At 62.7% G+C, this 100,517-nt stretch carries 94 protein-coding genes and 2 tRNA genes; 60 read left to right on the forward strand and 36 right to left on the reverse strand.

Annotated elements, in window-relative coordinates; translation table 11 throughout:
- A partial coding sequence (locus ATN38_RS21260; RefSeq protein ID WP_256932059.1) for a carboxylesterase/lipase family protein occupies window positions 1–1,336 on the forward strand: 1,336 nt, incomplete at its 5' end.
- On the opposite strand, the gene ATN38_RS21265 is transcribed toward ATN38_RS21260, so the two are convergent.
- Together ATN38_RS21265 and ATN38_RS21270 are read right to left on the reverse strand one after the other, a co-directional pair.
- Window positions 1,329–2,555 carry an MFS transporter gene (locus ATN38_RS21265; RefSeq protein WP_050657073.1) on the reverse strand — a complete coding sequence of 409 codons (1,227 nt, stop codon included), beginning with the start codon at window positions 2,553–2,555 and terminating at the stop codon, window positions 1,329–1,331. The genes ATN38_RS21260 and ATN38_RS21265 overlap by 8 nt on opposite strands.
- Before the next feature lie 161 nt (window positions 2,556–2,716).
- Window positions 2,717–2,986 (reverse strand): GNAT family N-acetyltransferase, encoded by a 270-nt coding sequence (locus ATN38_RS21270; RefSeq protein WP_007726096.1) that lies wholly within the window; start codon window positions 2,984–2,986, stop codon window positions 2,717–2,719.
- Window positions 2,987–3,560: 574 nt separating this feature from the next.
- On the opposite strand from ATN38_RS21270, the gene ATN38_RS21275 reads away from it, so the two are divergent.
- Window positions 3,561–3,887, forward strand: coding sequence for a hypothetical protein (locus ATN38_RS21275; protein WP_003941297.1), 327 nt, complete (start codon window positions 3,561–3,563; stop codon window positions 3,885–3,887).
- Window positions 3,888–3,944: 57 nt separating this feature from the next.
- On the opposite strand, the gene ATN38_RS21280 is transcribed toward ATN38_RS21275, so the two are convergent.
- Together ATN38_RS21280 and ATN38_RS21285 are read right to left on the reverse strand one after the other, a co-directional pair.
- The gene (locus ATN38_RS21280) at window positions 3,945–4,568 is read right to left on the reverse strand and encodes a Type 1 glutamine amidotransferase-like domain-containing protein (RefSeq protein WP_058227699.1); all 624 of its coding nucleotides are present in this window, start codon (window positions 4,566–4,568) and stop codon (window positions 3,945–3,947) included.
- 34 nt (window positions 4,569–4,602) lie between these two features.
- A complete protein-coding gene (locus tag ATN38_RS21285) occupies window positions 4,603–5,421 on the reverse strand; it encodes a maleylpyruvate isomerase family mycothiol-dependent enzyme (RefSeq protein WP_218748596.1) in 819 nt (272 codons plus the stop codon).
- A gap of 191 nt (window positions 5,422–5,612) precedes the next feature.
- Here ATN38_RS21285 and ATN38_RS21290 point away from each other — a divergent pair, with 191 nt between their 5' ends.
- From ATN38_RS21290 to ATN38_RS21305, 4 genes are all read left to right on the forward strand, one after another.
- The gene (locus ATN38_RS21290) at window positions 5,613–7,151 is read left to right on the forward strand and encodes an AMP-binding protein (RefSeq protein WP_058227698.1); all 1,539 of its coding nucleotides are present in this window, start codon (window positions 5,613–5,615) and stop codon (window positions 7,149–7,151) included.
- Window positions 7,152–7,678: 527 nt separating this feature from the next.
- On the forward strand, window positions 7,679–8,788 hold the full coding sequence (locus ATN38_RS21295) for a Re/Si-specific NAD(P)(+) transhydrogenase subunit alpha (protein ID WP_003941381.1): 1,110 nt from the start codon (window positions 7,679–7,681) through the stop codon (window positions 8,786–8,788).
- Entirely contained in the window at window positions 8,788–9,111 is a 324-nt protein-coding gene (locus ATN38_RS21300; RefSeq protein ID WP_003941319.1) for an NAD(P) transhydrogenase subunit alpha, read from the forward strand. The genes ATN38_RS21295 and ATN38_RS21300 overlap by 1 nt, the downstream gene beginning before the upstream one ends.
- Entirely contained in the window at window positions 9,111–10,541 is a 1,431-nt protein-coding gene (locus ATN38_RS21305; RefSeq protein WP_003941368.1) for an NAD(P)(+) transhydrogenase (Re/Si-specific) subunit beta, read from the forward strand. The genes ATN38_RS21300 and ATN38_RS21305 overlap by 1 nt, the downstream gene beginning before the upstream one ends.
- 394 nt (window positions 10,542–10,935) lie before the next feature.
- On the opposite strand, the gene ATN38_RS21310 is transcribed toward ATN38_RS21305, so the two are convergent.
- From ATN38_RS21310 to pdhA, 5 genes are read right to left on the reverse strand one after another with little or no spacing between them, the layout of a single operon-like run.
- The gene (locus ATN38_RS21310) at window positions 10,936–11,589 is read right to left on the reverse strand and encodes a hypothetical protein (protein WP_007726101.1); all 654 of its coding nucleotides are present in this window, start codon (window positions 11,587–11,589) and stop codon (window positions 10,936–10,938) included.
- A gap of 29 nt (window positions 11,590–11,618) precedes the next feature.
- The gene (locus tag ATN38_RS21315; protein WP_064689480.1) at window positions 11,619–12,824 is read right to left on the reverse strand and encodes an MFS transporter; all 1,206 of its coding nucleotides are present in this window, start codon (window positions 12,822–12,824) and stop codon (window positions 11,619–11,621) included.
- A 10-nt stretch (window positions 12,825–12,834) separates the two neighbouring features.
- A complete protein-coding gene (locus ATN38_RS21320) occupies window positions 12,835–14,043 on the reverse strand; it encodes a dihydrolipoamide acetyltransferase family protein (RefSeq protein WP_218748598.1) in 1,209 nt (402 codons plus the stop codon).
- A complete protein-coding gene (locus tag ATN38_RS21325) occupies window positions 14,040–15,017 on the reverse strand; it encodes an alpha-ketoacid dehydrogenase subunit beta (protein WP_007726108.1) in 978 nt (325 codons plus the stop codon). Before ATN38_RS21325 ends, ATN38_RS21320 begins: the two co-directional genes overlap by 4 nt.
- The gene (pdhA, locus tag ATN38_RS21330) at window positions 15,014–16,102 is read right to left on the reverse strand and encodes a pyruvate dehydrogenase (acetyl-transferring) E1 component subunit alpha (protein WP_007726109.1); all 1,089 of its coding nucleotides are present in this window, start codon (window positions 16,100–16,102) and stop codon (window positions 15,014–15,016) included. The genes ATN38_RS21325 and pdhA overlap by 4 nt, the downstream gene beginning before the upstream one ends.
- Before the next feature lie 221 nt (window positions 16,103–16,323).
- Between pdhA and ATN38_RS21335 the strand changes: the two genes are divergently transcribed.
- A complete protein-coding gene (locus ATN38_RS21335) occupies window positions 16,324–17,352 on the forward strand; it encodes a phosphotransferase family protein (protein WP_039972642.1) in 1,029 nt (342 codons plus the stop codon).
- On the opposite strand, the gene ATN38_RS21340 is transcribed toward ATN38_RS21335, so the two are convergent.
- From ATN38_RS21340 to ATN38_RS21350, 3 genes are read right to left on the reverse strand one after another with little or no spacing between them, the layout of a single operon-like run.
- Window positions 17,349–17,798 carry a thioesterase family protein gene (locus ATN38_RS21340; RefSeq protein ID WP_007726113.1) on the reverse strand — a complete coding sequence of 150 codons (450 nt, stop codon included), beginning with the start codon at window positions 17,796–17,798 and terminating at the stop codon, window positions 17,349–17,351. The two genes, ATN38_RS21335 and ATN38_RS21340, sit on opposite strands and share 4 nt — an antisense overlap.
- Window positions 17,795–19,033, reverse strand: a complete 1,239-nt coding sequence (locus tag ATN38_RS21345) for a benzoate/H(+) symporter BenE family transporter (RefSeq protein WP_003941402.1) — start codon at window positions 19,031–19,033, stop codon at window positions 17,795–17,797. The genes ATN38_RS21340 and ATN38_RS21345 overlap by 4 nt, the downstream gene beginning before the upstream one ends.
- A gap of 36 nt (window positions 19,034–19,069) precedes the next feature.
- The gene (locus ATN38_RS21350; protein WP_003941284.1) at window positions 19,070–19,543 is read right to left on the reverse strand and encodes an Lrp/AsnC family transcriptional regulator; all 474 of its coding nucleotides are present in this window, start codon (window positions 19,541–19,543) and stop codon (window positions 19,070–19,072) included.
- Between the two features lie 102 nt (window positions 19,544–19,645).
- Between ATN38_RS21350 and ATN38_RS21355 the strand changes: the two genes are divergently transcribed.
- Both ATN38_RS21355 and ATN38_RS21360 read left to right on the forward strand, forming a co-directional pair.
- On the forward strand, window positions 19,646–20,269 hold the full coding sequence (locus ATN38_RS21355) for a LysE family translocator (protein WP_003941342.1): 624 nt from the start codon (window positions 19,646–19,648) through the stop codon (window positions 20,267–20,269).
- A 22-nt stretch (window positions 20,270–20,291) separates the two neighbouring features.
- On the forward strand, window positions 20,292–21,128 hold the full coding sequence (locus ATN38_RS21360) for a sulfurtransferase (protein ID WP_007726115.1): 837 nt from the start codon (window positions 20,292–20,294) through the stop codon (window positions 21,126–21,128).
- Between the two features lies 1 nt (window position 21,129).
- On the opposite strand, the gene ATN38_RS21365 is transcribed toward ATN38_RS21360, so the two are convergent.
- Complete coding sequence (locus tag ATN38_RS21365; protein ID WP_003941357.1) at window positions 21,130–21,591, reverse strand: DUF6328 family protein; 462 nt, start codon at window positions 21,589–21,591, stop codon at window positions 21,130–21,132.
- Window positions 21,592–21,604: 13 nt separating this feature from the next.
- A complete protein-coding gene (locus ATN38_RS21370; protein WP_007726117.1) occupies window positions 21,605–22,423 on the reverse strand; it encodes a shikimate 5-dehydrogenase in 819 nt (272 codons plus the stop codon).
- Window positions 22,424–22,550: 127 nt separating this feature from the next.
- Here ATN38_RS21370 and ATN38_RS21375 point away from each other — a divergent pair, with 127 nt between their 5' ends.
- Window positions 22,551–24,125: a molybdopterin-dependent oxidoreductase gene (locus tag ATN38_RS21375; protein WP_020908339.1), complete on the forward strand. Its 1,575-nt coding sequence runs from the start codon at window positions 22,551–22,553 to the stop codon at window positions 24,123–24,125.
- Here ATN38_RS21375 and ATN38_RS21380 read toward each other — a convergent pair.
- Window positions 24,112–24,747, reverse strand: coding sequence for a TetR/AcrR family transcriptional regulator C-terminal domain-containing protein (locus ATN38_RS21380; protein WP_218748602.1), 636 nt, complete (start codon window positions 24,745–24,747; stop codon window positions 24,112–24,114). The genes ATN38_RS21375 and ATN38_RS21380 overlap by 14 nt on opposite strands.
- A 158-nt stretch (window positions 24,748–24,905) precedes the next feature.
- Here ATN38_RS21380 and ATN38_RS21385 point away from each other — a divergent pair, with 158 nt between their 5' ends.
- A complete protein-coding gene (locus ATN38_RS21385; protein WP_007726122.1) occupies window positions 24,906–26,138 on the forward strand; it encodes an amidohydrolase family protein in 1,233 nt (410 codons plus the stop codon).
- A gap of 1 nt (window position 26,139) precedes the next feature.
- On the opposite strand, the gene ATN38_RS21390 is transcribed toward ATN38_RS21385, so the two are convergent.
- A complete protein-coding gene (locus ATN38_RS21390; protein WP_007726123.1) occupies window positions 26,140–26,841 on the reverse strand; it encodes an HNH endonuclease family protein in 702 nt (233 codons plus the stop codon).
- An 80-nt stretch (window positions 26,842–26,921) separates the two neighbouring features.
- On the reverse strand, window positions 26,922–27,842 hold the full coding sequence (locus tag ATN38_RS21395) for an NADP-dependent oxidoreductase (protein WP_054827462.1): 921 nt from the start codon (window positions 27,840–27,842) through the stop codon (window positions 26,922–26,924).
- 63 nt (window positions 27,843–27,905) lie between these two features.
- Here ATN38_RS21395 and ATN38_RS21400 point away from each other — a divergent pair, with 63 nt between their 5' ends.
- From ATN38_RS21400 to ATN38_RS21410, 3 genes are all read left to right on the forward strand, one after another.
- Complete coding sequence (locus tag ATN38_RS21400) at window positions 27,906–30,722, forward strand: DEAD/DEAH box helicase (RefSeq protein WP_218748603.1); 2,817 nt, start codon at window positions 27,906–27,908, stop codon at window positions 30,720–30,722.
- On the forward strand, window positions 30,719–31,492 hold the full coding sequence (locus ATN38_RS21405; protein WP_007726128.1) for an SWIM zinc finger family protein: 774 nt from the start codon (window positions 30,719–30,721) through the stop codon (window positions 31,490–31,492). The genes ATN38_RS21400 and ATN38_RS21405 overlap by 4 nt, the downstream gene beginning before the upstream one ends.
- A 149-nt stretch (window positions 31,493–31,641) precedes the next feature.
- Window positions 31,642–32,391 (forward strand): GntR family transcriptional regulator, encoded by a 750-nt coding sequence (locus ATN38_RS21410; RefSeq protein WP_007726130.1) that lies wholly within the window; start codon window positions 31,642–31,644, stop codon window positions 32,389–32,391.
- A gap of 54 nt (window positions 32,392–32,445) precedes the next feature.
- Here ATN38_RS21410 and ATN38_RS21415 read toward each other — a convergent pair whose 3' ends face one another.
- Together ATN38_RS21415 and ATN38_RS21420 are read right to left on the reverse strand one after the other, a co-directional pair.
- Window positions 32,446–32,904, reverse strand: a complete 459-nt coding sequence (locus ATN38_RS21415) for a glucose PTS transporter subunit IIA (RefSeq protein WP_218748605.1) — start codon at window positions 32,902–32,904, stop codon at window positions 32,446–32,448.
- Entirely contained in the window at window positions 32,901–33,131 is a 231-nt protein-coding gene (locus tag ATN38_RS21420; protein WP_003941324.1) for a glucose PTS transporter subunit EIIB, read from the reverse strand. Before ATN38_RS21420 ends, ATN38_RS21415 begins: the two co-directional genes overlap by 4 nt.
- A gap of 327 nt (window positions 33,132–33,458) precedes the next feature.
- On the opposite strand from ATN38_RS21420, the gene ATN38_RS21425 reads away from it, so the two are divergent.
- The 11 genes from ATN38_RS21425 (at window position 33,459) to ATN38_RS21475 (ending at window position 45,046) form a co-directional block, all read left to right on the forward strand.
- Window positions 33,459–34,802: a PTS transporter subunit EIIC gene (locus ATN38_RS21425; RefSeq protein ID WP_003941307.1), complete on the forward strand. Its 1,344-nt coding sequence runs from the start codon at window positions 33,459–33,461 to the stop codon at window positions 34,800–34,802.
- A 2-nt stretch (window positions 34,803–34,804) separates the two neighbouring features.
- Complete coding sequence (locus ATN38_RS21430; protein WP_003941322.1) at window positions 34,805–35,074, forward strand: HPr family phosphocarrier protein; 270 nt, start codon at window positions 34,805–34,807, stop codon at window positions 35,072–35,074.
- Complete coding sequence (ptsP, locus tag ATN38_RS21435; protein WP_083059485.1) at window positions 35,074–36,747, forward strand: phosphoenolpyruvate--protein phosphotransferase; 1,674 nt, start codon at window positions 35,074–35,076, stop codon at window positions 36,745–36,747. Before ATN38_RS21430 ends, ptsP begins: the two co-directional genes overlap by 1 nt.
- Window positions 36,744–37,985, forward strand: a complete 1,242-nt coding sequence (locus tag ATN38_RS21440) for an N-acetylglucosamine-6-phosphate deacetylase (RefSeq protein ID WP_218748607.1) — start codon at window positions 36,744–36,746, stop codon at window positions 37,983–37,985. Before ptsP ends, ATN38_RS21440 begins: the two co-directional genes overlap by 4 nt.
- Complete coding sequence (nagB, locus tag ATN38_RS21445; protein ID WP_021334281.1) at window positions 37,973–38,752, forward strand: glucosamine-6-phosphate deaminase; 780 nt, start codon at window positions 37,973–37,975, stop codon at window positions 38,750–38,752. Before ATN38_RS21440 ends, nagB begins: the two co-directional genes overlap by 13 nt.
- Before the next feature lies 1 nt (window position 38,753).
- A complete protein-coding gene (locus tag ATN38_RS21450; protein ID WP_218748609.1) occupies window positions 38,754–39,476 on the forward strand; it encodes a copper homeostasis protein CutC in 723 nt (240 codons plus the stop codon).
- A gap of 129 nt (window positions 39,477–39,605) precedes the next feature.
- A complete protein-coding gene (locus ATN38_RS21455; protein WP_003941275.1) occupies window positions 39,606–41,123 on the forward strand; it encodes a CoA-acylating methylmalonate-semialdehyde dehydrogenase in 1,518 nt (505 codons plus the stop codon).
- A gap of 14 nt (window positions 41,124–41,137) precedes the next feature.
- Window positions 41,138–42,298: an isobutyryl-CoA dehydrogenase gene (locus ATN38_RS21460; protein ID WP_064075262.1), complete on the forward strand. Its 1,161-nt coding sequence runs from the start codon at window positions 41,138–41,140 to the stop codon at window positions 42,296–42,298.
- Complete coding sequence (locus ATN38_RS21465; protein WP_054827466.1) at window positions 42,295–43,353, forward strand: enoyl-CoA hydratase/isomerase family protein; 1,059 nt, start codon at window positions 42,295–42,297, stop codon at window positions 43,351–43,353. Before ATN38_RS21460 ends, ATN38_RS21465 begins: the two co-directional genes overlap by 4 nt.
- Before the next feature lie 23 nt (window positions 43,354–43,376).
- Window positions 43,377–44,270: a 3-hydroxyisobutyrate dehydrogenase gene (gene mmsB, locus ATN38_RS21470; RefSeq protein ID WP_003941308.1), complete on the forward strand. Its 894-nt coding sequence runs from the start codon at window positions 43,377–43,379 to the stop codon at window positions 44,268–44,270.
- Window positions 44,270–45,046, forward strand: a complete 777-nt coding sequence (locus ATN38_RS21475; RefSeq protein ID WP_003941374.1) for an enoyl-CoA hydratase — start codon at window positions 44,270–44,272, stop codon at window positions 45,044–45,046. Before mmsB ends, ATN38_RS21475 begins: the two co-directional genes overlap by 1 nt.
- A 93-nt stretch (window positions 45,047–45,139) precedes the next feature.
- Here ATN38_RS21475 and ATN38_RS21480 read toward each other — a convergent pair whose 3' ends face one another.
- Window positions 45,140–45,673 (reverse strand): MarR family winged helix-turn-helix transcriptional regulator, encoded by a 534-nt coding sequence (locus ATN38_RS21480; protein ID WP_020970065.1) that lies wholly within the window; start codon window positions 45,671–45,673, stop codon window positions 45,140–45,142.
- Between the two features lie 85 nt (window positions 45,674–45,758).
- On the opposite strand from ATN38_RS21480, the gene mraY reads away from it, so the two are divergent.
- Entirely contained in the window at window positions 45,759–46,835 is a 1,077-nt protein-coding gene (gene mraY, locus ATN38_RS21485; RefSeq protein ID WP_003941316.1) for a phospho-N-acetylmuramoyl-pentapeptide-transferase, read from the forward strand.
- On the opposite strand, the gene ATN38_RS21490 is transcribed toward mraY, so the two are convergent.
- The gene (locus ATN38_RS21490; protein ID WP_100084653.1) at window positions 46,832–48,100 is read right to left on the reverse strand and encodes a multidrug effflux MFS transporter; all 1,269 of its coding nucleotides are present in this window, start codon (window positions 48,098–48,100) and stop codon (window positions 46,832–46,834) included. The genes mraY and ATN38_RS21490 overlap by 4 nt on opposite strands.
- Before the next feature lie 233 nt (window positions 48,101–48,333).
- Between ATN38_RS21490 and ATN38_RS21495 the strand changes: the two genes are divergently transcribed.
- Window positions 48,334–48,404: transfer RNA gene (locus tag ATN38_RS21495), tRNA-Cys, on the forward strand.
- Between the two features lie 159 nt (window positions 48,405–48,563).
- A complete protein-coding gene (gene dcm, locus ATN38_RS21500) occupies window positions 48,564–49,859 on the forward strand; it encodes a DNA (cytosine-5-)-methyltransferase (protein ID WP_218748611.1) in 1,296 nt (431 codons plus the stop codon).
- Window positions 49,860–49,941: 82 nt separating this feature from the next.
- Here dcm and ATN38_RS32925 read toward each other — a convergent pair whose 3' ends face one another.
- Together ATN38_RS32925 and ATN38_RS21505 are read right to left on the reverse strand one after the other, a co-directional pair.
- On the reverse strand, window positions 49,942–50,067 hold the full coding sequence (locus ATN38_RS32925) for a hypothetical protein (protein ID WP_255246884.1): 126 nt from the start codon (window positions 50,065–50,067) through the stop codon (window positions 49,942–49,944).
- A 394-nt stretch (window positions 50,068–50,461) separates the two neighbouring features.
- Entirely contained in the window at window positions 50,462–51,109 is a 648-nt protein-coding gene (locus ATN38_RS21505; RefSeq protein WP_042923173.1) for a TetR/AcrR family transcriptional regulator, read from the reverse strand.
- 97 nt (window positions 51,110–51,206) lie between these two features.
- On the opposite strand from ATN38_RS21505, the gene ATN38_RS21510 reads away from it, so the two are divergent.
- On the forward strand, window positions 51,207–52,997 hold the full coding sequence (locus ATN38_RS21510) for an amidohydrolase family protein (RefSeq protein ID WP_218748613.1): 1,791 nt from the start codon (window positions 51,207–51,209) through the stop codon (window positions 52,995–52,997).
- On the forward strand, window positions 52,994–53,839 hold the full coding sequence (locus tag ATN38_RS21515; protein WP_218748615.1) for an alpha/beta fold hydrolase: 846 nt from the start codon (window positions 52,994–52,996) through the stop codon (window positions 53,837–53,839). Before ATN38_RS21510 ends, ATN38_RS21515 begins: the two co-directional genes overlap by 4 nt.
- 73 nt (window positions 53,840–53,912) lie before the next feature.
- Here ATN38_RS21515 and ATN38_RS21520 read toward each other — a convergent pair whose 3' ends face one another.
- The 3 genes from ATN38_RS21520 to ATN38_RS21530 are packed head-to-tail and all read right to left on the reverse strand — an operon-like array spanning window position 53,913 to window position 57,011.
- Window positions 53,913–55,052, reverse strand: coding sequence for a sulfotransferase (locus ATN38_RS21520; protein WP_003941406.1), 1,140 nt, complete (start codon window positions 55,050–55,052; stop codon window positions 53,913–53,915).
- A 7-nt stretch (window positions 55,053–55,059) separates the two neighbouring features.
- Window positions 55,060–55,842 carry an SDR family oxidoreductase gene (locus tag ATN38_RS21525; protein ID WP_007726165.1) on the reverse strand — a complete coding sequence of 261 codons (783 nt, stop codon included), beginning with the start codon at window positions 55,840–55,842 and terminating at the stop codon, window positions 55,060–55,062.
- Between the two features lie 2 nt (window positions 55,843–55,844).
- The gene (locus ATN38_RS21530) at window positions 55,845–57,011 is read right to left on the reverse strand and encodes a hypothetical protein (protein ID WP_030537322.1); all 1,167 of its coding nucleotides are present in this window, start codon (window positions 57,009–57,011) and stop codon (window positions 55,845–55,847) included.
- A 116-nt stretch (window positions 57,012–57,127) separates the two neighbouring features.
- Here ATN38_RS21530 and ATN38_RS21535 point away from each other — a divergent pair, with 116 nt between their 5' ends.
- From ATN38_RS21535 to ATN38_RS21555, 5 genes are all read left to right on the forward strand, one after another.
- Window positions 57,128–58,063 carry a helix-turn-helix domain-containing protein gene (locus ATN38_RS21535; RefSeq protein ID WP_047270168.1) on the forward strand — a complete coding sequence of 312 codons (936 nt, stop codon included), beginning with the start codon at window positions 57,128–57,130 and terminating at the stop codon, window positions 58,061–58,063.
- A gap of 143 nt (window positions 58,064–58,206) precedes the next feature.
- Complete coding sequence (gene cysD / locus ATN38_RS21540; protein ID WP_003941285.1) at window positions 58,207–59,133, forward strand: sulfate adenylyltransferase subunit CysD; 927 nt, start codon at window positions 58,207–58,209, stop codon at window positions 59,131–59,133.
- The gene (gene cysC / locus ATN38_RS21545; protein WP_083059471.1) at window positions 59,133–60,977 is read left to right on the forward strand and encodes an adenylyl-sulfate kinase; all 1,845 of its coding nucleotides are present in this window, start codon (window positions 59,133–59,135) and stop codon (window positions 60,975–60,977) included. Before cysD ends, cysC begins: the two co-directional genes overlap by 1 nt.
- The gene (locus tag ATN38_RS21550; protein WP_003941396.1) at window positions 60,974–62,128 is read left to right on the forward strand and encodes a 3'(2'),5'-bisphosphate nucleotidase CysQ; all 1,155 of its coding nucleotides are present in this window, start codon (window positions 60,974–60,976) and stop codon (window positions 62,126–62,128) included. The genes cysC and ATN38_RS21550 overlap by 4 nt, the downstream gene beginning before the upstream one ends.
- Entirely contained in the window at window positions 62,125–62,496 is a 372-nt protein-coding gene (locus ATN38_RS21555; protein ID WP_218748617.1) for a limonene-1,2-epoxide hydrolase family protein, read from the forward strand. The genes ATN38_RS21550 and ATN38_RS21555 overlap by 4 nt, the downstream gene beginning before the upstream one ends.
- Before the next feature lie 9 nt (window positions 62,497–62,505).
- On the opposite strand, the gene ATN38_RS21560 is transcribed toward ATN38_RS21555, so the two are convergent.
- Both ATN38_RS21560 and ATN38_RS21565 read right to left on the reverse strand, forming a co-directional pair.
- A complete protein-coding gene (locus tag ATN38_RS21560) occupies window positions 62,506–63,657 on the reverse strand; it encodes a N(5)-(carboxyethyl)ornithine synthase (RefSeq protein WP_003941354.1) in 1,152 nt (383 codons plus the stop codon).
- A gap of 233 nt (window positions 63,658–63,890) precedes the next feature.
- Window positions 63,891–64,268 (reverse strand): MarR family winged helix-turn-helix transcriptional regulator, encoded by a 378-nt coding sequence (locus tag ATN38_RS21565; RefSeq protein WP_003941367.1) that lies wholly within the window; start codon window positions 64,266–64,268, stop codon window positions 63,891–63,893.
- Window positions 64,269–64,353: 85 nt separating this feature from the next.
- Here ATN38_RS21565 and ATN38_RS21570 point away from each other — a divergent pair, with 85 nt between their 5' ends.
- Entirely contained in the window at window positions 64,354–65,883 is a 1,530-nt protein-coding gene (locus ATN38_RS21570) for an MFS transporter (protein ID WP_165639707.1), read from the forward strand.
- A gap of 73 nt (window positions 65,884–65,956) precedes the next feature.
- Here the strand turns inward: ATN38_RS21570 and ATN38_RS21575 are convergent, their stop codons facing one another.
- The 4 genes from ATN38_RS21575 to ATN38_RS21590 all read right to left on the reverse strand — a co-directional run bounded on the left by ATN38_RS21575 (window position 65,957) and on the right by ATN38_RS21590 (window position 70,400).
- Entirely contained in the window at window positions 65,957–67,849 is a 1,893-nt protein-coding gene (locus ATN38_RS21575; protein ID WP_218748631.1) for an FAD-dependent monooxygenase, read from the reverse strand.
- Between the two features lie 2 nt (window positions 67,850–67,851).
- Window positions 67,852–69,180 (reverse strand): MFS transporter, encoded by a 1,329-nt coding sequence (locus ATN38_RS21580; protein ID WP_218748619.1) that lies wholly within the window; start codon window positions 69,178–69,180, stop codon window positions 67,852–67,854.
- 128 nt (window positions 69,181–69,308) lie between these two features.
- The gene (locus ATN38_RS21585) at window positions 69,309–70,235 is read right to left on the reverse strand and encodes a LysR substrate-binding domain-containing protein (RefSeq protein WP_042445544.1); all 927 of its coding nucleotides are present in this window, start codon (window positions 70,233–70,235) and stop codon (window positions 69,309–69,311) included.
- Window positions 70,236–70,324: 89 nt separating this feature from the next.
- Window positions 70,325–70,400, reverse strand: a tRNA-Arg gene (locus ATN38_RS21590).
- Between the two features lie 242 nt (window positions 70,401–70,642).
- Here ATN38_RS21590 and ATN38_RS21595 point away from each other — a divergent pair.
- Window positions 70,643–73,012 (forward strand): phosphoketolase, encoded by a 2,370-nt coding sequence (locus ATN38_RS21595; RefSeq protein ID WP_003941371.1) that lies wholly within the window; start codon window positions 70,643–70,645, stop codon window positions 73,010–73,012.
- Window positions 73,013–73,067: 55 nt separating this feature from the next.
- On the opposite strand, the gene ATN38_RS21600 is transcribed toward ATN38_RS21595, so the two are convergent.
- Both ATN38_RS21600 and ATN38_RS21605 read right to left on the reverse strand, forming a co-directional pair.
- Window positions 73,068–73,787 carry a DUF305 domain-containing protein gene (locus ATN38_RS21600; RefSeq protein ID WP_030537330.1) on the reverse strand — a complete coding sequence of 240 codons (720 nt, stop codon included), beginning with the start codon at window positions 73,785–73,787 and terminating at the stop codon, window positions 73,068–73,070.
- Window positions 73,780–74,607, reverse strand: coding sequence for a DUF3105 domain-containing protein (locus tag ATN38_RS21605; RefSeq protein WP_003941378.1), 828 nt, complete (start codon window positions 74,605–74,607; stop codon window positions 73,780–73,782). The genes ATN38_RS21600 and ATN38_RS21605 overlap by 8 nt, the downstream gene beginning before the upstream one ends.
- A 216-nt stretch (window positions 74,608–74,823) precedes the next feature.
- Here ATN38_RS21605 and argS point away from each other — a divergent pair, with 216 nt between their 5' ends.
- The 22 genes from argS (at window position 74,824) to ATN38_RS21715 (ending at window position 98,147) form a co-directional block, all read left to right on the forward strand.
- A complete protein-coding gene (argS, locus tag ATN38_RS21610) occupies window positions 74,824–76,476 on the forward strand; it encodes an arginine--tRNA ligase (RefSeq protein ID WP_003941360.1) in 1,653 nt (550 codons plus the stop codon).
- Entirely contained in the window at window positions 76,473–77,894 is a 1,422-nt protein-coding gene (lysA, locus tag ATN38_RS21615) for a diaminopimelate decarboxylase (protein ID WP_218748623.1), read from the forward strand. Before argS ends, lysA begins: the two co-directional genes overlap by 4 nt.
- A complete protein-coding gene (locus ATN38_RS21620; RefSeq protein ID WP_007726192.1) occupies window positions 77,891–79,204 on the forward strand; it encodes a homoserine dehydrogenase in 1,314 nt (437 codons plus the stop codon). The genes lysA and ATN38_RS21620 overlap by 4 nt, the downstream gene beginning before the upstream one ends.
- A complete protein-coding gene (gene thrC / locus ATN38_RS21625; RefSeq protein WP_003941280.1) occupies window positions 79,201–80,283 on the forward strand; it encodes a threonine synthase in 1,083 nt (360 codons plus the stop codon). Before ATN38_RS21620 ends, thrC begins: the two co-directional genes overlap by 4 nt.
- A gap of 44 nt (window positions 80,284–80,327) precedes the next feature.
- Window positions 80,328–81,272, forward strand: a complete 945-nt coding sequence (gene thrB / locus ATN38_RS21630; protein WP_007726194.1) for a homoserine kinase — start codon at window positions 80,328–80,330, stop codon at window positions 81,270–81,272.
- Between the two features lie 503 nt (window positions 81,273–81,775).
- A complete protein-coding gene (gene rho / locus ATN38_RS21635; protein ID WP_218748627.1) occupies window positions 81,776–83,905 on the forward strand; it encodes a transcription termination factor Rho in 2,130 nt (709 codons plus the stop codon).
- Between the two features lie 226 nt (window positions 83,906–84,131).
- Window positions 84,132–84,368, forward strand: a complete 237-nt coding sequence (gene rpmE, locus ATN38_RS21640) for a 50S ribosomal protein L31 (RefSeq protein WP_003941310.1) — start codon at window positions 84,132–84,134, stop codon at window positions 84,366–84,368.
- A gap of 146 nt (window positions 84,369–84,514) precedes the next feature.
- Entirely contained in the window at window positions 84,515–85,594 is a 1,080-nt protein-coding gene (gene prfA, locus ATN38_RS21645) for a peptide chain release factor 1 (protein WP_003941341.1), read from the forward strand.
- Window positions 85,595–85,671: 77 nt separating this feature from the next.
- Entirely contained in the window at window positions 85,672–86,604 is a 933-nt protein-coding gene (prmC, locus tag ATN38_RS21650) for a peptide chain release factor N(5)-glutamine methyltransferase (protein ID WP_054186744.1), read from the forward strand.
- Window positions 86,601–87,263: an L-threonylcarbamoyladenylate synthase gene (locus ATN38_RS21655; protein ID WP_003941345.1), complete on the forward strand. Its 663-nt coding sequence runs from the start codon at window positions 86,601–86,603 to the stop codon at window positions 87,261–87,263. The genes prmC and ATN38_RS21655 overlap by 4 nt, the downstream gene beginning before the upstream one ends.
- Before the next feature lie 2 nt (window positions 87,264–87,265).
- Complete coding sequence (glyA, locus tag ATN38_RS21660) at window positions 87,266–88,591, forward strand: serine hydroxymethyltransferase (protein ID WP_042923189.1); 1,326 nt, start codon at window positions 87,266–87,268, stop codon at window positions 88,589–88,591.
- The gene (locus ATN38_RS21665) at window positions 88,588–89,775 is read left to right on the forward strand and encodes a glycosyltransferase family 4 protein (RefSeq protein ID WP_003941359.1); all 1,188 of its coding nucleotides are present in this window, start codon (window positions 88,588–88,590) and stop codon (window positions 89,773–89,775) included. Before glyA ends, ATN38_RS21665 begins: the two co-directional genes overlap by 4 nt.
- A gap of 32 nt (window positions 89,776–89,807) precedes the next feature.
- Entirely contained in the window at window positions 89,808–90,278 is a 471-nt protein-coding gene (locus tag ATN38_RS21670; protein WP_030537336.1) for a glycine zipper family protein, read from the forward strand.
- Window positions 90,279–90,558: 280 nt separating this feature from the next.
- Window positions 90,559–91,386, forward strand: a complete 828-nt coding sequence (atpB, locus tag ATN38_RS21675) for a F0F1 ATP synthase subunit A (protein WP_030537337.1) — start codon at window positions 90,559–90,561, stop codon at window positions 91,384–91,386.
- A gap of 83 nt (window positions 91,387–91,469) precedes the next feature.
- Complete coding sequence (locus tag ATN38_RS21680; RefSeq protein ID WP_003941327.1) at window positions 91,470–91,712, forward strand: ATP synthase F0 subunit C; 243 nt, start codon at window positions 91,470–91,472, stop codon at window positions 91,710–91,712.
- A 7-nt stretch (window positions 91,713–91,719) separates the two neighbouring features.
- The gene (locus ATN38_RS21685; RefSeq protein ID WP_019749173.1) at window positions 91,720–92,277 is read left to right on the forward strand and encodes a F0F1 ATP synthase subunit B; all 558 of its coding nucleotides are present in this window, start codon (window positions 91,720–91,722) and stop codon (window positions 92,275–92,277) included.
- A 5-nt stretch (window positions 92,278–92,282) separates the two neighbouring features.
- The gene (locus tag ATN38_RS21690; protein ID WP_003941304.1) at window positions 92,283–93,107 is read left to right on the forward strand and encodes a F0F1 ATP synthase subunit delta; all 825 of its coding nucleotides are present in this window, start codon (window positions 92,283–92,285) and stop codon (window positions 93,105–93,107) included.
- Window positions 93,108–93,169: 62 nt separating this feature from the next.
- Window positions 93,170–94,813: a F0F1 ATP synthase subunit alpha gene (gene atpA / locus ATN38_RS21695; RefSeq protein WP_007726218.1), complete on the forward strand. Its 1,644-nt coding sequence runs from the start codon at window positions 93,170–93,172 to the stop codon at window positions 94,811–94,813.
- 48 nt (window positions 94,814–94,861) lie between these two features.
- A complete protein-coding gene (locus ATN38_RS21700) occupies window positions 94,862–95,845 on the forward strand; it encodes a F0F1 ATP synthase subunit gamma (RefSeq protein ID WP_003941320.1) in 984 nt (327 codons plus the stop codon).
- Between the two features lie 3 nt (window positions 95,846–95,848).
- Window positions 95,849–97,300 (forward strand): F0F1 ATP synthase subunit beta, encoded by a 1,452-nt coding sequence (gene atpD, locus ATN38_RS21705; RefSeq protein WP_003941349.1) that lies wholly within the window; start codon window positions 95,849–95,851, stop codon window positions 97,298–97,300.
- Between the two features lie 6 nt (window positions 97,301–97,306).
- Window positions 97,307–97,675, forward strand: a complete 369-nt coding sequence (locus ATN38_RS21710; protein ID WP_003941287.1) for a F0F1 ATP synthase subunit epsilon — start codon at window positions 97,307–97,309, stop codon at window positions 97,673–97,675.
- Window positions 97,676–97,724: 49 nt separating this feature from the next.
- On the forward strand, window positions 97,725–98,147 hold the full coding sequence (locus tag ATN38_RS21715; protein ID WP_029255703.1) for a DUF2550 domain-containing protein: 423 nt from the start codon (window positions 97,725–97,727) through the stop codon (window positions 98,145–98,147).
- Window positions 98,148–98,157: 10 nt separating this feature from the next.
- On the opposite strand, the gene ATN38_RS21720 is transcribed toward ATN38_RS21715, so the two are convergent.
- Window positions 98,158–98,730, reverse strand: a complete 573-nt coding sequence (locus tag ATN38_RS21720; RefSeq protein ID WP_003941362.1) for a cob(I)yrinic acid a,c-diamide adenosyltransferase — start codon at window positions 98,728–98,730, stop codon at window positions 98,158–98,160.
- A gap of 54 nt (window positions 98,731–98,784) precedes the next feature.
- Between ATN38_RS21720 and murA the strand changes: the two genes are divergently transcribed.
- On the forward strand, window positions 98,785–100,044 hold the full coding sequence (gene murA, locus ATN38_RS21725; protein WP_003941314.1) for a UDP-N-acetylglucosamine 1-carboxyvinyltransferase: 1,260 nt from the start codon (window positions 98,785–98,787) through the stop codon (window positions 100,042–100,044).
- A 272-nt stretch (window positions 100,045–100,316) separates the two neighbouring features.
- On the opposite strand, the gene ATN38_RS21730 is transcribed toward murA, so the two are convergent.
- Window positions 100,317–100,517 (reverse strand): hypothetical protein (locus ATN38_RS21730; RefSeq protein ID WP_218748629.1); only part of this gene is annotated, 201 nt, incomplete at its 5' end.

Below are 100,517 nucleotides of genomic sequence, written 5' to 3' on the forward strand. Positions count from 1 at the left end.
GGCGGTTCCGATCGATCGGGCCTTCAAAATCGACGAGGACTGCCTGTCGATCAACGTCTGGGCCCCGCGACCCGACGGCACGCCGCGACCGGTGATGGTGTGGATTCACGGCGGCGCCTACTGCCTCGGATCCGCCGCCCAAACGATCTACGACGGCCGTCATCTGGCTGAAACCGGCGACGTCGTTCTCGTCTCCTTCAACTATCGCGTCGGCGCACTCGGATTCCTGGACCTGTCTGCATTCTCCACCGCGGATACTGTTTTCGAATCGAACTGTGGTCTGCGAGACCAGATTGCGGCACTCGAATGGGTTCGAGACAACATCGACGCCTTCGGTGGTGACCCGAGTGCGGTGACCGTGTTCGGGGAGTCCTCCGGCGCAGGATCCATCACGACGCTCATGACCTGTCCGAGCGCCGAAGGTCTGTTCCATCGTGCGATTGCCCAGAGTCCGCCCGCGACCTCCGTCTACGGGGCCGAGCGCGCCAAGACCGTGGCGGAGCGGTTTCTCGAACTGCTCTCGATCGACCCCGAAGACGCAGGCGATCTGCTGACCACGGATCTGGAACTGCTCGTCAAGGCAAGCGATGATTTGGTCAACGAAATTCCGACCCGGATTCCGGGAACTTTGGCGATGGCACCCGTTGTCGATCGCGATCTGGTGCCGCACTACCCGGTTGCGGCTTTCCAGAAGGGTTACGCGCACCGAATCCCACTGATCATCGGTTCCAACAAGGACGAGGCGTCGATCTTCAAGTTCATGAAGTCTCCGCTGATGCCGGTGAGTGCGCAGTCCGTCGAGGCAATGCTCCAATTACTGGCCGACGATCACCCCGACATCTCCGCGACCAAACTTGCCGAGATCATGTCGGCTTACCCTGACCATGCGAAACCGAGTGGCGCGCTGGCACTGTCACGGGACGCTGCGTTTCGCATGCCGACCCTCTGGATCGCAGACGCGCACTGCAGGCATTCCCCTACATGGGTCTACCGCTTCGATCACGCGACGCCGATGCTCAAGGCGGCGCGGATCGGCGCGGGCCACGCGACCGAATTACCTTATGTATTCGGCAATTTCGGAACCCTGAACGTCGACCCCACGTTCTGGCTCGGCGGTCGGAAGGCCGCGATGGAGGTGGCCGGCCGTATCCAACGGCGATGGTTGGCCTTCGCCAGGCATGCAGTGCCGGCGGCCCTCGACGGCTCGAAGCACTGGGCGCCGTACGAGGAAGAGAAGCGGTCGACGCTGTTGATCGACTCCGCCGACACCCTCGTCAGCGACCCCGATCACGGATTGCGCGTCGCCTGGGGCAACGACGTGATGGGGTTCAACTGACGTCGGTCGAGTGCCGCGGACGATCCAGTTCGCGAAGCACCGGCAGAGAGGCACAGACTGCGGCGATCAGGATGATCGGAATCGACAGGGCCACAAAGGTCGACGCGATTCCGAGTTGATCGAGCAGCGGGCCGACCGCGAGGTAGCCGAGCGGGCCTGCGGCGTAGGCCGTCGACGTCATGACACCGACGACGCGTCCACGCATGTGCTCCGGGCTGTGCGTCTGCATGGCGTAGTTGGCGATCGGGCCGACTGGTCCGTAGACGAGGCCCTGCAGTCCGGCAAGTACGAGGATCACCCACAGTGGAGGTAGGAGCGCCATGGCCAGCATCGCTATGCCGAGAACGGCGACGGCAAAAATCATGATCAGCCGCCGGGACATGATCGGCGCCAGTGGGGCGTAGGCGAGAGAGCCGATGATGCCGCCGATCGCCAAGGCCATCAACACCGATCCGAGTTGGGCCGGTTGATCCAACTCTGTGAAGTACACCGGGAACACGACACTCTCCACAGGCATGTAGAGCGCGACGACTGCCATGTCGATCAGCGCCAGGGTGCGCAGCAGTTTGTTGTTCCAGACGAACCGAAGACCGTCGAGTGTGCCGTGCCAGATCGATTTCGGACGGTGTTCGTGTTCGGGCACTCCGGCGCCGGGAAGCCGGATGAAGGCGACCACGACTATCGAGAACACAAAACCTGCCGCCGTGACCCAGAGCGTGTTCACCGCTCCGATCGTTGCGATGAGGACACCGCCGATGCCAGGGCCGATCAGATACGCGACGTTGAAGTTGGCCTCGTACACACTGTTGGTTCGATCGAGCTTCCACTTGGCGGTCCGAGTCGCTGCAGGCAGCATGGACTCCCTCGCCGCCATTCCGGCGGGGTCGAACACGGCGCCGAGTGCGGCCAACGCCGCGATCACCGGGATCGTCAAGCCCGCGGTGGCCGCGATGATCGGAATCGCTGCAACGGACATCGCGGAGAGAGCGTCGGAAATCATCGACGTTCGACGGCGTCCGAACTTGTCGACGAATGTCCCCGAAAACAGGCTCGACACGAGTAGCGGAATGGCTGCTGCGCCGGCAACTATCGCCGCGTCGGTAGCCTTACCGGTTCGTTCGAGAACCAGCCAGGGGAGCACGACGATGGCGATACCGTTGCCGATCGCCGAGAACAGCGTCGCGAGATTGACCAGTACGAGAGGGCGATAGCTGGGGATAGCTACGTCCGTGGACGCAGGTGGACGCCGATCTGCTGAGGCGACCACGTTCTTTCCTTCCCCGAGATGGTGCCGCCCAGGATTTCGACGACGGCACCATCGACGCTAGCAGCGGGGTCTGCAGGTTCGCGACTGGTTTTTCGCCGGCCGTTCTCGTTCGGTTATGCCTGGTAGACGGGGTTCTCCGCAACAAACTTCTCGACGTACGAGCACGTCGGAAGGATCTTCAATCCCTCGTTCCGGGTCTGATCGAGCGCTTCACGCACCACGATGGCGGCAAGCCCGCGCCCACGAAACTGCGGATAGGTCACCGTGTGGTGGAAATCACGGACGCCGGAATGGTCCGAGTACTCGGCGAAACCGGCGAGTTCGCCGTCGACTCGGATCTCGAAACGCGTTTCCGCGGGATTGTGCGCCACTGTCTCGGTCATCTTCGGGCTCCGTTTCGAAAGGGCGGCCGGTTGCGCCGCGCCGCGTCTACGTTCTCTGGAGCACGCTACCTGGCAGGCCGTCCGCAATATCGGTTGCCGACGTGGGATCCGTTACTTAGCGCAACTACAACTGGACGACCGTTCAAGGGACCTTCGTCGCCATGGAGAACGAACAAAACTGGTCTGTACGTGCCGATTTGCCCGTACTTTTGTGCCCACAACGGGTGATACATATGCATCACGATCGTAAACATCCCAATATGTGGGACCGGTCACAAAGTTTTTTGTCGTCTGTTCGGATGGATTAAGTGGAGGGCCTGAAACGGGCAAATTGCAGGTCAGCGGCGCGCTGGTTGCGTGTCGATGATGGGTGCGAGCGGCCGGAAACCCCAGGGGTATTGCGTTGGTCATCAGATCGTTTCTCGGACGTGATCCCAAAGACCCGCTCGGGGGGTTAGCGTTTGAATCGTCGGGGATGGAAGAAGCGTTACAACTTCGCCAAAAAAACTTTGGCGTCGCTGCTCAACGGTTCGATTTCGAGTCTTCGTCGGACAACTTCGAGGAAGGAACGCACATGATTTTCGGGCAGCGTGAGTCGAACAGTTACTTTGCCGCAATTTTTTCGTACGACTTCCTTGACGAAGGTCTGGGATACGAGACCATCGCACGGATTCACCGAGGCGAGATCTGCGAATGGATTCGTGATCTCGAGGCTTCCGGGTTGTTCTCGGCTGCGGAAGTTCATGCCGCTGAACTGGCATGGCGCGAAAATCCACGCCTGCTCCTCGACGCCCTTCTCGAGGACGCTGACGAGGTCTCTGTCAAGCGCTGGGAGATCGCGTGGACGAGGCTCGAGCGTCAGTCGCCGGCAGCCGGAACCGCGGTGGCAGAGCACGGCTGATCCGGTCGGGCCGAGTCGACTGCTCAGTCTGCGTCAAGATCAACCGTCTGCGTTACATCAACGGTCGACGAGTATCACCTCGTAATCGGTGAGCACGGTGAATTGCACGCCCGCCGTTGTCAGGGCCGCAACCGTCCGCGCAGTCACCTGTGGATCTTCGAGTAGCGAATCGCCGCCGTGCGGCACTATCGCGAAGTCGATCAGCGCGAGCCCGGACCAGATCGGGTCGATACCGCACGTTGGCATGACTTCAGCGGGGTCGTCCGACGCGTCCAGCCCGATCAGAGTCGGAGTCGCCAGGCACGCTCCGGCGCTGTATCCCGCATAGGCCACGACGCCTGAACGAACCAGCATCTCGATGACCCTGTCAGCGCCACTTCGAGCTAGCTGAGCTCGCAGGACGAACGTGTTTCCGCCGCGAACCCACAGGCAGTCGAATTCGCGGAGCCGGAGTTCCAGTGCTTCCGATGCACCCAGGAAGTCTCGGACATCCACTTCCTCGGCGGTAAAGCCCGCTGCCCGTAGCGGAGTCAATTCGCTGGTGACTGCTGAACTGCGGGCATTGGCGGGCCACGAATCTGCAGCCGCGGCGATGACCGCGATGCGAGCGCCGCGGCCTACGAGATCGACAAAAGCCTCGCGGTGATCGCCGAATCGGTAGGACGAGAGAAACAGTTTCACTTCTCAGTACCTTCGCGACCTACCCACCCAGCCCTCAAATCGTGAACGCCAGATTGTCGACGACGCGTGTGCCCACCGTGGTGTCACCGCGAAGCGAGATGTCGGTTCGGTGATCCGACGCGTGGACGCGGCCACCGGCAATTCGGGTGAAGAGCGGTGAGCTCATCGAGATGGTCGTGGTCGCCGGACCGTCCAGCTCCGGGACGAGTGTTGCTCGCGCGTCGACCGAGACGTGAAGTGAACGGGCAAGTGGCCCTTCGAGTTCGAAAGTGATCCGTGCTCCCTCTGGCGCCTTTCCTCGTTTTCCGACGACGAATCCGAGCGCGCTGGTGATTTCGCCGAATGCAGTCTCCGCGCGCAATCCGCCTTCCTCACCCGGAATGCCAGCTGCATCTCTGATGTCGAGTTCGTGCATCCAACAGTCGAAGGTCCGAATACGCATGAACCGGCCATAGGGCGCAAGACCGACCGGTGTTTGTGTCTCGGCGTCCCAGTCCGCGCTGGTGATCGAGCGCAGCGCTTCGGTTCGTTCGGCGGTGATCTCGCGATATCGGGTCAGCAGGTCCGAGTGCGGTGTCCGCCGCAGGCCTTCGACCCAGCGCTCGTTGAACGCCGCAATCTCGTTGTGGACGTGGGGCAATGCGTGCACGTCCAGATTGATCGACGGCGGATTGATGCCCGAGAGCAGTGATTCCGTACCGATCAGATGGGACACGATGTCGTGAACCGTCCACCCCGGAAGGTTCGACGGTGCCAACCACTGATCGCCGTCGAGTTCGGCCAGCAGTGCGTCGATGACTCTCCATTCCTCGGTCAATGCGTCGACTACTGAGTCCTGGGGCCAACCACTCATGTGGACATCTCCTGTTTCGGACGGTGCGGTTCTCCTCACTGTATGTCCCGGCGGATAAGTGAGCGGGCATTCCCATGCTTCGAGTCGGTGTCACCAAACCTCCGAGGGTGGCAGAGTTCCTGTGGTAGACCAGGATTGTCGACGCCGAAGCAGGCTCACGCGGCGTTGTCGTCACCGACAGAGGAGTCTTCGTGTTTCCAGGAAATTTTGTCCACTCCACGCCGGACAAGCCCGCCGTCATTCGCCCTGCGACGGGTGAGTCCATCACCTATCGGGAACTCGACGAACGGTCGACGCAGTTGGCGCGATACTTCCGAAGTGTCGGTGCCAAGCCTGGGGACCACGTCGCTCTCATCTCGAACAACGATCTCCGGGCGTTCGAGGTGTACTGGGCAGCGTTGAGATCCGGCCTCTACATCACCGCGGTGAACTGGCATCTCACGGCTGCGGAGGCTGCCTACATCGTCGACGACTGCGAGGCGACAATTCTGGTGGCGTCGGGGCAGGCGTCCGCAGCAGTTCCGTTGGACGAGAAGCTGATTCCACGCGTGCGTCACCGATTGGTGTACGGCGGCGCCCTCGAGGGTTTCGACGACTACGAAGACGCGGTCGATGCGCAGTCCACTGCTCCACTCGACTCGCAGCCGCGTGGGGCTGACATGCTGTATTCGTCGGGAACCACCGGCAGGCCGAAGGGGATCAAAGGAGATCTCCCGGAGGGTGAGGTGAACACCACCATGGATCCGTACACCGCGGTGTTCGCACCGATGTACGGGTTCGATTCCGACACAGTCTATTTGTGCCCGGCTCCGGTCTATCACGCGGCGCCCCTGCGTTTTTGCGGCGTGATCAATTCGGTCGGCGGAACCGTGATCTTGATGGATGCATTCGAAGCCGAAACCGCGCTGGAGTTGATCGGTAAATACGCTGTGACGCACAGTCAGTGGGTACCGACGATGTTCGTTCGAATGTTGAAACTTCCGAAGGAGACCCGTGATCGTTACGACGTCTCGACGGTGAAGGTCGCCATTCACGCTGCTGCTCCCTGCCCGCCCGAAGTGAAGACGGCAATGATCGACTGGTGGGGGCCGGTGATCTACGAGTACTACGCCTCGACCGAGGGTTCGGGCGCTACCTTCATCAACAGTGAGCAGGCCTTGTCGCATCCGGGTTCCGTCGGGCGTGACGGAGTGATGGGGATCGTGCACATCTGTGACGACGCCGGGCGCGATCTTCCGGTCGGCGAGATCGGTACCGTGTTCTGGGAGCGGGAGACTTTGCCGTTCCGGTACCACAATGATCCCGAGAAAACGGCTGCCGCGCAGCATCCGGATCATCCGACGTGGACGACGAGTGGAGATATCGGCTATATCGACTCCGAGCGTTTCCTTTATCTGACCGACCGCGCCGCGTTCACGATTATCTCCGGTGGTGTGAATATCTACCCACAGGAGTCCGAGAACATCCTTACTTTGCACCCGAAGGTGTTCGACGTGGCGGTCATCGGTGTTCCCGACGAAGAAATGGGTGAGCAGGTCAAGGCGGTTGTCCAACTAGCGGAGGGAATTGAGCCCGGTGCCCATGTCGCCGAGGAATTGCTGGAATACGTTCGCAGTCAGGTCGCACATTTCAAAGCACCGAGAAGCATTGACTTTGCCGACGAATTGCCTAGGACCGCTACAGGAAAGCTCGTCAAGCACAAGTTGCGGTCTCAATATGTGAGCAATTGATGCTCTAGTGAAATGCTAGGACATCAGAGTAATTCTGCGAGATAGTCGGCAAGGACCTGCGCGTGACCGTATGGCAGGTCCTTGCTTGCTGTCAGTAGAACAACGGGTCGAGCATCCGAGGCCGGTGCGAGGCGTACTGCAGGTTTTCGCGTTTGAGGCCGCGTGGCCGGAGTCGGTCCACGCGGAGTCGGACGGCGTTACATTCGGAAGCCCGTTCGTAAACTCGCTCGACGGTGATTATTCGGCGCGTCATTCTGATGCCTTTACGTCTTTCGGCCGTTTCAAATAGTGGAATAGTCCGCCATTCCGGTGTGATCGGCCTCACAGTAGGCTTCTTCAGGTATGTCCAAACATACTGTTCGGACTCGATTCAGATGGAGAAAGTGCGTCGTCGGTTTCCCTACGCCGCGTTAACTCTGGCTACTATCAGTCACCATTCACCCAAAAGCGGGTCATCTTCCGCTCATCACATGCTGGTTGCCGCTCGTCGCAGCAGGCGAACCACCAACCGCAGAAGGTAATGGAAAATGGAAACATCGAAGAGCGCACAAGTGCGTCCGTCGGTCGGCGTCCCTCGAGAATCGAGTGATGGTGAGCGTCGGGTCGCATTGGTGCCGAAAATTGTGTCCGCTTTGATCGGCAAGGGTGTCGACGTGGTCGTCGAGTCCGGGGCCGGTCTCGGGGCGTTGATTCCCGACGAGTTGTACACCGCTGCCGGCGCGAAAATCGGCGATCCGTGGACTGCTGACGTGGTGGTCAAGGTTGCGCCTCCGTCGACAGAAGAGATCGCCCGGATCAGTACCGGCGCGAAGCTCATCGGTTTCCTGAATCCGCGTAATGCGGACAACCGCATCGCCGAGTTGAAGGCTGCCGGCATCGAGGGATACGCCGTGGAGGCGATTCCTCGTATCTCTCGCGCGCAGGTGATGGACGCGTTGTCCTCGCAGGCGAACGTGTCCGGGTACAAGGCTGTTCTGTTGGCAGCATCGGAGTCGACGCGGTTCTTCCCGATGCTCACCACCGCTGCGGGCACGGTGAAGCCTGCGACGGTTCTGGTGCTCGGAGTGGGTGTGGCAGGTCTGCAGGCGCTGGCGACAGCCAAGCGTCTCGGTGGCCGCGCTACCGGGTACGACGTGCGTCCTGAGGTCGCCGACCAGGTGCGTTCGGTGGGTGCACAGTGGCTCGACCTGGGAATCGATGCGGCGGGCGAGGGTGGATACGCCCGCGAGTTGACCGACGACGAGCGAGCGAAGCAGCAGCAGGCACTCGAAGATGCGATCAAGGGCTTCGACGTTGTGATCACCACAGCTCTGGTTCCGGGTCGTCCCGCGCCGCGCCTGGTGACCGCTGCCGCGGTCGAAGGCATGAAGCCGGGCAGTGTCGTGGTCGACCTCGCGGGTGAAACCGGTGGTAACTGCGAGCTGACCGAGCCGGGTCAAACCGTCGTCAAGCACGGCGTGACCATTTGCTCTCCGTTGAATTTGCCGGCGTCCATGCCGGAGCATGCGTCCGAGTTGTACTCGAAGAACATTTCCGCGCTGATCGAACTCATGTTGGTGGAAGGTGCCTTGGCGCCTGATTTCTCCGACGAGGTTCTGGCCGGTGCGTGCGTCACCCGTGAAGAGAAGGGCGCCTGATGTACACATCACTGCTGGCGAACATCGCGATCCTGGTGTTGTCCGGGTTCGTCGGTTTCGCTGTGATCTCCAAAGTTCCGAACACCCTGCACACCCCGTTGATGTCCGGTACGAACGCCATCCACGGCATCGTCGTCCTGGGTGCGTTGGTCGTCCTGGGCAAGGTGCACGATCCCTCGATCGGGTTGCAGATCATCTTGTTCGTCGCGCTCGTCTTCGGAACCGTGAACGTTGTCGGTGGTTTTGTGGTCACGGACCGCATGTTGGCGATGTTCAAGGCCAAGCCGGCCGCCAAGTCTGTGTCGAAGGATGGTGACCAGTAATGGAATACCTGGTCAATGCGCTCTACATTGTCGCGTTCTCGATGTTCATCTACGGCCTCATGGGTCTTACCGGCCCGAAGACCGCAGTCCGCGGCAACCAGATCGCCGCGGTCGGCATGCTCATCGCCGTCGTTGCCACTCTGATCTCCATTCGTGATGCGGAGATGGGGAACTGGATCCTCATCGCTGCCGGCCTTGTCATCGGTGTCGTGCTCGGCGTTCCGCCGGCGCTCCGGACGAAGATGACGGCCATGCCGCAGTTGGTGGCACTGTTCAACGGTGTCGGCGGCGGCACGGTCGCGTTGATCGCGTACGCGGAGTTCCTGGACTCGGACGGTTTCACCGCATTCCAGCACGGCGAGTCGCCGACGGTACACATCGTCATCGCGTCGCTCTTTGCCGCGGTGATCGGATCGATCTCCTTCTGGGGCAGCGTGATCGCGTTTCTGAAGCTGCAGGAAACTCTGCCTGGTCGTCCGATCGGAATCGGCAAGCTCCAGCAGCCGCTCAATGCTCTGCTGCTCATTGCCGCCGTCGCGTTCTCGGTGATCATCGGTATCAAGGCGATCTCACCGGAAGGCCCGACCAGCTCACTGTGGATCGTCGGCGTGCTCGTGCTCTCGGGCATCCTCGGACTGATGGTCGTGCTGCCCATCGGCGGCGCGGACATGCCCGTCGTCATCTCGCTGCTCAACGCTCTGACCGGTTTGTCAGCTGCTGCTGCAGGTTTGGCGCTCAACAACCAGGCGATGATCGTCGCCGGCATGATCGTCGGTGCTTCGGGCACCATCTTGACCAACCTCATGGCCAAGGCCATGAACCGGTCCATCCCGGCCATCGTTGCCGGCGGCTTCGGTGGTGGTGGCGGTGAAGCCGCATCCTCCGACGGCGTCGTGCGCACGGCAAAGGCGACCTCGGCCGCCGACGCGGCTATCCAGATGGCCTACGCCAACCAGGTCATCGTCGTACCCGGATACGGACTTGCCGTCGCGCAGGCTCAGCACGCGGTCAAGGACATGGCGAAATTGCTCGAGTCGAAGGGTGTCGAGGTCAAGTACGCCATTCACCCGGTCGCCGGCCGTATGCCCGGTCACATGAACGTTCTTCTCGCAGAGGCGGATGTCTCGTACGACGCGATGAAGGAAATGGACGACATCAACGACGAGTTCTCTCGTACCGATGTCACCTTGGTGATCGGTGCGAACGACGTCACCAACCCGGCGGCGCGCAACGATCCGAGCTCACCGATTCACGGAATGCCGATCCTCAACGTCGACCAGTCGAAGTCCGTCATCGTGCTCAAGCGCTCGATGAACTCCGGTTTCGCCGGTATCGAGAACCCGCTCTTCTTCGCCGAGGGCACCTCGATGCTCTTCGGTGACGCCAAGAAGTCGGTCTCCGAAGTAACCGAGGAACTCAAGGCGCTCTAGCGCTGGTACTCGGAAGGGGCGTCCACTCGCAGCTGCGAGTGGACGCCTTTTTTCGTGGCCGTGTGTTGCAAAGATGTCGTGTGTTGCAACGACTTCTTGTGCTGAAACGACTTCTTGTGCTGAAACGACAAAGGCGCCTGGTCCGAGACGAAACTCGGAACAGGCGCCTCTGGCGACGTTTTACGGAACCTCGGGGGTTTCGGGGTCGGAAGAGAAGCCGGAAAGTAGTTCGATCAACTTCTGGATCAGTTCGAGCGGGTTCAGATCTTCGAGGCTCACGGTAAAGACTCCTTCGCTGTGGAACTACTTGATTCGGACATTTCAGAACATACGTCATGTCCAACCGTGGCGGGAGAGCTATCGGCGAAAATCTCTGAATCCCAAAGATTTAGGACTAAAGTCGGATGCTCCGGTGCCTGGAGAACGCGATGGCTGCCGTATCTGGGCGCAGCTCTTCACGTTTCGCGGCGATGGGCGATCGTGCCATCAAAATGGCTGCGGCACAGGCCCATACCAGGGTGATCAGAATGCCAGCTATCACTCCGAAAAGGCCGCTCAGCTCGGCGGCGAGCGCGCTGGCACCGATCGCAGCAACTCCGACGAATCCGAGCCCGGCGACCACCGGACGCCACTGCGGGGCGGAGATCAAGATCGCCGAGCAGTACAGCGCGGTCGCCGCTGCGACGTGACCGCTGGGCAATAGGTCCTGGGGAACATCGGGGAGCCAGGAACCGAATGCCGCGTTGGTGAGATTGGCGCCCATTCCGAGGAGCAGGATCGCGCCGATGCCGTATGGCAGTCCGCGGACCATCGAGACGACGGCCAGAGCGGTAGTGGCTGCGAGTACAGCGGTGACGTCGAATCGGCCTACCGTCCACTCGGCAAGTGCGCGCACCTGTTCCGGGACGCTCAAACCGGGCGAGGTGGGTCGCACGAAATACAAGACGCCCAGCGCTACGACGGCGATCGCGGCAAGGACGAGGAAGCGAGTGGTTGTGGAGGGAGCGGGGTGCTGGGTGGAGGTCGAGACGGTCACGAGTACCAGCATCCCTGTTGAGTCTGTGCCGATCGTGAGGATCAGCTGTGAGGTCTGTAGGCGGTCGGAGAATCGCGCCGAACGACACCCGCACAACCCGCTGCGACCAGGACGCATGCAAACGGGATCAACATTGCTGTGGTGAGAGGCACAAGCTTGGTGACCCAGCCGATGGTTGCCGGACCGGCGAGGAATCCGATGTATCCCATGCCGACGACGCGAGACATGTTGGTGCCGGCCGAACCTGAGCCCAGATTTCCGGCCGTGGTGAAGATCTGCGGAATGCATCCCGACAGGCCGGCGCCGAACAGGGCCCAACCGAGCAACGTCAGTGGTAGCCAGCCGGATACCACGACGGTCAGCATTCCGACGGACGACAGCAACGCACCGTAGCGAACCACTGCCACCGGGCCTACCGCCGCGCTGATCCGATCCGCGGTGAACCGACCGACGGTCATCATGGCGGAGAATGCGCCGAACGACAGTGCGGCAACGGCATTCGAAACACCGAGATCCTCCTTGACCTGCAGCGCGCTCCAGTCGTTAGCCACTCCCTCGGCCAGCATCAGAACAAAGGCGAGGGTTCCGAGAGCGAGCACCCGAGCCGAGAATCTGCCGTGTGTCTTTCCGGTTGTCGACGCAGTTTCGGCAGGAACGTCGACGCGAGGGAGCAGGGGGCGCGAGCACAACCAGACTGCCAGCAAGCCGATTGCCGACGCGATGCTGAGCGTGACGTACGGCGGAAGATCCAGTGCGAGAGTGCCGAATCCGATGACGGACCCCAATACGCCACCGACCGAGAACATGCCGTGAAACGCCGCCATGATCGGGCGCCGGTACAGCTGTTCGGCCTCGACGGCCTGCGAGTTCATCGACACGTCCAATGCACCATTCGCAAAGCCGAACACGACAAGTGCAGCGCCCAGTTGCCAGGTGTTCGTGGCAAACCCCGGGCCGAGAGTGGCGAATGCCAGCCCGCTACCCGCCAGGACGACCATGCGTCTGCTGCCGTATCGATCTGCGAGCGGGCCGCTCAACTGCATGCCGGCGATGGCTCCGACTGCAAGAAGGAGAAGAAGTGAGCCGAGCGTCGAGTGACTGATCCCCACTCGGTGTTCGATGGACGGAATGTGGACGACCCACATCGCGAGGAGAAATCCGTTGATACCGAAAATGCCGAAGATGCCGGCGCGGGCGCGCACCAGGGCAGAGGTGGGGACTGCGCGGTCGGTGGGGTTGACGCTCACTCGTTCCTTTCTACAGGTGAGTCAGCAACAGGTCCGGGTTCGCGAGCATCTCTGCGACAAATGAGAGGAATCTCGCGGCATGCTCACCGGTCAGCACGCGGTGGTCGAACGTCAACGTCAGTGTCACGACGCTCCGCACTTCGATCTTGCGCTCGATCACCCACGGACGCTCGCTCACCGAGCCCAGACAGAGAATGACGGCTTCTCCCGGATTGAGAAGCGGAATGCCGCCGTCGACGCCGAAGACTCCGACATTGGTGATCGTGACGGTGCCACCGGTCAGGTGATGGACGTCCGTCTTTCCCTCACGGGCAGCGACGGTCAGTTCGGTCACCGCGCGTGCGAGCTGGACCAGGCTCAGGGTCTGGGCGCTCTTGATGTTGGGCACGGACAGTCCACGTTCGGAGGCGACGGCGATGCCGAGATTCACGTGATCGTCGATGACGGCGTCGCCGCGGGCCTCGTCCCAATGCGCGTTCACCATCGGGTGCGAGGCGATGGCGGCCACCATTGCCTTGGCAGCGAGAGTCAGCGGAGTGAGGGACAGTCCGGTGAACGCCTCCGAGGAACGGAGCCTGCCGAGCAGTTCCATCGAAGGCGTGACATCAGCGGTGAGGAAGACGCTGGCCTGCGGAGCGCGGGTGCTGGCAACCATCGCCGACGCCATCTGTTTTCGTATGCCGGACGGGGCCAGGCGTGTCGCGTTATCCGAAGGCGCCTGCACGGTAAGCGCGTCTGCGACGTCAGCCGCGGTGACGGCACCGTCGAATCCGCTGCCGGTGATTTCGCTCAGATCGATGCCGGCTTCGCGGGCCGCGCGCCGCGCCGCGGGGGTTGCGGGCCGTCGCTCGGTACTCGCCGCGGATTGCGAGTCCGGCGTGATCCTGCTCCGTCGTCGGCTCGGTCTCTCGGCCGCGGGTCCGTACCCGACCAGCACACTCGGAGACTGCGAATCACTTGGAGACGGTGAATCTGAAGACTCCTCGATACGGATGATCGGAGTACCCACCGGAACGGTAGTGCCAGGTTCGACGAGGAGTTCTCTGACAACGCCGACGTAGGGCGACGGCAGTTCGACAAGAGCTTTGGCTGTCTCTACCTGGGCGAGAACTTGATTGAGTTCCACCGTGTCACCGACGCCGACCGTCCACTCGACCAGATCGGCGGACGTCAGGCCCTCGCCGAGATCCGGTAACCGGAATTCGTGCGCCGTGCTCATGCTGCCAGCGTTCGATCGAGCGCCGCGAGGATCCGGTCGGCGTCCGGAAGGTGAAATCGCTCGAGCTTGGCGGGCGGGTAGGGGATGTCGAATCCGGTGACCCGCAGGATCGGTGACTCCAGCTGATAGAAGCAGTGTTCCGCGACGTGTGCTGCGATTTCGGCGCCGACGCCGAGAAACTTCTGCGCCTCATGGACGACGACAAGCCGGCCTGTCTTGTTCACCGAAGCCTCGATCGTGTCGAAGTCGATGGGGGAGAGTGAACGCAGATCCACGACCTCCAGATCGTGACCTTCTTCTTCGGCAATCCGCGCGGCGTCGAGCGCGGTGGCGACCATGGATCCGTACGCAACCACTGTCGCGTCGTTCCCCGAGCGGGCGACGCGGGCACGGTGGAGCGGAAGCTCGGGCGCGGCATCGGTATTCACGTCGGCGGTATCCCAGTAGCGCCGTTTGGGTTCGAGGAATATCACCGGGTCGTCGGCCGCAATGGATTGGCGGATCATGTGAAAACCGTCGATCGGATTGCTCGGGTACACCACCCGCAGTCCCGCGGTGTGAGCGAAGTACGCTTCGGGCGACTCCGAATGATGTTCCACCGCACCGATTCCGCCGCCACTGGGAATCCGAATCGTCAGTGGCGCAGAGGCAGCGCCTCGGGTGCGGTACTGGATCTTGGCCACCTGCGAGACGATCTGATCGAAAGCCGGGTAGACAAACCCGTCGAATTGAATTTCGCAGACAGGCCGATACCCGCGCAAGGCAAGCCCGAAAGCTGTTCCCACGATCCCTGATTCGGCGAGGGGCATGTCGATCACCCGAGTGTCGCCGAAGTCCTTCTGCAGGGCGTCGGTAACCCGGAATACGCCGCCGAGACGGCCGACGTCCTCGCCCATGATGACAACGCGACGATCGTCTTCGAGTGCGCGTCGAAGGCCGGTGTTGAGCGCGGTCACCAGATTCATGACGGTCATGACGAAGCCCCTTCCAGGCTACGGAGATACGCGCGATGCTCTTCGCGTTCAGCGTCGATCAGTGGGTGTGCCTCGGCGTAGACGTGATCGAAGAGCGCTGACGGGGGCGGATCGGCGAGCGCGATGGTTGCGCGTCGCAGTCCAGCGGCGACGTCGTCGGCGGCTGCCGCGATGGTGCTGAGTTCGTTTTCTCCGAGAAGATCGCGACGGCCGAGGAGCAGACGCATTCGCTCGAGCGGATCGCGGCTTCTCCACTCCGACATATCCGTATCGGTGCGGTACCTGCTCGGATCGTCGGAGGTCGTGTGCGGGCCCATTCTGCAGGTGATCGCCTCGATGAACGTCGGGCCGCTGCCTTCGCGTGCGCGATTGAGCGCCGAGCGCGTCACGGCGAGCACGGCAAGGACGTCGTTACCGTCGACGCGGATCGCGGGGATGCCGTAACCGATTGCCCGATGTGAGATGGGCGTGCGTGACTGGAGGGATACCGGTTCACTGATTGCCCACTGGTTGTTCTGGCAGAAGAAGACAACGCCGACACGGAAACTGGCGGCAAATCCCATCGCCTCGGCGATGTCGCCCTGACTTGTGGCGCCGTCGCCGAAGTACGCGATCGTTGCGATCTCGGCGCCGTCCAGGTGTGCGCCGAGTGCGTATCCGGTGGCGTGCAGCCCTTGGGAGCCGACGACGATCGCCGGATTGGTGACGTTGAATTGTTCTGGATCCCAACCGGAATGGGAGATTCCTCGCCACATGGTGGTCAGCAATTCGGGGGGAACACCCCGGCAGTACGCGACGGCATGTTCGCGGTAGCTGGTGAACGCGAAGTCGTCTGGGGCGAGCGCTCTCGCGGAACCGACCTGGGCGGCTTCTTGGCCTAGCATCGGAGCCCACAAACCGATTTCGCCTTGACGCTGCAGGGCAACAGCTTCGGTGTCGATTCGGCGACTCACGACGAGATCGCGATACAACGACAGCAGTTCGTCAGGCCCGATGTCTGTTATCAGGCGGTCGAATTCGGGACGGCACACTCGTGCGCCGTTCGGTTGGATGAGTTGGACCGGATAATCGAGGTTGTCGATCATCTTCGCTCACCTCGGTTTCTGCTCATGCCCGGCGCGCCTCGTGAGTACGCCGCACAATCCCGATGTGTTGTATGCAGTTGTCGCTCTACCATCAGGATCCCCCTGATTGGGAAATCCGCAAGTATTTTCACTGCCGTATCAAGACCTGAACTGCGAACTGGCGAGTAACAAACGTGTCGGTACGGCCAACCGATCGGACTTCAACCGCTAGCATCGGTGCGGTGACTGCAGTCGGTTTGAACGAAGAAGCTGTTTCCGCGTGGATCGCCGAACTGGGGGTCGGCGCCACGACACCACTGACTTTCGAGAGGATCGGTAACGGGCAATCGAACCTGACCTACTCCGTGACGGATGCGGGCGGAGGACGGTGGGTACTGCGCAGACCTCCACTCGGCACGTTGTTGGCTTCCGCGCACGACGTCGTTCGCGAGCACCGCATCCTGTCCTCGCTCCAGGGAACCAAAGTGCCGGTTCCGAAGATCCTCGGCATCACGGAAGATACGGAGATCACGGACGCTCCGCTGGTCCTCATGAGCTACATCGACGGCGTTGTGATCGACGGCGTTCCGGTGGCTCAGAAGTTGACCGAGGACGAGCGTCGCGCGGTCGGCTTGGCGATGCCCAAAACCCTCGCCAGCATCCACGGAGTTGACCTGGAAGAGACCGGGCTGGACGACCTGGCCAGCCGCAAGCCCTTTGCCGAGCGTCAGCTCAAGCGGTGGTCGGCGCAGTGGGAGAAGTCGAAGACCCGCGATGTTCCGGATGTCGACCGATTGGCCGAGATTCTGCACCGAAACATTCCGGAACAGAACGAAGTGACGTTGGTTCACGGCGACTTCCACCTCAACAACGTCATCACCGATCCGGCCGAGGGGCGCATCGTTGCCGTCGTCGACTGGGAGCTGTGCACGTTGGGGGAGCCGCTCGCGGACCTCGGTGCGCTACTCGCGTACTGGCCGGAAGCCGGTGACAAGGTTGCCGGTCCGTTCATGGCGTCCACGCTGGAAGGCTTCCCGAACCGTGACGAGCTGGTCGCTGCCTACGTCGAGGCGACTGGCCGCGACGTGTCAGCGGTCGGATACTGGCACGTACTCGCTCTGTGGAAGCTCTCGATCATCGCGGAGGGCGTGCTGCGACGCATCCTCGACGATCCGCGCAACAAGGCCGAGCACGGCGGCCCGACCGTCGCGCTGATCGACGGAATCGTTGCACGCGCCGTCTTGACGGCAGATCAGCTCGGCCTGAGCTAGTTTTCGGTCAAGGTCCCGGCTGCCGATCTGATGGCCGCCGGGATCTCCACCGGCTTACGGGTGTCGGCGTCGACGTAGACGTGGACAAAGCGGCCGGTCGCGGCAGGTTCCCAATGGCCGCTTTCGACCTCGTGGAATATCGCCAGCGCGTAGACGATGCTCTTGGTGCCGAGCTTCTCGACGGAGATACCCACCTGCAACTGCTCGGGGAACGACAGCTCGCTCAGGTACCGGCACGACGTCTCGGCGACGACGCCGATGGCAGGCAGGGTGCGGATGTCGGTTCCAGTGGAAGACATCAGCCAGGCGTTGACCGCGGTGTCGAAGTACGAGTAGTAGGTCACGTTGTTGACGTGGCCGTAGTGATCGTTGTCGTCCCACCGCGTCGGGACGGGCCAGAGAACGGGAAACTCGCTGATCGACGGGGGCGTCTGCGCTGTGCTCACGGCTTCGACTGTAGTGAGGACTTTCGCGAGAGTGAGGGCAGGGTGGTGCCCTGTAGGACTGCACGCACGATCAGCCCCACCAACAGTGCCCAGAATGCCGAACCGATTCCCAGGATACTGACCCCGGATGCGGCGATCAGAAACGTGACCACGGCGCCTTCACGTTCACTCGCCTCGCTCAGCGCCGACGTGAGGGCGCCGGCAAGCGTTGCCAGGAGCGCCAGTCCGGCAACAGTTTCCACGACTCCGGCCGGTGCGGCGGCTACCAGAGCGGCCACCGCGGCCGCGCCGGCAGCGAGAACGAGATACGCCCAGCCTGCGGTGAAGGCAGCGATCCATCGACGTTTGGGATCCGGATGTGCGGTGGGGGCGGCGGCCAGGGCTGCGCTGATCGCCGCGAGGTTGATCGCATGGCCACCGGCCGGTGCGCCGACGATGGTGCCGATACCCGTCACGATCATCGACGGTCGCCAGGGAACGGTGTATCCGAACGAATTCATCACGGCCACACCGGGAATGTTCTGCGAAGCCATCGTGACGATGTAGAGGGGAATCGCAATGCCGATCATTGCCTGCCAGGTCCACGACGGCGCGGTGAGATCGATGCGGGGAATCATGGCGCCGGCGTCGAGCACTCGATCCGACGTGACGAGGCTGATCCCGATCACGACCGCTGCTGTGAGAAACGCGAGCGGAACCGCCCATCGCTTGGAGAAGCGCTGCGCGGCAAGCCAAACCAGGATGACGGGCGCGACCGCTGCCGGTGCGTCCCGGACGGCGATGATCGGCGCCAGGCACAACGGCATCAGAACCCCGGCGAGCATCGCTTGCGCGAGGGGCGTCGGGATTGCCGAGATGATCCTTCCGAGCGTCGGCCACAGTCCGGTCAGCACGATCGCGATTCCGACGACGATGAATGCTCCGACCGCGGCCGGCCACCCACCCTCGACCGCTCCGGCGCCGGCGAGCAGAGCGGCACCGGGCGTCGACCAGGCCAGGGTGATCGGCATCCGATACCGGCGTGAGAGCCAGAGCATTCCCAACGCTTGGGTCACACACAGAACCAGCAGTCCGGACGCCGCCTCGGTCGCATCCGCACCGACAGCGGCGAGGCCGGTGAGCACCACCGCGAACGAACTGGTGAAGCCGACGAGGGCCGTGACGATGCCTGCGCTCATCGGTTGCGAGTTGCTGCGAACGGCTTCCGGTTCGGTGGTATCTGTGGAGTCCGACATGGTCAGTGATTCTGCCCGACCCGCCCCAGACCCGATTTACCTGTCCGGTCGGATGGGTGAGGTGACCGCTTTGCCGTAGATGAGGTGCGTTTGGGCGTGCCAGACCTCGGGATGTGCGGCGAGGTGGTCGATCAATACCCGTTGTAGATGAGCGCTGTCACGGACCGCGACGTGGAGGAAGAAGTCCTCGGGCCCCGAGACGTTGAAGAGCGCAAGCGTTTCCGGCAGCGCTAGCGCGTCGGCGGTGAACCGGTCGACGAGGTCGCGGCGGTGTGGTCGCAATTGAACGGCGATGATCGCCTGCATCGACCGGCCAACGGCTGCCGGATCGACAACCGCATGGATGCCGCTGATCGTGCCGTTGGCGCGTAGGCGTCGTACGCGCTCGTGGCACGAGGACGTCGCCAAACCGACTCGATCGGCCAACACCTTGTTGGTGATCGACGCGTCGTTCTGCAATTCGGCCAAAATCTTCCAGTCCACCGGATCCAGAGGCTCATTCTTCGTCATCTGCCGAACTATATCCGGAGTCGTTTTGAACTTCCCGGATCCAGTTGCACACTCCTGGCATGAACATGTGTCTCGAATCAGCTCGGGTGTGAGGTATTTCGGATGAGTGTCGGTCAATGGCTCGCTTTCGGCTCCCTGCTATCCATCGTCCTGTTCACGCCGGGACCGGATTTTGTCCTGATCCTGCGTCATTCTCTAGCAGATCGTCGGACCGGCGCGGTGGTGGCCGCCGGTGTGATTTCCGGGCTCTTCGTTCACACCGCTGCCGCGTCACTGGGTCTCTCCGCACTTGTGGCGACACGGCCACAGTTGCTCTCCGCGCTCACCTACGCCGGGGCGGCATATCTGACCTGGCTCGGCATCTCCGCGATTCGAAGTGCTTTCAAAGCCCGCGCCTCGGACGAGGGAATTCCGGCAGCGAAAGAACCGATCGCGGTCACCACGGCATTTCGCTACGGCTTCCTCTCGAACCTGCTGAACCCGAAGGCGTTGTTGTTCTTTCTCGGGCTACTCCCGCAATTCATCGAGCCGGGTGAAGGCGCAGGGCTGCGGACGTTGATGTTGGCGGGCGCGACGGTGGTCGCCGCGGCACTGTGGTGGGCGATCGTGGTGGTGTTGGCGGCCGGAGCCGGCAAGAAGCTGCGTCGCCCTGGCGTCGGGAAGCGAATCGACGTGGTGACGGGAGTGTTGTTGGTGGGCCTCGGTGCCTTCTTCGGGGTTGCATGAGTGGTCGTGTCAGGATGGGCTCATGACACTTCCCGTGCTGATCGACGTCGAAGAACTGTCCGCTCTCATCGAGGCCGGCGCTGCGCCGCGATTGCTCGATGTCCGATGGGCGCTGGGTGATTCGAACGGCGAGCAGCATTTTCGCGACGGCCATATTCCCGGTGCGGTATTCGTGAACCTCGACGAGGAACTTGCCTCGCCGCCGTCGCCGGACGAGGGGAGGCATCCGCTGCCGAGTCTCGAAGACCTGCAGGCCGCTGCGCGTCGTTGGGGAATCGACGACGGTGATTCGGTGGTGCTCTACGACGCCACCGGCAACACGGCCGCGGCCCGTGGTTGGTGGCTGCTGCGGTGGGCCGGGCTCTCGGACGTCCGACTGCTCGACGGCGGGCTGCAGGCCTGGGAGTCCGCAGGACTGCCGTTGGCGGCCGGTATCGGCGAGTCCGTCAGCCCGGGCAACGTGACTTTCACCGGCGGCAACATGCCGACTGTCGACATCGACGGTGTCGGCAGCTGGACGAGCGAGGGCGGTGTCCTTCTCGACGCCCGAGCCGGGGAGCGGTACCGCGGCGAGGTCGAGCCGATGGATCCCGTCGCAGGGCACATCCCCGGTGCGGTGAACGCGCCGACCGCCGAGAACATCACCGGCGACGGGCGATTCCTGGATACGACCCACCTGCGTGAGCGATTCGCCGGACTGGGCGTCGGAGACAAGGTGGCGGTGTACTGCGGATCCGGAGTGACTGCAGCGCACGAGATCGCGGCGCTCGCGATCGCCGGCTACGACGCGACGCTGTTCCCGGGCTCGTGGTCACAGTGGTCCAACGACAGCACTCGCGCCGTCGACACCGGAGCCTGAGTCAGCTCTTGGTGCGATCGATGAATGACGGCACGAGAAACCACAGCGCCGTGAACATGATCGCGGCGCACGCTGCCAAAACCTTTGCGGCAACTCCGCCGACGGCGACCTCGGCGATCAACAGGACCGTGCCGGTCATGGAGGCGGCCAGAAAGGCTATGCCGCACAGGGCGAATCGGTTGGCCACGGGCAATATGTTCTCGCGGTGCCCACGGCGGAAAAGCATGCGATGCCAGACCGCGGGTGCCATCAGGAACCCGAACGAGATGGCAACAAGGATCACTGTCACCAAGTGGATGCCGCGGATGTACGCCGACGCTTCCTCGTAGCGTTCGGTGAATGCCACGGCCAGCAGGAAGGCAAACAGGATCTGCACACCAGAGAGCGCGACGCGCAGCTCTTGCAACAACTCGTTGAAGTTCCGCGCGAGTTGTTGAGGTGGAGTCTCCCCGGTCTCGTTCACGGCGACGTGGTTCCTACGCCCGTGAGTATTCCGACGCTCGCTGGATCTGCTCCGCGCTCGGGCGCACACCGGTGTAGAGAACGAACTGCTCGGCGGCCTGAAGGGCAATGACCGACGCTCCTGTGATCGCCGTTTTGCCGAGTTCGGTCGCCAACGCGATCAGTGGCGTCTTCGAAGGCATCGCGACGACGTCGAAGACGACATCGGCTGCGCGCACTGCGTGCTCGGGGAACGACAGTGCATCTGCTTCTGCGCCACCGGACATACCGATCGGGGTGGCGTTGATCAGCACACCGGGACGAAGCTCACCGAGTTCGGCCTGCCAGTCGAAGCCGTACTGCTTCGCAAGCGATGACCCCACTTGCTGGTTGCGGGCGATCACGGTGACGTCGGTGAATCCGGTGTCGCGCACCGCGGCGACGACTGCTTTTGCCATGCCACCGCTGCCGGCGACAGCGACGGACAGGCTCGTGTCGACGTTGTTGTCACGCAGTAGATCGGCCACCGCCTGATAGTCGGTGTTGTAGGCGTGCAGCACTCCGGACTCGTTGACGATCGTGTTGACGGAGTCGATGGCGCTGGCCGAATCATGCATGACGTCGATGTGCTCGATGACCTGTTCCTTGAACGGCATCGACACCCCGCAGCCTCGAATCCCGAGTGCTCGGATGCCGCCGATCGCGGCTGGCACGTCTTCGGTGGTGAAGGCTTTGTAGACGAAGTTCAGGCCCAATTCCTCGTAGAGGTAATTGTGAAATCTGGTGCCGATGTTGCTCGGTCGCCCGGAGAGCGACATGCACAGGAGCGTGTCCTTGTTGAGGTCGACGGTCATCGTTCCCACTCTAATCGCGAGTTCGGAGTAGTTCTTGATGGAGGAGTGCACCCATCCGGATGGCCCGCAGCGCCGAATGTCGGGTATCCGATCGAAGCACCACTCGCACCGACAGAGCCGAGACGACATGGTCACACAGAACATCGACGAGCACCCGAGCACCGAATCTCGTCCACCGCGTCGTAGATGGGCTGCTCACGCGATCTCCGGGGTCTTGGCCGCGGCTGTCGTCCTGGGCGTCGGTGAACTGGTGGCGCTGCCGATCAACCCGGACGCGTCGCCCTTCTACGCGGTAGGTGCGACTACCGTCGACCGAACGCCGGCGTGGGCTCGCGAGTTCGCGATCGACACTTTCGGTACCAATGACAAGCCGGCGCTGTTCATCGGAATGTCGATCTTGATCGTTCTGCTCGGTGCGGTGGCCGGGCTCCTGGAACGGCGACGCCGCCCGATCGGCAGTGTCATCCTTGTTCTTCTGGGCGCGGTTGGTGTGTATGCGGCGATGCAGCGCCCGACTGCCGACGCGATGTACGTGTTCCCGACACTGGTCGGTGTGGTGGCGGGCGTCGCAACCTTGCGGTTGCTGATCACACAACTCGAAGTGCCGCTCTCGCCGGGCGTCGCCGACTCGTGGTTGCCTCGTCGTCAGTTCCTCCTGCTTGCGGGTGCGGCGTTGGCAGTGGCTGCGGCAGCGGGTGCGGCCGGGAAGTTCGTGGGGCAGAGAATCGCCGGAGCAGTAGCGAATCGTGAAGATTTTGTCGTGCCCACCGCCGCTGACCCGGCGCCGCCGATTCCGGCGGGTGCGGACATCGCGATTGCGGGTGCGTCGACGTACATCACGCCCAACGACGACTTCTACCGAATCGACACTGCACTCCTCGTTCCGCAATTGACAACGGATTCGTGGGAACTGCGGATTCACGGAATGGTGGACCGCGAGATGACGTTGTCGTTCGACGATCTGGTGGCGCGAACGCCCATCGAGCGAGTCATCACGCTGACGTGTGTCTCGAACGAGGTGGGCGGCGTTCTGGCCGGGAACGCGAAGTGGATCGGTTATCCCATGAAGGACCTGCTCGACGAAGTCGGTGTCCATCCCGACGCCGACATGCTCCTCTCGACCAGCGTCGACGGCTTCACAGTCGGCACCCCGGTCGAGATAGTCACCGACGGCCGTGACGCGATTCTCGCCGTGGCGATGAACGGTGAGCCGTTGCCGTTCGAGCACGGCTATCCCGTTCGGCAGGTCGTTCCCGGTCTGTACGGTTTCGTCTCCGCCACCAAGTGGGTGACGGAGTGGGAACTCACGCGTTTCGACAAGGTCGAGGCCTATTGGACCCAGCGCGGTTGGGGTGCGCAGGCACCGATCAAGACGTCCTCGCGTATCGAGGTGCCGGCAGCTCTGGCTCCCATCGAGCCGGGCCAGGTGCTGGTGGCGGGAACGGCCTGGGCGCAGCATCGCGGGATCGAGAAGGTCGAGGTTCGCGTCGACAACGGTGAATGGCAACCGGCGACACTGGCGCAGGAGTACTCGATCGACACCTGGCGTCAATGGTCGTGGATGTGGGATGCAGGCTCGGGTTTGCACACGGTGCAGGTCAGAGCGACGGATCTGGACGGGAACGTTCAGGTGGAAGAGCGCACTCCGCCGATTCCCGGTGGCGCCACGGGATGGCACACCAGGTCGTTCACCGTGAAGTGACGTCGGAATCCGAATGAGGTTCGGTATACAGACGAACAACGCGCTGAGCCATCCATCCGGCGATCAGGGTTCGCAGGCCGAAGTCGAACGTGTCGTCGGTTCGCAGTGGGGTCGTAGCCTCGCGCGTGATCTCGCTCGGGTTGGAGGATTGGGTCCATGCGACATCCGGCGTGGAGAGTTTCACGACTGATCCGAGAACCAGACTGTCCAGCGTGGAGATTGCGTGACGAGTGTCGGCCGAATCGAAACCTCCGTCCGAAAATGCCTGAACCAGTGCAGTATCGATATCAAAAGTTACCTCGGTGCGGACGCTGCGGGTCATGAGTAGCGGGATGAGGCGCCAGTGCTCGACCGCAGCTCGGCGATAGGCCCACCCCCACGCGCTGATCCGTTCGCTCCACCCTGCCGGTGGGTGGGGGACAGAGATCAACGACATCACGCGGATGCGCATGAGTTCGACGATCTCGGATCGACCCGAAATATGTGTGTAGAGCGAAGACGGAGTCACGTTCAATTGCTTGGCGATCCCGGGCATGGTGAAGTCGCCGGTCGCGTCGACAGCATCCAGAGCCGCGTCGGTGATGTTTCGCGTGGACAGTATCGGCTGGGTGGGACGCGGCATCGATTCTCCTGGTGAGGGATTCGTCAGCAATCTCGGACTTCATCGAGTGATGACAACTCCTTGATTTCGGGAGCCGGTATGCATCATACTAACCGAACCCTATTCGGTATGTCGGCGGAATCTTCCGGCGATCGGTACACGTCGGAGGAACATTCAATATGTCTGTCGTATGGCTGACCGGTGCAACGATCATCGACGGGACGGGCGCCGACCCGATCGAGAACTGCGCTGTTGCTGTGGAAAACGGGCGCATCAGTGCACTCGGTGGCACGCCACCCACGGGGGCGGAGGTGCTGGACTGCGCTGGGCTGACAATCACGCCCGGCCTCATCGACGCACACGTTCATCTCGGTGGATCGAGCGATCTCGCACCGAGCCTGCGGCGTCAGATCTCGGTAGCCGAGCTCGCTGCAGACATGTTCGCGACCTGCGCATCGACCCTCGACGGGGGATTCACCACTGTTCGTGACTGCGGCGGAATCGACGGTGGACTCGCCGGAGTTGTCGCCTCGGGCAAGATTCCGGGTCCGCGGATCATTCAGTGCGGCCCGATCCAGTGCCAGACCGGTGGACACGGACACCTGGCGGCCGAATGGGAGCCGACTTCGGACTGGTCCGATCATGACATCCCCGGATTACGGTGTATGTCTCTGCTTTCCGACGGTCCGCACGAAATGCGAAAGAACGTTCGCGAGACGTTCCGCAGGGGTGCGGACTTCCTCAAACTGTGTGTCACAGGGGGAGTGGTATCCACTCATGACAAGCTCACCGATACCCAGTTCACGGTCGACGAGATCGAAGTTGCCGTCGAGGAAGCCAATGCGCGCGGTACCTATGTCACGGTGCATGCCCACAACAACGAGGGAATCCGAAACGCTGTCACTGCCGGCGCGAAATGCGTCGAGCACGGCTCAGGTATCGACGACGAGACTGCCAAGTTGATGGCCGAGCACGACGTCGCGTTGGTGCCGACGTTGGCTGTGGTGCAGGCACTCTCGGACAGCGCGGCGTCAGCAGGTCTACCCGAATCGATTTCGGCTCGGATCGGCCAGATGATGCAGGGTCAGATCGACGGGCTTCTTGCTGCTCGAAATGCCGGCGTCAGAGTGGGATTGGGATCGGACCTCATCGGTACCGATCAAACGGGCCGGGGAATGGAGCTAGTCCTGCGCGCCAAGGTCGAAACCCCGATGGACGCATTGGTTTCCGCTACCCGGATCAACGCCGACATTCTCGGTATCGCCGACGAGGTCGGCACCATCGAAGTCGGCAAGTTCGCCGACCTCGTTGCCTTCCGCGGCAATCCGTTGACGGATCCCTCGATCTTTGCCGATCGTGAGCGGATCGCACTCGTCATCCAGAGTGGGCGAGTGGTGAAGGACGGCCGGTAGCTCAACAGCGAGTGGCGAGGTCCGTCAGGGCCGAATGATCAGCTCGGCTGACTGGTAAGCCATAGGAAATCGCGACGGTCAAGTACTTGCCGGCGTAAAAGCATCGGTACGCAGGATCGGGCGGCAACCACTCACTGGGCGTGCTGTCGCCTTTCGACTGGTTGTCGGGGCCGTTGACGGCCAACAGGTTCAGAGACATGTCGTTCGCGAACCTCATCCGAAGCGCGGGCGTCCAGGAGTTCGCGCCGAAGTCCCAGGCGGCGGCGAGTGGGAAGACGTGGTCGATCTGGACGGACTTGGCCTGGCTGCGTTCGAATTCGATGCGATCACCGGAGTACGGGTCGGTCATCGCGCCCGACAGTACGACGCAGTCACGTGTTCCCGGTTTGAACACCACGTCCGAGAGATCTTGGGCCAGAACGTTGTTGCGGGTATCGCACCCGTCGTGGCCACCTGGAGCGTCCTGGTCGTCGGACCAAGCGGGGCCGAAGACGCAAGCCTCGCCGTTACCGCAGCCGCGCTCGTATCCACCCGGATGTGGGCGGTTGTCGACAATCGCGGTCCGGGACAGCAGCGATTCGAGCTCCGATCGTGTCGGGCTGCCCGGGGCCGACTCGAGACGCTCGTCCCCGAACCGTCCGCAGGACGCGACGAGACATACGAGCACGAGCGTCGACAGGATCGCAGATAACCGTGCAACCACCTGTGCCCCCGCCCGTCGTAGACGGTGATTCAACGCCGTCCGTCGTAGACGGTGATTGAACCATCGGAGGCCGACAGGAATCAGCCGAACTCGATCACTACTTTGCCGGCGGCATGGCCGTCTTCGACTGCAGCGAGCGCTTCCCCAGCGCGGGAGAATGGGTACCGCCCGGACACGGACGGGTCGAGGATCCCGTCGGCCACGAGCGCCGCGACCTCCGTGAATACTGCTGTAGTTCTTCGGCGTTCGACACCACCGCCGCCGAGTCGGCTCGCAGCCAGAGGATCGGCGATGCTCAGGATCGGTGCGTCCGGTCGGGCGAGCTCAGCGCCGCGAGTGAGAGTGTCCCCGCCGACCAGGTCGAAAACCGCGTCCACTCCGACTGGGGACAACGCGGACACGTCGTCTGCGAAGCCGTCCCCCGACGCAACCCAACGTGCTCCCGCTTCCTCGATCGCGGTTCTCTTGGACTCGCTCGCGACACCGATCACGTTGATACTCCGCGCCAGTGCAAGCGCGATCGTGCTGCGACCAACGCCGCCGCCGGCGCCGAGCAGCAGGAGTGTCGCCCCGGGTTTCAGACCGAGATCGTGGAGTGCGTCGTAGGCCGTTCCTGCCGCAACCGTCAGCACTGCGGCATCGGCCCAGGACACGGTAGGCGGCTTGTGTGCTGTCGAGGAGACGTTGAGCAATGTCGACGCGGCGTAGCCGCCGAAGCCGGTCGCGGTAGCGCCGAACACTTCGTCGCCGACCTCGAACTCGGTGACCCGCGGACCTACTCCGATGACAACACCGGACACTTCGCGGCCCAGAACCGCAGGCAGCGTCACCGGGACAGTATCTTTTCGAGTACCCGCGCGAACTTTCCAGTCAGCGGGGTTGACGCCCGCCGCTCGGACCGACACCAGCAGTTGGCCGGCACCGGGCGGGGGCAAGGTGACGTCGAAGTAGGACTGTGTGTCGGGTCCGCCGTACTCGGTGAAGCCGTATGCCGTCGTCATGCCTGCCAGCCTATTGCCCGGTAGGCGGGAAGTGGTGTCGGTGGCACCTGATTGGATGGTCGGATGCTGCATGGACTCTGGTCACCGGGATCGGGGCTCAAACTGTGGGTCGACGGGCACGAGGGTGCCGGGACCGACGATCCCCGTGATCCGGTCAGTGCTGTCCTGCATCGCAAGTTCCGTCATCGTGTGAATGTCGCTATGCCGCCCGTACCTGGCGGGCCTTTGCAGAGTGAGTACGCAGCTGTTGCGTTGGCGCCGCCGGACGCAGTCGATCTCCTGCTGCGGTTCAAGGCCGACGATCAGCGAATTGCGGGAGACCTGCACTTTCTCGTACATGTGGCGCGAGGAATAGACCGGTGGGTGCGCGCCGGCCGGGTGGTCCCCGCACTGACGCGGGCTGAAGGAAGTTGGTGGCCACGCTGGCAGTTGTCGGTGGGGGAACGCCAGCGCGCCTGGATCGGCGAACTGGTCGTGGCGATGCCGCCGGTGCAGCGGGCGGTCGGTTCGCCGAGGGCGACGATCGAAGACATCACGAACGAACTCACGGACCCGATCGTTCGTCGTGCTCTCGGGGACTCACATCCGGTGGTGCAGACCCCGCTGTGGCAGGCCGTGTTGTCCGGGGACGCTTTCGACGACGTGTCGGTACGAGCGGCCGAGGGACTCGCCGAATGGGGGTCGACGTTCACCGCCGGAGAGCCGGACTTGGTTCTGCGGCTGATCGAGCCTGAACTCGACGACAATTCCGATCCCGACGACGATGCGCTGTGGCGTCTGCAAGTGTGTTTGCGTCCTGAAGGTGAAGCGCCCGAACGTGTTCGACTGCACCGGGCAGATCCCAAACGTATCCAGCTCGGCAGCCGCAAGCTCGAAGACGCAATCAAGGCTTACCCACGTTTTCGCGACGTGCCGCGTGACGAGGACAGCCTCGACCTGTTGCTGCCCACACCTGTCGTGATGGACCTGGTCGGACACGGCGCGATTGTCCTGCGAGAGCGAGGGATCACGCTGCTGCTTCCTCGCGCATGGAACGTGGTGTCTCCATCCCTGCGTGTGCGCGTGACCTCGGCGGCATCTCCGATCGTTGCGGAGAATCGTACGGTCGGTATGGACCAATTGCTGGAATACGATTGGGAATTGGCGCTCGGAGACAAGGTACTCACCGCCGAGGAAATGACCCGACTCGTCGATGCGAAGTCCGATCTGGTCCAGTTGCGCGGCGAGTGGGTTCAGGCGGACAAAGACGTCCTGGCCCGCGCGGCTCGTTTTGTCAGTCAGCGGCACTCGAGCGGGGACCGAGCGATCGTCGATCTGATCAAGGACTTGATCGCCGACGACCTCAAAGACCTGCCGGTCGAGGAAGTGAAAGCAACCGGATGGGCCTCGGCACTGCTCGACCAGTCGGTGGCTCCGCGGCAGGTCGCGGTACCGTCGACGGTCAACGCGACTTTGCGTCCGTATCAACGACGCGGTCTCGACTGGTTGGCGTACATGAGTGCCCTCGGGCTCGGCGCCGTACTGGCCGACGACATGGGTCTGGGTAAGACGCTGCAATTGTTGGCGTTACTTGCCCACGAGAAGTCCAAGACAGCAACCCTTTTGGTGTGTCCGATGTCGGTTGTGGGTAACTGGCAGCGTGAAGCGGCGCGATTTGTGCCGAGCCTGAGCGTCTACGTTCATCACGGTTCGGATCGCGCTACCGGGGCGGAGTTGGAACAGGCAGTTCGTGAGAGTGACCTCGTGATCACCACCTACGCGCTCATGACCCGCGACGTCGCGGCCCTCAAGGATCTCGACTGGCGGCGCGTAGTGCTCGACGAGGCTCAACACATCAAGAACGCCAAGACATCTCAGGCGAGAGCTGCTCGCAGCATCCCCGCGGATCATCGCGTTGCTCTGACCGGAACGCCGGTGGAGAACCGACTGGACGAGCTGCGGTCAATCCTCGATTTTGCCAATCGCGGTGTACTCGGCTCGGAGCAGATGTTCCGCAAAAGGTTTGTCGTACCGATCGAGCGGGAAAAAGATCAGCTTGCCGTCTCGCGACTGCGAGCCGTCACGTCCCCCTTTGTGCTGCGGCGCGTGAAGACCGATCCCGCCGTGATCGCGGATCTCCCGGAGAAGTTGGAGATGACGGTTCGAGCGAATCTCAGCGAAGAGCAGGCCGCGTTGTACCGCGCCGTGGTGGACGAGATGATGGCGCAGATCAAGGGGACGGAAGGGATGAAGCGCAAGGGCGCCGTCCTGTCTGCGCTGACCAAACTCAAACAGGTGTGCAATCATCCCGCGCACTTCCTGCGCGACGGTTCGCCGGTGATGCGCCGCGGGCAACACCGTTCGGGAAAGCTCGGACTGGTCGAAGATATCGTCGAGTCGGTCACGGCCGACGACGAGAAGGTTCTGTTGTTCACACAGTTTCGTGAGTTCGGGGAATTAGTGGTGCCGTACCTGGCCGACCGGTTCACCACCGAGGTTCCGTTTCTCCACGGCGGCGTGTCCAAGGCTGGACGCGACGCGATGGTCGAGGCATTCCAAGGCGCAGACGGTCCGCCCATCATGGTGCTCTCGCTCAAGGCCGGCGGCACCGGCCTGAATCTCACAGCAGCCAACCATGTGGTTCACCTCGACAGATGGTGGAACCCGGCGGTAGAGAACCAGGCGACGGACCGTGTCTTCCGCATCGGTCAGAGAAAGAACGTGCAGGTCCGCAAGATGGTGTGCGTCGGAACTTTGGAAGAGCGAATCGACACGATGATCGCGAGTAAAAGTGAACTCGCCGAACTTGCAGTCGGGACCGGTGAGAACTGGGTGACGGAGATGAGCGTCGAGCAATTGGACGAGTTGTTGCGACTCGGCGACGACGCGGTGGGCGAATGAGTCCGCGCGGTAAGGGCCCCGATTTCAGCGAGTACACCGGGCCTCGGCGGCGGGCACCTGCGCCGGTCAAGCCTCGTCCAGCGTTCGGGAGAACGTTCTGGGGCAAGGCTTTTGTCCGCGTCGTCGAAGAGATCGGCGACAAACCTCGTGTCACGCGTGGACGAACGTATGCGCGTTCGGGTCAGGTTTTGGCACTCGACATCGAACCGGGAGTGGTGACGGCCGAGGTTCAGGGCAGCCAACTTCAACCTTTCGTTTCCACGCTGTCGATCGACACTCTTGATCAATCGGATATCGACGACATCATCACCAAGATCCGCCGGGTGCCGGGAAGCCTTGCCGCGCTGGTGTCCGGCACTGTCCCGGACATGCTTGCTGCCCAACTGATACCGGACGGCCCGTCGGCTTTCCGTTTCGACTGCACCTGCCCCGACGTCGGTTGGCCGTGCAAACACGCTGCGGCCGTGGCGTTCTTGACTGCCGAGCGGATCGACACCGATCCGCTGAGGTTGCTGAGACTTCGCGGGGTCGACCTGGAGCAGTTGATCGGGGGAGTGGAGGACGAGTCGACTGTTCCGGTAGACGTCGAGAATTGGTTCGGAATCGCTGCTGCCCTCCCCGCGCTACCGAAGGTGCAATTTCGACCGGCGATAGACGATCTGGATATCCGCCGTCTGCGTGAGGCGGTGGCGGCACTGGGATTGGACATGGCTCAGCAGAACGTCGCCTTGGACGAAATACGGTCCATCTACCGACGGTTGGACGGTTGAAATCGGACAACTCCGGACTGATGCTAGTTTCCTACCGTGAATTCCAGTATCGTTAATTGGACCGGTCCGGTCGGGACCTGCCCGCGATTTCAGATCGTTATCGTCGGCGAATAGACGACTATTCATTTCTCGGAGGGACAGTCGCTGTGATGCCCGTTCATTTGCGCGACAGCGCAATACCCAAACATGAGCAGTTGCGCACCATTCTCCTGCGCAAGTGCACCCAAGAACTCCAGCCTGGCGACTTGATGACCAGCGAGCGAAACCTGATGCAGGACTACGGCGTCAGTCGGATCACTGTTCGCGAGGCCATCGGCCAGTTGGTCAATGACGGACACCTCGTGCGTGTGCGTGGCAAGGGCACCTTTGTCGCGCACCGCGCTGTCCAATCCAAGCTGCACCTTGCATCCTTCACCGAGGAAATGCGCGCCCAGGGGCATCACCCCACGACGGTGGTCCTGGTCAGCGAACAGGGGCCGGTCCCCGAAAATACTGCTGCCGCACTGAATATGCGACCGGGTTCCGACGGTTACCACGTCAAGCGCTTGCGCCTTGCCGACGGCGAGCCGGTGAGCGTGGACGACGGCTGGTTCAATCCCGAACTGTTGCCGGGTTTACTCGACATGGACTTGACGGGTTCGATCTATCGGGCAACCGCCGACAAGTACGACAAGCCGATCGATCGGGCAGAGCAGACAGTCAGTGCAGATGGTGCCAGTACGGAGATCGCGACTCTCCTGGGCACTCGTAAGGGCGCTCCGGTTCTGTACTTCGATCGAGTGTCGTTCAGCGAGATCGCACCGGTCGAGCACACTCGCAGTTGGTACCGATCCGACCGCTACCAGTTGCAGATGGAAGTCCAGGGCCAAGCGCGGCCCAAAACGCGCGGCGACCAATAGTCATCGTTCGAAGCGAAAGGGCGAGCACACCTTCCGGTGTGCTCGCCCTTTGCGTTACGCCGACCAGTCGAACAGAGTGTCGCCAGTGGCGACGTCCCCACCGACGGAAGGGGATTCGACGGTGTCCGGTTTGGAATCCATCACGACTACCGGGCAGATCGCCGAGTAGCCGGTCGTGTCGATGTGCGCTGGATCAAAGCTGACGACGGGATCACCGGCATTGACGGTGTCACCCTCGGCGGCGATGAGGGTGAATCCGTCGCCTTCGAGCTTGACCGTGTCGATGCCGATATGGACCAGCACGCCGGCGGCTTTCTCGCCGAAGATCACAAACGCGTGGGGGTGAAGTTTCAGGATCTTTCCGCTGATCGGCGCCACGACCGTGAGCGGGCCCTGACCGCGAGCGGGTTCGATCGCGACGCCCGAGCCGACCATCTGCTGAGCGAACACCGGGTCCGGTACGTCAGCGAGTGCGACGACCCGACCGGGGAGCGGGGCGAGGACGACCGTCACAGGATGTCCTCGATGTCCTCGGCAAGGGTGTCGGCCTCGGGCCCGACGATGACCTGGACAACCGTTCCGGCCTTGAGTACGCCGTGTGCGCCGGCAGCCTTGAGAGCGGACTCGTTCACCTTCGCTCCGTCCTTGACCTCGGTACGCAGGCGGGTGATGCAAGCCTCGATCTCGACGATGTTCTCTGCGCCGCCGAGGCCCTTGATGATTGCTTCCGCTTTCGACATTTGCTGCTCCTGATTGTCGGGTTGGTCGTGATCGTTGAACGGTCGTACAGGTGGGCTGACTAGTTGCTGGTCAAGGCTATCCCGGTTACGTATGTCACATTTGGGTGTTGACAACTCGCCTCCACCAGGTAAAACTACAACTGGTTATGACCGGACAGTACCCGTTGGAAGTCCGGCTCCACAACAGTTTCGACAAAACGGTTTAGGCCTCACTTCCGAGCAAGAACCGTGACCTGCATTTTCACGAAACCTGCACGTGTACGACACCCGAATTTCCAGAACCAGCGGCCGATCGCGACGCGGCCCGGCGAACGAAGAAGGTCCTTGATGACTCTCGAAGACACCCCGAAGAAGGAATCGAAAGTGTTCGCCGGGGTTCAACGCCTCGGCCGAAGCTTGATGCTTCCGATCGCCGTTCTGCCGGCTGCGGGAATCTTGCTCCGCCTCGGCCAGGACGACCTGCTCGGGCGATTCAGTTCGATGCACAGTGCTGCTGCAGTGATCTCTGCGGCAGGACAAGCAGTCTTCACGTGGCTGCCGCTGATCTTCGCCGTCGGTATCGCGATCGGCTGGGCCAAGAAGGCCGACGGATCGACTGCCTTGGCAGCCGTCGTCGGCTACATGGTGATCGACGGCGTGTTCAAGGCGATGTCGCCGATCGTCCTCGAAGGGAAGACGGACCCGAACGGGGATCAATCCCTGATCAACTACGGTGTGCTCGCCGGTATCGTGATGGGCTTGCTGTCGGCGATCCTGTGGCAGCGGTTCTATCGAACGAAGCTTCCCGATTATCTCGGGTTCTTCAACGGGCGCAGGCTCGTTCCCATCCTGACAGCGATCACCGGTCTTGTGGTCGGTGTCCTGATGGCATTCGTGTACCCCTTGTTCAACTCCGGCCTCAACTGGGTCGGTGAAGCAGTTGCTTCCAATACCGTTGTGGGCGGCGGCATTTACGGCGCAGCGAACCGCCTCCTGATCCCCACGGGCCTGCACCACATCTTGAACTCCGCCGTGTGGTTCCTGATCGGCGACTACCAGGACGCGAGCGGTCAGATCGTTCGCGGTGACCTCAACCGGTTCTTCGCCGGCGACCCCTCCGCCGGTACGTTCATGACCGGCTTCTTCCCGATCATGATGTTCGCCCTCCCCGCTGCAGCCTTCGCAATCTGGCGCAACGCCAAGCCTTCGCAGAAGAAGCTCGTCGGCGGCATCATGCTCTCCACCGGCCTGACCGCATTCCTCACCGGTATCACCGAGCCGCTCGAATTCTCCTTCATGTTCGTCGCGTGGCCCCTGTACGTCATCCACTCGCTCCTGACCGGAACGTCGATGGCCTTGGTCAATGCGCTCGGGATTCACGACGGATTCACGTTCTCCGCAGGCTTCTTCGACTACGTGTTGAACTTCGGCAAGGCAACCAACGCATGGATGTTGATCCCGATCGGACTCGGCTACGCCGTGATCTACTACTTCCTTTTCAGCTTCGTCATCAAGAAGTGGAATCTGCGCACGCCAGGACGAGAAGAAGAGGTCGAGGTGGCCGCAGGTGAGCCCGACCCAGCGCTGCTCGAGGCCGAACTGGCACTGGCTGCCGAAGGTGACAGCCGCACCGACGCCCCGCTCGTCGCCGAACTGGAAAACAAGCTCGACAAGGAACTGGAAGGACGCTGAACATGGCGATCGCAACCACGACAATCGGATCCCGCGTCGGACTCCACGCACGACCCGCAGCGCTCTTCGCGCGCGCCGCAGCCGATCTACCGGTAGACGTCACCATCGCGCTCGGCGACGGCGAACCCGTCGATGCCTCCAGCATGTTGTCTGTCATGACTCTCGGTGCAGCATTCGGGGATTCGGTGACCTTGCGTGCTGACGGTGACGGCGCCGACGCTGCGGTCGGTTCGCTCGCAGAGCTTCTCGCATCCGAACTGGACGAAGCCTGATGACGGCGAGTGTGGACAACCGCATCGCGGGTATCGGAGTGAGCGCGGGTTCGGTCTGCGCGCCGTGGTTGCGATTCTCCACGCCTGAGCCGACCTCGGCGGCGGACCCGATCACGGGCAGTCCCGAGGCGGAGCTGATCAGGATCCGTGAGGCACTGGACGCCGTCGCGGAGGAACTGCTCTCGCGTGCAAAGACAGTCGAGGGCGTCTCCGCGGAGATCCTGACGACGTCGGCTGCGATGGCGCGCGACGCGGGCATCGTGAAGGCGGCCAAGGCGAACCTGGAATCGGGGCTGCCGACCGCACACGCCGTCGCAGTTGCCTTCGACGCCTTCTGTGAAAAGCTCACGGCGCTCGGCGGGTACATGGCCGAACGGGCAACCGATCTGCGCGACCTCGGGCAGCGAGCCGTGGCCGTTCTTCGAGGGGAGCCGATGCCCGGAATCCCCACTCCCGGTTACCCGTACATACTGGTGGCGCGCGACCTCGCTCCGGCGGATACAGCGACGCTGGGCACCAGTGACGTGGTCGGATTGTTGACTGCCGAAGGAGGTCCGACCAGCCATACGGCTATCTTGGCGAAGTCGCTCGGAATCCCGGCCGTGGTCAACTGTTCGGGAACCGATCTGCTGGCGGAGGGGAAACTTCTCATCCTCGACGGCACCACCGGGACGGTCACCATCGATCCCTCGGCAGAAACGCGCGAGCGCGCTGTCCTCGAAGCATCGTTCGTGGCAGAGCAGTCGGCTTCGGCACAGGGGCCAGGACGCACGCGTGACGGGTTCGCGGTGAGGTTGTCGGCCAACATCGGAACCCTCGAGGACGCCGCGCGGGCCGGAGCGGCGGATTGCGAGGGCGTCGGACTGTTCCGTACCGAATTCTCGTATCTCGGGCGTCACGACGCACCGTCGGTGGAGGAGCAAGCACAGACGTACGCGTCGGTGCTCGGGCACTTCGCCGGACAGAAGGTGGTGGTCCGCACTCTCGATTCGGGTTCGGACAAGCCGTTGCCGTTTCTCGATCTCGGGGTCGAGGAGAATCCGGCCCTTGGTATCCGCGGGCTCCGTGTCGGCACGGTTTATCCCGACACACTCATCAGCCAGCTCGACGCCCTCGCGGCGGCAGGCAATGCGACGGGCGCCGATCTGTGGGTCATGGCGCCGATGGTAGCTACGGCCGACGAGGCGAAAGACTTTGCAGAACTTGCGCGTTCGCGGGGGATCGGCAAGGTCGGAGCAATGATCGAGGTTCCAGCTGCAGCGTTGCGGGCGAAGGATATCCTCGAGCACCTCGATTTTGTCAGTATCGGTACCAATGATCTGAGCCAGTACACCTGCGCCGTGGATCGTATGGCCGGAGGCCTGGCGCAACTGCTCGATCCGTGGCAGCCGGCGGTCCTCGATCTGATCGCGATGGTCGGTCAGGCGGGCGCCGATGCCGGAAAACCAGTTGGTGTGTGCGGAGAATCCGCGTCGGACCCGCTGTTGGCTCCGGTTCTGGTCGGTTTGGGCGTGACGAGTCTGTCGATGTCGGTCCCGGCATTGGGCGCAGTTCGCGCGCAACTGGCCTCTCTCGATCTGGCGGTGTGCAAGGACATGGCCGCGGCGGCGCGGGGCGCGCGAAACCCGATCGAGGGTAGAGCGGCCGTCGCGCGGATTCGCGAGTCGGCATGAGTACATCAGGCTCGGCTACTGTCGGCGATCCGATCGTATTGCGGGGAACTGTGATCGGATCTCCGGCCGGGAAGATTCACGACGGAGTCGTCGTCGTGGACGGCGAAAAGATCAGTTGGGTCGGCTCGGCTGCGGACTATGTGGCGTCCACACCCGTCGTCGTCATTCCGGAACGCACCGACGCGGTGATCATGCCCGGCTTGATCGATGTCCACAGCCACGGCGCCGCGGGTGCTGGTTTCCCGAACACCGACGCCGATGGAGCGAGCCGCGCGGCGGCGCATCATTGTGAGCACGGCACGACCGGAATGCTGGCCAGCCTGGTCTCCGCACCGCGCGCAGATCTGGTGCGACAAGCAACGATGCTCGCCGATCTGGTCGAACGCGGAGAACTTCTGGGTATCCACCTCGAGGGGCCGTTCATCAACGGCGTCCGCTGCGGTGCCCAGGATCCGGCAGCGATCATTCCCGGTGATCCGGATCTGCTCGAAGCCGTGTGTGACGCTGCGCGGGGGACCGTGCGGTCCATGACCTTGGCGCCCGAGACCGAGAATTTCGAAGAGTTGCTCGCGATCATGCGTCATCGCAACATCGTGCCGAGTTTCGGTCACACCGATGCCGACGCGGCAACGACGTCGGCGCGCATCGATGCTGCGGTGCACGGGGATTGGGCCGGACAGATCAGCGCGACCCACCTCTTCAACGGGATGCCGCCCCTGCACCATCGATCTCCGGGTCCCGTCGCGGCGTGCCTGGCGGCTGCCGCGAGAGGCGAGATGGTGGTGGAACTGATCGCAGACGGTGTGCATCTTGCGCCCGAGACCGTGTCGATGGTCTTCGACGCTGTCGGACCGGACCAGATCGCCTTGGTCAGTGATTCGATGGCCGCGGCGGGAATGGACGACGGCGACTACCAACTCGGTGCGCTCGACGTCACGGTTGCCGACGGTGTAGCAAGACTCGCGACCGCCGACGGCAGTTCCGGTGCCATCGCCGGAGGGACTGCAAGATTGCTCGACGTGCTTCGCAGCACTGTCTTCGACGGCGGCGTCGCGCTGGAAGATGCTGTCGCAGCGGCAACTCGGAGCCCAGCGCGTCTGCTGGGACTTGGCGACCTGATCGGATCGCTGGCCGTGGGCTGCCGAGCCGACATCGTGGTCACCGATCGTCACTTGCGCCTGGGGCGTGTACTACTCGGCGGAAAAGCCGCCGGAAAGGAAAAATCATGGAAATCGTAATTCAGCCGACACCCGCGGAGGTCGACTCGACCGTCGCGGACATCGTCGAAGGCTACGTCAGAGCCGGGGCGACGACGCTCGGGCTTGCAACGGGGTCGTCGCCGATCGGAACCTATCGTGAACTGGCAGCGAGGCATCGCGATGCCGAACTCGACTTCTCGCTGGCTCGGGCGTTTCTGCTCGACGAGTACCTGGGATTGCCGAAACGCCATCCGCAGTCGTACTACTCGGTGATTCGGTCGGAATTCGTCGATCACGTCAATCTGGATCCGGCGATGGTGTCGAGTCCCAACGGTGAAGCGCCGTGCCCGGAGAAAGAGATCGCGCGATACGACCAGAGCATCGCGGCGGCCGGGGGAGTGGACGTGCAGTTGCTCGGCATCGGCACCGACGGTCACATCGGCTTCAACGAGCCAGGGTCGTCGTTGACCTCGAGAACTCGCGTGAAGACGCTGACCGAGCAGACCCGGATCGACAACGCACGGTTCTTCGACGGGGTGGACGACGTCCCACACCATGTGCTCACCCAGGGTCTCGGAACCATCAGCGATGCAAGGCATCTGGTGATGATCGCGACCGGAGAAGGTAAGGCCGATGCGATCGCCGCTGCCGTCGAAGGTCCGTTGTCTGCGTTCTGCCCGGCTTCGGTGATGCAATTGCATCGCCATGTCACCGTCGTCATCGACGAAGCTGCGGCCAGTTCACTCAAACTTGCCGACTACTACCGGTATGCGCTCGAACACAAGCCGTCGTGGCAGTCCTTCTGACATGACGGTTCTGGAGCTGGCTGTACAGGACGTGCGGGGGGCGAGGATCGCGCGTTCGGTGGGAGCGACTCGAGTCGAGTTGTGTGCGGCACTCGGCCCGACGGGGGGATTGACGCCCAGCATCGGAGTGATCGAGGCTGCGACGGAGGTGGGGATCGCGGTACACCCGCTGATCCGTCCGCGTGCCGGAGGTTTTGTGTTCTCACCCGACGAAGTGTGGGTGATGGAGCACGACGTACATGCTGCTGTGGCCGGTGGAGCGTCCGGCATCGTGATCGGCGCTCTGACAGAAGATTATTCGATCGACACCGTCGTGCTGCGCCGCATCATCGGATGCGTGGACCGTGCGCGGGTCGAGGTGACAGTACATCGTGCGATGGACGTGGTGACCGACCGTCTGACCGCGCTGGACGAACTGATCGACCTGGGCGTGACCCGCGTGCTGACGTCCGGGGGTGCGGATACCTGCAGTGAGGGACTCGACGAGATCGGTCGAATGGTCGAACATGCCGCGGGCCGGATCCAGATCATGGCCGGTGGCGGAATAACCGTCGACGACATCCCGGCAATCGCCGCCGTCGGCGTCGATGCGGTGCATCTCTCGGCGCGCAAGGTTGTCGCAGTTTCCGGCGGACCTGGTGGGGGATCGGACGGATACGACGTCACCGATGCAGTAGTCGTGCAGGAAGCGGCAGCCGCGCTCCGCGCTGTGCGCCTTTATTAACCCCCCGCGGTTAATAAAGGCGCACAGCCCTTGGGCTCTAGACATACATGGACATCCAACTATAGGATGGTAGACATATTCACAGCTGCCTCCTGGGCGGTCCATACGAGCAAGGAACGGGTTAGCACAATGGTTGAAAATGCGACGGTTCACGAGTTGACGCACTTCGTCGGTGGTAAGCGTGTTCCCGGGACATCTGATCGATTTGCGGACGTGTTCGATCCCAACACCGGCAAGGTGCAGGCCCGCGTCCCCCTCGCGAGCAAGGCCGAGACCGAAGCCATCATCGCCAATGCCGAAGAGGCGCAGCAGGTGTGGGCAGCGTTCAACCCGCAGAAGCGTGCCCGCGTGCTGATGAAGTTCCTGCAGCTCGCTCAGGCCGAGATGGATTCTCTGGCCCGCCTCCTCTCGTCCGAGCACGGCAAGACCGTCGCCGACGCCAAGGGTGACATCCAGCGTGGCCTCGAGGTCATCGAGTTCGCCGTCGGCGCTCCGCACCTGCTCAAGGGTGAATTCACCGAGAGTGCCGGCACCGGCATCGACGTGTACTCCATGCGTCAGCCGCTCGGCGTCGTTGCCGGCATCACGCCCTTCAACTTCCCCGCGATGATCCCGCTGTGGAAGGCCGGCCCCGCCCTCGCCGCCGGTAACGCCTTCATCCTCAAGCCCTCCGAGCGCGACCCCTCCGTGCCGCTGCGCCTGGCCGAGTTGTTCCTCGAAGCGGGACTGCCCGCGGGTGTGTTCAACGTGGTCAACGGTGACAAGGAAGTTGTCGACGTTCTGCTCACCGACGATCGCATCAAGGCCGTCGGCTTCGTCGGCTCCACGCCGATCGCTCAGTACATCTACGAGACGGCCGCAGCTCACGGCAAGCGCGCACAGTGCTTCGGTGGCGCCAAGAACCACGCGATCGTCATGCCGGACGCCGACCTCGACGAGGTTGCCGACGCCCTGATCGGCGCGGGCTACGGCAGCGCCGGCGAGCGTTGCATGGCCATCTCGGTTGCCGTTCCCGTCGGCGAGGAGACCGCGGACGCTCTTGTCGCGAAGCTGAAGGAGCGCGTCGCGAAGCTCAAGATCGGTCGCAGTGACGACGAAGGCGTCGATTTCGGACCGCTCGTTTGCCAGGATGCCCTCGACCGCGTCAACAACTACGTGCAGATCGGCATCGACGAGGGCGCAACGGCAGTCGTCGACGGCCGCGGCTTCACCCTCGAAGGCCACGAAGGTGGATTCTTCGCCGGCGCAACCCTGTTCGACAACGTCACCTCGGACATGCGCATCTACAAGGAAGAGATCTTCGGACCCGTCCTTCAGGTGGTCCGCGCTGCCGATTACGAAGAGGCACTGCGTCTTCCGACCGAACACGAGTACGGCAACGGCGTCTCCATCTTCACCCGCGACGGCGACACCGCGCGTGACTTCACCGCTCGCGTCAACGTCGGCATGGTCGGCGTGAACGTGCCGATCCCGGTCCCGATCGCGTACCACACCTTCGGTGGCTGGAAGCGCTCCGGATTCGGTGACCTGAACCAGCACGGTCCCGACTCCTTCCGCTTCTACACCAAGACCAAGACCGTGACGCAGCGCTGGCCTTCCGGCAAGAAGGAAGAGACCAACCACTTCGTCATCCCCACGATGAACTGATCGGAACACTTTCCATGTTTACTCTGACCGATGACGAGCGGGCGATTCGTGACACTGCCCGCGACTTCGCGGCCGAGCATCTGGCGCCCAACGCAGTGGAGTGGGATCAGACCAAGCATTTCCCGGTGGACGTCCTCCGTAAGGCGGCGTCCCTGGGAATGGGCGGTATCTACATTCGTGAAGACGTGGGTGGCAGTGAGCTGAGTCGCGTCGACGCTGCCCGGATCTTCGAAGAGCTGGCCAAGGGCGATCCGTCGATCGCCGCGTACATCTCCATCCACAACATGGTCACGTGGATGATCGACCAGTTCGGCAACGACGAACAGCGCCACAAGTGGGTTCCCGGACTCTGCTCGATGGATCAACTGGGCAGCTACTGCCTCACCGAACCCGGCGCTGGCTCCGATGCTGCGGGCTTGAGCACCAAGGCCGTTCGTGACGGCGACGACTACATCCTCAACGGCGTCAAGCAGTTCATTTCCGGCGCAGGCACTTCCGACGTGTACGTCGTGATGGCACGCACCGGATCTGCCGGTGCCAAGGGGATCTCGGCGTTCATCGTGCCCAAGGATTCGCCCGGACTGTCCTTCGGTGCCAACGAGATCAAGATGGGCTGGAACGCGCAGCCCACTCGCCAGGTGATCTTCGAAGACGTGCGAGTTCCTGCCGCCAACATGCTCGGTGAAGAGGGCAGCGGATTCCGCATCGCCATGAAAGGTCTTAACGGCGGCCGGCTGAACATCGCCGCCTGTTCGGTTGGTGGGGCCCAGGCAGCGCTGGAGAAGGCAGTCGCATATCTGGTGGACCGCAAGGCTTTCGGTTCGGCACTGATCGAGTCGCAGGCCCTGCAGTTCCAGCTCGCCGACATGCGTACCGAACTCGAAGCGGCCAGGACGTTGCTGTGGCGCGCCGCTGCCGCACTCGAAGACGGAGCGTCCGACGTCGTGGAGTTGTGTGCGATGGCCAAGCGCTTTGCCACCGACACCGGATTCGACGTAGCCAACAAGGCCCTCCAGCTTCACGGCGGGTACGGCTATCTTGCTGAGTACGGGATCGAGAAGATCGTCCGCGATCTTCGGGTTCATCAGATCCTCGAAGGCAGCAACGAGATCATGAGGGTGGTCATCGCGCGCAGCGTGGTCGCATCAGGTCAGGGAAAGCAGGGAGCAGCATGAGCGACGAGCTCGAGGTATTGATCGAAAAGCGTGACGGACTGGGGCTCATCACTCTCAACCGTCCCAAGGCGATCAACGCCCTCAACCACTCGATGGTCAAGGCGATGGCCAAGGCCCTCGAGGAATGGAAGTCCGACGACGACGTCAATGCAGTCGTACTCACGGGCGCCGGCGAGCGTGGTCTGTGCGCCGGCGGCGACATCGTCTCGATCTACCATGACGCCAAGGACGGCAAGACCGGTTCGCTCGACTTCTGGCGTGAGGAGTACATCCTCAACTCCGAGATCGCGAACTACCCGAAGCCGTACGTCGCGATCATGGACGGGATCGTCATGGGCGGTGGCGTCGGAGTGTCCGCACACGGCGACATTCGCATCGTGACCGAGCGCTCGATGATCGGAATGCCCGAGACCGGAATCGGTTTCATTCCAGACGTGGGCGGAACTTACCTGCTCTCGCGTGCTCCCGGTGAACTCGGGACGCACATCGCGCTCACCACGGCGCGACTGAGCGCCGGCGATGCCATCGCAGCAGGTTTCGCTGACCACTTCATCCCGTCGGAGAACATCGAGACGTTCATCGCCGCACTCGCGTCGTCTTCGGTTGCCGACGCCGTGGCGCAGTACGCGGAGCCGGCTCCGGTGTCGGAACTGTTGGCCCAGCAGAGCTGGATCGACGCCGCGTACTCCGCCGACGACGTATCCACCATCGTCGAGCGTCTTCGCGCAAGTGGAATCCCCGAAGCGGAGAAGGCAGCGGAGCAGATTCTCGGCAAGTCCCCGATTGCACTGTCGGTGACCCTGCGATCCCTGCGGCATGCCAAGGAAGCAGCAAGCTTGGAAGAAGTCCTCAACGAGGAGTTCCGGGTCTCGACCGCTGCGCTCGCCTCACACGATCTGGTCGAGGGCATTCGCGCCCAGGTCGTGGAGAAGGACCGAAACCCGAAGTGGTTGCCGGCAACTCTCGACGACGTCACGGCAGAATCCGTCGACGCCTACTTCGCCCCGCTGGGCGACAACGAGCTCGGACTCGCCCCTCAACCGCAAGGCAACTGATCACCGCCGAAGGAGCATCACTAATGAGCACCATTGGATTTATCGGACTCGGTCACATGGGTGGCCCGATGGCGGCCAATCTCGTCAAGGCCGGACACAAGGTCGTCGGTTTCGACCTGGCACCTGCGGCGCTGGAGCAGGCAGTCAAAGACGGTGCATCGGTGGCGGATTCGGCGGTCGACGCCGTTCGCGGTGCCGACGTCGTGATCACGATGCTGCCGAGCGGTAAGCACGTTCTGGGTCTGTACGAAGAGCTGCTGCCGGTGGCAACACCGGGCACGCTGTTCATCGACTGTTCCACCATCGACGTCGCCGACGCCCGCGAGGCACACGACAAGGCCGAAGCGGCCGGTCACCGCAGCGTCGACGCACCGGTCTCCGGTGGAGTCGTCGGGGCTACCGCAGGCACGCTGGCATTCATGGTCGGCGGTTCCGAGGCTGACTTCCAAGCCGCGTCACCGTTGCTGGACGTGATGGGCCGCAAGGTCGTTCACTGCGGCGACGCCGGTGTCGGCCAGGCAGCCAAGATCTGCAACAACATGATCCTCGGCATTTCGATGATCGCGATCAGCGAGGCGTTCGTGTTGGGCGAAAAGCTCGGCCTGAGCAACCAGGCGCTCTTCGACGTGGCGTCCAACGCCTCGGGACAGTGCTGGGCACTGACCACCAACTGCCCGGTTCCGGGACCTGTGCCCACCAGCCCGGCCAACAACGACTACCAGCCCGGCTTTGCTGTTGCACTGATGGACAAGGACCTGGGTCTGGCAGCAAATGCGCTGCGCAACAACGGCGTCGATGCGGAGATCGGACTCAAGGCCGCGGAACTCTACAGTCGCTTCCATGCCGCGGGCGGTGGCGGTCAGGACTTCTCTGCCATCATCAACGACATCCGTGACCGTTCGACCGAAGGACAGTAGTGACCGACTTCAACACCATCATCCTCGAGCGTAAGGGTCGCGTCGGCGTCATCACGCTCAACCGCCCGAAGGCTCTCAACGCGCTGAACTCCGAGCTGATGAACGAGGTCGTCGCCGCGGTTGCCGACCTCGAAGCGGACAACGGCATCGGAGCCATCCTGATCACCGGTTCCGAGCGCGCCTTCGCCGCCGGTGCCGACATCAAGGAAATGCAGTCCAAGACGTACATGGACGCATACGTCGAGGATTTCTTCACCCCGTGGGATCGCGTCGCAGCAGCTCGTAAGCCGCTGATCGCCGCCGTCTCCGGATACGCGCTCGGTGGTGGCTGCGAGCTTGCGATGCTCTGCGATTTCATCATCGCTTCGGATACCGCGAAGTTCGGCCAGCCCGAGATCAAGCTCGGTGTCATTCCGGGTATCGGTGGCTCGCAGCGCCTTACGCGCGCCGTGGGCAAGGCCAAGGCCATGGAGCTGTGCCTCACCGGCCGCAACATGGACGCAGAAGAAGCCGAACGTGCAGGACTGGTTGCCCGGATCGTTCCGGCCGCCGATCTGCTCGACGATGCCTTGAAGACCGCAACCACCATCGCCGAGATGTCGCTGCCGATTGCGATGATGGCCAAGGAAGCAGTCAACCGCTCCTTCGAGACCACCCTCGCCGAGGGCGTCCGCTTCGAGCGTCGGGTGTTCCACTCGACCTTCGCGACGGAGGATCAGAAGGAAGGCATGACCGCGTTCGTGGAGAAGCGGTCGGCAGAATTCAAGCATCGCTGAATTTCAACAGCGCCGAATTTCAACAGCGCTGAAACTGCCCTCACACTCGTCGAGAGTGTGAGGGCAGTTTCTTTGTGTGTACGGGTGGTCGGTTCACCACTTGGTCGGTGCGCCGCCGGTGTCGAAGTCACCCGCAGTCTTGCGAAGTTCAGTGAGGATCGTCACCAATTGCTCGAGCTTGTCCTGCTGGAGTCCGGGGTGAGCGAACACCTTGCTGTTGAGCATTTCGGTCGCTTCGAGGGCCAGTGCGCGACCGGCGTCCGAGATCTCGATGAGCGTTGCACGGCGATCGCTGGGATGCGGGACCCGCCTGACCAACTCCGCTTTCTCCAAACGGTCGACGGCATTGGTGACGCTGGTGGGGTGAACCTGGAGTCGGGCACTTGCCTTGGCCATCGGGAGTGCGCCCGACCTGGTGAAGGTGAGAAGCGTCAGCAGTTCGTAGCGGGCGAAGGTCAGCCCGAGAGGCTTGAGTACCTCTTCGACCCGCGCCATCATGATCTGCTGCGCACGCATCACCGACGTGACCGCAGCCATACCGTCGGCGACATCGCTCCAACCGTGCTTCGTCCACTGACGATGCGCCTCTTCGATGGGGTCGAGGGGGAGCGGCGCGGGGGGAGACATAAGTTCGATCATCCCATGCTGGCAAGCGGTCGGGTGCCTTGTCTGATTGTGTGTCGCAGCCGCTTACGTCTGTAGAGTCCCACGGGTGATTTCAATCCTCGTAGCGGGTGGCGTCTCGTTGTTCGTCGCGCTCTTCCTGACTCCGTTTCTCATTCGTGTGCTTTCGCGGCAGGGGCTCGGGCACGAGATTCGGATCGAGGGTCCGCAGAGTCATCAGGGCAAGCGCGGCACCCCGTCGATGGGCGGGATCGCGATCATCGCCGGCATGTGGGCGGGCTACCTGGCGGCACACATCATCGGATTCGGCTCGCGGCTACCGCGGCTGTCTGCATCCGGTTGGCTGGTTCTCGCGCTGGCGACGTCACTGGGAATCGTCGGCTTTCTCGACGACTTCATCAAGATTCGCAAGAAGCGCAATCTCGGGCTGAACAAGACGGCAAAGACTGTCGGTCAGCTGGCGAGTGCCATCATCTTCGGCATTTTGTTCCTGCAGTTCTCCAACAACAACGGAGTCACTCCCGGAAGCCAGTACCTGTCCCATGTGCGAGATATCTCGGTGTTCTCCATGGGTGCCATCGGCTTTGTGGTCTTCTTCTGCATTCTGGTGTTCGCCTGGTCCAACGCCGTCAATTTCACCGACGGTCTCGACGGTCTCGCAGCCGGCTCGATGGGCATGATCCTGGGGACCTACGTCGTCATCGCCGGCTGGCAGTACCGGAACTCGTGTGTCCTCGAGCCCGCCGCCGGATGCTACGACGTTCGTGACCCTCTCGATCTAGCGATCGTCGCTGCCGCCGCAGGCGGGGCGTGCCTCGGCTTCCTCTGGTGGAATGCCGCCCCGGCTCAGATCTTCATGGGCGACACCGGCTCCTTGGCGCTCGGCGGCCTGGTTGTCGGCCTGTCCGTCACGACGCACACCGAGCTGTTGATGGTCATCATCGGCGCCCTGTTCGTCGCTGAGATCCTGTCGGTGATCATCCAGGTTCTGGTCTTCCGATCGTCCGGCCGACGCGTATTCAAGATGGCCCCGATCCATCATCACTTCGAGTTACTCGGTTGGCCGGAAACCGTCGTGATCGCAAGATTCTGGATCTTCGTCGCGATCTCGTGCGTCCTGGGGCTTGCCACCTTCTACAGCGAGTGGTTCTCCGCTGCCGGTTAGACCGATTCACTCTTTCGGGTCGTAGCCAGAAGAGCGATCAGACCGAGCGACACACACGCCGTCATCGTGACGGCCAGGGCTGTGCTCGTGTTTCCCAGTAGACCGACGGCCGGCGCGATGGCCGCACCGACGCCGAACTGGAATGCACCGAGCATTGCCGCGGCAGTACCGGCCGCTTCGCCGTGACGAGCGAGGGCCAGTGCCGGGGCGTTGGGCAGAACGAACCCGATGGCGCCGGCCATGACCCACAGTGCGATCACGAATCCGGCGAGTCCGCCGAGTTCCAGGACCGCGACAGCGATGACTACAGCGCCGGAGACAACCGCAGCCACGAGGGCCCACTTGGTGATCTGCTGAGGAGTCCAGCGATCGAGCAGTCGGACGTTGACCTGCGAAGCGCCGATCAACGCAATCGCGCCCGCACTGAAGAGCAGTGCGAACTCCTGCTGGTTGAGGCCGTACTGATCCTGATAGACAAACGACGCGCCCGAGACATACGCGAACAACGACGCCATGCCGACGCTGGAGACGAGCGTGAGGACCATGAACGTGCGGTCGCCGAGCAGCGAACCGTAGGTACGGAGAACCGACGTCAATCCGCTCGGGCGACGCTTTTCCTTCGGCAATGTTTCGGACAGTCCGAACGCACCGATCATCGCTGTGCCGACGCCGATCAGTGCCAGTACGACGAAGATCCCGCGCCAGTCGAGGGCGACGAGGAGGGCGCCACCGATGCTGGGCGCCAGGATCGGCGCAACGCCGAGCACGAGCATCAGCCGGCTCATCACGACGGCAACGGTGTTACCGCTGTAGAGGTCGCGGACGATCGCCATGGTGACCACTGCCGCGGCCGCAGCGCCCATGCCCTGGAAAACCCGCAGGATGCCGAGGACCGCGATGCTCGGTGCGAAGACAGCCAGCAGCGACGCCAGGATGTGCACGCCGATTCCCGCAAGGAGCGGCTTCTTGCGGCCGAGAGTGTCCGAGAGCGGCCCGACCAACAGCTGTCCGAGTGCGAGGCCGATGAGAGTTCCGGTGATCGTCAGCTGAACCGTTGACGACGAGACTCCGAGATCGGCGCCGATATCCGGCAGCGCGGGCAGGTACATGTCGATGGTGAAGGGCCCGAGCGCGGTCATGGAACCGAGGGCAAGAATCTTCCCGACGCTCGGCTTGCGGTCGACACTGCTCGTATCCAGCGGGGCCGTCTCCAAGAGCGGAGCTGCCTTCACAGGCGGGGCGATGGCGGTGTTCTCGGCACTCATGAAACCTTCTGGGTTGTCTTGGTCTGGCGAACTGCTCGGTCGTTCGGTCGAAAGTCGGGCCGCAATCGAATGACCTGCGCCCACCGTGGGAGTCAGCATCGAGACTGACCGATTTGTTCCCGAAGGGCTCACGGTTTTCCCAGAGACTGGAACAGTTGGTGGGATTGCACTCGAATCATGCTGAGCGGAACTGTGGTTCGGCGCCGCGACTCGGGGCAGAGTTACTCACTGACGCGGGTGTGGCTGAGTGGCTAGGCACCGGCCTGCAAAGCCGTTCACACGGGTTCGAGTCCCGTCATCCGCTCGTGTCGGAGACCGGCAGGCATACCGCCTGCCGGTCTCTCTTGTGTGGTCCCGGTTCACGGGGTCGGCTGCGATAGTCTGGGCTGCCGGAGCGAGCGGACCACATGAGTGAGGCACTGAATTGATTTCGGGACAGGACCTGCGATCGCGGCGCTTGCACGTGGGGATCAGTCAGTTCCAGTTCGCCCGCCAGGCGGGAGTCTCGTCAGCAGTCGTCTCCGCGTGGGAACTCGACAAGGCATATCCGAAGCCACCGGTTGAGCGAGCAGTCCTCACGGCCCTCTCCGCGTTGGAAGCGGCCAAGCGTGAGGGCACGTACGCGGCCCCCCGGAAGCGATCGAGCGGTAGTACCCGTGCGCGTCGAGCGACACCGGTCAACGACCCCGCCTCGGTGGCCAGGCGTGCGGTCGCGGGGGCAGGAAACGGTGGCCCCACCGTATTGACGGCGTTCTCCGGTTGTGGCGGTATGGCCGAAGGCTTTCGGATGGCGGGGTTTTCGGTGGAGGGATACATCGAAGTCGTGCCGGAGGCGCGCGCGACCTTCGATCGGAACTTCCCCGGCGCGAAGTGCCTCGGTGAGGACATCCGGGCGATCGACGAAGCCCGTGTGAAAGATCTTCTGGCACAGGTGAATATCGATGTGTTGGCCGGGGGGCCGCCGTGTCAGGGTTTCAGTCTCGCCGGCCGGCGAGACCGCGACGATCCGCGTAACCATCTCTTCCGGAACCTACTCGAGCTCGCCGATCTGGTGAGGCCGAAGGTCGTGGTGATGGAAAATGTTCGGCTGCTGCTCAGCATGAAAGACCCGGACGGTGGGATGGTCGTCGACCGGATTCTCGGCGAGATGGCTGCATGCGGTTATGACGCCTCGGTCAACACGGTGAATGCGCAGGATTACGGAGTGCCGCAGTTCCGGGAACGAGTGTTCATCGTGGCGACCCGCCGCGACAGTGGTATCGGGCCGTTGCGTTTCCCGCCGAAGACTCACGGCGTGAATGATGTTGCGCCGCTGAGGACTTTCCGCGATGCCACCGTCGATCTGGCCCCGCTGGAATCCGGGCAGGCCTGCGAGACGGACCCGCTGCACTGGGCCGTCGAACATCCCGAGCACGTCTTGCGGTGGCTGCGCGATGTGCCGGAGGGAATGTCGGCTCACGACAACGAAGATCCGGCCATGCGACCGTCGTCCGGATACAACACGACGTACAAGCGATTGCGGTGGGACGAGCCGGCGTCCACGGTCGGAACCACTTTCGGGATGATCTCGGCTTCACGCAACGTGCATCCGAAACACACGCGATCGTTGACCGTTCGAGAAGCTGCTCGCCTCCAGACCTTTCCCGACGACTACGTCTTCGAGGGCAAGTGGGGAGCGGTGCGCACGATGATCGGCAATGCGGTGCCGCCGCAACTGGCCTCGGCGCTGGCAGGAGAGATCAAGAAGGCGCTCGGCTGAGGTACGGCACCGACGGAAAATGGGGCCGACATTGTCGGCCCCATTTCGAGTTACGCCCTGGCAGGGGTGTGGTGCAAGCGATTCAGCTGAGGTTGAGCTTGGCGATCAACGGCTGGACGACCTTGATGATGTCGATGACGGCGCTGAGGGTGTTGATGGAACCCATGTTTCGGTCCTCCGTGTCGTATGTACAGGTTTGTATGTACAAGGTTGTGTCTGCGTGGTGTTTCTGTACGACCTTGTGTCGCAGACACAAGTTAGCAAACTGGACGCTTGTTTGGGTCGAAATGACCTCTTTGCGCTGAAGTTGCTGAAAAGTTCACGGATTGTTCAGGAACGTAAACAAAAAACAGGCCGGACTCCCCGAAGTCCGGCCTGTCGATGACGCTTTGCGATCAGCTGAATGCCGAAAGTGCGCTGATGAGGCCGATGCCCGCAACTGCGACCTTGAGGACACTCAAGACGTCTTCGAGCTTGACACCCTCGGGCAATACGTTTTCGACAGACTCCATGTTGGATCCTTCATGTGTTGGGGTCGTGGTCCAGTGCCACTGCAAGCAAGATACCCAATCGTGACCACCTGTGAAACCCCGGCACGAAGATCACAGTTGTGTTGCGCCGGACTCACTGGCCGTCGCTACAACGGTGGCTGCCACTATTTGCTCCACGCTGATGCCCGCTGCCGGTAGACAGTGGTAGAAGATTCGTTCGCAGAGGTCGACCATTTCGCCTCGCTCGAGCGTCGGCTCGTCGATCCAGTTGACGACGATTTCCTCCATGAATGCCTGCCACCCGGCGATTGTCGCCTCCACGGTCGCGTTCGATTCGATGCCTAGATTCGTCAGCGCAGCGACGATCCACGTGGTGAAAGTGCGGCGCATGCCTCGGTAGATCGTGCGCATTCGAACGTCGCCACTGCCGGCCATACGCATCACGGCGAGGTAAATGGTGGGGTGCTCGATAACGGCGTCGACGAATGTCTCGATACCTGAGCGCAGCTGGGACGTGATGGGTAGCTCGGGATCCGGTCGCATTCGATCTTCGAGATCGGCCGAGGCGGCCTCGAGGATGGCGTTCTGGAAACCCTTCTTGTTCTTGAAGTAGTGGAACAGCAGTGGCGGCGAGACACCGGCCTCGGCTGCGACGCGATCCATCGACAGTTGGTCGAAAGGCTCGGTCCGCAACATGTGTACTGCCACCTCGAGGATTTGCCTCTGACGGTCTTCGGGGGAGCGGGGGACTGCAGCCATTCCGTCATCTTATGTATTGGTTCGAAAGGTTCATTGACTTTTACTCAACGCTGTCTATAACGTGAGGTAACACATACGTGAGGCGAGGAGTCCGACAGTGTCTGCTTTCGACATCGTGGTCAACGACGGGTTGTGGTTCGACGGGACGGGGGCTCCAGGTCTGCGTCGAAATCTCGGAATTCGAGACGGAGTGGTCGCGGAGGTGTCCACGACGAGCCTGGAGATCGGGCCGGACACCGAGGTGATCGACGCGGCCGGCAAGTGGGTTCTCCCGGGTTTTGTCGACGTCCACACGCACTACGACGCCGAAGCCTTGGTCAGTCCAGGGCTTCCGGAATCGGTTCGCCACGGCGTCACGACGGTCGTGCTCGGCAATTGCTCGCTGTCGACGGTGTATTCGACGCCGCGCGAGATCGCGGATCTGTTCAGCCGGGTCGAAGCAGTTCCCCACGACGCGGTGCTGCGCATCCTCGAAGCGAACAAGACCTGGACCGGTCCCGCGGCGTACACCGCCGCCCTCGAAGCCCTTCCCCTCGGACCCAATGTCGCGGCCTTCATCGGTCATTCCGACATCCGCACGCACGTACTCGGACTGGGGCGCGGCACCGACAAGAAGGTCAAGCCGACTCGCTCGGAACTCGGCCGGATGGGCTCGATGCTCGAGGACGCCATCGACGCTGGGATGCTGGGCCTGTCGTCGATGACCAATGCCCTCGACAAGATCGACGGCGACGAATATCGTTCTCGCTCTTTGCCGTCGACGTATGCACGGTGGAAAGAGTTCCGATTCCTCAATCGCATCCTTCGTGATCGCGGAAAGATCTTGCAGAGCGCTCCGACCATCAACCTGCATCCGAACGTCGCGGCGTTCTTCGCCGAAAGCTCGGCGATCGGACGCAAGAAGCCGCTCAAGACGTCGCTGCTCTCCGGTGCGGATTCGAAGGCCTACCCGGTGATCGTGTACTTCATGCTCGCTGCGGCCCCACTGCTCAATCGCTTCGCGAAGACCGATTTCAAGTGGCAGCACCTTCCGGTTCCCTTCACCGTCTACGCGGATGGAATCGACCTGGTCGTGTTCGAGGAGTTCGGTGCCGGCGCCGCCGCTTTGCACCTCAAGGACCAGGTGGAGCGCAACGAACTGCTCCAGGACGAGTCGTACCGTCGCGCATTCCGTAAGGACTACGACAACAAGTTCTCACCCCGCATCTGGCACCGCAATTTCTACGACGCCGTCATCGTGGGATGCCCGGACGAGACGTTGATCGGCAAGAACTTCGGTCAGGTCGGTGACATTCGCGGAGTGCACCCGGTTGATGCGTACCTCGATCTGGTGGTGAAGTACGGGCGAGATCTTCGCTGGCGCACCACCATTGCCAATCACCGGCCCAAGTTCGCGAAGAAGCTCGCCGCGAGTTCCGGTGTGCAGATGGGCTTCGGTGATGCCGGCGCACATCTGCGCAACATGGCGTTCTACAACTATCCCGTGCGACTCCTCAAGCGCGTCAAGGACGCTCAGAGTGACCGCAAGCCGTTCCTGACCACCGAGCGCGCAATCCATCGACTGACCGGCGAACTGGCGGATTGGTACGGCATCGACGCCGGACATTTGCGCCAGGGTGACCGCGCGGACTTCGTTGTCATCGATCCAGCCGGCCTCGACGAGTCGGTCGACGGGTTGTTCGAGGCAACCGTTCCCGAGTACGGCGGGATCAGTCGAATGGTCAACCGCAGCGACGACGCAGCCGTCGCGACAGTGATCAACGGCCGACTCGTCTACCGCGACGGCGAATTCGCCCCCGGATTCGGCATCGAAAAGACAGGCCAGTTCCTGCGCGCCGGTGAAAAGGCTCCGATTACGCGGGCCGCGAAGACTAGCGTGGCGCTATGATTACACCGGCGGATCGCCTCACCTCGTACTCCCGGTCCGGGCTGACCTTCGACGTACGCGACGAAGGACCCGCCGACGGTCCGGTCGTGGTTCTCCTGCACGGATTTCCGCAGGATTCGAGCTCATGGGATCAGCTCGCACCGCTACTGCACGACCGCGGCTTCCGGACCGTCGCACCGGATCAGCGAGGGTACTCACCCGGCGCGCGGCCGAAAGCGCGCTGGGCGTACCGCGGGTCCGAACTCGCCGCTGACACTGTCGCACTGATCGACGCACTCGGGGTGGGCAAAGTGCACCTGGTCGGCCACGACTGGGGTGCCGCAGTCGCATGGCAGGTGGCCGCCGAACGGCCGGACTTGCTCGATACCGTGACCGCGGTGTCGGTTCCGCACCCACTGGCGTTCGTCAAGGCGATGGTGACCAGCACACAGGGACTGAAGTCGTGGTACATGGGGGCGTTCCAATTGCCCTTCGTCCCCGAGAAGATCCTGTCCTCCACGTCGGCAGGTGAAAAGTTCCTGATTTCGAGCGGGCAGACGCCGGAGAACGCGCGGCGCGATCTGAACGCCATGCTGGCTCCCGGACGGCTACGCGGCGGTCTGAACTGGTACCGCGCGATGTGGATGACCAAGCCGAACCCCGCAACTGCCAGGGTCACCGTGCCGACCCTGCACGTCTGGAGCGATGGCGATGCTGCCATCGGGCCCAAGGGTTCTGCGCTCACCCCCGCGTTTGTCGACGGCCCGTACCGGTTCGAGGTTCTCAGCGGCGTGAGCCACTGGATTCCGGACGAAGCGCCGGTCGATTTGGACCGACTGCTGGGTGAGCATCTCAGCAGCTGACCGCGTTTTGATCACTGAAGCCCCGCCGATCGGCGGGGCTTCAGTTGTCAGCAAGGTCGTCGGCCAGCGGTGGTCAGCGAGTTCCGAATCGCTCTTCCACCTGCTCCTTCGTCAGACCGAACTCCTCGAGCGTGTACTTGTGCGAAGGTTTGCGAGCACCCGAGCGGCTTTCCTCGTGCATGGCCTCCATCGACTGCTGCGCGGCAGCTGTCAACGGGATGTCGAAGTGCGTGTAGATGTTCTCGACGGTTCCCAGCGGATCGGTGACGAAGTCCTGATAGTCGACGTCGATGAACTGTGCGGGATTGTGGTGTGCGCGTGCACTGTCGAACTGCTCGAGCCCCCTGGCCCACAATTCGAGCTGACTTTCGCCGATCACCTTGTCGGTGAACGTGTTCGACCAACCCTCTGTAGCCTGGGCGGCCAGGCTGCACACCGACGGAATGATCGTCGTAGGGGAGCGGTGAGTCTGAATGACGAGCGCGTCGGGGTACGCCTCCATCAATTCGTCGAGCGCGAACAGGTGGCTCGGGTTCTTGAGGACCCACCGTCGATCCTGATCGGGCAGACCGATCAGCTGCAGGTTCTTCTTGTGTCGTGCATAGGCGTTCGACCACTCCTGGTCCTTCAGCCATGCGGAGTACGTGGGTAGATTGGCCAGACACTCGTACGACACGGACTTGAACGTCTGACGCAAGAGTTGCCAACATTCTTCGACTTCGCTGGCCGACATGTAGTGCACGCCCATGAATTCGGGATGCTCGACGTGGTGTTGACCGAATGTCTCCTCGATCTTGGCGAATACCGGGTTCGATTCCCACGTATCGCGAGGCGGGCGAGGCTGAGGGAACTCGGTCAGCCACATCTCGAGGCCCTGGTGAGCCGGGTCGACCGTGAGGAGGCGGTGCAGGGCAGTGGTGCCCGTCCGTGGCAATCCGGTGACGAAGATCGGCCGCTCGATCTTGACGTCGGCGTGTTCCGGATGCTCCTTCCACGCCGATTCGCTGAGCAGACGGGCCACCAGGGCGCCGCGAAGGAATACCCGAGAGATCTTGCTGCCGAAGGGCGTCAGATCCTCGTCGCGGTCGTAGGACTCGAGCAGGACCGACAGAGCTTCGGTGTAATCGTCGACGCCGAAGTCCGTCAGTCCGGTCATCCGTGTCGCCGAGGCGTGGAGATCCTCGACGGTGCCGACGTGAGTGCGTTCAGTCATGGTGCTCCTAGTGATGGAATTCGCCGCAGTTGACGTCGATGCATTGGCCGGTGATCGCGCTGGCCATCGGGGACGCCAGGAAGATCGCCGCATCGGATACTTCATCCGTCGTCGGCAGGCGCTTGAGGTCGGTGTTCGACGCAGTGTGCTCGTAGATCTGCTCGACAGTCATGCCGAACTTCTCCGCCTGGTGCGCGAAGTATCCCTTGAGGGTGTCGCCCCAGATATAGCCGGGTGCAATCGAATTGACACGAATTCCCTGCGGGCCGAGTTCGGTGGCCAGGGACTGCGACATGGCGAGCAGGGCCGACTTCGCCATCTTGTAGCTGCCGTAACGCTCTTGCGAATGCCGCAACACCATCGAATTGATGTTCACCACGGAGCCGTCCGACTCGGCAAGTGCCGGCGTGAACAGCTGAGTCAGGCGCAACGCCCCGAGAACGGTCAGTTCGATGCTGTCGCGGATGTGCTGGTAATCGGTGCGAGCCAACGGTTTCATCGACGGAATCGAGAATGCATTGTTGATCAGAGTGTCCACTTTGCCGTAGGCGGCAATGGACTCGGCCACCAGATTCTCGGCGGAAGCCTGGTCGGTGATGTCGGTGGCAACGGTGACGGCGCGCCCACCGGCATCGACTATTTCCTTCGCAACGTCGTCGAGTCGCGATTGCGTACGTGCTGCGAGAACAAGACTCGCGCCGGCCGACGCACATCGAAGGGCCAGAGCGCGGCCGAGTGCCGGGCCGACTCCGGAGATGACTACTACACGGTCTTCGAGCAAGGCGGTCATGATTACCCCAGCATTCGGTTGTCGATGGCGGCCTGGCGCTGGGCAATGCGTGCTGCCCAGTCCTCGGCGGTGATGGCGTTGGTGTCGAAATGCGGCAGGTGCTTCGCAATATCTGCGACGGCGACGATTTCGACGGTGGGACCGTCCTGCGGCGTCAGCTCGCGGGACACGCGCTGCCAACGGAACTGCAGAATGCCGCGCGGATGTCCGACGGTTTCGATCCAGTTGGTGACACCGGGGTTCTTCTCGCTGACGACCATTCGAACCATCCCGTCCGGATCGACCTGTGCCTGGCCGTTGTTGAGGGAGGTCTGATGATTGACGTAGTCCAGTGAGATGTACCAGAGGCTCCCCAGTTGGAAGCCGAGATACGGTGCGTCGGAGGCGGGAACGGTGATGATCATCGCCTGCTCGTCGGTGAGTTCGTAATGTCCCACCGACGAGTACTGCGTTGCCAGCCCGCCCGGTGTCAGGCGTGGTTCGGTCATGGTGTTGACCGCGAGCTTGAGGTAGAACCACTCCGGGAACTGGAGCCACGTCTTGACCCGCGTGACCAGTGCCTTCCCAGCCCGGGCGTAACGCTTCTCGGTCTCTTCGGCGGTGAGAGGTGGCGGCGCGATCCCGATCGAATCGGTGCGCTCGATGCGGATCACGCCGCGCTGCTGACTCCAGTCGCTGTAGACCTCGCGAACAACCAGCTGCGAGGATCCGGGCGCCAGGGTGTAGTAGTTGGCTCGTCCGTCGGCGGGGCCGGGGCCGAACCAAGCGACGAAGTTGCCGTCGTCGTCTATCTCCAGCTCGCGGTCGTCGAAGGCAATTTCGCTTCCGGGAACGTTCGAGTTGGTGTAGTTCCCACTCAACACTTGGAAGCTGAGATCGGCTGTGGTGCCGCGCTTTCCGGTGACCTTGTATTCCTTGTCGTCGTTGATTCGGGCGCCGAAGTACAGAGTGTCGGGGTTGTCGAGGCCCATCTTGGTGAATGGTCCGGTGCCCTGGATGAAACTCGGATGGGTCTTTTCGCCGGCCCAGGCGGCATGCGTCGTCGCGATGATTCCGCCGGCCAGATATTGGTATCCCTCCAGTAGATCCTGTTCGGATCTGATGTGCGGCGCAGTCTCGATCAATTTCTCGGCTTCGGCGATCGCCTCGGCAAACGGGTCCGTCAGCACGCTAGCTCCTCACAGTTCCGACTATGTCGCCGGTCCAGAGCGTCGTGGTACAAATATGTACCTATTTGGTAGATGTTGGGTATTTCGACAATAGAACGCGTTCTAGGGAGTGGTCAATGGGTGGACCGGAGAAGACGCCTGAAGAGGGACGCCCGAGGGGGAGACAATCGCCTCCCACCGAACGGGTGGTTCAGGTGCTCGACTACCTCGTCGGCCGCCCTGATCAGCGGTTCGGGCTGTCGGAACTGGCCCGCGCGCTCGAGATCAGCAAGCCCACCTGCTTGGGAATCCTCACGGCGCTGGCTGATCGTGGATACCTGACTCGGGACGAGGTGTCGAAGACCTATGGGCTCGGTCCGGCCTTGATCGCAGCCGGACGTGCAGCTCAGCGAGGATTTGCCGTCGGACCCATTGCCCGCACCCATCTGGAGAAAGTGAGCACGGAGTTCGGGACGACGTGCACGGCGTCCGGTGTGATCGGTGATCAGATCAGCGTTCTCGAAGTGACCGGACCGATCGGCGCGCGTCGCGCTGCCAAGGTCGGTCAGGTGTACCCGTTCGCTCCGCCGGTCGGGCTGATGTACGTCCTCTGGGGTTCGGATCACGACATGGACAGTTGGCTGAGCAAAGAGCCGAGCCTGCCGGTGCGCTTGGATCGCGAGCGTCTGTGGAACGTGGTCCGCGAGTGTCGGGCTGCGGGGTATCTGGTCGAGAGTCTGGATCCCGTCGGGCAGCGACTGCACACGCTGATGGCGGGCGTTGCGACGCACGATCTTCCGCCGGAGGTGCGTGAACTGCTCGGTGAGATGGTGTCGAGCCTGGGCGAGAGGGTGTATCTCGGACGCGACATCAGCTCTGACGACGAGCATCCCGTCAGTCTCATCGCGGCCCCGACCTACGACGCCGAGGGGCATCAGGCCCTTGTGCTGACACTTTATGTGGGTGGGGCGATCACGGGCGCCGAGATCGAGCGCCGCGCCGCGGTGCTGGTTGCGGCGGCGGATGCGGTGACGGCGGAAGTTGGTGGCAGGAGTCCGGTTCGCGGTCTGTGACGTCTTATTGCCGGTCATTGACCTTTGGGTAGAACGAGTTCTATTCTGTGATTGCGTTCAATTTAGAACCAGTCCGGTACATAAATGTACCGATGCGGAAATGGTGTTCCGCACGGAGTACGTGATGCTCAGGAGCGAAAGACATGGCAACACTCCAGACCCCGCCCGCCTACGAGTTGTCGCATCTGCGAGCACTCGAAGCGGAGGCGGTCCATATATTCCGCGAAGTCGCAGCGACTTTCGAAAAGCCGGTCCTCCTGTTCTCCGGAGGTAAGGATTCCGTCGTGATGCTGCACGTAGCGGCCAAGGCATTCTGGCCTGCCCCACTGCCGTTCGCTGTGATGCACGTCGACACCGGTCACAATTTCGACGAGGTGATCGAATTCCGCGACCAGACGGTCGATCGCTTCAACCTGCGTCTTGTCGTCTCCAGCGTGCAGGACGACATCGACGCCGGACGCGTCATCGAGGACACCGGAGTCGGTTCCAGTCGCAATCGCCTGCAGACGCACGCGTTGCTGCGCGGAATTCGCGACAACAAGTTCGACGCCGTGTTCGGTGGTGCTCGCCGAGACGAGGAGAAGGCGCGCGCCAAAGAGAGGGTGTTCAGCTTCCGGGACGAGTTCGGGCAATGGGATCCGAAGGTGCAGCGACCTGAACTGTGGAACCTGTACAACGGCAAACACCGTAAGGGCGAACATATTCGGATCTTCCCGCTCTCCAACTGGACAGAGCTCGACATCTGGCAGTACATCGAGAGCGAGCAGATCGACCTCCCCGGCATCTACTACGCCCATCGTCGCGAGGTGGTTCCACGCGACGGAATGTTGTTGGCACGCACCCGTTTCCTCGAGCTTCGCGCCGGCGAAGAGTCCTACGAGGCGTTGGTGCGCTTCCGTACGGTCGGCGACGCAACGTGTACCGGATGTGTCGAATCGTCGGCCGAAACACCGGGCGCTGTCGTGGAAGAAGTTGCGGCGAGCCGTATCACGGAGCGTGGCGCAACCAGAGCTGATGACCGGATTTCCGAAGCTGGCATGGAAGATCGTAAGAAAGAGGGGTACTTCTGATGCCGCAACTGCTGAGAGTCGCTACAGCGGGCAGTGTCGACGACGGAAAATCGACACTCATCGGCCGGTTGCTCTACGACTCCAAGTCGATCTTCGAGGACCAACTCGAGGCCGTGGAACGGAGCAGTCGAGAACGCGGCGACGAGTACGCCAACCTCGCGCTACTGACCGACGGATTGCGCGCCGAGCGTGAACAGGGCATCACGATCGACGTGGCCCACCGGTATTTCGCGACCCCTCATCGGAAGTTCATCATCGCGGACACTCCCGGGCACGAGCAGTACACCCGCAACATGGTGACCGGCGCGTCGACGGCCGATCTTGCCCTGATCCTGGTGGATGCTCGCAAAGGGGTGCTCGAACAGACGCGGCGGCACGCCTTCTTGTCCACTCTCCTGGGGATACCCCACCTCGTGCTGTGTGTGAACAAAATGGACCTCGTGGGCTGGTCTCAGGAACGGTTCGAGGAGATCAAGGAAGAATTCCGACAGTTCGCGATCAAACTGGACGTCCACGACCTGACGTTCATTCCGGTCTCGGCGCTGTTGGGGGACAACATCGTTGCCCGGACCGAGAACATGTCCTGGTACGACGGGCCTTCTCTGCTGCACCATCTCGAGCAGGTGCACATCGCGTCGGATCGCAATTTGATCGACGCGCGTTTCCCGGTGCAGTACGTGATCCGTCCGCAGAAGCAGACCGACGCCGACCTCCACGATTTCCGTGGATACGCCGGAACGGTGGCCAGTGGCGTCTTCAAGCCCGGCGACGAAATCGTGGCTTTGCCTTCAGGATTCACCTCGACGGTGAAGGCAGTCCACGGGCCGGGCGGTGACGTGATCGACGAAGCGTTTGCGCCCTCGGCCGTATGCATCGAGCTGACCGACGACCTCGACGTCAGCCGCGGGGACCAATTGTGTCGGCTCAACAACCGGCCGCAGGTCGGGCAGGAAATCGATGCGATGGTCTGTTGGTTGACCGAACAGACAACTCTGTCGGAGAACAATCGCTACTCGTTGCTGCACACCACGCGCTCCACGAAAGCGCAGATCGTCAAGCTCGACTACCGGCTGGACGTCAATTCTCTGCACCGCGACGAGAAGGCAGAATCTCTGTCCCTCAACGAGATCGGCCGCATCTCGATCAAGACGCAGCAGCCGTTGATGTTCGATCCCTACCGCCGCAACCGCGTGACGGGCAGCTTCATTCTCGTGGACGAGACCACGGGCAATACCGTCGCCGCCGGAATGATCAATGGTCCGACACTCAAGGAATCGCGCGTCGTCTGGCACAGTTCGGAGGTTTCTCGCGAGGAACGTGCGACTGCCGGCGCCACCGTCTGGCTCACCGGTCTCTCGGCCTCGGGTAAGTCGACGATCGCGGTGGAACTCGAGCGGCGGTTGGTGGCCGCGGGTATCCCGGCGTACCGCCTCGACGGCGACAACCTCCGGCACGGATTGAACGCGGATCTGGGATTCAGTGCCGATGACCGCGCCGAGAACGTCCGCCGAGTCGGCTCGGTGGCGCAGTTGTTCGCTGATTCAGGTGCAGTGGCAGTGGCCTGCCTGATCAGCCCGTACCGCGAAGATCGTGATCGAGTGCGGGCGGCGCACGAGGCCGCCGGGCTGAAGTTCGTCGAGGTCTACGTCGACACCCCGATCGAGCAATGTGAAGCCCGAGACCCCAAGGGCATGTACGCCAAGGCCAGGGCCGGGGAAATCACGGGATTCACCGGAGTCGACGATCCCTACGAAGCTCCGAAAAGTCCCGAGCTGGTGATCAGACCCGAAGACGGAACGCCTACCGAACTTGCGCTGCGAATTATGGAAGTGTTGGACCGGTGAGCGAATCCACACACAGCAGAATCGCCGACGAGGCACTCGCGGCGGAATTGGCGCAGGCCGCCGGTGCGATCCTCCTGGGGATCCGAGCCGAGGGTCTGGGTGTCGACGACGGTCGTGAACTGGGTCGCCGGGGCGACAAGGCCGCCGATTCCTACATCCTTGACCGGTTGGCTGCCGAGCGGCCGGGCGATGCCGTGCTCTCTGAGGAATCTGCCGACGATCGCAGTCGTCTGGATGCAGCTCGGGTCTGGATCATCGATCCGCTGGACGGCTCCAAGGAATACGGCTTGCCGAATCATGCGGATTGGGCAGTGCACGTGGCGCTTTGGGAGCGCGGCCGCGGAATTACCGCAGCCGCGGTTGCTCAGCCGGCGCTCGGAGCGGTGTACTCCAGTGGCGACGAGGCAGCTTCGGTTGCCGCCAACTCGCCGCTCCGCGTAGTAGTCAGCGGATCGCGACCACCCGCATTCACCGAAGCGGTGGCAGCCGAACTCGGCGCCGACGTGGTGCACATGGGATCGGCCGGCGCCAAGGCGATGGCGGTGGTGCGCGGCGAGGTCGACGCGTACCTGCACGCCGGTGGGCAGTGGGAATGGGATTCGGCTGCACCGGTAGGCGTCGCACAGGCGGCGGGACTGCATTGCAGCCGCATCGACGGTTCGCCGCTGCTCTACAACGAATCTCATCCGTACCTGCCGGATCTCGTGATCTGCCGACCGGAGTTGTCGGAGTCGATCCTGGGCGCAATTGCCAAGCACTCCACGGAGTCTGCGGTCAGCGGACGCGTCGCCATGGCGCGTGAATACGTGAACGCATTGCTCACTCATGACGCAACGAAGGTCCGCTTCGCCGCCGACGCCTGGCGGGTCGAGAACGGTCAGCGAACCGGTGACAGCGGCGCCTTCATCAGCAACGAGCTCGAACAAGGCCAGCAATATCGCGGAATCGTGGCGATACGTGAACTCGCGCTGCGTGAGTGGGGCGAGAGCGTCGTAGCCCGGTATCTGCTCGACCTCGGAACACCTGGCCAGGCACCGGCCGTCACGGTTTTCGTGACCGAGTACTTCGGGATACCGGCAGGCGAGATCGAAAGCATCCTGGCAATCATCGAACCCCACGAAGACGATTCGAAAGAGGCTGGCACACAATGACACCGGACAAGCTGGTCACCGAATTCTGCGCACTGTGGGCAAATGCCGATGTCGCGAAAATTGTCGACTACTTCACCGATGACGTCGTTTATCACAACATCCCGATGGAGCCCGTGGTCGGTCGCGAGGCCGTCCGGGCGTTCATCGAGCAGTTTGTCGGTGCCTTCGGCAACATCGACTTTCAGATCAAGCGTCAGGTCGCGGACGGCAACACCGTCATGAACGAGCGCGTCGACGTCTTCACCATCAACGGCGCCGAGGTAGCGCTCCCGGTCATGGGGGTGTTCGAAGTCGAGGACGGAGAGATCAAAGCCTGGCGCGACTATTTCGACATGGCACCGATCAACGCGGCAGCCGGCCAGGCCTGATCGGGGCGCCTACTCCGCGATGACAGCGTGCGGGTAGTCCGCCGAACGGTGCTGGAAACGCGTAATGGCGGGATTCACGATGACGCCGTCACGGATTTCGATGGCGCGGTCGACGGTCTCGTCTGCCTTCCAGGCCGTCTCTCCTGCCATCACAGTGGGCAGGTAGGGAAGAAGTGATTCGCTGATCTCCCACGACGCGGAGTTCCACAGGTATGACGGACTGTGGTCGACACCGTAGTAGGTGATGTTGTCACCGACGATGAAGGTCGGCTCGGCAAACGAGGTGGGGCGAGCCCAACTGAAGCCCATGCCTTCGTCGCACGATACGTCCACGATGAGGCTGCCGGGTTGGAAGTCCATGAGGTCTTCCTCGGTCAGGAACGTCAGCGGGGCGTCCGTGTTCTGCAGTACGCAGTTGACGACGATGTCGTGCTCGGCCAAGAAACCGGGCACCGGCACGCTGTGGTTGTCGAGCATGACGTGGCTGCCACGGACGTCACCGTTGTTGTTGTCGAACGAGACCATGCGCGCCGAGTGGATGGGGGAGCTGACGGCGGTGACTCCACGCTGGGTGAGGACGTCCACTTCGTGGATACCGTGCGCCTTGAGTGCTGTGACCGCGCCGCGTGCAGTGGCTCCGAAACCGATCACGGCAGCGGTGAGACGCCGGCCGTAGTCACCGGTGGAACCGATCAACTGCAGGGCGTGCAGTACCGAGCAATAACCGGCGAGCTCGTTGTTCTTGTGGAACACATGCAGATTGAACGATCCGTCGCTGTGCCAGAAGTTCATGGCCTCGAAGGCGATGAGAGTCAGTTTCTTGTCGATCGCGATCTGTGTCAGTTCGGTGTCCTGGACACAGTGCGGCCAGCCCCAGAGAACCTGACCTGATCGTAGCTCGGCGAGGTCACGCACCAACGGCTTCGGTAGCAGAACCACATCGGTTTCCGCCAAAATCTGCTTGCGCGTGCGGATTCCGGCAACGAGGCGCGAGAGGTAGTCGTCGGAGTAGCCGAAGGGGTGACCGTAGCCTTCTTCGAGGTAGATCCGAGAACGTAGTTCGGCATCGATGCGATCGAAATGCGCAGGATGGATCGGCAACCGGCGTTCTGCCGGTTTGCTCGACTGTCCGATGACTCCAAGGGTGCGTGCGTTGTTCAATTGTGTATCTCTCGATAGGAGCAGGTAGAGATGTCAGGCAGGAGCCTGAGGGACTAGCAGAAGCCGCAGGAACGCTGGCAGATTGCCTCGGCCAGGACCGCGTGAAAGCGTGCTGGCTGCGCTGCTGTCGATCGCCGACGGCAACAGAAAGGCGCGTCGGTATGTGCTCAGTCTAGTCCGGAACGGCCCTCACCCGGTGGCCGGGCGCTGTGTTGTGCTCCGCTGACGTGTGGCTACTGCTCGCGCAGGCGTGAATCCAGTACGGCCAGTTGAATTTTGCTGGCGTCCGCGTGTACCTGACGTCCTTTGTCGGTGACGTCGACGAAGACTCCGCGCCGGTCGGCCTCGCACAGTGCTCGCTGAACCAGTCCGGCCTTCTCGAGACGGGCCACGCTACGGGAGAGCGCGCTGGGACTCAGGTACATCTCCGAGGCAAGCTCCTGCATGCGTGGACGTTCGCACGTGGCGTCCATGAGTCGGTCGAGAGCCTCGAAGTCGCTCATGCTCAGCCCATGCGCCGACTGCATCTGGCGATCGAGTTCGCACGCGATGTCGTTGTAGCTGGTCGACAGCGAGCGCCAGGTATTGCGCAATTCGGATTCCGACGTCACGACCGCATTCTAGTTGAAAACTCGATTACGTGCAATTGCATTAAATGCTTGTGCATTATGTGCATGTGCATCTATTCTCGCTGACGTGACTTGCACAGACTCGACACTCAAACCATTCGATTCGCCGGAAGCCCCGGTTTCTACGGAATCCTCGGATCCGGCCACAGGGGAGGGCTGGTCCCTCAAGCTGTGGGGCATCCTCGCGGTGCTCTGCCTCGTGTTGTTCCTCGACGGTCTCGATGTATCGATGGTGGGCGTCGCTCTTCCGTCCATCGGCAATGAACTGGGCCTGTCCACTACCTCGCTGCAGTGGATCATCAACGGCTACGTCCTCGGATTCGGCGGCCTGTTGCTACTCGGTGGACGTACCGCCGATCTTCTCGGGCGCAGGAAGGTCTTCCTGATCGCGCTGACCGTCTTCGCAATCGCCTCGCTGGTCGGTGGCCTTGTCGACAACGGAACACTGCTGATCGCATCACGATTCGTGAAGGGATTGGCTGCGGCCTTCACCGCTCCGACCGCCATGTCCATTCTCACCACGACGTTCAAGGAAGGTCCGGCCCGTAACCGTGCGCTGTCGGTGTTCTCCGTGTTCGGCGCCAGTGGTTACTCGTCCGGTCTGATCCTCGGTGGGCTGCTGACCAGTGCCGGTTGGCGATTCACGTTCCTGATGCCGGTTCCGTTTGCCGTCATCGCGCTGATCGGTGGGTACTTCCTCATTCCGCGGGACCGTCCCGCAGATACCGGGGGACACGATCTCGTCGGCGCCGTCACCCTGGTGACGGGAATGCTTCTCACGGTGTACACGATGGTTTCGGCTCCGACCCGTGGATGGGCACACCCGATGACGCTGGGTTCGTTCGCCGTCGCAGCCGTGCTTCTGGCGACGTTCTTCTTCGTGGAGAAGAAGGTGGCGCATCCGCTTGTGCGACTTGGGCTTCTGCGCGTCGGCACCATCGTTCGTGCGAATCTGGCCATCATCGCGCTCTTCGGTTCCTACCTGAGCTTCCAGTTCATGATGACGATCTTCCTGCAGTCGGCCCTCGGCTGGTCGCCCCTGAAGATGGCGATGGCACTGCTGCCCGCGGGCATCATCGTCGCATTCGGATCGCCGTTCGTCGGACGGCTGGTCGACCTGTACGGCAGTGCCAAGCTCATCATCGCGGCACTGACGTCGCTCAGCGTCGGGTACCTCTGGTTCCTCTTCGCGGGCAGTGATTCACCGTCGTACGTCGTGGCGATTCTGCCGAGCGTCATCCTGCTCGGACTCGGATTCGCGCTGGGGTACACCTCGATCATGGCCCAGGCCACCTCGGGTGTCGACGACTCGGAGCAGGGTTTGGCGTCCGGGCTGGTGAACACCTCCGCTCAGGTCGGTGCGGCGCTCGTGCTCGCTCTGACCACTGCCCTCGTAACCGCTGGATCGCACACCGCGTCCGGCGCCGGTACCGCCGGATTCGAGCAGTTCCATCCCGGACTGATCCTGGTTACCGGAGTCGCGCTGGTGGGCTTGGCGATCACCGTCTCGCCGCTGGTACGTGGAAGGTCGCAGCGGGGAAGATCCGTGCGTGAAAGGCGCGCTGAGGAAGAAAAGGAATTGGCCGAGGTCAACTGAATACTTGCTTCATCCGCGAATGCGCTCGGCCGCGTAGGGGACAATCCTGCGCGGCCGAGTTGCTGTGTCTGAACTATCGGGTGGCAGATTTCAGGGCAGCGTCTTTCAGAGCAGCGTCTTTCAGTGCTACGTCGAAGCTCGTCGACGTAGCTTGCGAACCGAGAATCAAGGCAAGGCGCACCAACATGGCTTCGCGGTCGGACGGATCAGCCTGATCCAGTGCATTCGACAGTGCCAACCAGACGTGTTCGCGGCGGCCCTCGTCGTCGATCACAGTCGGCGTGACGGACTGTTGCGAGTCGAAGTGTATCGGGGCGGTGCCGGCGGTGAGGTGCTTGGCCACGTCGTTCAATTGTGTGGGATCGCTGATGCGGCACAGCACCAATCCGTCGGGCCGAATCACGAAGATCTCGCCGACACGTGCGCCGAGGGCAGATGCGAGATTGCCTTCGGCATCGGGAACCGTGGAGTCGGTAGTTCCCACGGTGATCACGCGTACGGTTTCCGGTGCAAGGGCCTGAGCAAGGATTTCGGCTTGCGTGTCGAGTTCGGATACCAGCTCAGCTGACAGTCCGAAAGCCAGCAGGCCGAATCCAGTACCGCGCAGACTGTTCAAGGAGGTAGATGAACCGTCCGCCGAGACCTGGACGACCCTGTCTTCCAACGGATCGCCGGGTAGTACGCCCTCGGCGCCCGCAGCTGTGGGCCACGTCAGCGGGGAGAGCCGGGCGTGCGTCGCACTCGACTGGCGCGGGTTGATGAGGTGCGCGAATTCGCTTCGCTTGGTGGCGATTTCGAGTACGGCATCGCGGGTGGTCCGGTAGCCGTGACTTCCCGGCGACATGATGAGCGTCGACTTGCCTGCGTTGTCGACGTTCTGCTGCCACGCGCTGCGACGTTCCTTCGAATACGCGTCGAGGATGGTGGAATCGGCAGCTCCGTTGATGACGGCGGCTAGTTGCCACACCAAGGTCTCGGCGTCTTCCATGCCCGAGTTCAGGCCGCGAACACCGAAGATCGGAACGAGATGCGCGGCGTCGCCGGCAAAAAGCACACGGCCGTGAGTGAAATCTTCCAGAGCGAGTGCGTGGGCGCGGTAGAAGCCGAACCATTCCAGGGTCCAGGGGATGTCGCTCTGGAGCCATTCGAGGTGACGCGTGATGCGGTCACGGATGCGATCTTCTTGCGTCTCCGCTTCCGGATCGTCCGAGGCGTCGAGCTGGTAGTCGATGCGCCAGATGTCCCGTGGTTGGCGATGCATGATGATCGTGGACCCCGGGTTGCTGGGTGCGTCGAACCACACCAGACGCTCGGCCGGGAGTTCCGATTCCCAATGAATGTCGGCAATGACATAGTTGCCCTCGTAGCTGTTGCCCTGCAAGCGGATTCCGCTGAGTTCGCGCATCTTGCTGCGTCCACCGTCGGCGGCAACGACCCACGCCGCGCGCAGTTCGCGGGTTCCGAACGCGGTGTCGACGGTCAGAGTCACCTCGTCGTCACTGACGGAGATGCCGGCGATCGACGACGACCAGTGGAAGTTCACCAGTGGGTGAGCGAGCAGCTTGTCGGTCATGATCTGCTCGAACTCGGATTGCGAGACGTTGACCATGGGTCCACGCGCGTCGTGCTCGGCGGATGCCATGCGGAACTGCAGTACTTCCTGATCGCGGTAGTAACTCCGACCACCCACCCACGGCAGAACGATGTCTTCGAGCTCGGCACCGAAGCCGAGGCGTTCGGCAACTTCGAGGCTGTGGCGTGACACGCAGATTGCGCGACTGCCGAACGAGACCTGATCGGCCGCTTCGAGAATCGTGACGGCAATGCCGCGCTGCGCCAAGCCCATGGCTACGCCCATGCCGACGGGGCCGGCTCCGACGATCACGACGGGAAGTGCGTCGGCCGAAGGCGCCAGGGAAGCGAAGTCCTCGGGTGCGTACTTCTTCGGATGAAAGTAGGTCGACATGGTCACGAGGCTTTCTGTGCGGCAGTGTTTTTCGGGATCAGTTGAGGTTCCGGGAGTAGCAGGATGGAAACCAGGCTGATCACGGCAATGATCACGAAGTAGACGGTGATGGCGAACGAGGTGTCGAAGGCGGCGTAGAGCGCGGTGGCGATCATCGGGGCCAGACCGCCGCCGAGGATTGCGCCGATCTGGTAGCCGAGTGACGCTCCGCTGTAGCGGATGTGTGCGGGGAACAATTCGGCGAACAGTGCCGCTTGTGGGCCGGCGCAGCAGCCGAGCGTGAAGCCGAGGGCGATCATCGATACGAGCATCACCGGAACGATCGCTGTGTCGATCAGCGGAAAGAACACCGCTGCCGCCACTACCAGGGTGATCGAACTGCGGATGTAGACGGTCCGGCGTCCGAGAGTGTCCGACTTGTGAGCGCTGAAAGCCATTCCCGCCATCCAGAACGGGCAGGATGCGATGAGAAGGAAGAGCATCGTGGTCTTGCTGAAGCCGAGTTCGGTCTCGCCGTACTTGAGGACGTAAACCATGTACGCGTACGCGATTCCGTTGGTGGCGATGAAGGTTCCACCGGCGAGGAGCACAGTCTTCCAGTGTCTGGTGAGAACCTCGAGAATCGGCATGGACTCCGCCGGTGCCTCGGACTTCGACGCGGTGAACTCGTCACTTTCCTCGAGGCCGAGACGGATCCACATCGCGACGCCCACCAGAACTGCGCTGAGCAGGAACGGGATTCGCCATCCCCAGGAGTTGAATGCATCGTCTTCCATGAAGGCGGCGAGGGGGAGATAGACGAGATTGGCCACCAGTACGCCTGCGGGAACACCGATTTGTGGTGCGCTGCCGTACAGCCCCTTCCTGCCCTCCGGTGCGTTTTCGGTGGCGACCAGAACTGCGCCGCCCCACTCGCCGCCGACACCGAGTCCCTGAACGAATCGCAAGGTCACCAGGAGTACGGGGGCAAAGACGCCGATAGCGGCGTAGTTGGGTAGCAGCCCAATGGCAACGGTGGCGCAGCCCATCAGCATCAACGAGGTGACCAACATGGATTTGCGTCCGATGCGGTCGCCGAAGTGGCCCATCACGATTCCACCGATGGGACGCGCGACGAATCCGACGGCGAGGGTGGCGAAGGCGGCGAGGGTGCCGGCCAGATCGGACGTGCCGGGGAAGAACTGCTTGCCGAGCACGAGTGCGGCGGCGGTGCCGTAGATGAAGAAGTCGTACCACTCGATGGCGGTGCCGACAAAGCTGCCGAGGGCGGCCTTACGCGCCTTGACCGTCGCGGCGGCGCGCGTTGCGGTCGGTGAGGCGATGGAGGTCATGAAGTGCCTTTCGAGATGAATGTGGCTTGAAGAAACAATGACGTGCGCCACAACAATTGAAAAGCGAAAGAATTGGAGGTTCTTGCACGGAAAATACGTGGAACCAGCTCCGCTGCCTGGTAGCGGGACTATTGGGCAGGTTCTGAGGGTGAAACGAATTCTATGAAAGCGCGTGCGACGCGGCTGAGGCGAGTGTTCTGGTGCCAAGCGAGAACCACGTGCACCGACGGCACGGCGGGGGAAGCGATGGTCTTGACGACCACCTCGAGCCCCTCGTACGTGACGTCGATCTTGGGCCGCTGGAGTAGCAGCGTCCAGCCGAGGCCACGGCCGACAAATGCCCTCGCCGTCTCGAAGTTCGCAGTTCTGTAGGCAACCTTCGGGGCGAATCCGCCTGCGCGACAGACGTCGAGCGCGTGTTTGGTGCTCGGCGGCGCGTCGAGGAGAACCATCGGGTGTTCCGCGAGGTCCGGAAGATGGATCGGTCGCTCGGACCGCGCGAGTGGGTGTTCTGCACCCAGGACGATCAAGGGTTCGCGGATGGCCAACGGAACTGTGCGCAATTGTGGAGACAGGTCCAGGTCGTAAGCGATCGCGAGGTCCAACTCGCCGTTCTCGAGATGTGTCTGGAGCCGATTCTGTGTGTCCTCGCGGAACTCCACCTGCGCGTCAGGATTCTCGCGGGTGAACCCGGCGATCATCGACGGCAATACCGTCGGCCCCAGAGCGGGATAACAGCCGATCGCGATGGGCCCCGACACGCTTCCGCCGGTTCCGAGCGCATCGGACTCGAGTTCCCCGGCTTGCTGAAGTAGCGCCCGGGCGCGCACCAGAACCGCTTCACCGGTGCGGGTGAGTTGAATGCCGAATGAGCGACGGCGAACGCACAGTTGAACTTTGAGCGCGCGTTCGAGTTCGGTGAGCGCCGCGGACAGGGCGGAGGGGGAGAGGTGCAGGCGCTCGGCCGCGGCACTGATCGTTCCGGTCTCGGCTACCGCGACAAACGCAGCCAGCTGACGCATCGTGTACGTGGGAGCAGGATCGATGCGAGGCATGAGATCGACAGTAGTCGGGTAGATTGCCCTGAATATTTTGGTGTGGCACCGTGAAGAGGCCGACGATCAATCGCTGACCTGCGTCTTCGTGGTGCCCCCGGCAGGATTCGAACCTGCGACCTTTCGCTCCGGAGGCGAACGCTCTATCCCCTGAGCTACGGGGGCGCACCGAATACTCGGTGTGCCGATTGGGCTGCGTTAGCGTAGCGCATCACGGGGGGACAAGACCAAACCGGCACCCGTCTCGGCATGGCGTCCTCGCGGGAGGTGTCGAGGATGCGGCCGGGGACCATGGTCGTCGAATCATCTGTACCGACTGACTCGGATGCTTTTTACGCCTAGGCTCGGCTCCGAGCACAGGCTCGGGCGGACTGCTCGGGCACCCTCGTGAGGTACGGGAGTCGTTGATGACCGATCACCACTATTCCGAAGACCAGCTCGCGCTCGACCTGAAGTGGTGGGCAGCGGCCAACTACCTGACCGTCGCGCAGATCTATCTGAAGGACAACACGCTTCTGCGGGAACCGTTGCGTGCCGAGCACATCAAGCCCCGACTGCTCGGGCACTGGGGGACCAGCCCCGGCTTGTCGATGATCTACACGCTCCTCAATCGGCACATCGTCGCCACCGGCGCAGACTGGCTTTACGTGACCGGTCCCGGGCACGGCGGTCCGGCGCTGGTCGCGTCGACGTATCTCGAGGGAACGTACTCGGAGATCTATCCGGAAGTCTCGGACGACGCCGAGGGCATCCACCGGATGTGTCGGCGATTCTCCGCTCCCGGCGGAGTGCCCAGCCATGTGAGTGTGCAGACACCCGGAAGCATCCACGAAGGCGGCGAGCTCGGCTACGCCCTTGCCCATGCGGCCGGCGCTGCCTTCGATCATCCGAACCTCGTGGTGGCCTGTGTGATCGGCGACGGCGAAGCGGAGACCGGGCCGTTGTCCGGTTCGTGGAAGCTCCCGGCGTTCTTGAATCCACGACGCGACGGCGCGGTGCTGCCGATCCTGCACGTGAACGGTGCCAAGATCGCCGGGCCGACGGTCTACGGACGCAGCAGCGACGAAGACATCCAGGCTTACCTCGGTGGACAGGGGTGGGCGCCGATCGTCGTCTCCGGTGACGACCCCGACGCGGTGTTTCCCCAGCTGTATCAAGCGATCTCGCAGGCGCACGAGAAGATTCGCGAGATGCAGGGTGCCGCACGCCGCGGAGAGGAGTGGACGGGTTCGTGGCCGGCAATCGTGTTGCGGACGCCGAAAGGATGGACCGGTCCACACACCGTCGACGGAATCTTGGTCGAGGGCACACATCGTGCGCACCAGGTGCCGTTGTCCGGCGTGCGAAGCAACGAATCACATCTGCGGCAACTCGAAGAGTGGATGCGGTCGTACCGTCCGGACGAGTTGTTCGACGCCAACGGATCACTCGTCGCGGAACTGGCGGCGCTGTCGCCGACGGGGGACAAGCGCATGGGGAGCACTCCCTACGCGAACGGTGGACGACTTCGCGTCGATCTCCCGATGCCGCCGCTCGAAAAGTATGCGCTTCCCATCCAATCCCCGGGTTCGACCTTCCACGAGACGACGCGAGTTCTCGGCGAGCTTCTGCGCGACATCTACGCCGCCACGGAAACCGAGGACAGCGGCGGGATCTTCCGACTCTTCTGTCCGGACGAGACGTCGAGCAATCGCCTCGGCGCCGTATTCGAGACAACCGATCGCTGCTGGCAACTGCCGATCACCGACTACGACGACGGGCTGTCCGCGGACGGTCGTGTCATGGAGGTCCTCAGCGAGCACCTCTGCGAGGGATGGCTCGAGGGCTATCTGCTGTCGGGCCGACACGGGATGTTCGCGAGCTACGAAGCATTTGCGATGGTGAGCGTGTCGATGCTCATCCAGCACGCCAAGTGGCTCCAACATGCCGTCGACCTGCCGTGGCGGGCGTCTGTTGCTTCGCTCAACGTGCTGCTGACCAGTACGTGCTGGCGCAACGATCACAACGGATTCAGTCATCAGGGCCCCGGCATGATCGACGCCGTTATTCCCTTGGCACCCAGTGTGATCCGCGTGTGGCTGCCGCCGGATTCCAACACCTTGCTCTCGATCTCGGACCACTGCCTGCGTAGTACCGACCACGTCAACCTGATAGTCGTGGACAAGCAACCGCACCTGCAGTACCTCACGCTCGAGCAAGCGCACGAGCACTGCGCGGCGGGCGCTTCGGTCTGGGAATGGGCCGGAACTGAGGCTCGCGGACAGGAACCGGACGTGGTCCTGGCCGCCGCGGGAGATGTGCCGACGCAGGAGATCCTGGCTGCTGCACAGTTGCTGCGCGATCACACACCCGAACTGATCACCCGCGTCGTCAACGTCGTCGATCTGATGGCCTTGCTGACGCCAACCGAGCATCCCCACGGATTCGGGGAGCGGGTCTTCCTCGATCTGTTCTCCGCGCAGACCGACGTCGTGTTCGCATTCCACGGATACTCGCGTGCCGTGCACGAACTGATTCACGGGCGTCCGAGTCCCGAGCGCTTCCACGTTCGCGGATTCAGTGAACAGGGAACAACCACAACACCGTTCGACATGGTTGTCCTCAACAAGATGAGCCGCTACCACCTGGTGATCGAGGCGCTACGACGCTCCAAGCGTCGGCCGGCCGGGGCGTCCGAGTTGGCGGAGTTCTGCCGCACACAGCTCGAAAAGCACTCGCGTTACATCGTCGAGCACCTCGAAGACATGCCGGAAGTAGAAAACTGGACCTGGTCCTGAAATTCAGGACCAGGCCCAGTTGGGTCTGAACAATTTCGGCTCAGTTCAGTTCTGCTCAGTTCATGGGCAGTGGCACTGCGCCGCGAGCTGCCAACATGTCGGTCATCAGCTTGGACTCGCTCTGCTGCGTGTTGACCATCGTCTGCGCCAGGCTGCGCACCGGCCCCTCGGTGGCGTCGGCTGCTGCGTACTCCATCATCGGAAGCCCACCTTCGTGGTGACGAAGCATCAGCTGCAGGAACAAGGTGTCGAGTTGCAGACCTTCCGCTGCGCGGAGAGCCGCAAGGTCCTCGGGGGACGCCATGCCGGGCATGGTGTCGACCGGCCCGGAATGACTCATGTCCATCGTGGCCGAAGTCCCGTGCGATCCATGGCCGGAGCCCGAATCCGACGACATCCACTCCATGTACGGGCCCACCTTGGACAGCGGCTGATCCCACATGGTCAGCCACGCCTGCATCTGACCGAGCTGGTTCTGCTGCGTGGTCAAGATGTCGAACGCCAGCGTGCGTACGTCGTTGTCCGTGGACTTCGTCAGGGCGATGGACGCCATGTCGACGGCCTGGCTGTGATGCACGCTCATGTCCTGCGCGAAGCCCACGTCCACCGAATCCGAAGCCGGAACGGTCAGTGACGACTTCGCATCGGGTCCGAGGAGGTTGGTCAGTGCGCCGAGCGCAAAACCGACGGCGATCGCGCCGATCAGACCGATGATCAGCAGTGCGGTGCGCTGACTCGGCTTCGAAGACTGATCGGTGTTCGTCGAACTATCCACCGGCGGGAATCTGTTCGTCGGTGGCCGGGGTAGCGCCCGTGCCGTCCATCTGGATGGCGTCGGCGCCCGGAGGTGTCGGATCGAACGGCGACGTCGACGGAGTGAACAGCGGGTTGGTGCAGCTCGCGCCGACCTCGGGGTAGACGTTCGGGTTCTGGTTCAGCGCAGTGATGAACTGATCGATGCGATCGTCGTCGGCCTTGTCGATCTCGAGGCGATGGCCCCACGACTGCAGAGAAATGGGGCTGCTCTGACCGGGGTACGGCGACATCAGCATGTAGGACTTGCCGTTCACGCGTCCGGCGAGACTGTCGATCTGGTCCTGGTCGACGAGATCGGGGTTGTACGTGATCCAGATGGCGCCGTGCTCGAGCGAGTGGACGGCGTTCTCGGTGCGAATCGGGTCGGCGTACACGGTTCCGGTGCAGTTAGCCCAGGTGGCGTCGTGCGGGCCGCCGAACGGCGGGGTCTGGTCGTACGCCACGCGCTGAGTGGAATCGACGTGCTGGCCGGCCGGGTACTCGATCTTGAGGACGCCGTCGATCTTGTCGGACGGATCCTTGTTCTCGGAGCTGTACTTGTACGGCTCGAGGGCCTGCCGCTCCTCGACCTTGGGCCACAGATTGATACCGAGCACGGCGATGAGTGCGAGCACAGCCACACCGGCGCCGATCGACAGCCAGGGGATCTGGCGGGGAGCGGGGACGCCGCCCTTGCCCTTCTTGGCCGGCCGACTGTTCTTGTTGGCGGCCTTGATGGCCTTGGCTGATTTGGCCCCGGAGTTCTTGTTGGGACCGCGACTATCGGAACCGCTTGGCATCGATTGGGCTCTTTCGGTGTGTGGGCTTGAGGTGTGGCGCGCCCGCGCATGAAGGTACGCGGTGGTAGCTCGGGCATTACCACTGTACTTTCCGAGTCTGAGGGCAAACTTTGAGAGTGGCGTGCGACACGCCACAGCGGCCCCGCGCACGTTCACGGAGAGCGAGGCGTGAGGCGAGTCTCCACTTCCGGTGTGCAGGCAATAGGATGAATACCTGTGACTCCAGCTGACCTTGCCGAACTGCTCCGCGGAACCGCAGCGAGCGTCCTTGCCGATCGTGGCCTCGACGTATCCGTGCTACCCGAAACCCTCACCGTCGAGCGACCACGCAACCCCGAGCACGGCGATTACGCCACCAACATTGCCATGCAGGTAGCCAAGAAGGTCGGCACGAATCCCCGCGAGCTGGCGGGCTGGATCGCCGAAGCCCTCACCGCTGCCGACGGAATCGAATCCGCCGAGATCGCCGGGCCCGGCTTCCTCAACATTCGGTTGGACAAGGACGCCCAGGGCGCGATCGTCGTGTCGGTTCTCGAAGCCGGTGCGTCGTACGGCTCGGGTGACTCCCTCGCCGGCAAGAAGATCAACCTCGAATTCGTCTCCGCCAACCCCACCGGACCGATTCACCTCGGTGGAACCCGTTGGGCCGCAGTCGGAGACGCGCTCGGACGCATTCTGTCCGCGCAGGGTGGTTTGGTAACACGTGAGTACTACTTCAACGATCACGGTGCCCAGATCGACCGCTTCTCGCGTTCGCTGATCGCTGCAGCGAAGGGTGAACCTGCTCCCGAAGACGGTTACGCCGGCGCGTACATCGCCGACATCGCCGCCTCGGTTCTGAAGCAGCGTCCCGACGTCATGGATCTGCCTGCCGACGAGCAGCAGGAAACCTTCCGCGCCATCGGCGTCGAATTGATGTTCACGCACATCAAGCAGACCCTGCACGACTTCGGCGTCGACTTCGACGTCTACTTCCACGAGAACTCGCTCTTCGAATCCGGTGCGGTCGAGAAGGCCGTCGAATCCCTCAAGGGTTCGGGCAACCTCTTCCACGAAGACGGTGCGTGGTGGCTCAAGAGCACCGACTACGGCGACGACAAGGACCGCGTCGTCATCAAGAGCGATGGCAACGCCGCCTACATCGCCGGTGACATCGCCTACTTCCAGAACAAGCGCGCCCGTGGGTTCGACCTCTGTATCTACATGCTCGGCGCCGACCATCACGGTTACATCGGCCGTCTCAAGGCTGCCGCTGCCGCATTCGGCGACGATCCGGACACCGTCGAGGTGCTGATCGGCCAGATGGTCAACCTCGTCAAGGACGGCACTGCCGTCAAGATGAGCAAGCGTGCAGGCACCGTCATCACCCTCGACGACCTGGTCGAGGCAATCGGCGTCGACGCCTCGCGTTACGTCATGATCCGCTCGTCGGTCGACTCGAGCATCGACATCGACCTCGACCTGTGGACCAAGACCAGCAGCGAGAACCCCGTCTACTACGTGCAGTACGCGCACGCACGCCTCTCGGCGATCGCTCGCAACGCCGCAGACCTCGGTCTGTCCGCCGACGCGAGCAACCTCGCCCTGCTCACCGTCGAGCAGGAGGGTGACCTCATCCGCACGATCGGCGAGTACCCACGCGTCGTGTCGAGCGCTGCGAATCTGCGTGAGCCGCACCGTATTGCCCGCTACCTCGAAGAACTCGCGGGTGCGTACCACCGCTTCTACGGCGCGTGCCGCATCCTTCCGCAAGGCGACGAAGACGCCACCGACGTGCACCGCGCGCGTCTGGCTCTCTGCGCCGCCACCCGACAGGTCCTGGCCAACGGTCTCGAACTGCTCGGCGTCACCGCACCGGAGCAAATGTGAACGCGCACCCCGCCGGCCCCAAGCACGCCGAGCAGTTGCAGGCCCCCGGCTTGCCCGACCGTCCGACCAGCCCCGAAGCCTTCGGCGAACTCTCACCGCAGGTGTGGCCGCGCAACGCTTCTCGTGGCGACGACGGTGAAGTGACCCTCGCGGGTGTCAAGGTCGGTGAACTTGCCGAGAAGTACGGCACTCCGTTGTTCGTCATCGACGAGGACGACTTCCGCTCGCGCTGCCGTGACATGGCCCGCGCCTTCGGCCCGGATGCCAAGGTGCACTACGCATCCAAGGCATTCCTCTGTGGCGAGATCGCACGCTGGGTCGCCGACGAAGGCCTCTCGCTCGACGTCTGCTCCGGCGGCGAACTGGCGATCGCGTTGCACGCGGACTTCCCGACCGAGCGAATTGCCATGCACGGCAACAACAAGTCAGTCGCCGAACTGGCCGCTGGTGTCGCCGCGGGCGTCGGACACGTCGTGCTCGACTCGTCGATCGAGATCGACCGACTCGATCGTGTCGCCGGTGAGGCCGGTGTCGTTCAGGACGTGTTGATCCGACTGACCGTCGGCGTCGAAGCGCATACCCATGAATTCATCTCCACCGCACACGAGGACCAGAAGTTCGGTTTCTCGCTGGCCGGGGGAGCGGCGATCGACGCGGTCCGTCGCGTCTTCGCCGCCGAAAACCTGCGACTGGTCGGCCTGCACAGCCACATCGGTTCGCAGATCTTCGACGTCGACGGTTTCGAGGTGGCAGCGCACCGCGTGATCGGTTTGCTCCGCGACGTCGTCACCGAGTTCGGAGTCGAGAAGACCAAGCAGATTTCGATCATCGACCTCGGCGGCGGCATGGGGATCTCGTATATCCCCTCCGACGACCCGCCGCCCGTCGACGAACTGGCAGCAAAGCTCGGCCACATCGTGCGCAACGAGTCCGCACTGGCCGGATTGCCGGAGCCGACGCTTGCCGTCGAACCCGGCCGCGCCATCGCCGGACCTGGCACGGTGACGCTCTACGAGGTCGGCACCATCAAGGACGTCACGGTGGGTAGCTCGCTGACACGCCGCTACATCAGCGTCGACGGCGGGATGAGCGACAACATCCGCACGTCCCTCTACGGTGCGGAGTACGAAGCCAAGTTGGTTTCGCGAACTTCCGAGGCTGATCCCGTCGTTGCACGTATCGTCGGTAAGCACTGCGAGTCCGGTGACGTGGTCATTCGGGACACCTGGATGCCCGAGGACGTCGGGCCCGGTGATTTACTAGCGGTAGCAGCGACCGGTGCATACTGCTATTCGATGTCGAGCAGGTACAACCTGCTCACCCGCCCAGCCGTGGTGGCGGTGCGTGACGGAGTCTCACGCGTGATTCTGCGGAGGGAAACAGTGGAAGATCTGCTCAGCTTGGAGGTATCGCAGTGACGAGCGAATCGGCGCATCGCGCTATCGGTGTGGCCGTTCTCGGCCTCGGCAACGTCGGGAGCGAGGTCGTCCGGATCATTCGTGAGCAGGCCGAGGAACTCGAAGCTCGCGTCGGCGCCCCGTTGGAACTGCGGGGGGTTGCCGTCCGCCGTATCGGCTCGGACCGCGGAATTCCCGAGGAACTGCAGACGACGGACGCCGAGTCCCTGGTCGGTCGTGACGACGTCGACATCGTGGTCGAGGTGATCGGCGGAATCGAGCTCCCTCGCAAGCTGATTCTCTCTTCCCTCAACTCCGGTAAGTCGGTCGTAACCGCCAACAAGGCGCTGCTCGCGGACCACACCGGTGAATTGGCGGAGGCTGCAGAGGCCAACTCTGTCGACCTGTACTTCGAGGCCGCTGTTGCCGGCGCGATCCCCGTGATCCGCCCGCTCACACAGTCGTTGGCCGGAGACCGTGTCAACAAGGTCGCCGGAATCGTGAACGGCACCACCAATTTCATCCTTTCGGCGATGGACGAGACCGGCGCCGACTACGAAGAGACCTTGGCCGAAGCCGGACGCCTCGGATACGCGGAAGCCGACCCGACCGCGGACGTCGAAGGCTACGACGCCGCGGCGAAGGCAGCGATCCTCGCGTCGATCGCGTTCCACACCCGCGTCACTGCCGCGGACGTGTACCGCGAAGGAATCTCCACGATCACCTCCGCCGACCTGGCTTCGGCGAAGGCACTCGACTGCACGATCAAGTTGCTCTCGATCTGCGAGCGCATCGTCACGCCCAAGGGCAAGGAGCGGATTTCCGCTCGCGTGTACCCGGCGCTGGTTCCGCTCAGCCATCCGCTGGCCTCGGTCAACGGCGCGTTCAACGCCGTTGTCGTGGAAGCAGAGAACGCCGGCCGGCTCATGTTCTACGGCCAGGGCGCAGGCGGCGCCCCCACCGCTTCCGCGGTGATGGGTGACCTGGTGATGGCTGCGCGCAACAAGGTTCACGGCGGCCGTGGCCCCCGCGAGTCCAAGTACGCCAAGCTCAAGGTCGCCCCGATGGGCGACATCCTCACGCGCTACTACGTGAACATGGAGGTCGCGGACAAGGAAGGTGTGCTTTCCGCAGTCGCCGCCGAGTTCGCCAAGCACGGCGTGAGCATCTCCGTCGTCCGCCAGGAGGGCGCCGGCGCCGGCGCGCGTCTGGTGGTCGTCACTCATGTAGCAACCGACGCGGCTCTCTCCGAGACCGTGGCGGCCCTCAACGAACTCGAATTCGTCACCGCTGTGACCAGCGTGCTGCGACTGGAAGGCACTGAACAATGACCGGCATCGTCAACCCCGTCCACAAGGCATGGCCGGGTCTCATCGAGGCATACCGGGACCGTCTCGCGATCGGTGACAACTGGAAGACCGTCACCCTGCGCGAAGGCGGCACCCCGCTCCTGCCGGCCGGCCACCTCTCCGAGATCACCGGCTGCGACGTCTACCTCAAGGTCGAGGGCCTCAACCCCACCGGTTCCTTCAAGGACCGCGGCATGACGATGGCCGTCACCGACGCCTTGGCCCGTGGCCAGCGCGCAGTTCTGTGCGCGTCCACCGGCAACACCTCCGCCTCGGCCGCTGCGTATGCAGCCAAGGCCGGCATGACCTGCGCCGTGCTCATCCCGCAGGGCAAGATCGCCATGGGCAAGCTTGCGCAGGCAGTCATGCACGGCGCCAAGATCATTCAGGTCCAGGGCAACTTCGACGACTGCCTCGAGCTGGCACGCAAGACCACGGCCGAATTCCCCACCATCGGTCTCGTCAACTCGGTCAACCCGGTGCGCATCGAAGGCCAGAAGACCGCGGCATTCGAGATCATGGACGTCCTCGGCAAGGCTCCCGACGTGCACGCACTCCCGGTCGGAAACGCCGGTAACATCACCGCGTACTGGCGCGGATACTCCGAGTACTACGCGGACGGTCTGACCACGGTCAAGCCCCGTATGCTCGGCGTCCAGGCAGCCGGTGCGGCTCCGCTGGTCAACGGTGCTCCCGTCAAGGATCCCGAAACCATCGCCACCGCAATCCGAATCGGTTCTCCCGCTTCCTGGAACGGCGCTGTCGCCGCGAAGGAAGAGTCGAACGGTGCATTCCGTGCCGCCACCGACGAGAAGATCCTCGAGGCTTACCGTCTGATCGCCGCCACCGAGGGCGTCTTCGTCGAACCGGCGTCGGCAGCCAGTGTCGCCGGCCTGCTCGCCGCACGTGCAGAGGGCTGGCTCGAGCCGGGCCTGACCGTCGTGTGCACGGTGACCGGTAACGGTCTCAAGGATCCTGACACGGCTTTGAAGGGTATGCCGAACGTCGAGCCGATCGGTGTCGATCCCGTTGCCGTCGCGGCTGCCCTCGAGCTTGCATAGTGTCCGTGGATTCATCGACCACTCCGCGGAATCCGGTGTCTGACATGACTATAACCCTGCCTATCGGCCTTTCGGTGACTGCTCGCGTCCCGGCCTCGAGTGCGAACTTGGGGCCGGGGTTCGACACCCTCGGTCTGGCGTTGGGGTTGTACGACGAAATCGTAGTCACCACAACGGATTCAGGCCTTCAGATCCGCGTCGAAGGTGAAGGCGCTGCCGACGTGCCCTGGGGTCCTTCGCATCTCGTGGTCCGCGCCATCGAGCGTGGTCTCGAAGCGGCCGGAGTGTGGGCCAGTGGCCTGGACGTGTTGTGCCGCAACGCGATTCCACATTCGCGCGGGTTGGGATCCTCGGCTTCCGCGGCTGTCGGTGGATTGGCAGCAGCCAACGGTCTGGCGCGCGCTCTCGATGCCGAGATCGGCTTGACGGAAGAGCAGTTGGTTCAACTCTCGTCCGAGTTCGAAGGTCACCCGGACAACGCGTCTGCCAGTGTTCTCGGTGGCGCAGTCGTCTCGTGGAGTTGCCCACCGGCCGTCGAAGGCGACGAGCCGATCTACTCCGCGGCCAAACTCGACGTCCATCCCGACATCCGTGCTGTGGCACTGGTTCCCGAGGAGCGGTCGTCCACCGCACACACTCGCGGGCTCCTGCCCGAATTGGTTCCGCACCAGGATGCCTCGTTCAACGCGAGCCGCAGCGCGCTCGCCGTCGTTGCGCTCACTGCTCGGCCCGATCTGTTGATGGCGGCCACCGAGGATCGCCTGCATCAGGCACAGCGCGCACCCGCGCTTCCGCTCACGACGCGATGGATCGGGATCCTGCGCGAGGCGGGTATTGCTGCGACCGTTTCCGGAGCCGGCCCCACCGTGTTGGCGCTCAGCACAGAACCTTTCCCCGTCGAACTCGCGGAAGCGGCGCGGGCAGACGGACTACGTGTCCTCGAATTGGACATCGCCGACGGCGTCGAAGTATCCACGACGACGGTCTGATCCCTGCCTTGGTCCTGGTGATCGCCCACTACCGATCGGTAGTGAACTGACACACCCAGTCGTCCAAATTCTTGCCGGACTCAGGTTTGGGCGCTATCCTGGGCTATGTCCGTACATCGTGCGCGTCAGTCGCCGGTGCATCACCAGGGGGCAAAACTCCTTCCCAATCGGGGTCCACAGTCCTTGGCATGATTCTCGCAGGCATGATCCTCACGCTTGTACCTTCTCCGAAGGTTTGAATCCTCCGCGGATCGAACACTCAGAGGTTCCATCACTCTGGGGTTCAACACACGGGGGAGTGAATCGTCGACGAAGGCGCGTTGGGCAGGTTTGCGAGCGCATGAAAAGTTTGAGGCGAGAGTTTCCGACAATCATGTGACGGCGGACAAGCCGGCAGTTCTGGACAGCAACCACGTACGGCACCACCGAGTTCGGTATTCAATCGAACTGCGGGACGAACCCTCGACTTTGCGCAGTGCGAGTGAGGGAAGGAAAGGACCTCCGTGACCGATACGGACCTCATCGCCACTTCTGCACCCGCCGGGTCGGAATCAGGCGACAATTCTCAGGCGTCATCTTCAGCATCGAACGGTGCGGTGGCGACCTCCACGAAGCGTGCCGAAACGCGCCGTGGTGCCGGACTCTCCGGCATGGTGCTCACCGAACTCCGCACTCTTGCGGGTGAACTGGGCATCAAAGGCACTTCCGGCATGCGCAAGGGTGACCTGATCGCAGCCATCAAGGAGCGCCAGGGCGGCAGCGCAAAGGCTGCACCCGCACAGAGTGAACTCACTCTCGACGACGCACCCGTTGCGCGCACTCGTGCCAAGAGCACTCGCGCTGCACGCACCGAAACCCCCGCAGCCGAAACAGCTCCGGCAGCCGAGTCGGCTCCTGCCGAGGCCGCGCCTGCGCGTACCGAATCCGCCGAGGATTCCGATCAGAGCGCACCCCGTCGCGGACGTCAGCGTCGCGGCGCCGCTCGTCGTGCAGGTTCACCCGACCAGGGTGAACTGAGCATCGAGCAGGAAGCTCCTTCGGCGAAGTCCGACACGGACACCGCGAAGGCCGCCGATACTTCGAAGGTCGCCGAGACCGCCAAGGCCGAGGCTCCGGCCGAGCGTCCTGCGCGCACCGAGGGCAAGTCCGACGTTGATCAGGCTCCCGCCGAGCAGGGCAACGAGCGTCCCCGCCGCGAGCGAAACCGGGACAATCAGGGCCAGCGGGACAACCAGGGCCAGCGCGAGAACCAGGGCAACCGGGGTAACCAGGATCGCCAGGACCGTCAGGATCGCGGCAATCAGAACAACGCCGGCCAGAACAACGCCGGTCCGCGTACGGACAACCGCAACAACGGACCGGATGACGACGAAGAGGGTGGACGCGGACGCCGCGGACGCCGTTTCCGCGAGCGCCGTGGCCGTGGTCGCGATCGCGGTGAGGGTGGCGCACCCAACGATTCACGCGAGACCGAGATTCGTGAGGACGACGTCCTGCAGCCGGTCGCCGGCATCCTCGACGTCCTCGACAATTACGCCTTCGTGCGTACGTCCGGGTACCTCGCCGGTCCCAACGACGTCTACGTCTCCATGAACCTGATCCGCAAGAACGGCCTTCGCCGTGGCGACGCCATCACCGGTGCCGTCCGCGTCTCGCGTGACGGTGAGCAGGGCAGCCAGCGTCAGAAGTTCAACCCGCTGGTCCGTATCGACACCGTCAACGGCGGCGACGTCGAGGCCGCGAAGAAGCGCCCCGAGTTCAACAAGCTCACGCCGCTGTACCCGAACCAGCGTCTGCGCCTCGAGACCGAGCAGCACATTCTCACGACGCGTGTCATCGACCTGGTGATGCCCATCGGTAAGGGCCAGCGCGCCCTCATCGTGAGCCCGCCCAAGGCCGGTAAGACCAGCGTGTTGCAGGCGATCGCGAATGCCGTCGCCACCAACAATCCTGAGTGCTACCTGATGGTCATCCTCGTGGACGAGCGTCCCGAGGAAGTGACCGACATGCAGCGCAGCGTGAAAGGTGAGGTCATTTCCTCCACCTTCGACCGCCCGCCGGGAGATCACACCGCAGTTGCCGAGCTGGCAATCGAGCGTGCGAAGCGCCTGGTCGAGATGGGTAAGGACGTCGTCGTACTGCTCGACTCCATCACGCGTCTGGGTCGTGCGTACAACAACTCCTCGCCGGCGTCGGGACGCATCCTCTCCGGTGGTGTCGACTCGACGGCGCTCTACCCGCCGAAGCGTTTCCTCGGTGCTGCCCGCAACATCGAGAACGGTGGATCGCTCACCATCATCGCTACCGCAATGGTCGAGACCGGATCCACCGGCGACACCGTGATCTTCGAAGAGTTCAAGGGCACCGGCAACGCCGAGCTCAAGCTCGATCGCAAGATCGCCGAACGCCGCGTGTTCCCTGCCGTGGACGTCAACCCGTCCAGCACGCGTAAGGACGAGTTGCTCCTGAGCCCGGACGAAGCTGCGGTGCTGCACAAGCTCCGCCGCGTCCTGTCCGGTCTGGACTCGCATCAGGCCATCGATCTGCTGATCGATCGACTGAAGAAGAGCAAGAACAACCTCGAGTTCCTGATGCAGGTCTCCAAGACCGCACCGGGTGCGATCGACGACTGATCGATTCGACGTCAAAAGGCCCATAACCAGCTGGTTGTGGGCCTTTTGCGTGGGCGGAACAAAACCGAGCGACAGTGCGTTGACAACTTCGTACAGCCACCCCGAGGCGTGCGAGACGCGGATTATCCGGTGAGGTACCGCATCTGGCATACTGAACGGCCGAGTCCGGTTCCGGTTCACGATGTCGATTGGCGACGTCGACCCGGCGACCATTGAAAGGGACACCATGAAGGCAGGAATCCACCCAACCTACGTAGCGACCACCGTCGTCTGCGGTTGCGGTAACACGTTCGAGACCCACAGCACCAAGGAGTCCGGACGCATCAACGTCGAGGTTTGCTCGCAGTGCCACCCGTTCTACACGGGCAAGCAGAAGATTCTCGACACCGGTGGACGCGTCGCTCGCTTCGAGGCTCGCTACGGCAAGCGCGCAGACAGCAAGGTCCCGGCCACCGAGTCCTAGCTGTTCCGCCGACGCCCGATCTGCCATGCGCAGATCGGGCGTCGGCTTTTTTGTGCCTGCACTCGGTTTGCGCGTTTCCCGGGTCCCGGCGTCGAAATACCTTCAAGCGCGCACCGTAGGAATCGAAACTCAGAGCGGAGCGAACCATGGCAGGCGCAACCCAGCCCTCGGCCATCGACGACATCTTGGCGGAGCACGCCGGTCTCGAAGCACAGATGTCCGATCCGGCGCTGCACAACGACCCTGCCGCTGCCAGGCGCGTCGGTAAGCGGTTCTCCGAGCTCTCGCCGATCATGTCGACGTACAACAAGCTCACCGCTGCGCAGGACGATCTGGAAGCCGCGCGCGAACTAGCCGCCGACGATTCCAGCTTCGCCGCCGAGATCCCCGATCTCGAAGCCGAGGTCGCGCAGCTCGAGCAGACGCTTACCGATCAGTTGGCGCCGCGTGATCCGCATGACGGCGACGACATCGTCCTCGAAGTGAAGTCCGGTGAGGGCGGCGAAGAATCCGCCCTCTTCGCCTCGGACCTGGCCCGCATGTACGTCCGCTACGCGGAACGGCATGGCTGGCGCGTCGAGATTCTCGACGCGACGGTCTCCGATCTCGGCGGATACAAGGAAGCCACGCTGTCGATCAAGAGCAAGTCGGACACCCCGGACGGAGTGTGGGCGCGACTGAAGTTCGAGGGCGGCGTTCACCGCGTCCAGCGAGTGCCCGTCACCGAATCCCAGGGACGCGTTCACACTTCGGCTGCCGGCGTTCTGGTCTACCCGGAGCCCGAAGAGGTCGAGCAGGTCCAGATCGACGAAAGTGACCTGCGTATCGACGTCTACCGTTCGTCCGGCAAGGGCGGTCAGGGCGTCAACACGACCGACTCTGCTGTCCGAATCACGCACCTTCCGACCGGCATCGTCGTCACCTGCCAGAACGAGCGTTCGCAGCTCCAGAACAAGGCGCGCGCCATGCAGGTCCTTGCAGCCCGTTTGCAGGTAGTCGCCGAGGAAGCCGCGGACGCTGAAGCGTCGGCAGGTCGCCAGAGTCAGGTTCGGACGGTGGACCGTTCGGAGCGCATCCGCACCTACAACTTCCCCGAGAACCGCATCACCGATCACCGCATCGGATTCAAGTCGCACAACCTCGATGCGGTGCTCGACGGTGAGCTCGACGCACTTCTCGATGCATTGGGCAAGGCGGACCGAGAGGCGCGTCTCGCGGCCGAGTAGATGCAGACCATGACTGACCTCCATCCCGCCGGGAACTCGGTGAACCGCGTGTCGGTCGAGCGTGGCAGGCTGTACCCGTGAGTCGACTTCCACTTCGTTTGGCGCTGATCGAAGCTGCAAAACAGCTCGACGCCGCAGGTGTGCCCAGCCCACGCACCGACGCCGAGTTGTTGGCATCCCACCTGCTCGGGGTCGAACGCACGCGTCTCGGGCTGATTCCGTTGGTCGATCCCGAGGTCATCGCGGCGTTCGACGAGTTGGTTGCGCAACGGGTGAAGCGGATTCCGTTGCAGCACATCATCGGAGTCGCGTCGATGGGCAACATCGACGTCGCTGTCGGGCCGGGTGTCTTCATTCCGCGGCCGGAAACCGAACTGCTCATGGGTTGGGCACTCTCGTTCCTCGAAGGTTGCGGAAGCAAGCCGCCGGTAGTTCTGGACCTGTGTACGGGATCGGGTGTACTCGCGCTGTCCATCGCCGAGGCCCGTCCGGACGCCGTCGTTCACGCCGTGGAGAAGGAGCCCGCCGCCCTGGCGTGGGCGCGTCGTAATGCTGCCGACCGCGAGGCCGCCGGTGATACACCGATCCATCTGCATCAGGGCGATGTCACCGATCGGAACCTGTTGCCAGGGCTCGAGGGCGGCGTCGATCTGGTCGTTTCCAATCCGCCGTACATCCCCGAAGGCGCGCAATTGCAGCCTGAGGTCATGGATTACGACCCGCACACCGCGTTGTTCGGTGGCGTCGACGGTCTGTCCGTCATCAAACCCATGATCAGCAACATCGCGCGGTGGCTTCGAATCGGCGGCGCGGCAGGCATCGAGCACGACGACACCAACGGGGACGGCGTCGCTGCGCTGTTCTCGGCGCGCCGGGTATTCGGCGAGGTCGCGCAGCATCCAGATCTTGCCGGTCGTCCGCGATTCGTCGTCGCCAGACGTGTCGCCACCGACGTCGAAGCACAGCGGAATCGAACGCCCGAAGCGCAGAGTGAAAGGATGGCTGAGTGAGCACCGTGTACGACTGCAGTCAGACAGATTCCCGAACCGCAGGCTTGGCCGCCGCGAAGAACGCGCTCAAGGCCGGCCGACTCGTAGTTCTCCCTACCGACACCCTTTACGGACTCGCCGCCGACGCGTTCGACAGCGAAGCTGTCACGAGTCTGTTGCGCGCCAAGGGACGCGGGCGAGACATGCCCGTCCCGGTTCTGGTCGGATCGTGGAACACCATCGACGGGCTCGTCTACAGCGTGCGCCCGCAGGCACGGGATCTGATCCGCGCATTCTGGCCCGGCGGACTGAGCCTGGTCGTCGAGCAGGCGCCTTCACTTGCCTGGGACCTCGGTGATACCCGCGGAACCGTCATGCTCCGCATGCCCTTGCATCCGGTTGCCCTCGAACTGTTGCGCGATGTCGGACCGCTTGCCGTCTCGAGCGCCAACATTTCGGGGCGTCCGCCGGCAACTACCGTCGAGGAAGCCCGAGATCAGCTCGGCGGATCTGCCAGCGTGTATCTCGACGGGGGCAAGGCCGAACACGCCGTTGCTTCCACGATCGTCGACCTGACCGGCAATTCACCGCGTATCTTGCGAGTGGGTGCCGTCTCGGCAGAATCCATCGCCGAGGTATTGGGCACCAGTCCGGAAAGTCTCGTAGAGGGAGTTTCGTAACGATGGTCGGCGCCGGCGGCGAGCGCGCGGGGGAATCCACGTATTGGGGACCGGATTTCGGTGAGCTTGCCACGGCAGACCCCGAGATCGCGGCTGTTGCGCTGGCGGAACTCGAGCGTCAGCGCGACGGACTTCAACTCATCGCGAGCGAGAACTTCACCAGCCCTGCCGTACTGGCTGCCTTGGGTTCGACCCTGAGCAACAAGTACGCCGAGGGCTATCCGGGTCGGCGTTATTACGGCGGGTGCGAGTACGTCGACGTAGCCGAGAATCTGGCGATCGATCGGGCAAAGGCGCTGTTCGGCGCCGAGCACGTCAACGTCCAACCGCATTCGGGGGCCACTGCGAATCTCGCGGTGTACGCTGCATTCGCCAAGCCCGGCGACACCGTATTGGCGATGAGTCTGCCGCACGGTGGGCATCTGACTCACGGGTCTCGCGTCAGCTTTTCGGGGCAGTGGTTCACCACCGTTCCCTATCACGTCGATTCGGCCACCGAATTGATCGACTACGACGAGGTTCGCACCCTGGCTCTGGCGCACAAGCCGAAAATCATCGTCGCCGGCGCGACCGCGTACTCCCGCACCATCGACTTCGCAGCCTTCCGCTCGATCGCGGACGAGGTCGGTGCGATCCTGTGGGTCGACGCCGCCCACTTCATCGGACTGGTGGCAGGCCGGGCGATACCGTCGTGCGTTCCGTACGCCGACGTCGTCTCCGCGACGACGCACAAAGTCCTCAGAGGCCCGCGCGGCGGAATGATCCTGTGCCGCAGCGAGCATGCCTCGGCCGTAGATCGCGCGGTGTTCCCCTTCATTCAAGGCGGCCCGATGATGCATGCGATCGCCGGGAAAGCGGTTGCGTTCAAAGAGGCGTCGACGCCGGAATATCGTTGGTATGCACAGGAAGTGGTTGCCAACGCATCGGCGCTCGCGCTGTCGTTGGAAGCTCGCGGTCTGCGCACCGTGTCCGGTGGAACCGACACACATCTGGCGCTTCTCGACCTGCGCGCAAGCGGTGTCACCGGCGTCGACGCCGAGCGTAGGTGCGGACTGGCTTCGATCACGCTCAACAAGAACGCGATTCCGTTCGATCCGCAGTCGCCCGCCGTCACGTCCGGAATCCGCGTCGGGTCCGCGGCCGTGACGACCCAGGGTTTCAACCGCTCCGACATGAGCGTGGTGGGGGAGTTGATCGCGCGCGCAGTTGTCGCGGACCCCGCCACCACGTCAGGAGAGGCCGAGTTGGCAGCAGTTGCCGACGGCGTTCGCGAACTGGTCCGGGCAAAGCCTGCCTATGCCCGCCAGACGGGTGATCTCGAGCAGTGATCACTTCCTACGAGGCGACCACGTATCTGGCACAGGGTGGCGGGGGAGCGGGTGTTCCCATCCGTGAACTTTTGCTCGTGCTGTGTACGGCGGCGGTGGTGACCTACCTGGCGACTGGCGCAGTCCGGTTGTTGGCGCTGAGGTTCGGCGCTGTCGCGATTCCTCGTGATCGGGACGTTCACGTCGAGCCGATTCCGCGCCTCGGTGGCGTCGGAATGTATGTCGGCATGGCTGTCGGTCTGCTGTTTGCGCAGCAATTACCCGCGCTCACAAGAGGTTTCGGCTTCGGCAGTCCTGACGTACACGCTGCGCTCGTAGCTGGCGCCGTCATCGTCCTCGTGGGTGTGATCGACGACAGGTGGGGCCTCGACGCCCTCACCAAATTTGTCGGTCAGGTGACTGCTGCCGGCGTTCTCGTGGTGATGGGCGTCAGCTGGTTCATCATCTACAACCCGTTCGGCGGTGACGGTGGGTCCACCATCATCCTCGATCAGATTCAATCCGGACTGTTCACCGTTGCTGTTGCCGTCGCGACCATCAACGCCATGAATTTTGTCGACGGTCTCGACGGATTGGCCGCCGGGTTGGGTCTGATTGCGGCGCTCGCCATCCTCATCTTCTCGATCGGTCTTCTCCACGATCAGGGCGGCGACGCGAGTGTCTACCCGCCGGCGATGATCGCGGCGGCTTTGGCAGGCGCTTGTCTCGGTTTTCTTCCACACAACTTCAATCCAGCGCGCATTTTCATGGGCGATTCCGGGTCGATGTTGATCGGTCTCATGCTGGCCGCGATCTCCACCAGTGCATCCGGTCGTATTCCGCTCACTGCCTACGGAACCCGCGACCTCGTCGGCCTCCTCGCGCCGTTGTTGCTGGTCGGGGCTGTGATGTTCATCCCGATGCTGGACATGCTCCTGGCCGTGATCCGCCGGACGAAAGCGGGCGTCAGTCCGTTCAGTCCGGACAAGATGCACCTGCATCATCGCCTCTTGCAGATCGGACACACGCACCGACGAGTTGTGCTGGTCATCTACCTGTGGGTCAGCGTCCTGGCGTTCGGTGCCGTCGGATCCTCGCTGCTCAATCGTCAGCTGGTTGTTGTACTCGTCGCGGCCGGTTTGGTTCTTGCGTTGTTCTTCACTGCGGTGCCTTCGCTGATCGATCGCAAGCAGCAGCGTCGCTAGCCAAGTTTTCCGATCCATTACCCTTGGGCATCGTGACGAACACGCCGCAGCCTGTACCTGCCTCGCAACCCATCCCTGATTCGACCGCCGCCATGAAGTCGGCCGTGAAGTGGGGTGTGATGGGGCTGATCGCGCTGGCCGTGGTCGGCGCGCTCCTGGGCGGGCTCTTCGCCGGTAAGGAAGGCGTCTACGGCGCTCTGATCGGCGCAGCCGTCGGCGGCGGGTTCATCTTGTTCACGGCGTTGGGTGTGCTGCTCACAGCGAAGCTGCCTGCGCTCACGGCCGGTGCCGTTCTGCTCGGTACCTGGCTGCTGAAGATGATTCTCGCGATGGTGGTTCTCTTTGTCCTCTCGGACATGGATTTCTACAACAAGACCGCCCTCGTCCTGGTCATCATCATGTCGCTGGTCGTGGTGCTCGGTGCGGAGACTTACGGCGTCCTGGGAACCAAAACTCCGTACGTCGATCCCGCTCCCAGCAGCAACGTCGACGACGACGAGTAGTACTACAAGAGGTAACTAATCGGACTTCCAGGTACCCCATCTACACAATGTCGTAGATGACTTGATAAGGTTCGGTTCAAGCGAGAGCAATGGTGGGCCGAGTAACACTCAGCCGACGATGCCATGTGCTCGCAGGTGGTCGAAATTCTGACCACTGAGTCGACGAGAGTCGCCGACACCGACAGACGCCAGGCCCCTCTAGGGTTCTCCAGCTGCTGACGAATGCGCGAGTCGAACTTGTCGACTTGTAGATCGTCAATGTCCGATCGAACCGCAGTCAATGATGGCTGCGGACCGACTACGGGAGAGAACGCTGAGCGTCACCACCCTGGCCGCGGATGAATTCCATGCGCCGTCACTAGACGATTTTTTCCCGCCCTCCGTGTTGATTCACGCGGGCCCCTTCGAGCTCGACCGTCTGATGCTGATTCGTCTGCTGATGTCGGTGCTGGTCGCAGCCTTCTTCGTGATCGCGATGCGCAGCCCTCGATTGGTTCCCCGTGGGATGCAGAACGCCGCTGAGCTTGCGCTCGACTTCGTTCGTATCAACATCGCCGAGGAGATCCTGGGCAAGGAACAGGGCAAGCGCTTCCTGCCGGTCATCACGACGATCTTCTTCATCGTGGTCGCCAGCAACCTGGCCAGCATCATTCCTTTCCTGAACATCTCGCCGAACGCACGAATCGGTATGCCCCTGGTACTCGCGGCGCTCGCCTACATCGTGTTCAACTACGTCGGAATCAAGAAGTACGGCTTCTTCAAGTACGTCAAGAGCAGCATCGTCGTTCCCGGCGTCCCGCTGCCCCTGCACTTCTTGTTGGTGCCCATCGAGTTCATCTCGACCTTCATCCTGCGCCCGTTCACGCTGATGGTTCGTCTCATGGCCAACATGTTGGCCGGCCACATCCTGCTGGTGCTGTTCTTCAGCGCGACGAACTACTTCTTCTTCGTGTCGGGCGGATTCCAGGCGATCTTCGGCGTTCCGTCGATCATCGCCGGTATCGCATTCACGTTCTTCGAGCTGCTGGTCATCTTCCTGCAGGCTTACGTGTTCGCGTTGCTGACCGCGGTGTACATCGAACTGGCGCTCCACGCCGACGAGCACTGACCTTTTACCTCCTCACCAGCTACACCAAGAACTGAGCCTCTTGCCGAATCCGGCGGAGGTCAACAGAAAGGGAATGGAACACCATGAGCATCGCTTACCTCGCTCAGGAAGTTGTCGAGACCAAGTCGCGCGGCTACGGAGCCATCGGCTACGGCCTCGCAGCAATCGGCCCCGGCATCGGCGTGGGCATCGTTGTGGGCAAGGCAATCGAAGGCATGGTCCGCCAGCCCGAGATGGCCGGCCAGGTTCGTACCACCATGTTCCTCGGTATTGCATTCACCGAGGCCCTCGCATTGATCGGCCTTGTCGCCGGTTTCATTTTCTAAGACAGACATGGGAGCCACCTTCGCAGTGCTCGCGGCAACAGAGGAGACACACAATCCTCTCTTGCCCGAGACATACGACATCGTGTGGTCCGCGGTTGCGCTCGTCGTAGTCGGTTTTGTCTTCTGGAAGCTCGTTCTTCCGAAGTTCCAGAAGGTCTTGGCCGAACGCACCGAGCAGATCGAGGGCGGCATCAAGAAGGCCGAAGACGCACAGGCAGAGGCAGCGGCCGCGCTCGAGCAGTACCGCGCGCAGCTCGCCGAAGCTCGTACCGAGGCAGCGCAGATCCGTGAGGAAGCGCGTACCCAGGGTCAGCAGATCATCGCTGACATGAAGGTTCAGGCGCAGGACGAGAGCGACCGCATCGTGGCCGCAGGCCACAGCCAGCTCGTCGCCCAGCGTCAGCAGATCGTCGCTGAGCTCCGCTCGGATCTCGGCAAGACCGCTGTAGACCTGGCCGAGAAGGTCATCGGGGAGTCTCTCGCCGACGACGTGAAGCGCGCCGGAACGGTTGATCGTTTCCTCAACGAGCTCGACACCGTCAGCGCTGATTCAGCCAGGAAGTGAGCAACATGTACGCAGCGAGCCGTGAAGCCTTGGCGCAGACTCGTTCTGCGCTGAGCAGTGCCCTGGGCGCCGTCTCTGCAGGAGCCGCAACTGCTGCTTCTGCTCAGGCTGGGTCCGAGCTCTTCTCGGTGGTCGAGGTACTCGACGGCCAGCGCGCTCTTCGCAGCGCGCTGGCTGACGCTTCGGCACCGGCCGCTGGTCGCCAGGCTTTGGCAGAGCAGTTGTTCTCCGGAAAGGTCGGCGCCGAGGCGCTCGCCACCGTGAAGGCAGCTGCAGGCCAGGACTGGTCTGCGGCCCGCGACTTGGTCAACTCGCTCGAACTGCTCGGACGCGAAGCTCTGCTCCGCGCCGCAGCCGATCAGAGCCAGTTGGACACCGTTGAGGACGAGCTCTTCCGTCTCGGTCGCATCGTGGCAGGGGATCCCAGCCTGGAGCAGACGCTCTCGGATCTGTCGGTTCCCGCAGCCCGCAAGCGTGAGTTCCTCTCCCGCTTGCTCTACGGCAAGGTCACTGCGGTCACCGAGGCACTCGCCGGACAGGCCGTCGGCCGGTTGAAGTCTGCACCCGCAGACACTTTCGATCAGCTGTCGAATCTTGCCGCAGCGCAGCGCGATACCACCGTTGCTCACGTTCGCAGCGCCTCGGCGTTGAGCTCGGAGCAGTCGGATCGCTTGGCCAGCACTCTTACCCGCACCTACGGGAAGCCGGTAGCAGTACACGTCGAGGTTGATCCAGAACTCCTCAGCGGCTTGGTCGTCCGGGTGGGCGACGAGGTTATCGACGGCAGCGCAGCGGGTCGACTCGCAGCACTGCGGAAGAACCTCAAGTAGTCCTTCAGCCGAACACATACTCCAGATCTTTTCGAAGACCAGACACCGAGAGCAGGAAAAACATGGCGGAGCTGACGATCTCCTCCGACGAGATCCGTAGCGCGATCGACAACTACACCGCGAGCTACTCCCCGGAGGCCTCCCGTGAGGAGGTCGGCACAGTGACCGACACCAGTGACGGCATTGCGCACGTCTCTGGCCTGCCTTCGGCTATGTCCAACGAGCTGTTGGAGTTCCCCGGTGGAATCGTCGGCGTCGCGCTCAACCTGGATGCCACCGAAATCGGTGCCGTCATCCTTGGCGATTACCAGAACATTCAAGAAGGCCAGGAAGTAAAGCGCACGGGCGACGTTCTGTCGGTTCCCGTCGGCGATGCTTTCCTCGGCCGTGTCATCGACCCGCTGGGTGCGCCCATCGACGGCCTCGGCGAGATCGAGAGCACCGAGAACCGTGCACTCGAGCTCCAGGCCGCTTCGGTGCTCGAGCGCCAGCCGGTCGAAGAGCCGCTCCAGACCGGTATCAAGGCTATCGACGCCATGACCCCGATCGGCCGCGGCCAGCGCCAGCTCATCATCGGCGACCGCAAGACCGGCAAGACCGCGGTCTGCATCGACGCCATCCTGAACCAGAAGGCCAACTGGGATTCCGGCGATGTCAACAAGCAGGTGCGCTGCATCTACGTTGCCATCGGTCAGAAGGGTTCCACCATCGCGGGCGTCAAGGCTGCCCTCGAGGAGAAGGGCGCGATGGAGTACACCACCATCGTTGCTGCTCCGGCCTCTGATTCCGCAGGCTTCAAGTGGCTCGCACCGTACACCGGCTCGGCCATCGGCCAGCACTGGATGTACCAGGGCAAGCACGTTCTGGTCGTGTTCGACGACCTGACCAAGCAGGCAGAGGCGTACCGCGCCATCTCGCTGCTGCTGCGTCGCCCGCCGGGACGCGAGGCTTACCCCGGTGACGTCTTCTACTTGCACTCCCGTCTGCTGGAGCGTTCGGCGAAGCTGTCCGACGCACTCGGCGGTGGCTCGCTGACGGCTCTGCCGATCATCGAGACCAAGGCGAACGACGTCTCGGCTTACATCCCGACCAACGTCATCTCCATCACCGACGGTCAGGTGTTCCTCGAGTCCGACCTGTTCAACAAGGGCGTTCGCCCCGCGATCAACGTCGGTATCTCGGTCTCCCGCGTCGGTGGCGCTGCACAGACCAAGGGCATGAAGAAGGTTTCCGGTTCGCTGCGTCTGGAACTGGCTCAGTTCCGTGAGCTCGAAGCGTTCTCCGCCTTCGCTTCCGACCTCGACGCTGCCTCCAAGGCTCAGCTCGAGCGCGGCGCCCGTCTGGTCGAGCTGCTCAAGCAGGATCAGTACAGCCCGATCCCCGTCGAGGACCAGATCGTCTCGATCTACCTGGCCGGCGAAGGCATCTTCGACAGCGTTCCGATCGGCGACGTCCGTCGCTTCGAGAAGGAACTGCTCGAAGACCTCAAGCACTCGGCTGCTGGCGTCTACTCCAGCATCAACGGCGGTAAGGCACTCGATGCCGACAACGCTGCTGAGCTGATCGCCGCGACGAACAAGTTCAAGGAAGGCTTCATCGCATCCGACGGAAGCCGGGTCGTGAACGAAGCCGAGGCTGACGCTTTGGGCGCCGACGAGGTCGCGAACGAGCAGATCAACGTCAAGCGCAAGACCGTCAGCAAGTGACGTACGCGCCCATGACACTGCGAATTCCGAAGGGAGAGTGATTGATCGATGGCGAGCATTCTCGAATTGCGGTCTCGTATCAAGTCGGTCAACTCGACCAAGAAGATCACCAAGGCACAGGAACTGATCGCGACTTCGCGTATCACCAAGGCTCAGATTCGCGTCGCCGCGTCCAAGCCGTATGCCGAGGAGATCACGAAGGTACTCACCGAATTGGCGAGTGCGTCTGCTTCGCTCGATCACCCGTTGCTCAACGAGCGTCCGGAGCCCAAGCGGGCAGCGGTCCTCGTTGTCACCAGTGACCGCGGCATGTGTGGTGGCTACAACTCCAACGTCCTCAAGCAGGCAGAAGAGCTCATGGCTCTCCTCCGCAGCGAGGGCAAGGAGCCGGTCGTGTACGTGCTCGGTTCCAAGGGGCTCGGCTACTACACGTTCCGCGGCCGCGACATCGGTGCTGCGTGGACGGGCTTCTCGCAGGATCCGGGTTACTCGGATGCAGCGAAGGCCAGCCGCCACCTGGTGGAGCTGTTCATGGCTGGTTCGGGTAACCAGGTTGCCGCTCCGAACGGTGAAGGCACGATCGAGGGCGTCGACGAACTCCATATCGTCTACACCCGCTTCGTGTCGATGCTGACGCAGACTCCCGAGGTTCGCCGTATGGCTCCTCTCGAGGTCTTCGTGTCGGAAGAGCGCATCGAACTCGGTGACGACATGCTGACCAACGGCCACGACGACGACCATGACAATGGCCCCGTCGCGGACTTCAGCTTCGAGCCCGAGCCCGAGAAGCTTCTCGGCGCTCTTCTCCCGAAGTACGTCAGCACTCGTATCTTCTCGTCGCTTCTCGATGCTGCGGCATCGGAGTCGGCAGCCCGTCGTACTGCCATGAAGGCCGCGACGGACAACGCAAACGAACTGGTGAACACGTTGAGCCGTCAGGCCAACCAGGCTCGCCAGGCCCAGATCACCCAGGAAATCAGCGAGATCGTCGGCGGCGCCAACGCGCTCGCCTCGAGCGCAGGAAGTGACTAGCACATGACCGCAGCAGTAACCGAAAACAACGGGGCAGGTTCGGCTTCGGCCGTAGCCGGCCGCGTCGTGCGGGTCATCGGTCCCGTCGTGGACGTTGAATTCCCGCGTGGCGCTGTTCCTGAACTGTTCAACGCCCTGAACGCCGAGATCACGCTTCCCTCGGTCGCCAAGACGCTGACGCTCGAGGTTGCACAGCACCTCGGTGACAACCTGGTCCGCACCGTCTCCATGCAGCCCACCGACGGCCTCGTCCGCGGCACTGCAGTGACCGACTCGGGCAAGCCGATCTCGGTTCCCGTCGGTGACGTCGTCAAGGGCCACGTGTTCAACGCCCTGGGCGATTGCCTCGACACCCCCGGCCTCGGCCGCGACGGCGAGCAGTGGGGCATCCACCGCAAGCCACCAGCCTTCGATCAGCTCGAAGGTAAGACCGAGATCCTCGAGACCGGCATCAAGGTCATCGACCTTCTCACCCCGTACGTCAAGGGTGGAAAGATCGGCCTGTTCGGTGGCGCCGGCGTCGGCAAGACCGTTCTGATCCAGGAAATGATCACGCGTATCGCTCGCGAGTTCTCGGGCACCTCGGTGTTCGCAGGCGTCGGTGAGCGTACCCGTGAGGGCACCGACCTCCACCTGGAAATGGAAGAGATGGGCGTCCTCCAGGACACCGCCCTTGTCTTCGGCCAGATGGACGAGCCGCCCGGAACGCGTATGCGCGTCGCCCTGTCCGCACTGACGATGGCGGAGTACTTCCGCGACGTTCAGGGCCAGGACGTTCTGCTGTTCATCGACAACATCTTCCGCTTCACGCAGGCAGGCTCCGAGGTTTCCACCCTCCTCGGCCGTATGCCTTCGGCAGTGGGCTACCAGCCCACGCTGGCGGACGAGATGGGTGAGCTCCAGGAGCGCATCACCTCGACTCGCGGTCGCTCGATCACCTCGCTGCAGGCTATTTACGTGCCCGCCGACGACTACACCGACCCCGCGCCGGCTACGACGTTCGCGCACCTCGATGCCACCACCGAGCTTTCGCGCCCGATTTCGCAGATGGGTATCTACCCCGCTGTGGATCCGCTGAGCTCGACCTCCCGCATCCTGGAGCCCGGCATCGTCGGTGCCGAGCACTTCCGCGTTGCCAACGAGGTCAAGCGCATTCTGCAGAAGTACAAGGAACTGCAGGACATCATCGCCATCCTCGGTATGGACGAGCTTCAGGAAGAGGACAAGGTCCTCGTCGGCCGCGCCCGTCGTATCCAGAAGTTCCTCGGCCAGAACTTCATCGTTGCCGAGAAGTTCACCGGTGAGCCCGGCTCCGTCGTGCCGCTCCGCGACACGATCGAAGCCTTCGACCGCGTCTGCAAGGGCGAGTTCGATCACCTGCCCGAGCAGGCATTCAACAGCTGCGGTGGACTCGATGACGTCGAGGCTGCAGCCAAGAAGATGGCCGGGAAGTAGTCCACGATGGCTGAGATGACCGTAGAACTCGTTGCCGTCGAGCAGCGCTTGTGGTCTGGTTCGGCGACGCTGGTCAGCGCTCAGACCACCGAGGGTGAAATCGGAATCATGCCCGGGCATGAGCCGGTCCTCGGCCAGCTGATCGAGGGCGGAACCGTGTCGATCACCTCGGTCGACGGCGAGCGTATCGTTGCTGCGGTACACGGAGGATTTCTCTCCGTCACTGCGACGACGGTGACGATCCTTGCCGAGTCCGCGGACATGGCACAGGACATCGACGTCGAGGCAGCCAAGGCTGTCTTGGCCGAGAACTCGGGCGACCTCGAAGCGATTGCGGTCGCCAAGGGTCAGCTCCGGGCCGTCGAGCGCGCGTAAGTTACTCGAGTAAAGCCGCGACGGGAGCCGACGAACAGTGACATTCGGAATGACTGTGTTGATCATTCTGGTTGTGCTGCTCGCGGTTCTCGTCGCGGCTTTTCTGTATCGTCTGCTGGTTCTGCGTCGCGGCGGTACCGCTGCACTGCTTCGTGTTCTGCCATCCCCGGGGGACAGCGGGTGGCGTCACGGAATCATTCGCTACGGCGAAAGCACTTTCGTCTTTTTCAAACTGTCGAGTCTGCGGCCGGGCCCGGACTCCAGGATCGATCGTCAAGGTATCGAGGTCGAGAGCCGTCGTTCTCCCTCGGGTACCGAATTCGACATCATGAGCGACGACATCGTCGTGGTCAAGGTCAATGACGGCTCGTCGGCCTACGAAATCGCTTTGGACAGTGGAGCATTGACAGCGTTCCTGTCCTGGGTGGAATCGCGGCCGGACGGGCGCGCCCGTAGGCGACGCACCGCCTGACCGGTCCCACTCAAGCCCCGGCGCCGGGCTTCCAGAGCACATCGCCTTCAGGATTTGCCACTCTTCCCATGATGAAGAGCAGATCCGACAATCTGTTGAGGTATTTCGCGGGGAGCACGCTCGTGTCCTCCGGGTTCGCATCGATGGCGGACCAAGCCGCACGCTCCGCACGCCGCGAGACGGTTCTTGCTACGTGAAGCAGGGCTCCCAAGGCGGTTCCGCCCGGCAGAATGAACGAATTCAACGGTGCCAGTTGCTCATTGAGTTCATCGCACCATCCTTCGAGTCGATCGATGTAGGACTGAGTCACTCGTAGCGGCGGGTACTTCGGGTTCTCGACCACGGGGGTGGACAAGTCGGCCCCTGCGTCGAAAAGGTCGTTCTGGATCTGGCGCAGCATTGCGAGGAGATTCTCCGGGGGAGTGCCGAGGGCAACGGCCACACCGATCGCTGCATTGGTCTCGTCGCAATCCGCGTAGGCGATCAGACGCGGATCGTTCTTGGACACGCGGGAAAAATCGCTGAGGCCCGTGGTCCCGTCGTCGCCGGTCCGGGTGTAGATCTTCGTCAGGTGAACAGACATAGGGCTACGGTACCGGCGCGGTGCCGACGAGGTTGTGGCTCTAGGCTGTGAACCGTGAGTGAGCACTTTCTTGTGACCGGGGGTAACCGCCTCGAAGGTGAAGTACTGGTGGGAGGGGCCAAGAACAGTGTGCTGAAGCTGATGGCCGCGGCGCTGTTGGCCGAAGGCACCACTGTCGTGACCAACTGCCCGGACATTCTCGACGTACCGCTGATGGCGGACGTTCTGCGAGGTCTGGGCTGCGAAGTCGAACTCGAAGATTCCGAAGTGCGGATCACGACGCCGGCCGAGCCGAAGTATCACGCTGACTTCGATGCGGTGAAACAGTTCCGAGCGTCAGTGTGTGTTCTCGGTCCGCTGGTCGCGCGTTGTCGACGCGCTGTTGTTGCCTTGCCTGGCGGTGACGCCATCGGTTCGAGGCCCCTCGACATGCACCAATCCGGGCTCCGCCTGTTGGGTGCGCGCAGCGAGATCGAACACGGATGTGTAGTTGCCGAGGCAGACGACCTGCATGGAGCGAACATCCGCCTGGTCTTCCCGTCTGTGGGTGCAACCGAGAACATCTTGATGGCAGCGGTCCTCGCCCGTGGTGAGACAGTGATCGACAACGCTGCACGTGAGCCCGAGATCGTGGATCTGTGCAACATGCTCAACGAGATGGGCGCCAAGGTATCTGGCGGCGGAAGTTCGACGCTCACCATTCAAGGCGTCCGCAAGTTGGAACCGACTACGCACCGCGTCATCGGTGACCGGATCGTTGCCGCAACATGGGGTGTCGCTGCCTCCATGACCAGGGGTGACGTCCGCGTTCGCGGGGTGAACCACAAGCATCTCGGACTGGTCCTCGACAAGCTTCGGACGGCCGGCGCGGAGGTGACTCCCGAGGTTGACGGTTTCCGCGTCATTCAGCGTGAACGGCCTAAAGCGGTCAATTTCGCAACATTGCCGTACCCCGGATTCCCGACCGACCTGCAGCCGATGGCAATCGGTTTGGCTGCGGTTGCCGAGGGCACCTCGATGATCACCGAGAACGTATTCGAATCGCGTTTCCGATTTGTCGAGGAAATGATCCGACTCGGCGCCGACGCCCGAACTGATGGTCACCATGCGGTGATCCGCGGAGTTCCGGTGTTGTCGAGTGCACCGGTGTGGTCTTCCGACATTCGGGCCGGCGCCGGGCTCGTGCTTGCGGGGTTGGTTGCGGACGGAACAACTGAAGTTCACGACATCTTCCACATCGACCGTGGGTACCCGCGATTCGTCGAGAATCTCCGTGGACTCGGGGGAGTGATCGAGCGGGTGGGCTCCGAATAGCTTCGGTGCTCGGCGTCACACTCAGACCTAGTCGCCGTTGGTGGAATGACAAAACTGTCTGAACTGGCCTTAGTCGGCGAATTCGGTGTAGTGACCAGGCGATTTGTGAATTGATTGAAGGTTCGCGTAACTTATTCCAAGTCAGAGCGACACGGACACCGACTCCCGCCTTCACGGCGAGTGACACGAGGTTGTACGAAGTGCCTGACCAAATTTCGAAGTAGTTTCCATCGTGTATGGTTGTGCTTCACCTCCAGTTCTTCCCCGAATGTTTAGCGGTTTGCGCCGATGATCACGATGGGATAGGCTGGAAAAGTTGCCCCGGAGCGGCGGCCATAGGGTCGTGGTGATGGTGTGCGCGTGTTCTTTGAGAACTCAACAGTGTGTCGATGAATGTCAGTGCCAAAATTAATTTGGTACTTCACATGTCGGATGATGTTCCGGGCCTTCGGGTTTCGGTTCTGATGTTCGGG

The sequence above is a fragment of the Rhodococcus sp. FH8 genome (genome assembly GCF_019266085.1).
GTDB lineage: Bacteria > Actinomycetota > Actinomycetes > Mycobacteriales > Mycobacteriaceae > Rhodococcus_F > Rhodococcus_F qingshengii.

Coding starts and splice junctions, on each gene's coding strand:
- ATN38_RS21320 (WP_218748598.1), bottom strand. CDS start 14,043: ATGAGCACGGCGCACGAATTCCGGTTACCGGATCTCGGCGAGGGCCTG.
- ATN38_RS21355 (WP_003941342.1), top strand. CDS start 19,646: ATGAGTGTCGGTCAATGGCTCGCTTTCGGCTCCCTGCTATCCATCGTC.
- ATN38_RS21285 (WP_218748596.1), bottom strand. CDS start 5,421: ATGAGTGGTTGGCCCCAGGACTCAGTAGTCGACGCATTGACCGAGGAA.
- ATN38_RS21480 (WP_020970065.1), bottom strand. CDS start 45,673: ATGTCTCCCCCCGCGCCGCTCCCCCTCGACCCCATCGAAGAGGCGCAT.
- ATN38_RS21715 (WP_029255703.1), top strand. CDS start 97,725: ATGACTGTGTTGATCATTCTGGTTGTGCTGCTCGCGGTTCTCGTCGCG.
- cysC (WP_083059471.1), top strand. CDS start 59,133: ATGCCGCAACTGCTGAGAGTCGCTACAGCGGGCAGTGTCGACGACGGA.
- ATN38_RS21395 (WP_054827462.1), bottom strand. CDS start 27,842: ATGACGACGGCATACGGCTTCACCGAGTACGGCGGACCCGACACACAG.
- nagB (WP_021334281.1), top strand. CDS start 37,973: ATGGAAATCGTAATTCAGCCGACACCCGCGGAGGTCGACTCGACCGTC.
- ATN38_RS21400 (WP_218748603.1), top strand. CDS start 27,906: ATGCTGCATGGACTCTGGTCACCGGGATCGGGGCTCAAACTGTGGGTC.
- ATN38_RS21410 (WP_007726130.1), top strand. CDS start 31,642: ATGCCCGTTCATTTGCGCGACAGCGCAATACCCAAACATGAGCAGTTG.
- ATN38_RS21375 (WP_020908339.1), top strand. CDS start 22,551: ATGGTCACACAGAACATCGACGAGCACCCGAGCACCGAATCTCGTCCA.
- ATN38_RS21305 (WP_003941368.1), top strand. CDS start 9,111: ATGGAATACCTGGTCAATGCGCTCTACATTGTCGCGTTCTCGATGTTC.
- glyA (WP_042923189.1), top strand. CDS start 87,266: ATGGTCGGCGCCGGCGGCGAGCGCGCGGGGGAATCCACGTATTGGGGA.
- mmsB (WP_003941308.1), top strand. CDS start 43,377: ATGAGCACCATTGGATTTATCGGACTCGGTCACATGGGTGGCCCGATG.
- atpD (WP_003941349.1), top strand. CDS start 95,849: ATGACCGCAGCAGTAACCGAAAACAACGGGGCAGGTTCGGCTTCGGCC.
- rpmE (WP_003941310.1), top strand. CDS start 84,132: ATGAAGGCAGGAATCCACCCAACCTACGTAGCGACCACCGTCGTCTGC.
- ATN38_RS21690 (WP_003941304.1), top strand. CDS start 92,283: ATGTACGCAGCGAGCCGTGAAGCCTTGGCGCAGACTCGTTCTGCGCTG.
- ATN38_RS21535 (WP_047270168.1), top strand. CDS start 57,128: ATGGGTGGACCGGAGAAGACGCCTGAAGAGGGACGCCCGAGGGGGAGA.
- pdhA (WP_007726109.1), bottom strand. CDS start 16,102: ATGATCGACAACCTCGATTATCCGGTCCAACTCATCCAACCGAACGGC.
- ATN38_RS21595 (WP_003941371.1), top strand. CDS start 70,643: ATGACCGATCACCACTATTCCGAAGACCAGCTCGCGCTCGACCTGAAG.
- atpB (WP_030537337.1), top strand. CDS start 90,559: ATGATGGCTGCGGACCGACTACGGGAGAGAACGCTGAGCGTCACCACC.
- atpA (WP_007726218.1), top strand. CDS start 93,170: ATGGCGGAGCTGACGATCTCCTCCGACGAGATCCGTAGCGCGATCGAC.
- ATN38_RS21520 (WP_003941406.1), bottom strand. CDS start 55,052: ATGACTGAACGCACTCACGTCGGCACCGTCGAGGATCTCCACGCCTCG.
- ATN38_RS21580 (WP_218748619.1), bottom strand. CDS start 69,180: ATGACCTCCATCGCCTCACCGACCGCAACGCGCGCCGCCGCGACGGTC.
- prfA (WP_003941341.1), top strand. CDS start 84,515: ATGGCAGGCGCAACCCAGCCCTCGGCCATCGACGACATCTTGGCGGAG.
- ATN38_RS21465 (WP_054827466.1), top strand. CDS start 42,295: ATGAGCGACGAGCTCGAGGTATTGATCGAAAAGCGTGACGGACTGGGG.
- ATN38_RS21270 (WP_007726096.1), bottom strand. CDS start 2,986: ATGACCGAGACAGTGGCGCACAATCCCGCGGAAACGCGTTTCGAGATC.
- ATN38_RS21370 (WP_007726117.1), bottom strand. CDS start 22,423: ATGACCGTCGACCTCAACAAGGACACGCTCCTGTGCATGTCGCTCTCC.
- ATN38_RS21430 (WP_003941322.1), top strand. CDS start 34,805: ATGGCGATCGCAACCACGACAATCGGATCCCGCGTCGGACTCCACGCA.
- ATN38_RS21720 (WP_003941362.1), bottom strand. CDS start 98,730: ATGTCTGTTCACCTGACGAAGATCTACACCCGGACCGGCGACGACGGG.
- ATN38_RS21585 (WP_042445544.1), bottom strand. CDS start 70,235: ATGCCTCGCATCGATCCTGCTCCCACGTACACGATGCGTCAGCTGGCT.
- ATN38_RS21490 (WP_100084653.1), bottom strand. CDS start 48,100: ATGAGTGCCGAGAACACCGCCATCGCCCCGCCTGTGAAGGCAGCTCCG.
- cysD (WP_003941285.1), top strand. CDS start 58,207: ATGGCAACACTCCAGACCCCGCCCGCCTACGAGTTGTCGCATCTGCGA.
- ATN38_RS21460 (WP_064075262.1), top strand. CDS start 41,138: ATGTTTACTCTGACCGATGACGAGCGGGCGATTCGTGACACTGCCCGC.
- ATN38_RS21345 (WP_003941402.1), bottom strand. CDS start 19,033: ATGTCGGACTCCACAGATACCACCGAACCGGAAGCCGTTCGCAGCAAC.
- ATN38_RS21360 (WP_007726115.1), top strand. CDS start 20,292: ATGACACTTCCCGTGCTGATCGACGTCGAAGAACTGTCCGCTCTCATC.
- ATN38_RS21420 (WP_003941324.1), bottom strand. CDS start 33,131: ATGTCGAAAGCGGAAGCAATCATCAAGGGCCTCGGCGGCGCAGAGAAC.
- ATN38_RS21680 (WP_003941327.1), top strand. CDS start 91,470: ATGAGCATCGCTTACCTCGCTCAGGAAGTTGTCGAGACCAAGTCGCGC.
- ATN38_RS21295 (WP_003941381.1), top strand. CDS start 7,679: ATGGAAACATCGAAGAGCGCACAAGTGCGTCCGTCGGTCGGCGTCCCT.
- ATN38_RS21300 (WP_003941319.1), top strand. CDS start 8,788: ATGTACACATCACTGCTGGCGAACATCGCGATCCTGGTGTTGTCCGGG.
- ATN38_RS21425 (WP_003941307.1), top strand. CDS start 33,459: ATGACTCTCGAAGACACCCCGAAGAAGGAATCGAAAGTGTTCGCCGGG.
- ATN38_RS21275 (WP_003941297.1), top strand. CDS start 3,561: ATGATTTTCGGGCAGCGTGAGTCGAACAGTTACTTTGCCGCAATTTTT.
- ATN38_RS21505 (WP_042923173.1), bottom strand. CDS start 51,109: ATGGCTGCAGTCCCCCGCTCCCCCGAAGACCGTCAGAGGCAAATCCTC.
- ATN38_RS21575 (WP_218748631.1), bottom strand. CDS start 67,849: ATGTCGACCTACTTTCATCCGAAGAAGTACGCACCCGAGGACTTCGCT.
- ATN38_RS21710 (WP_003941287.1), top strand. CDS start 97,307: ATGGCTGAGATGACCGTAGAACTCGTTGCCGTCGAGCAGCGCTTGTGG.
- ATN38_RS21555 (WP_218748617.1), top strand. CDS start 62,125: ATGACACCGGACAAGCTGGTCACCGAATTCTGCGCACTGTGGGCAAAT.
- ATN38_RS21515 (WP_218748615.1), top strand. CDS start 52,994: ATGATTACACCGGCGGATCGCCTCACCTCGTACTCCCGGTCCGGGCTG.
- ATN38_RS21350 (WP_003941284.1), bottom strand. CDS start 19,543: ATGACGAAGAATGAGCCTCTGGATCCGGTGGACTGGAAGATTTTGGCC.
- thrC (WP_003941280.1), top strand. CDS start 79,201: ATGACCGGCATCGTCAACCCCGTCCACAAGGCATGGCCGGGTCTCATC.
- ATN38_RS21605 (WP_003941378.1), bottom strand. CDS start 74,607: ATGCCAAGCGGTTCCGATAGTCGCGGTCCCAACAAGAACTCCGGGGCC.
- ATN38_RS21380 (WP_218748602.1), bottom strand. CDS start 24,747: ATGCCGCGTCCCACCCAGCCGATACTGTCCACGCGAAACATCACCGAC.
- ATN38_RS21385 (WP_007726122.1), top strand. CDS start 24,906: ATGTCTGTCGTATGGCTGACCGGTGCAACGATCATCGACGGGACGGGC.
- ATN38_RS21700 (WP_003941320.1), top strand. CDS start 94,862: ATGGCGAGCATTCTCGAATTGCGGTCTCGTATCAAGTCGGTCAACTCG.
- ATN38_RS21685 (WP_019749173.1), top strand. CDS start 91,720: ATGGGAGCCACCTTCGCAGTGCTCGCGGCAACAGAGGAGACACACAAT.
- ATN38_RS21405 (WP_007726128.1), top strand. CDS start 30,719: ATGAGTCCGCGCGGTAAGGGCCCCGATTTCAGCGAGTACACCGGGCCT.
- ATN38_RS21310 (WP_007726101.1), bottom strand. CDS start 11,589: ATGCTGGTACTCGTGACCGTCTCGACCTCCACCCAGCACCCCGCTCCC.
- thrB (WP_007726194.1), top strand. CDS start 80,328: ATGACTATAACCCTGCCTATCGGCCTTTCGGTGACTGCTCGCGTCCCG.
- ATN38_RS21325 (WP_007726108.1), bottom strand. CDS start 15,017: ATGACCGTCATGAATCTGGTGACCGCGCTCAACACCGGCCTTCGACGC.
- ATN38_RS21525 (WP_007726165.1), bottom strand. CDS start 55,842: ATGACCGCCTTGCTCGAAGACCGTGTAGTAGTCATCTCCGGAGTCGGC.
- ATN38_RS21450 (WP_218748609.1), top strand. CDS start 38,754: ATGACGGTTCTGGAGCTGGCTGTACAGGACGTGCGGGGGGCGAGGATC.
- ptsP (WP_083059485.1), top strand. CDS start 35,074: ATGACGGCGAGTGTGGACAACCGCATCGCGGGTATCGGAGTGAGCGCG.
- ATN38_RS21455 (WP_003941275.1), top strand. CDS start 39,606: ATGGTTGAAAATGCGACGGTTCACGAGTTGACGCACTTCGTCGGTGGT.
- ATN38_RS21440 (WP_218748607.1), top strand. CDS start 36,744: ATGAGTACATCAGGCTCGGCTACTGTCGGCGATCCGATCGTATTGCGG.